The organism is Providencia sp. 6390, from assembly GCF_058148425.1.
In genome coordinates, this window is the sequence record NZ_JBYVYL010000003.1 from 288,357 (window position 1) to 403,699 (window position 115,343).

Here is a 115,343-nt window from a genome sequence, read left to right on the forward strand (position 1 = left end):
CTTTACCATAATTATAATCAAGCAACACCGCCATAATGGCTTCATTTGCTTTACGTTTAAGGGTACGTTCGTTGGTTAAGAATAAGTTTTTCACTAACTGTTGGGTTAATGTACTTCCCCCTTGAACAGATTTACCTGCCGACAAGTTAGCCACAACGGCACGGCCAATAGAGTAAAGGCTCACCCCATCGTGCTCATAGAAGTTGCGGTCTTCCGTTTCGATCAATATTTTGACTAACGATTCAGGGAAGTCCGCCAGCGGTAATACCAAACGTTGTTCATTATTTGCTGATTGCATCATGGTGATCAGCTTAGGATCTAAACGGAAGAAACCAAATGAACGGCCGTTTTCCATGTTTTCGATCTTAGTTAATACCCCATTGTCAAATGACATTCGGGCCAATATTTGCCCCTCTTTTTGATCAGGGAAATTAAACGGGCGGCGTAAAATTTCAATCGAGCTGCCTTTTACCGAAAACTCACCTGAACTGGTGATTTTAGTCACTTTACGGTACTGCATACCTTCAAGTAAGCGCACCATCTCTGCTTGGCTGTAATCCATACCCGGTTCAAGGTTAACCATACGACCATAGACAGCAGCAGGGAGATCCCACACCTTGCCATCAAGGCGTTCCTTGATTTGCTGATTGAGGTAGAAAGCATAAGCAGCAAGTAATACTGCAAAAACAATAAATAATTTGACCAGTAGCCAAAACCAACGCCATTTGCTTTTTGGTTTGCGGTTTTTGTTACCGTTATTTTTTTTCTTAGCCACTAGCTCGTCCTCTTCATCATCGAGGTCTTGCTCATTAATATCATCATCGTCAAATAATTCTTCATCATAATCATAGTCATCACGGCGTCGACGGCGTGAGTCAGATGGTTTCTTTTTGGTTGACGGTTTTTTACGTCTACCGATAGGCTCTAAATCTTTACCGGACATGGTCGCTCCATATCACCCGAATTCTTAAACTGAATATCCGTGATTTTGGCTTAAAAACACAATTCGTTCACAGAAGAAAGCTCTTAATTACATTTCATTACGCTACTTAAAGCATATCACCTTCTTGTAGCGGGCACCTATTAGAGCACAAAACCGTCTAATTTCGCACTTATCTTTTGTGTAGCACTTTGGTAAGTGAATACACATTTGCTAACGAGTCGTGGCCGCATTAGTGGCTTTTTTGGTCTTATTGGTTGGCTTTGTATTCGCAGGATCATCGGGCCACAGGTGCTTTGGGTAACGTCCTTTCATCTCTTTTTGTATTTCACGATAGCTGCCTTGCCAAAAAGCCCCTAAGTCTTGGGTGATCTGTAATGGCCGCATTGCAGGTGATAGTAAGGACAATGTCACCACAGCTTGACCATGGGCAACCGTTGGGTTTGCAGATTGCCCATACATTTCTTGCATACGGATCTCAATAAGAGGTGGCTTCTCCAGAAAATAGTGAATACTTACATTACTGCCTGTTCCAGCTAGATAGTGTGTTGGTAATACATCATCTAGCCATTTTTTTTGTTGCCAATCTAATCGATACCCCAACAGCTCCCCCATATTCAATGTTTGCAGCTGTTTGCGATGGGTAATGCCATCCAGATAGGGAGCTAGCCAAGACTCTAGAGAGGCTAGCAGTGTTTCATCATCCACCGCCGGCAGCGAAATATCTGGAAACCATTGTTGTGCCAACTGGCAACGAATGCGTAACTGCTGAGCAAATGGAGTCCAATCCAAATTATCTAACCCATTTTGGCGGATCCAATGCAGCAAAGCATGTTTAATTTGTTGGCTATTCGGATTTGCCAACCTTTCAGATTGAACAGCTAGCTGCCCGCATTGCAAGCGTTTCCAAGCAATTAAGGTTCCTTTTTGTTCATCCCATTCCACCGTTTCCTGCTGATAAAACAATTCAGGGCAAGTCGTTTGCAGTGTTTCGATATCAATAGACAGTGCCAACGCAATTTTTGCATCAGCAGATGTTTCTGGCTGCCAAAGTGTCGGTGTAATTAACCATGCAGAGGCAAGCAATGGATCATGTTCATCTAATGAAGCACCTAAACCACTGGACAATAAATAGCGTCCTTGGTTATCACGCTTTTTCGCAATGCGATCTGGGAACCCTGCGGCTAACAACGTAGGTAACCACTCACTTATCAAGATGCTATTTTTGCCAACGGTTGATGTCACTTTGTACCCACTAAGTATAGAAGCACGTTTACACCAATTTTCTGTTGACCTCTCTAAATAATGGTGCAAATCACAATGGCTCTGGCGTGGAGGCTCTTCAATGATCGCGACCAGCAATGCAGCCAGTTTAATCACTTCAATATTTTGACTTTGTTGAGCTTTGTATAGAACAGCGGCAGTACGCACAGAGCTCCCTGATTCAGTCATCCCTCTGCCTATTTGGGTCAACTGGCCCTGTTGATCTATGGCACCTAACCGCTTGAGTAAATCTTTTGCCGCAGCAATCGCTGGCGATGGTGGCGTATCGAGCCATTGTAATTGAGTGACTTCATGGCATCCCCATTGTAGTAGTGATAGCCATAATCCACTTAAATCACTGTGTAGTATTTCCGCTTCACTAAATTGTGCAGCACGTTCCGCTTGCTCTTGACTAAATAAATGCCAACAAACACCTGATTCTAAACGCCCCGCTCGCCCTGCTCGTTGTACCATTGAGGCTTGGCTAATGCGTTGCTTAACGAGTTTTGTTAGCCCTGTTCTTGGGTTAAATAAACCGACACGTTCAAAACCACTATCAACCACTAACCGAATACCTTCTATGGTAAGACTGGTTTCAGCAATATTTGTGGCTAAAACCACCTTTCGTTTACCTTCTGGTGCTGGTTGTATGGCTTGTTGCTGTTCTTTTATAGAAAGCGCACCATACATAGGACATAAAAGTGTGTCCTCACTAACTATCAAAGCTAGCTCTGTACGCGTTTTTTCTATTTCGCCAACACCCGGTAAAAATAACAACAACGAGCCACTTTCTTGTTGAAGCAACTGCCAAACTGCACTTGCGACTTCTTTATGAAACAGTTTGTTCGGATTTATTGGCTGAAAGTATCGAATGACAGGGAATGAGCGACCTTCAGAGGTTATTACTGGCGCATGAGGAAATAGCTGAGTTACCCCTTGATCATCAAGCGTTGCTGACATCAGTAAGATTTTTAAATCATCACGCAGTGCTTCTTGAGCGTCTAATAGCAATGCTAATCCTAAATCAGCTTGTAAACTCCTCTCATGGAACTCATCCAATATAATTAACCCGACCCCATCTAACATCGGATCCTGTTGCAACATACGGGTTAAAACACCTTCGGTGACCACTTCGATGCGGGTTTTAGCGCTGATTCGACTTTCAGAACGCATGCGTAAACCAACCGTTTGTCCAACTTCCTCACCGAGCTGCTGAGCTAAACGCGCTGCCACACTACGCGCAGCAATCCGCCTTGGCTCCAACATAATAATTCGTCCATCAATCACCCCACTTTCTAATATAAGAAGTGGAAGAACTGTTGATTTACCTGCGCCTGTTGGTGCGTTCAGTAATACTTGAGGCGATTGCTGTAGTGCAGCTAATAGGGGAGCACTCACATCATAAATGGGTAGCACGCGAATAATAACTCCGATGATGTTTAACTTTTGCAAATAAAGATTGTAGCATGAGCCATCATCTTTCTTGAGTGCAACTATTTGGAGACAACATGGAATTTAAGCCTCCTTTACAATCCGCCACCTTAATTAAGCGCTATAAACGATTTTTAGCTGATGTTGTTACCCCTGAAGGCGAGGTTATGACTATTCACTGTGCAAATACAGGCGCGATGACAGGGTGTGCAACGCCGGGTGATACGGTCTGGTATTCAACATCCGACAACACCAAAAGAAAGTATCCTCACAGCTGGGAAGTGACGCAAACATCACAGAATCATCTTGTTTGTATCAACACATTACGAGCAAATCAGATCGTCGCTGAAGCGTTGTCGCAAAAAAACATTCCAGAATTATCCGAATATAGTGTAATAAAGCCTGAGATGAAATATGGTTCAGAAAATAGCCGTATTGATTTCTTCTTATCGGGTGATGGCCTACCTGATTGTTTTATAGAGGTTAAATCAGTGACTTTACTGGAAAATAACCACGGTTATTTCCCAGATGCAGTCACTGTACGCGGACAAAAACATTTACGTGAGTTAACAATAATTGCTAAAGAGGGAAAAAGAGCCATACTGTTGTTTGCAGTTTTGCATACGGGGATCTACGAGGTATCAGCAGCAGCCCATATTGATAAGCAATATGATAAACTTTTAGATGAGGCTATCGAAAGTGGTGTCGAAGTACTGTGTTATCAAGTAGATATCAATACACAAAAAATGCTATTGGGTCAAAATATTAAGTTTACATCCATCAAATAATGATGGTTTAATTGTTTCTTAAAGCGAGGACGCATGGGTTCTGGGGGCTTAAAAAGGAATAAACACGCGCGCCTTCACAGCATTACAAAACTCATAACATGAATGATTGCCAAGACGACACTCTTCTGTTATTTATAGCGACCTTAATTTTTCCCCTTTGGGGTTTTGTGAAATTTTGCGTGTGTAGGAGAAGCATTATGCAAGAAGGGCAAAAACGTAAGACATCGTCCTTAAGCATTCTCGCCATTGCTGGGGTTGAACCCTATCATGAAAAAGCTGGCGAAGAGTACATGAACGAAGCCCAGTTGGCGCATTTTAAGCTCATTCTCGAAGCATGGCGCAATCAACTCAGGGATGAAGTCGATCGGACAGTTACTCATATGCAAGATGAGGCAGCTAACTTTCCAGACCCTGTTGATCGGGCTGCTCAGGAAGAAGAATTCAGTCTTGAATTACGTAACCGGGATCGTGAACGTAAGTTGATTAAAAAAATCGAGAAGACACTGAAAAAAGTCGAAGAAGATGATTTTGGCTTCTGCGAATCATGTGGAGTGGAAATCGGTATCCGTCGTTTGGAAGCCCGCCCTACAGCTGATTTGTGTATCGACTGCAAAACATTAGCAGAAATTCGCGAAAAGCAAATGGCTGGCTAATTGCTGATTATGGAGTCCTTAACGGCGCATCTCACCCTGCGCCGTTACAAGGAAATCTAATAATGAAAAGCACAACATCCCCTTATATTGGTCGTTTCGCTCCCTCTCCTTCTGGTAACCTTCATTTTGGCTCCCTTGTGACCGCTTTAGGTAGCTACCTACAAGCACGCTCACAAAATGGTAAATGGTTAGTCCGTATTGATGACATCGATCCCCCCAGAGAAGTCGCTGGAGCGGCTAAAGGTATTTTAGCAACACTTGAACACTACGGTTTATATTGGGATGGTCAGGTTTTATACCAATCACAACGCCATGATGCCTATCGAGAAGCCTTAGAGTCTCTTCGCCAACAAGGGAAAAGCTACTATTGCACTTGTTCGCGTCATCGAATTAAAGAGTTGCAGGGGCATTATGATGGGCATTGCCGTCATCTTCAGCTCCCCGATCACGATGCAGCGATACGTTTAAAGCAGACTCACCCTGTTTATCAATTTACTGATAAACTACGCGGCACCGTTCATACAGAAGCCAATGTGGCAGAGGAAGATGTCATCATTCTCCGTAAAGATGGGTTATTTGCTTATAATTTAGTTGTTGTGATTGATGACCATTATCAAAATATCACTGAAGTCGTTAGAGGTGCAGATTTGCTTCCTGCAACTTTGCAGCAAATTTCGTTATACCATCACCTTTCATTACCTGTTCCTCACTATGCCCATTTACCATTAATCCTAAATCATGATAATAATAAGTTGTCGAAGCAAAATCATGCCACTGCGTTGCCAATGACCGATCCTCGCCCTGTTATATGTCATGCTTTAGCGTTATTGAACCAACAGCTAATCCCGCATTGGCGTGATCTAAGTACACACGAATTGTTGGACATTGCGATCCGTAAATGGCGCCTCGCAGCGATCCCATCTCATGATATTATTGATAATGCTTATGACTGAATATGACTTTTATGCGTTTAAGCATTCTCAAAGAAAGGCCAGTAAGCTATGATTAGCCGCTTATTTTGTTTAATGAATATTTGTAACGATATCGAGGTGTACTATTTTTAACCGAGTAGCAAATTTCTGCCGCAATATTTTATCGCGAAATGACAAGGATACGCGTGACGCACAGGCAGCCGGTGAAAGGCCAGTCACTTATTCTGACACGGCGAAAACTCCGCCCGTTGCGCAGAACGCTAAACAAACAAAACCCACGGTTCGTCATTCCAAGCGTGCCGATATACAGGCAGAGAAACAACACACAATGACGACTGAAATTGATGAGAATATCACCATCATCCCGCGTTCGGGGCATACTATTTCACGTAATGATATTAGCGATAATGCGTTAAAAGTACTTTATCGCCTCAACAAAAGTGGCTTCGAAGCCTATTTGGTTGGGGGCGGTGTGCGTGATCTTCTTCTAGGCAAAAAACCTAAAGATTTTGATATCACCACCAATGCCACTCCAGAGCAGATCCGTAAGCTATTTCGCAACTGCCGCTTAGTTGGTCGCCGTTTCCGCCTTGCTCATATTATGTTTGGGCCTGAAGTGATTGAAGTGGCTACCTTCCGTGGCCATCATGATCAAAACGAATCAGATGATAAAAATCTGTCGCAGCAAGCGCAAAATGGCATGTTGCTGCGAGATAATATTTTCGGGTCAATTGAAGACGATGCGATCCGTCGTGACTTTACCGTTAATAGCCTCTATTACAACATTGATGATTTCTCTGTTCGTGATTATGTTGGCGGCTTAAAAGATCTCAAAGAAGGTATTATTCGCCTGATTGGTGATCCTGAAACACGCTACCGCGAAGATCCTGTAAGGATGCTACGCGCAGTGCGTTTTGCTTGTAAGCTGGATATGCGTATCGAGTCAAATACAGCGCAGCCAATTCAGCGACTCGCCTCCTTGTTGAGAGAGATCCCTTCAGCACGTTTATTTGAGGAATCCTTAAAACTGCTACAAGCAGGGCAAGGCTATGCTACTTATAACATGCTGAAAGAGTATCACCTGTTTGAGCAGTTGTTCCCAGTGATCAGTAGCCGTTTTACGGCTAATAATGATTCGCCGATGGAAAAGATCATCGATCAGGTACTCAAAAATACTGATTTTAGGCTTAAAAATGATAAACGGGTTAACCCTGCGTTTTTATTTGCCGTTATGTTATGGTATCCAGTCACTGAGCATGCTGAGAAGCTGTCTCAAGAAGGTGGTTTAGCCTATTACGATGCCTTCGCACTTGCCATGAATGATGTTCTTGATGAACAATGTCGCTCAATTGCCATACCAAAACGCATTACCACAACAATGCGAGATATTTGGCAGCTACAGCTACGTCTCCCGCGTCGCCAAGGCCGTCGTGCAAGTAAATTGATGGAGCATCCTAAATTCCGCGCTGCCTTTGATTTATTAGAACTAAGAGCCAATGTGGAACGTAGAAACGAACTCCAAGAGCTTGCAGTTTGGTGGGATGATTATCAACGCTCAAATAATACCAAACAACGCGAAATGATTGCTGAACTTGGTAGTGCACCTGTGCGTAAACGTCACCGTCCACGTAAACCTTCATCAGGCGCACGTAAATCGAATAAGCCTCAGGAGTAATAGAATGGAGTTAGTCTACATAGTGATTGGCAGTAACCTTGGTGAGCCATTAAAACAAGCTCAACAGGCTATTGGAGCATTGAATGCTATCCCAAACTGTCGTGTGACTAAAACTTCTTCTATTTATCGTTCTAAGCCTCTAGGGCCACAAGATCAAAACGACTTCCTTAATATGGCGGTGTTACTTGAGACTGAGCTTGAACCGGAAATGTTGTTGGATCATACACAGCGCATCGAGTTAGAACTTGGGCGCGTCCGTAAAGATGAACGTTGGGGCCCTAGAACACTCGATCTTGATATTATGCTTTTCGGTGATCGTGTTATTAATACTCCGCGATTAACCGTACCCCACTATGGGCTGAAAGAGCGTGAATTTATGCTATACCCGCTCAGTGATATCGCCCCCGACCTTATTTTCCCTGATGGTGAAGCACTATCAGAAAGGCTCACACTCGTTCCACGCAATGGCCTTAGCTTTTGGGATACTACAACCTTCTAAACAAGCAGGGTCATCAGTGGATCTTTTCCGGAGGTTATTATAATGAAACCAATTTCTCTGGCTACTTTGGGTCAGTTCAAAAAAGACAAACACAAATTCGCTACTATGACGGCTTATGACGCTAGTTTTGCTCAGCTATTTGCAGAACAAGGGATCCAAGTCCTGCTGGTTGGTGATTCTTTGGGTATGACCATTCAAGGGGAATCAAGTACACTTCCTGTTACCGTCGAACAGATCGCTTATCACACGCGTTGTGTCCGTAAAGGCGCTCCTGACACATTTATCATTGCTGATATGCCGTTTATGAGTTACGCCACGCCCGAACAAGCTTGTGCTAATGCAGCAATACTCATGCAAGCAGGTGCTAACATGGTAAAAATTGAAGGTGGCAGTTGGTTATGCGATACCGTCAAAATGCTCTGTGAGCGCTCTGTTCCTGTTTGTGGTCATTTAGGGCTAACACCGCAAGCAGTCAATGTGCTGGGTGGTTATAAAGTTCAAGGACGTGATGAAGTCACAGCAAACCAATTAATGAAAGATGCGATTGCTTTGGAAAATGCAGGCATACAACTATTAGTTTTAGAATGCGTGCCAACTTCTCTGGCAAATAACGTCACCGAAGAGCTGCTACTACCCGTTATTGGTATTGGTGCAGGCAATGGCACTGACGGTCAGATCCTTGTCATGCATGATGCGCTAGGGATCACCGCTCGCCCACCTAAATTCGCAAAAAACTTTCTTGCGCAAGCTGGCAATATCCAAGATGCTGTACAACTCTATATCCAAGAAGTTGAAACGGGTATTTACCCAAGTGAAGCTCACTCTTTTGAATAATTCGATTATGATTCAATAATAAGGAATGCACTTATGCTTATCGTCGAAACGTCACCTATACTTCGCCGCGAGATCCGCCGCTGGAAGCTTGATGGCAAACGTATTGCGCTTGTGCCGACCATGGGTAACCTCCATGACGGGCACATGACTTTAATTGATGAGGCAAAACAACAAGCAGATATTGTTATTGTCAGTATTTTTGTTAACCCGATGCAATTCGATCGTCAATCAGATTTAGCGAATTATCCACGTACCTTGCAAGAAGATTGCGAAAAATTAAAACGCCGAGATATCAATCTTGTTTTTGCGCCATCCGCAAAAGAATTTTATCCAGAAGGAATGGAAAAACAAACATTTGTTGAAGTACCGGAATTATCTTCAATTTTAGAAGGCGCCAGCCGCCCAGGTCATTTTCGTGGTGTATCAACCGTTGTTACTAAGCTATTCAATTTAGTGCAACCTGATTTAGCCTTCTTCGGTGAAAAAGATTTTCAGCAACTCCAATTGATCCGTAAAATGGTGCACGATCTTTCCTTTGATACACAAATTATTCCAGTTCCTATTGTTAGGGCTAAAAACGGCTTAGCGCTGAGCTCAAGGAATAATAACCTTTCAGCTGATGAGCTAAAGATTGCGCCTCAATTATATGGCATTATGCAGCAAGCTTCACAGAAACTGATCGTAGCGCCTGAAACGGCAGATACCCTTATTCAAGAAATGAATGAGTCTCTTCGCCAAGCAGGTTTCACCCCTGATGAACTGTTTATCCGCGATGCTGAAACACTGGCACCACTGAATAGCGCAACTAAAAAAGCAGTTATTTTGATGGCTGCATGGTTAGGTCAAACTCGCCTGATTGACAATATGCAGGTTGAGCTACCGACTATTTCAGCGTAAAACAATAAGCAAACACAGCACCACGATTAAGACGGCAGATAACTATTATGTTGAGAAAAATGTTACAAGGTAAGCTACACCGAGTCACTGTGACACAAGCTGACCTACATTATGAAGGCTCCTGTGCAATTGATCAGGATTTTATGGATGCCGCGGGGATCTTAGAATACGAAGCTATTGATATTTATAATGTCGATAATGGCGAACGCTTCTCAACCTATGCAATTGCGGGTGAAAGAGGCTCTAAAATTATTTCCGTCAATGGTGCTGCGGCTCGCCGCGCTGCTGTTGGTGATAAGCTGATTATCTGTTCTTATGTCAATATGAGCGATGATGACGCTCGCCATCATCAGCCGAAAGTGGCTTATTTTGATGGCGATAACATCATGAGCCGAGTGGCGAAAGCAGTACCTGTACAGGTTGCTTAGTCTATTTTGTTAGCACCTCTGCATTCAGGTGCTAACAAATCTTAATCAAACTGCAAGACAAACTGTGCCGTTGCTTCTGCTTTTCCAGGCGTAATTGAATCACCATAACGATAATATTCGGCAATCAATGGCACGTCCGTTTCCCCATTTTTTAAATCTGCTAATTTTACAAATTCATTATTCTCTAAAAAAGTATCGTGGCTTAAGGGTGATTTGACCGTAAAACCAATACCACTCGCATGATTACTTTCCCCTTCATTATCCAATGTGATAATGGATTGTTTCCCCTGATAGCTTCTTGTATTGTCGGCTAATAATTTAATACTCGCAGACATATCACCTGTACAAATAATTCGCATATTATCTTCGGTGGCAGAAGCCTCTGATGGGAAGCCTATTGATGAAAAAGCAGCGGTTGATAATGGCGGTAAATTGAATTCCAAATCAGTATTTTCGGCTGAACAAGACGTAGGGGCACTTTCAATCGCACCTTTTAGCTCATACGTATAGCCAGTTCGTGTCGTACCACCGCCTGAGCTATAACGATTAATCAAGACCGTTCCCACGATAGATTGATTGAAATAGGTGGATTCAGGGTTATCTTTTGCGGCATAAAAAATGATTGTGGCATTAATCGGCAGCAATGGTCCTTTAGGTACAGGTAAAGCTTGCCCTGGTTTATTTCTAAAAGACTCTTGTGAATCATCATCGATTAAGACATAAACTATGCTGTCTGAGCCACCACGATGAACATGATAGGCAGGTCTGCCATCAATCTCACCATAATAACGTGCTACAATTCCTGAGCCTTCACCGTATGAGGTATAGCCATACACTTGTGCATTTTCACCACACTGTGCTACACCACCATTTCCCCATAAACGTACAAATGACGCTCTCCCTAACTCATCATTCTTTTTAATTGCACCGGTTAAATTTAACGAAACAGTTGCACGCAATGTTGAATGGCTTTGTCCTTGCCCACCCTCTTCACAGTCGTTCATTGCCACCGCTTGTCTGCTCGTCACTAATAATAAAATGAAACTTAACACTAATGCATAATAGGTGTGATTATTTATTTTCATGATATTTCCTTAGCGGCAATCTGCATCAATAATATAAAGCCCGTTAGTTGGCATAATGTTTTTAATATTAAAATCGACCTGACACGATTGTCCTTCACCCTCATTTTTCCAATTAATCATCACCTTTCCATCCAATTTATCAGTGACAAAATACAACGTATTAAAGTTAGAAACTAAATGATGGGTTCCATCATCTAATATTGCTTTTGCACCAACAGGGAGTTCTTGCTGATTATTGAGCTTTAATTTAAACAATAATTTATGACCTTTTTTCGCATCAAAATCCGCTAATACCAATGCACCTTTAGTTGGGATCATGTTACTTTTGATATTATTTTCAATTTCAACATCTTCAGGCAGTGTTTTGGTATCAATACTCAAACTATTTTTACGATAAGGCGAAATTCCTGGCATAATCGCTAAACCCGAAGCATTGGTTTCAATTGATTTTCCATTGACAAGACCAACACCTTGAGTATCTTTCGTCAGGATCAATGCATTAGTTTCTTGTAATGAAGATGCTAGTAATACACCATATTCCGTACCGACCACTGCACCACTAATACCGTAATTGAGTTTTTTATTATTTTCGTTATACGCATAACCTGCATTCATATTGGCAAACGTCGAACGATAAGAAGTACTCACCCCACCAGCATACCCAATACCTTGATTAGTATAGTTTTGATAAAAATCCCAACTACCTTGGCCTATTTGTCCATAATTACCGCTAATACGCGCACTATTTTGCGTCTGGTGTTGGCTATCTGTCGCTAAGCCGTAACTCATGAACATGCGATTATCATTGAAACTCAGTGGAACACTTACATTTAAACTTAAATTATAAGTATTGTTTTTACCGCTTTGATAACGGCTACCTTTGAAATACGTGTAATAAAGGCTATAACGCACTTTATCAATACTGCTACTAAAGCCCACATTGTATGACGACTGTTTTTTACCACTCGCATATTGATAAACCACTGAATTAACATTTAATGCACTCACACCATCAAATAAAGGTTGAGAGAATGATAATGTGTATTCATTTTTTAATTTATCTAGCGAGCTATTGGTCGTTTCAGTGAATGAAAAAGCATCCTCAAGACTCAGATAATCAGCATCAAAATGGCGGAAACCCGCCAAAGTAACACTAGTATCCGTCAGTGCAATACGTTTAGCATAATTAATGCGGAATGCATTACCTTGGAATGTTTGGTTATTATTCACTGTAGCTCTTGAATGGATCATATCTGTGGTTATTGCTCCAAAAGAGCCCAAATTAAATCCGCTTCCTATTGCAACCGCTTGATAGTCTTTTGCCAACAAAGTACCACCAAAAAGGGTTATGAAATCGGTTAGCCCGTAAAAAACCTCAACTTGATTAATATAACGACCATTTTTAGCGCCTCGGCTATCATACTTTCCTGTTGCAAAACTGTATTTAAATGCGCCTTTACGCTCTAAATTAGCGATTGAAGAATAAGGCACAATAAAATCATTTTCGCTGCCATCGGCTTCCTTCACGTTGACATAAAGATTTCCACCATTACCCAAAGGATAATAATCAGTAATCGCAAATGGTCCCGCAGGAATACTTTTTTGATAAATAACCTGTCCATCCTGCACAATGGTGACAACAGACTCTGAGTTTGCAATACCATTAATCGCAGGAACGTAATTATTCAGCTCATAAGGTTCCATCAGCCTATCTGTGGCGAGTTTTAATCCTTTAAATTTGAAGGAATCAAAAACTTGCGAGTTGGTGTAAAGCTCCCCGAATGTTAGCTCACTTTTAATCGCGTTAATATTACGAGAAATTGAACTACTAATACTGTTCCAATTATTTTTATTATGACCGCCATTTGCCCATGTAGAGTAATTACGTAAGCGCCATGGCCCCAAATTTATTTTAGTTTGAATATTGGCATAATAACTGTCTGTAATATGACCATCTTTATAATTATTAAATGATGAAAATGAATAATTCACAAATGCTGCAGGGATCCCATTATCCCATTGCTGTTCTTCTAACTCCCTTAAGCGTTTATCATTAATCAACGATTGAGGTAGGGTTAGTGAATAGGTTTTCGTATTGAGATCGAGATAACCTTTCGAGTATTCAATTTCATTGATATTGACACATTGATTATCAGTATCAATATCAGCGGGAAGAATAACACCAAAACTTTCCCATTCTTGCACTGTGAAACAAGGAATTAATTGCTTTTGGTCATTCTTACTTGAATCTAAGACAAATTGAATATTTCTAGAGAAAATCAAGTTGTTGTTAATAAAAAATCTAACATCATAATAACCCGGAGCAAAATCACTTTCTCTAAAAACGTCAAGATCTTCATTAGTTAATTGCTGTTCACTTCCTGAAATAGTCAATAAGCTGGGAGGGTAATAATCACCTGCAATCGCCTCAATTGAACATGATAAAAATATCGAAACCATGAATACAGGCGAAAAAATGTTTTTTCTAGATATAATAATATTCATTTTCCCTTCGCCATTTTAATTTACTGAAAATGTTGATTCCAAATTTTTACCAAAATCGTTGATATAACTTAGCGAGACTTTAGCTGGATTTTTTATTGTACTAGGTAAATCAATGACCGTATCAGACCTTGGTGCGAGATAGCTAGGTGCTGTTACCTCACTGCCATTCACTTTCAATTTTGCAATATTAATATAAAAAGGTGATGTGTTTTTAACCTTAATATTATTACCTATAGAGTGCCATTTTAATTCGACAACTGATTTATCAAAGTCTTTTTCTGTTAAAGAAGCTGGACGATGGATCAACTTAATTCTATTGGTCATTGAATAACGTAGTACATTCTCTAAGTTTTCATTACTCGGCGCGACAAATTTCACATTTAGCCAATACAAACTTTCTTGATTATTGTTTATATTCGCAACCTTAGTAATTTGTAAGGTATTTTTCTGCTCTGCTCTGAGCTTTAATAATGGTGGCGTTACAGCAAAATCAGAGGTCACTTTGCCATTAATATCTTCTATCCATGATTGAAGTAAATAATTTCTATTCTTATCCGTATTAAAAGCAACCACACCTTCATTTTTACTACTTTCAGAATAGATAACTCGCGTTGTTTCTAAACCAAATCCTGCATAGCTTGTCGACGTAAAAGCACTAATTAATATGGATGCTAGTAATATTTTTTTCATAGACATAATTTAACCTCAAGGTGGAAAGATCACGCAGATTAAATAAGCAATCCAATCTGCGTGATATTATTACTTATAAGTAATCAGATAATCTAACGTAGCATCTGCACGACCAGCCTCGACTTCATCGGCGGTGCTCACATATTTAGCAATAAAGTCAATTTCCCATTCTTTTTCTGGTGAGGTCTCATCGAATTTATATGTCTGATCAAAATTAACATAATAAGGCTGTCTAAGGTCATCGGTATCATAAATTTGAATAGCAATATTTTTAGCTACACCATCAGCACCTTCATTATCTAAAGCCAAATGTGTTTTTTCGCCATTAGCTGTTTTCCCTTTCATGGATAAAGTTACATCACCATGGCCAGGACATCCTTTTAATTTAAGATTAAATTTACCGTAATTCCCTTCTCCACCTACTTCAGTTCCTGCTTTAGTAAATTCAGTGGTTGCATAACGTCCCATATCAATATCGGCATCACGACTATCTTCATCATTGACCATGACGGTACAAGTAGAATTATAAATATATCCATGAAAAGAAAGTGTGCCTGATTGCTGATCAGCATTTGCTGATAAAGCAAACGTAGATGCCATCATTGCCATCAAAAAATTCTTAGTTGATAAAATTCGCATTTATATACCTATATAGTGTTATCGTCATTCTGCCTATTTAGATCGCAATTGATATAATTATATCGAAATAATATTCAACAACTTTATTCTCAAAAATTGCTATCAAAAATATTGCAGATAAAAATATTAATAAAACTGATTACCCACCACATGAGTAATCCGTAAAGAGAGTATATGGAAGGAATGTGATTATGAGTTTATGTAAATTTTTCAAAACGTGAATTTAACTATCCTTGATACATATTTACAGAGATAGTAACTATTTGTTTTTAAATACTTTATTTTTTTGATCTAAATCAAAAAATGATGAATTTTGCTTGTGATATTGAAAACATTTATTTATCAATCAATTACAGTTTATTGTTATTTATAACATATGTTGATTATCTCAATCTGAAAGGTATCATTTTTTTACACTTTCAGCGTGTAATTCATTAATTCCACAAACGCATTAGTCTAATTTTGATTAGTCAGTATTGGGTTATTTAGTGAAAAAACAAAAAAAGCCAAGATAAATTTAACTTTATTCATTTTGGCTTCTACAATTTATGGCAATTTTATTGGTAAATAATATCGATTGTCATAGAAGCATTTGCCGTACCTGCGGTTACTTTTTCTTCTATTTGTTTATAATATCCCCTCATTGAGATATCTATATCACTTTCTTTTTTTACTTTATCAATGATGTTATTTCGCACATTCAGCTTGAGTATAAAAAAGCCCACCTTACTGGCGGGCTAGCTATAATATAAAGAATTAAATGATATTAGCTTCTCAAACCTCTACCCTGCTCAATCAAATACCAAGTCAGCATGTAGAAAACAATTAAGAAGATCATCAGTACACCAAGTGTGACTGCAATTGATACATCTGCAATACCCAAAAAGCCATATCTGAAACCACTGATCATATAAACAATCGGGTTTAGCTTAGACACGGCTTGCCAAAATGGTGGCAATAAAGACAATGAGTAAAATACACCACCTAAATAGGTCAACGGTGTCAACACAAAGGTAGGTACGATGCTAATATCATCAAAGGTCTTAGCAAAAATAGCATTTAATAAGCCTGCTAGTGAGAAAACAATTGCGGTTAATAGCAGCGTTAGGATAACCATAATCCATGAATGCACTTGCAGAGGAATAAAAAATAATGAGACCACTGTGACCAATAAGCCAACTAAAATACCTCTAGCAACGCCTCCCCCAACAAAACCCGCAATAATCACATGTGTTGGTACAGGTGCTACCAGCAGCTCTTCAATATTTTTTTGGAATTTAGAGCCAAAGAATGAAGAACAGACATTCGAATAAGAGTTTGTGATGACGGCCATCATGATCAAACCCGGCACAATAAATTGCATATAATCAACACCGCCCATCTCACCAATTCGCGAACCAATTAGGTTACCAAAAATGACAAAATAGAGCGACATCGTGATCACAGGCGGTAATAGCGTTTGTACCCAAATTCGAGCAAAACGTGTGATCTCTTTAATCCAAATCGTTTTTAGTGCGACCCAATACAGAGAAATCATTTAGCTTCCTCCATATGAACAACACCGTTCTCTCTTTTCACTAAACTTACAAACAACTCTTCTAAACGGTTAGCTTTATTACGCATACTGACAATTTCAATTCCTTGCTCATTCAGTTGGCTAAATACACCATTTAGCCCTTGCTCTCTCTTAACATCGACTTCTAAGGTCGAAGTATCAATTAAGCGTGTTTCATACCCCTTCAATTCAGGAATAGGACTTTTTGCACCAAGATCAAAGATAAAGGTTTCAGATTCCAATTGGCTCAATAATTGTTTCATACTGGTATTTTCAACTAATTCGCCATGTTGAATGATCCCAATATTACGACACAACATTTCAGCCTCTTCGAGATAGTGAGTGGTTAAAATAATCGTAGTGCCTTGTGCATTTAGCTTTTTCAAAAAGCTCCACATTGAGCGACGTAGCTCAATATCAACGCCCGCAGTTGGTTCATCCAAAATTAATAATTTAGGTTCGTGCATCAAAGCGCGTGCGATCATCAATCGACGCTTCATCCCGCCGGATAGGTTACGCGCACGCTCGTCACGCTTTTCCCATAAATCGAGTTGAGTGAGATAGGTGTGCGCTCTTTGATGAGCCAGCGCACGTGGAACACCATAATAGCCCGCTTGATTGAGGACTATCTGTAAAACTGTCTCAAATGGGTTAAAGTTGAATTCTTGTGGAACTAGACCTAATTGCTGTTTGGCTTGAACCACTTGTTTGTCTAAATCATAACCAAAAACTTTCACTGACCCGCTGGTTTTATTGACCAGAGAGCTAATAATCCCTATCGTTGTAGACTTACCTGCGCCGTTAGGGCCAAGTAATGCATAAAAGTCACCATCTTCTACGCTTAGATCAATTCCTCGCAACGCTTTCACACCACCTGAATAGGTTTTGGTCAATTGCGATAACTCAAGTGCGTAAGTCATATGTAAAAAACACCTTTATTCTTGGGGTCGTAATACTCTAAATAATTCGGGGTGCAGGTAGTTGAGCGCAGTCAACACCCCTGCAACTTGAAGTATGACGAGTATAGTAGCAATATAATGATCCTACTATGATGCCACTTTTTTACGAATATCGTTATGCAGAAAAGAGAAAATAGGTATATGCTATTTAATTCATATAGTTAACCATACCAATATGCTATGGCAATAATAAAATGAGCATCGTAGAGTGTAATAATTAATGCAACAAACTATTAATTAAGAAATACTGTATGAGATTTTAACGTAAAGTAACATAACTAGGCTATACGTCATGATGAGAAAAATTGAAGAGCTGTTCGCTAATAATGAAGCATGGTCAGCTTCAGTAAAAGAAGAAAATCCTGAATTTTTTAAAGAGTTATCTAAGGCACAGAAACCTCGCTTCCTATGGATAGGTTGTTCAGACAGCCGAGTCCCTGCCGAAAAATTAATCAATGCTGCCCCTGGCGATCTCTTCGTTCACCGCAACGTTGCAAACCTTGTTATCCACACAGACTTAAACTGTTTATCAGTGATCCAATATGCTGTCGATGTCCTACAAGTCGAACACATTATTATCTGTGGTCACTATGGCTGTGGTGGTATTGAAGCCGCCGTTGATAATACGGAACTTGGTCTCATTAATAACTGGCTACTACACATCCGTGATATTTGGTATAGACATAGCTCCATGCTTGGTGAGCTGAAGCCTTGCGAGCGCTTAGATCGTCTATGTGAGTTAAACGTGGTTGAACAAGTGTATAACCTTGGGCACTCAACCATTATGCAATCGGCTTGGAAACGTGGACAGAAAGTGATGATCCACGGTTGGGTTTACGGTATCAATAATGGTCGCTTACATGACCTGCATACCACCGCAGATAGCAGAGAAAAGCTAGAACTGTGTTATCGTGAAGCCATTGCAAAACTGACAAATAAGAAATAAAAAAGCAAAGGCTGCTCTGATCAGCAGCCTTTATTATTTAAAATATATCGCTCTTTTAATACTTACTCTTCAATCAAAGTCACATGACCAATATAGGGCAGATGGCGATACTGTTGTGCATAGTCAATACCGTAGCCAACCACAAATTTGTCTTCGATTGAATAACCAATCCACTCTACTGGTACATCAACTTCACGGCGTGATGGTTTATCCAGTAATGTACAAATCGCTACAGATTTAGGCCCACGCAGTTCAAAAATTTCACGAACCTTGTTTAAGGTGTTCCCTGAATCAATAATATCTTCAACAATCAACACATGTTTGTCACGAATGTCTTCGTCTAAGTCTTTGACAATTTTAACATCGCGGCTTGAATTCATTGCATTACCGTAGCTTGAAACGGTCATGAAATCGACTTCGTGAGGAACCTCAATTTTACGGCACAGATCAGCCATAAAAATAAAAGAGCCTTTTAATAGGCCAACTAAAACCAGCTCACCATCAACGTTTTTATAGTGTTCACTGATTTTTTCTGCGAGTTCACCAACACGCTGGCTCAACGCTTCTTCAGAGATCATCACTTCGAGAGTATGTTTCAATTTACCAATACCTATTTGTTTTAACGCCAAAAACTCATATCACCTACCACGACTTACCTTAAATAAAGACGGTGTGTAAGAAAAAATGAGAACATAATTTGAGGAGTATACCAGAACTCACGATTCGCGAAAAAGAGCTGAGACTGATTTTTACCCGCTGAAAGTATGTCCTCAGTTTTATCTACTCATCCAAAGAGCGAAGGTGATCGTTCTTATTCAAGGTTAACAGAGCCAATAGGCTGATCAATGCTGTCGCCATGACATACCATGCTGGAATATCAAGATTCCCCGTTTGTTTGATTAACCCTGTAATAATAAGACCCGCACATCCTGAAAACACCGCATTGGACAATGAGTAAGCCAATCCCAGTCCCGTATAACGAACTTTGGTTGGGAACATTTCAGCCAACATCGCAGGGCCAGGACCGGCAAGTAATCCCACAATTCCACCCGCAATAAACACGACTACTGCTTTTATTAATAGGGTCGATGATTCACTTTGTAATATCTTCAGAAGTGGTAAAGAGAATATCAACAACAAAATGGTTGCTAGCACCATTATATTGCGTCGCCCTATTTTATCACTGAGCATCCCTGCAGGAAGAATAGTCACAGCGAAACCAACATTAGAAATCACAGCAATCAATAATGCCGTATTGAAATCGGTATGCAGTGACGATTGAAGATAGGTTGGCATGATCACCAAATAGGCATATCCTGCAGCAGACCAAGCCATTAATCGGCCAATACCAATAAAAATAGCTTTGAAAATATCGACTTTAGCTGCGCTAGCCTCTGTTTTTGCTTTCTGTTGCGCAGACACAAAACTGGGTGTTTCATCCATACCATATCGCAACCACAACGCCAAAATACCCATTGGAAACGCTAACCAGAAAGGGATCCGCCATCCCCATTCATGTAAGCTCTCAGTGCTCATTAGAAAAGACAACAAAGAGACGACACCGACACCCGCTAACAACCCAAGAGCAACAGTAAATGATTGCCAAGCCCCAAACAATCCTCTTTTCCCTTTCGGCGCAGATTCCGTCATTAATGAAACAGCACCACCATACTCACCACCAGCAAATAAACCTTGGAAAATCCTTAATAAAGTAATGATGATGGGAGCGGCAATGCCAATGGTTGCATAGGTGGGTATAAAACCAATCGCGGTAGTCACTAATGTCATCATGACTAAAACAAATATCAATGTCGGCTTACGGCCTAACTTATCCCCTATTCGCCCAAATATCAGTGCCCCCAAAGGCCTGAAAAAGAAAGCGATGGCAAATGAAGCATAGGTTAAGAGGATCGCAGTAACCTGTGAATCCCCCGGATGGCTAAAAAAGTTTTGAGCGATAATAGTCGCGAGGAAGCCATAGATAGCAAACTCATACCACTCAATAAAATTACCGACCGAACCTGCAAGTAAAGCACGCTTGTGACCAGATGAATTGATGACCGCTTCATTTGAATTTTGCATATTATTGACCCAGATAGTTATTGTAATTATTAAACAAAGTATAGATGCTGAATCAAATTAAATGATCACAAAAGCCATCAAGAGATAAGATGATATCTCCTGATGGTTTATCAAAAGCAAGTTAGCGTGTTTTAACTGACGGTAAAGCCCATCATCATACCGGTATCTTCATGCTCTAATAGATGGCAATGCGCCATGTACGGATGTTGCTGAGTGGCAGGATGTTTGAATTCAACTAATATTTCACTCACTTGGCCTTCAACTTTGACAATATCTTTCCAGCCTTGTCGATGAGGCTCTACAGCACGACCGTTTTCTTTTAAGATACGGAATCGTGTACCATGAACATGGAATGGATGCAGCATCATATCGCCACGACCGGAAACAACCCACAGCTCTTGTTGATTGATTGGAGCATCAAATGCCGCTTCTGTCATAGAGAATGCTTGGCCATTGATCGTATTTGCATTGTGAATATCTAATTCACCACTGCCCGTTCCACAATGATTACCACCGCCCATATTACCCATGTTGCCTTGGCGCATATGACTTTGATTCATACCACCATGTTCCATCATGCCGTTGTTTCCACCATTTGACATCATATGGCCATTCATCATCCCTCCATGCCCAGCCATGTTCCCCATTGCTTGATCACCATAGCGTTCACGTAACATCATCATGCCTTGCATATCTAAACGCATATCCATCATCAAATGAAAACGGCGACGAGTTAAACCCGCAAATGAAGGAATGGCTGAAATAACCGCCAATTGATCAGGCAGTTTTCCTACGCCTGTACTCATGGTCGTTTCAATACGTAAAACAGGTAACGGTTGGTTAAATGGCGCGATCGTCATGCCCATTTGATTCACTGGCAATGTGACTAAATCAAAAGCTTGCCCATCCGTTGCATCAATCAAAACTTCGAAACGTTCACCCATTAAGATAGGCAGCTCAGTAACGGCAATTGGCTCGGCTAATAGCCCTCCATCACTTGCTACGACATACATTTTTCGTCCATCACTGGTTGAAATATTGAGGCTACGTGCGTTACAGCCATTGAGTAGCCTTAAACGCAACCAACCTTTTGGCGCAACATGTTTTGGAAATACTGCGCCATTAGTTAGCATCAAGTCACCAAACCAGCCCACAGCGGCGCTCATTACATCTAATTGATAATCAATTTGCCCATCATCCTTAAGGCGCTTATCTTGTAATATGACTGGGATATCATTTATTCCCCAATCACTTGGTAAACCATGTTTATTACTTTCATCATCTTTGATAATGACTAAACCAGCCAGCCCCATTGCAACTTGATAGCCAGTTTTTCCATGTGTATGAGGATGGAACCAACAAGTTGCTTCAGGCTGATTGATGGTAAAATTTACCTGACGGCTAGCTCCTGAAGCGATAATCGCCTGTGGTCCACCATCTTGTTCGCCTGATATTTCAAGGCCATGCCAATGTACTGTTGTTTCATCTGGAAGTTGGTTAGCGATATTAATACTAACGCTTTGCCCATTTTTCAGACTAAGTGCAGGGCCAAGCAGATCACCGTTATATCCCCATGTAGTGGTTTTTTTGCCTGGAACAAACTGTGATACACCTTGTTTAATGGCTAATTGAATATTACCTTGAGCATCAGGTTCGATCAGAGGTGGGATAGCAAGGGCGGGGAAATTTTCCGCGGCGACCGCAATACGGCTCCACATAGGCAGTGCACTGGCTGCATAAGCGAGAGCACTTAACTTAATGAAATCACGGCGTAACATTGATAACCTTCCTTTTTATTTATCAAATCAATAAGATGGTTAAACCAATAGCTTTGCTTGGGATTACCGTTTAGAGGCAAAATATGGTTTAATATCATAAAATGATAAAGCCTCCCCTTACAGGAAGGTCAAGGAGACCACATAGTTATTATGGGTATATTACATAGATTTAAGAAAAATATACTTGACTAACAATTCTATTATTATGCTAACGTTACTTGACATAAAAAACAGATAGAATATTGAATGCGCAAATTTACCGTAATTTTTTACATCATTACTCTGTTAGGGATAACACATTCTGCCAGAGCGTTAAGCCCCAATGAAGCTGAAGATCTCGCCGATCTGACGGCGGTTTTTATTTATTTAAAGTATGACTGTGGTTATACACAAATCCCCGATCGGGAAATTGAACGTGCCATTGTTTACTTTGCTCGTAGTAACAAATGGGATCTCGGTGATTATGATTCACACAAAATGACCCAGTTAAATAAAGAAAGCTACAATGACCTCAAGGGGATCCCTCTTTCTCAAGAGTTTAAATGCCAATCCTTGGCTCGCGACTCACTCGGTTTGTTCGCTTACGTCAAATAAATTTACTCCCCCTAATCAGGGGAGCTACTATTTTTCTTTCTCGCTCGCCGCTCCTGCCAAAACATCGCTATCGATGGGATGCTTTGAATGATCACCATTCTGATTATGTGATTCGACATGACGAAACCAGCATCAAGATTCATGGTGATGGCAGCAAATGTCATTGCTTCCATACTGCCTGGCGCCCATGCAAGTAACAATACAGGGATCGGATAACCTGTTATCCATGAAGCAAATACCGTAATCAGTAAGGTTAGAAAGATATTGATAATCACCACTTGTGCTGATGAGTAGATATTTTTGATCAGTGATGCAAGCGGGAACACAATAAAATGGTTACCAATATTCATCCCTATCAATACCATACTGAGCTCAGTGATCAGAACAGGGAAGTTAAGTTGTATATCAAGCCAGCTCTGAATTAAGGTTGCGGCACCTAAAGAAGTCAACATAAAAGGTGCAGGAACATGCATTCTTTGCAAAACAAGCCCTAACCCCAACCCTGTTAATACAATAACTAACAACCAAAACGACGATTGCCATGTTAAAGAAGGCAGAACAAGGAGAGGTTGAGGGTCTCCATCGCTACCAACTACAATACCTGCCAATAAAATAAGGATAATCAAGCGAATGGTATGTGAAATCACAATTTTTTGCGGTGGTGTATGAGTATGATCAGTTAAAGCCAATATCGCCGCCATCGCACCGGGAACAGAGCCTAACATGGCTTCTTGTTTTGTCCAGCCGACTTTTCGATGAAACCAAAAGTAACTAAATGAAAACTGTACCGCGAGGCAGACGACTAGCATCACTAATAACAAAAACAGGTTTTCAGCTTGACCAATCGAGACTTGGTTAAACATCAATCCGACAGAAGTACCGAGTGATATTTGTACAAATGTGAGGGTATGTTTGGGGACGGCGAATTGGATTTTAAAGCGGTTAAACACAATGACGGCGATGATTGGACCAAACATCAGAGCGAGGGGTACGCCTAGGTGTGTCATTGTCCCACCAATTAAGGCACAAATAACAATACCCAGCCCCATCTTCAATAATCTTATCATCACACAACCTTATTACTACAAGAGCACTCAATGCTTCGATTTATACATTATGGTAATAGTATCGTTTAACGTTATTCGATTCATTAAATTATTGATGCGGTAATAATCAATAGATGCTTTATTCATAACCACCCACTATATAGGAAACGCTGATGACACTACGTATTACAACTTCCCCCTCTGAAGTCGAAATCGAACATATCTATCAGTCGTTAGTTACCTATAATTTACAGTTTTTCAGTGAGGAAATTCATATGCCTATTGCTGTTTTTTATGAGCAAGAAGGCAAAATATTAGGCGGTATCACGGGTTCTAAACTTGGTAATTGGCTTAGGATCAAACACCTTTGGATTGATGAGTTGCTCCGCAAACAAGGTATTGGGACACAATTGATCCAAGCTATGGAAGATAAGGCTAAACAGTTAGGCGCAAAATATGCTGAAGTCGATACCTTCAGTTTTCAAGCCAAACCATTTTATGAAAAGCAAGGCTATCAAATCATTTCAACGCTAATTGAGTACCCTATCGAGCATGAAAAATATTATTTTATGAAAGAATTATAAGGTTCTTAACAAAAAACGATAGCACCCCTACCGTTCTTTGTGGATATACGAGGTGCAGCTAGGCGACAAGTGAATGAGTCGCTAGGAGCCTACATAAGTAGGTAACTAGTGCGAGTGAGCGTAGTCACTTATACCTTAACGAAAAGCGCTGCAACTTGAAGTATGACGAGTATATACTCTAAATAATTCGAGGTGCAGCTAGGCGACAAGTGAACGAGTCGCTGGGAGCCTACATAAGTAGGTGACTAGTGCGAGTGAACGTAGTCAACAACGCTGCAACTTGAAGTATGACGAGTATAGTTATAACGCGTTTTTATCTGCAATAGCTTGGTTAATAATGGCTTTTGCCATCCATTGAGTTAACTCAATCACTTCACTATCATTTTGCTTCCAAATATCTTTTAAGACTAAAAAGATTTCAGAACCGTAAATTACTGAAAAAGCTTTAATCACTTTATCAATCAGTTCAGCAGGATATTCCCCTTTCATTGGTGCGGTGACCATGGCTAAAATATCTTTACGGTTCCCTCTCTCAAGACGCTTTTCTTTCGGATCTAAGTTTAATGAACGCCCTTCGGCCCACTGTTGCAGTGAAACTTGCAAAGCCGCTCTTAATGCCCCTTCATGTTCAAACATGCGAGGTAAAGCAAAGGCTAGCAATTCTTTAATTCGTTCTTCTGTTTTTTCGCTCTGTGGCCGCCATGTCAAAATAGGACCAAGACTTGCATTAACCGTTGCGGCGATCAAATCACTTTGAGTTGGAAAATAGCGATAAGCTGTCGCCCTTGATACTCCTGCATCAATCGCAAGTTCAGAAACCGATGGCATACCACCTTTTTCAAACAGTTCTAATGCGGTATTAACTAATAAAATATAAGTACGCTTTCTTGTCCCTTTATATTCATTACTAGTGTTTATTAATGACATCGTTCCCTCCTCCTTAAAACGTTTTTTGTTACGACAGCGACTTACTCATCATGGCATTTTGCGGTCATTGCGGCTACTGCTTATTGAGCAATCTTGAGAACTTATCATTTGGATTGCAAAAACATGACTTTTTTTAAAAAAATCAAAACAGTGAAAAATAAAAATACTATTATTTATCAAAAAATTATTATTATTTAAATTAGGTCATATTGATAAAATCAAAAAATGAGACTGTAATCTCATTTTACATTTAACACAAATGATACTATAGTCTCATTCAGATGAGAAATTAAACATCTACCTAACCTATATTCTAAATAATTCAAGGTGCAGGTAGGCGACAAACGAAGTATAGGCGAGGAGCATAGATGAACACGATGACTCGGCTAGCTAAGTGTAGTCACCATACCTTAATAAAAGCCCTCCACACTGAAGTATGGTGAGTATATAAGGATTTTCCGATGAAACAGCATCAAGGATACATCTACATAGCATCAACGTTAGACACTAAGAGTGACGAATTATTCTATGTCTGCGACTTGATTAAAGCGGCAGGTTTGTCTGTTCGCACGGTCGATCTAACGACACAGCCAAAACAACTCAACAGAGATGCTGATATTAGTGCACAAACTGTTGCTGCCTACCACCCTGCGGGCATTGAAGCTGTATTCTGTGGCGATCGAGGAAAAGCAATTGAAGCAATGTCACACGCTTTTAGTCTTTACCTTACAGCTCAAACTGATGTTGCGGCAATATTAGGTTTAGGTGGCTCTGGTGGTACTGCATTGATCACCCCTGCAATGCAAGCCCTGCCCGTTGGTATCCCAAAACTTATGGTTTCAACCATGGCGTCAGGTGATATCTCAGGCTATATCGGAGCCAGTGACATTTCCATGATGTACTCCGTCACGGATGTTTCTGGGTTAAATATTATTTCTCGTAAAGTTCTCAAAAATGCAGCAAACCAAATCGCAGGGGCTGTCTATTTTAATCGTGAAGATGACATAGCAGAAACATTAAAACCTGCGATTGCACTAACTATGTTTGGTGTCACTACCCCTTGTGTTCAGCAATTAACTGAGCGTCTTGAATCACAATATGATTGTTTAGTATTCCACGCTACAGGTAGCGGCGGCAAAGCAATGGAAAAGTTGATCGATAGTCACTTATTGCACTCAGTGCTGGATATCACCACGACTGAAGTTTGTGACTATCTATTTGGCGGTGTTTTAGCCTGCGATGAAGATCGTTTTGGGGCAATCGCGAGAACCCAAACACCTTGTGTGCTTTCTTGTGGCGCACTCGATATGGTGAATTTTGGCCGCCCATCAACGGTGCCAGAGCAATATCGTGATCGGTTGTTTTATAACCATAACGCACAGGTCACCTTAATGAGAACCACCAAAGAAGAAAATCAAATCATGGGCCGTTGGATAGCCGACAAACTTAACCGCTGCGAAGGTGAAGTGCGTTTTATTGTTCCAACTGCCGGTTTCTCTGCATTAGATATCGAAGGTGCTCAATTTTGGGATCCACAAGCGGATCAGGCATTTATCGATGCATTAACTGAAAATCTTATAACAACAGAAAAACGCAAACTTATTTTGAGCCCTTATCACATCAACTCAATTGAGTTTTGCGAACAAGTCATTAATTTACATCAGGAAATTTTGAACAACTTATAGAGGTTCATCAATGAAACATAATCGCGAAAGCTTACTGAATAAATTCAGAGGGATGATCGCTCGGGGCGAACCCATCATCGGTGGTGGAGCTGGTACTGGCTTATCAGCAAAATGTGAAGAAGCTGGCGGCATTGATCTGATCGTGATTTATAACTCAGGTCGTTACCGCATGGCCGGTCGCGGTTCGCTGGCAGGCTTACTGGCTTATGGTAACGCCAACGAAATCGTGATGGATATGGCAAAAGAAGTCCTTCCTGTCGTTAAACACACCCCCGTACTCGCGGGTGTTAACGGCACCGATCCTTTCTGCCAATTTGATCGCTTCCTTGATGAGATCAAAGCAACTGGATTTGCAGGGATACAGAACTTCCCGACCGTTGGCCTGATCGACGGTAATTTCCGTGCAAACCTCGAAGAAACCGGTATGGGTTACGGATTAGAAGTTGACATGATCCGCTTAGCACATGAAAAAGACTTACTCACGACGCCATATGTGTTTAGCCGTGAAGATGCTATCGCGATGACAGAAGCAGGCGCTGATATTATTGTTCCACATATGGGATTGACCACCGGTGGCAATATTGGTGCAGAAACCGCGTTAACACTTAAAGACTGTGTCCCATTAATTAATGATTGGGCAAAAGCAGCGAAAGCAGTGCGTGATGATGTCATCGTGTTATGCCATGGTGGCCCAATTGCCACCCCAGAAGATGCTGAATATATCTTAGCAAATTGCCCTGAGTGCCATGGTTTTTATGGTGCAAGTTCAATGGAGCGTTTGCCAACAGAAGTCGCACTGACCGCAACAACAGAAAAATTTAAATCAATAAAACGTTAATATTTTAGCCAACACCAGGGCCCCTATCCAAAGCACCTATTATTAGGTGCTTTTATTTTTATTGCTTCTCCCACTTCCATCGTTGCGTTTTTTTACTTAATACTTTAAACAGTAATGGCAGTGCAACTGGTAAGCCAAAATACAAAACCCCAAAAGCAAAAGCGACATGCGGCTTTTCAGGAAACTCGCCGCCTGAAGGGATTAAATTATAATAATCAATCGAGTGTAGGTAGTCTGGAGTCAAACCACCATATGGCACTAGCCAAGACAGGATCACAACCAAAAAGATACAAAACATAAAGTTTACGACCATCAACGCCGAATACCCCATATTTTCTTTGCGCTCTTCATCTGTTCGGCTACTTAATCCATAGATCATGCGGTTCAATACTGTGAAGCTATATAAATAGAGGATCAGCGGCGAATCTCCTAATACTGCCGCATTAATGGCGAAAGCAAATAAACCATATAGCAATGCAAAGACTATTAGCACTTTGATATTACTAGTGATCGACATAAAAACGCCCGAGTGCACTAAAATAAATTCAAAGATTAAAATCAAGGTTAAATTATAAATCAGTGCAACATCATAATATTCAGGGAAAAACCAAACAGAAAGAATAAACCCGACATAAAATAACGAGAACCCCATGCTGATCATTTTTGATAACACTCGCAGTGCGCTAAAAGCATGTTTGCTTTCTACCACCATATTGGCGGGTTTATTGCTGGCAGAGAAAAAGGGTTTGTTATCGGTATTATTTTTTTTGTTTGGGCTTTTAGCCATGTTATACACTCAATGAAATACTGCGATTAAAAACGTAAGCGGCATGAATGCATTAATAACAATCATGCCATCCAGCAATTACACTAACTTAGCAATCAAACTATCTAGATCGCCTTGTAAAAAATTAACTGGTGGAATTTCAATCACAGTATAAGCACCTGACGCCTGTTTCATCGATGCTCTTGCAGCAGAAACCATAAATTGTGATGTCAGTGCTGGGTTATTAATGCGCATTGAATATTCAAATAGTTGATTATGCGTAGCGCCTGAGACGCCTTTATGAGTCATATGCACACCATGACCAACGTCTTTTAGTGCATCAACACTATCAACTTGACGAATATGTGTCTCATCAGAAGAGAAATAACTATCCGCTTTTATCGCTTTTGCGACATGATCAAAATTCGCACCTGTATCTAACTCAATATAGACCATACGGCGATGAACCCCAGTGCCTAGTGGGATTGTCACTGATAATGCATCTTTTACACCGGCAATCGCTTTAGCCGCCACACTGTGCCCCATACTCATTCCTGGACCAAAGTTGGTAAATGTGACGCCCTTCGGTGCCATTGCTAACATTAACGTACGTAGAATTGAATCGGACCCCGGATCCCATCCAGCAGAAACAACTGCAACACTATTATGCTGAGTGGCGACGTTATTTAAGCGCTTTTTTAATGCCACAATATCTGAGTGTACATCAAAGCTATCGACTGTGTTGATGCCAAGGCTGAGGATGTTTTCGGCTAAATCGCCAATTGCACGTGTTGGGGAACACAGTAATGCCACATCAACCTTACCCAGCTTTTCAATATCATCAACGACTGTGTATCCCATTAGCTCAGTTGGGATATCTTCAATATGACGACGCACCACGCCAACCAGTTCAAAATCTTCCGCAGCCAGTACCGCTTCGAGTGCATAACGGCCGATATTACCGTACCCCACTATGGCGGCTTTAATTTTTGTCATTGTCACTCCTTTACCGTTCTGATGTTGTTTTTTTGTATTGATATCAGTCGTTATCAATCAGGTTAAATTAGCAGAATCATCAAAATTAAACAAAAGATTAACTTACCAGTAAATAAGAGGATTTAAACTCTGTCATCTGAGGTGAAATACGGGTAGAATCAGCCGGCTTTTCTGACTCATATAGTTTTATCCATATAACGTTACTCATATTATTTTGAAGGTTCTCAATGCATCAATCTGATGTCACTGAGAGATCACTCTTTTCTCTCAGTTGGCCTATATTTATTGATATTTTTCTTCATTTGGCCACATTACTTATCAATACCTACATGGTTAGCCATGTTTCAACGGCCTACCTCGCTGCAATGGGGGTGGGAAATCAGGTATTTGATCTTTTCATCACCATCTTTAACTTTATCAGTGTCGGTTGCAGTGTTGTTATCGCTCAATATTTAGGTGCCGGCCGCCGAGAAAAGGCCAGCCAGGCTATCCATATTTCAATTGCCTTTAACTTCTTGTTAGGCTTTTCAAGCGCCCTGATCGCCCTATTTTTTGGTTATAAAATTCTTAGTATTATGAATACACCATCACACCTAATGGATGATGGTTATGCGTATTTACATATTCTCGGAATTTGTTTGATCCCTGAAGCTATCTCAATCATTCTTGCCGCTTGCTTACGTGTTTATGGTAAAGCTCAACCTGCAATGTGGGTAACTTTGATTGCTAACGTCATCACCGTATTCGGTAACATGATTGTGCTATATGGCTTCTTTGGGCTACCGCAATATGGCCTAGAAGGTGTCGCTTGGTCAACGGTAGTCGGTCGTGTCGTTGCAGTCATTTTACTGTTCTGCCTGCTCTTTTATGGGCTGCGGATTAAATTTGTTCCAAGCTTATTAATTCGCTGGTCACGTAATATGTTAGGCAAAATCCTGCATATTGGTTTGCCTTCCGCAGGTGAAAACTTAGTGTGGATCCTACACTTTATGACCGCTTCTGCATTTATCGGTTTAATGGGTGAAACCTCTCTCGCGGCGCAAACTCTCTACTTCCAGCTATCTCTATTTATTATGCTATTTGGTATTTCAATTAGTATTGGTAATGAGATTATGGTAGGTCACCTTGTTGGGGCAAAACGCTTTGAAGATGCCTATCGTCGTGGTGTGAAAAGCTTAAAAATGGGCTTTTATGTCACGATTGGCGTGGTATTTTTCTTTTGGCTATTCCGTGACCCGATCCTCGAAAGCCTGACTGAAGACCAAAGCATCGTTCATGTATTATTGCCTCTGTTCTTATTATCCGTCTTCTTAGAGCCGGGTAGAACAATTAACATTGTGATGGTTAACGCACTTAGAGCATCAGGCGATGCCCGTTTCCCGCTATGCACAGCCATTATCTTTATGTGGGGTGTTGCTATTCCATTAGGCTATTTCCTTGGTATCAAAATGGAAATGGGTCTGCTCGGCATCTGGATCGGTTTCTTTGCAGATGAGTGGCTACGTGGATTGACCAATGCATGGCGCTGGCGCTCCCGTAAGTGGCAAAATAAACGATTAGATCTAGAAAATTAATCGTTCCACTCTGAAGTCCTGCCTAGTTATTAGGCAGGATTTTCGTGACAGAAGTCAAAGTTAAAAATTTTTTCTTATTTATTCATTTTTTATAGCAAATTTTTCTACTACTCTCTTTTTTCCTTTCTAACATAATGAAAACTTTCTCCTAATTTTTATTTAAAATATCCCTATTAAATTAAAGTTCTTTAAGGGTGCTCACTATGCAAGTTCAAGCTCAATTCCCCCTATGGCAATACTTTATTAATGCAGTCAAACAAGAAGTAAAGCCTGCATTGGGCTGTACTGAACCTATCTCTCTCGCTTTAGCCGCAGCGAAAGCCGCAGCTTGTGTGGGTGGCGAAGTGACTCGCGTCAACGCGTTTGTTTCACCTAATCTAATGAAAAATGGTATGGGTGTTACCGTTCCGGGTACAGGTATGGTTGGATTACCTATTGCCGCCGCACTCGGTGCTATCGGTGGAGATGCCGAAGCAGGCCTTGAAGTGCTAAAATCAGCGTCAGCATCGGCAATTAAACTAAGCAAAGAAATGCTCGCTCAAGGTTTGATTACTGTTGATATCAAACACCCGTGCGATGACGTGGTGTATTCAGAAGCCACTGTTTTTACAACACAAGGGTCAGCTATCGTTATTATTGCTGGCTCCCATACTCATGTTGTGAAAGTGATAAAAAATGGTGATGTCATTTTTGATCTCACCCAAAAAGAACATGCTGAAGATTTACCTATCGATTGTGCCACTGATGTTATGCTTCCCCCAATTACCGCTAAGGCAGTTTATCAATTCGCAACGCAAGCACCTTTTGACGATATTCGTTTTATCTTAGAGGCGGCACAGTTGAATGACGCCTTATCACAAGAGGGCCTACGCAATGTCTACGGGTTGCATATCGGCAAAACACTGCAAACACAACGTGACCGTGGTTTACTATCAAAAGATTTGTTATCAGAAATTATGATCCGAACCTCTGCCGCATCCGATGCGCGCATGGGCGGGGCAGTTCTACCTGCAATGAGTAACTCAGGCTCAGGTAACCAAGGGATCGCCGCAACCATGCCTGTGGTGGTCACCGCAGATTATTTGCAGTCCACTGAAGAACAGCTTGCAAGAGCGTTGATGCTGTCACATTTAATGGCTATCTATATTCATAATCAACTACCCGCACTTTCTGCGCTGTGTGCAGCTACCACTGCAGCGATGGGAGCAGCTGCTGGTATCGCGTGGTTACTTGAGTCTCGTTATGAAGTCGTAGCAATGGCTATCAGTAGTATGATCGGTGATGTCAGTGGCATGATCTGCGATGGCGCATCCAATAGTTGTGCAATGAAAGTATCAACTAGCGCTAGCGCCGCTTATAAAGCGGTATTAATGGCGCTTGATAATAGCTGTGTTCGAGGCTCAGATGGCATTGTTTCCGATGATGTTGACCAGTCAATTAGCAATTTATGTTCTTTAGCAGCAGGCTCGATGCGCCATACAGATGTACAAATTATTGAAATAATGGCTGCGAAAGCGCGATAATCTTTTTAATTTTTAATGTTTCATTACAGGCAATTGTTCAACTACAATTGCCTGAGGTTGTTGACGAAGCGGGATAAAAGCGTGGTTTTTCCCGCTCCGTGTTATCAGCCGAAAATCAATAATTTGATTTTCCTCGTTGATTTCAAAAACCTTAACGACCGCAAACAAACAAAATGCGTTTGTCAGCAGTCTGAGGCAATTGTTCAACTGCAATTGCCTGTTTTTTTAAATATCAATTAATATGTAACTGCGCAAATTTTTCACGAATTTGCTCTTCAGGTAAATTAACACCAATAAACACTAACACACTATGGCGTGGTTCATTTTCTTGCCAATCACGATCCCAATCTGCACTGTACAGCCGCTGTACACCTTGAAACAACAAACGCTTAGGTTCATCTTTAATTGACAGAATACCTTTGTAACGTAATAAATTATCAGCAAAACTTAGGAGCAACTCCTCCATCACTTGCGATACCGCCATCAACTCAACAGGGTAATCAAATTCAACCACGATCGAGCCAACTTCATTGGACTGCTTTGGGGTAAAACGGAATGTTGGTTGCGTCACTTTTAATTGTGAATCTAACAAAAAACCTTGAACATTAAATAATAAATCAAGATCAATATTGCCATGAATAACTGGATAAATAGGTGCTCGTGCATTAATACGCTGTAGGCGCTCAATCAAAGCGTCATGATCCGACTGAATATCAGTTTTAGTCAACAAAATACGATCTGCGTAACCAACCTGAGCTTGTGCAATAGCAAAATCATTTAATTGCTTATCAGCATGTACGGCATCCACTAGGGTAATAATGCCATCTAATAAGAAACGTTCACAAAGTACTTCATGTGAGAAAAAAGTTTGTGTGATTGGCCCCGGATCAGCCATACCTGTACATTCAATAACCAGACGGTCAAAATTGATATTGCCGCTATCTAAACCATCAATCAAATCTAACAACGCATTTTCTAGCTCGTTTGAACGACTACAACAAATACAACCGTTACTCAACGTCGTAATTTGTGTCGCACGATCACCAATTAATGCATTATCAATTGGCACTTCGCCAAATTCATTTTCAATCACCGCAATTTTATGGCCGTGCTGCGCTTGCAAGATATGACGCAATAGCGTAGTTTTGCCCGCACCGAGAAAACCCGTCAAGATGGTTACTGAGATCGGTTTCATATCGCCCTCTTACATTATCAGTTAACAACAGCGGAATCCGCCTTTTCCACTTCCACCATAACGCGCGTCTTGGCGTTCACGAAAAAACTCTTTATAAGTCATCACAGGTTTATCTGGATGATTATCTTTCATATGCTGTACATAGGTATCATAGTCTGGAATACCCACTAACATACGAGCAGCCTGTCCAAGGTATTTACCCGTTTTACCTAAATTTCCAAACATTATTTTACTCCAAGACAAATGCCCTGCATCGCATCAATAGCTACGCAGGGCACTGTTTTATAAATCTAGACTAAAGATTAGTGTGATGATGTTTTCACACCCTCTTTAGGGACTGGCACATAAGGTGTTTCTGCATCAGTACGATTTGGGTTTTTGTATGCTTTCATTGCTGTTCTAATACCATAGAAAATAATACCGTAGACAACAACTAGGAACAGAATACTTAGACCCGCATTAGTATAGTTATTGATAATAATGTGATTCATGTCAGTGATTTGTTGTGCCGTTAAATCAGCACCACCCGCTGCAATTTTCTCTTTGTAAGATTTCGCCAGATAGAGGAAACCTTCAAGTTGTGGGTTATCACTAAACAGTTTTAGACCTAGTGCCCAAGTGGTACAAATCAACAACCAAACCGCTGGCAACACAGTCACATAAATATACTTGCTGCGCTTCATCTTAATTAATACAACTGTACTCAGTACCAACGCAACGGCAGCTAACATTTGGTTCGAGATACCAAACAGAGGCCACAGGCTCTTCACACCACCTAATGGGTCAACAACACCTTGATATAGTAAATAACCCCATAGACCCACACAGCCTGCCGTACCGATGATACCCGCTAGCAGCGAATCCGTTTTTTTGAGAACAGGAACAAAGTTACCTAACAAATCTTGTAACATAAAGCGGCCTGAACGCGTTCCCGCATCCAATGCAGTTAAGATAAATAATGCTTCGAATAGAATACCGAAGTGATACCAGAAGCCCATATTCGCCGCAGGTATGATTTCATGGAAAACATAAGCAATACCAACAGCTAGGGTTGGAGCACCACCTGCACGGTTTAATACTGAAGGTTCACCAATATCTTTCGCCGTTTGCATAATTTGCTCAGGCGAAATCACGAAGCCCCATGAACTGACTGTTGCCGCTGCATGAGCAGAAACATCTTTCAGCTGTGCCATGATCGCAGCGCCATCAGGGCCACCCAACTCATGCAGGTTTGGCATAGTGATACCCAAAGCCGCAGGCGGTGTATTCATCGCAAAATAGAGACCCGGCTCAATAATTGAGGCGGCGACTAATGCCATGATCGCAACAAACGATTCCATTAACATCGCGCCATAACCGATATAACGCGCATCTTTTTCATTCGCTAATAGCTTAGGTGTTGTTCCCGATGCAATCAACGCATGGAACCCTGATACCGCACCACAAGCAATAGTAATAAATAAGAATGGGAACAGCGTACCTTTCCAGACAGGACCTGTACCATCAACAAACTGAGTGACCGCAGGCATTTTAAGTTCTGGGTTTAAGATCACAATACCAACTGCTAAACCAACAATAACGCCGATTTTTAGGAAGGTCGCCAGATAATCGCGTGGCGCCAAAATTAGCCAAACAGGCAATAAAGCAGAAATAAAGGCGTAGCCGACTAACACATAGGTGATCGTGGTATCTTTAAAGGTCAGCGCTGGACCCCAATACGGGTCATGAGCGATCACACCACCAAACCAGATAGATAAGATCAGCAGTACGATACCAATAACAGAGACTTCACCGACGCGCCCCGGCCGTAGATAGCGCATATATATCCCCATAAATAGCGCGATCGGCACAGTAGAACAAACGGTAAATACCCCCCATGGACTTTCTGCCAATGCTTTAACCACGATCAGTGCAAGCACCGCTAGAATGATGATCATAATCAGGAAACAGCCAAAAAGCGCGATAGTTCCAGGGATCGGCCCTAGCTCTTCTTTAACGATTTCACCCAACGATGCACCATTACGGCGTGAAGAGATAAACAACACCATAAAGTCTTGCACGGCACCCGCCAGTACAACACCCGCTAACAACCATAGAGTACCCGGTAAGTAACCGACTTGAGCGGCTAAAACCGGTCCAACGAGTGGCCCAGCCCCTGCGATTGCGGCAAAATGGTGACCAAACAAAACATTTTTATTTGTCGGTACATAGTTTAAGCCATCATTATTAATTACCGCAGGTGTTGCACGCGTTTCATCAAGCTGCATCACTTTTTTCGCGATATATAAACTATAGTAACGATAAGCAATAAGATAGACCGCTACAGATGCAACCACGATCCATAGCGCACTAATATGTTCCCCACGTCTAAGTGCAACCACACCTAAACAAACCGCACCGATGATACCCAGTATCATCCACGGAATGTGCTTTAAAATACCATTTTTGTTCATAGAACACCCTTCTGAGGTAAAACGAACTTTCTTATGTTTTGAATTAAATAACAGATTGATTTTTTTGTTGTTATTCAATGCTAAGCGAGTCTTTTTTCGTCATAACATGACTTACTGAGCTCAACTCATAACTTGAGCACTGCCATGGTGTCTATGTTACGAAATATCAATTTGCGAATGTCTAAAGTAAGGGTGAGCGGTTACATATAAAATTAAGCGGTCAGTTTTTCACTGCGAATGGTTTTATCGGAAGAAGAAGAACATGAGAAGTGTGATTAACTTAACAATAATGATGCATTATCAATAAGTTAATCATATTAAATAAAATGATGACAATAAAGCTAATTGTTAATGAAATAGAGTGCTATGGTTTCTTATTCGCTGTTGTTAAATGACCATTGAGGTCGATCCACACCCAATCGCCCCCTACCCACCAGCTGTGCTCTCCATCCGTTTCCAATTGACAGCCAGTACCTACGTTAGCTTTGCCATTTTCAAATGGGTAAGCACAGTCATATTTTGCTTCGATAACAATATTACCTGTCTTTTCATCAGCAAAACCGATTTTATTGCCTTGACGAATACGATAGACGCCATCTTGAGCTTCATCGGGCCAATTATCAAAATAATAAGGTTGATACACTTGCTCCCCTTGTTTATCAATAACAAATAACCCCTGATGAGGGATGTTTTTTAAGCAATATTGATAGGGTGAGTTTGGTTCAAAACAACTAAGCTCTTGCTCAGGATCATCTAGAAGCTGAACATATTGTTCATGCAATGAGTCTGCAAATAGCATATTTGGCATCACACATATAAATAGCAATAGACGCCTACTGATTAAATTAAAAGCCATATTTTAGCACCTATATTGATATTGATTATTGCAGTATTCACTTAATATAACGGATCTTTTGATAATAAAAACTCAGAAAAAAATGAAAAAACAAACTATAAAATAAACATTTATTCACTTATTAATAACTGAGAAACACAAAAATCATTGTTAAATAATTAAAATAAAAACAATGAAGTAAAGAAATAAACAAGTCAGTTATTCACTCAGTCATTTTTGAACTCACTCACATAACCACCACATTGTTCACACATTAATAAAATAAAGCGTTATTGTTAATGATATGAAAAATAATTGTTGAATTGATGATTATACTGAGGGAAAAATGAGCATTGAAAACTATGACTATATTATTGTGGGAGCCGGCTCAGCCGGCTGCGTGATCGCCGCTAGACTGATCAAAGAAACTCAATCACGCGTGCTACTACTTGAAGCAGGTGGCAGTGATAATCACTTATATATCAAGATGCCAGCGGGTGTTGCAAAAATTATTGCACAGAAAAGTTGGCCTTATGAGACAGAGCCAGAACCACACGCTAATAACCGAAAAATGCAAATCGCCCAAGGCAAAGTGCTCGGTGGTAGCAGTTCCGTCAACGGTATGATTTATATTCGAGGCCAGCGACAAGATTATGACAACTGGGCTCACACTTATGGTTGTGATGGCTGGAGCTATCAAGATGTTTTACCATGGTTTAAAAAAGCTGAGAAAAACGAGAGCCTTTCTAATCAGTACCATGGCACCGATGGTATGCTTCCTGTCAGTGAGAACCGCTATCGCCATCCACTATCGATGGCATTTATACGTGCAGCCCAAGATCAGGGGCTACCTTACGTTAATGATCTCAATGGAGAGAGCCAACAAGGTGTCAGTTTTTACCAAACCACAACACAAAATGGTGAAAGAGCCAGCACCTCAAAAACCTATCTAAAAAGTGTTGCACAAAGTGACAAATTGACACTAAAACTGAATAAACAAGTCAATCGCATCATCATTAAAGATGGCGTAGCAGTGGGTGTCGCTTATCAAGGTAACAATGGTCATGAAATAGAAGCTTTCGCTAACCAAGAAGTGATTATTTGTGCTGGCGCGATGGGTTCAGCAAAATTACTGATGCTATCCGGTATTGGTCCTAAAGAGCATTTATCATCATTAGATATCGACACTATTGCAGATCTTCCTGTCGGTAAAAATTTTCACGATCACCTGCACATGTCAATCAACGTGACAACGAAAGAGCCGATTAGTTTATTTGGTGCCGATCAAGGTATCAATGCCTTAAAACATGGTTTTCAGTGGTTAGCTTTTCGTAGCGGGCTATTAGCCTCAAACGTACTCGAAGGTGCTGCGTTTATTGATAGCTGTGCTCAAGGTCGACCTGATATCCAGATCCACTTCTTACCAATGCTAGACAGTTGGGATGATGTTCCTGGAGAACCCCTTCCTGCTGCACACGGTTACACTTTAAAAGTTGGCTATTTGCAGCCCAAGTCCCGCGGTGAATTACTCTTACGCAGCAAAGATCCACAAGCGCCACTAAAAATTCACGCTAACTATTTAGCAAAAAAAGAAGACTTGGAAGGTTGCAAGCGCGCAGTGAAATTTGGCTTACAAGTTCTTGAGTCTGAAGCGCTACAAGCCGTCAGCAAACAGCTACTTATGCCACCAGCAGAGGTTCGCCATGATGAAGCTGCATTAGAGGAGTTTGTCCGTAATTTCTGTAAAACGGTTTACCATCCAGTAGGAAGTTGCCGAATGGGTCAAGATCCAGTGACATCCGTCACTGATTTACGCTTACGCGTGCATGGTATAAATAAATTACGCGTTATCGACTGTTCAGTGATGCCTGAAATTACCAGCGGTAACACTAACGCACCAACGATTATGATTGCAGAGCGCGGAGCCGCCATGATCATAGAAGACAATCATTAATTTTTATAACAGCCCGCCTTAATTAAGCGGGCTATTTTTATATGCAATTAATTATTTAATAATACAACCACCCAAGTAATTATTACTAATTAAATAACCAATTAATTTTAAATACAAAAAAACTAACCACCCACCTTAACTGTTGTGGCTGCTGTTTTCGCCATATTCAAAGCATCATCAATCGAATCGGCGATTGCCAGAACAACGCCTAAACGACGCGTTCCCGCAATTTCAGGTTTACCAAATAAACGTAATTGAATATCCGAGACTAGAGCCTGTTTGATGTCGGCAAAAACCACATTCTTGCTATGCAATTCAGGCAAAATAACCGCTGAAGCACTTGGGCCATATTGTCGTATACAGCCAATTGGAAAACCGAGAAATGCCCGAACATGCAAAGCAAATTCAGATAAATTTTGGGATATTAATGTCACCATACCCGTATCATGTGGGCGCGGGGAAACTTCATTAAAAATGATCTCATCGCCACACACAAACAGTTCAACACCAAATAAACCATAACCGCCTAATGCAGTGACAATTTTAGCAGCTGAATCTTGAGCATTTTTTAATGCGGTTTCACTCATCTGTTGAGGCTGCCATGACTCACGATAGTCGCCTTTTTCTTGGCGGTGCCCTACTGGCGCACAAAAGTGAATGCCATCTGCGGCACTGATGGTCAACAAGGTGATTTCGAAATCAAAATGCACCATTTTTTCCACAATCACGCGACCTTGACCTGTACGCCCACCCTCTTGTGAATAGTGCCATGCAGACTCAAGCTCATTTTCATGACGAATAACACTTTGCCCTTTGCCTGATGAACTCATAACAGGTTTCACAATACACGGGAAGCCGATTTCATGAGCCGCTGCGATAAAATCGGCTTGAGTTTCAACAAAACGATAATCTGAAGTAGGCAATTTTAATTCTTCAGCCGCAAGCCGACGGATCCCCTCACGGTTCATGGTTAAATAAACCGCATTTGCAGAAGGAACCACTTTTTGACCTTGTTGTTCCAATTCCACTAATGTCTTGGTCGCAATAGCTTCAATTTCAGGCACGATAAAATCAGGTTTTTCTTTATCGACCAATTGGCGGATTGCATTGCCATCTAGCATATTAATGGTATAGCTACGGTGGGCTACATGCATTGCGGGTGCGTTGTCATAACGATCAACTGCAATAACTTCAATGCCCAATCGTTGACACTCGATCGCCACTTCTTTTCCGAGCTCCCCTGAGCCAAGTAACATGACTTTTGTTGCTGAAGGGCAAAGTGCTGTGCCTAGTTGATTCATGATAGATAACCTTTGTATGCAAAGACGCCAATTGAATAAAATTGATTATATACGCAAACGATTGCTTAAACCATACTGGAGTGACAATATTGGCTACTGGCTATAATTGAGGGGTTTTATCACGACCTGTAACATAAGGAACACGTTTATGATATTCAGTGTAACGTTTATGCAGTAACGCAATCACACAACATAGTAACCCTAGCCAAATCAATGAGAAACTCACACCTTTCACCCAATCGAATAACTCATTAAATAAGAACACCGCCAGTAAAAATTGAATGGTCGGCTCGATATATTGTGCCAGCCCGATCACGGTCAATGTAGTGCGCTTGATTGCCGCAGTAAAAAACAGTAACGGAATAATCGTCACAGGTGCTGCAAGCATATAGAGTATTTTAATCTGCCAATCACTGGAAGCAACGACGCTAGAACCATTCATTGATAGCCAGCCAGTGATCACCAAAGCAATTGGCAATAGCCATGCAGCTTCAACAAACAAAGACGTGATCACATCAAAACGAATAAATTTACGGATCAGGCCATAAACAGCAAACGCACTTCCCATGACCAAAGCAAGCACAGGCAATTCACCATATTGCCAAATTTGAAAGAACACACCTGAAAAAATCAGCAGCACGGCCATTTTCTCAGCAGCTACCAGCCTTTCATGTAAAAATACGACACCTAATAAAATCGAAAATAGCGGGTTGATAAAGTAGCCAAGACTCGCCGCTAACACCTGACCATGGGTTAATGCATATGTGAAAGTTCCCCATGAGATAGCCATCACCGATGTGCTCAATAAACACAGCATAATAGAGCGTTTATCAGCCCAAACCTGCTTCCACAACGTTTTGTTTTTAATAATAGAACGGATCAGTAACAAAAAAGGGATCGACCAAATCACCCGCTGAGCCAGTAATTCTAAAGGCTCTGCTCCTGGCAATAAGCGGTAAAACAGTGGCGTGATCCCCCAAAGAAGATAAGAAAAGATAGCCAGTGCTATCCCAGATCTCAGTAACATACATCACTCAGTCTTTATTAATAAATATTATGTATATATGATACCCTTTTATTGGTTTAAATGAATGATTGTTATCAAATTTTAAAGATCACGAATATGTAATGGTGGTTGTTGACGAATAAACTCAGCTAACTCATGTTGCGATGGTGCAGCACTGATCGCACCTTTACGTGTTGTCGCGAGAGCGCCACAGGCTGCGGCTTGCGTAATGATTTTTAAAAAGTACTCTTCGCTATCATTAACACCAAACTGAGCTATTGCTGCAAGTAAACCCGCCATAAACGCATCACCTGCACCTGTTGTGTCAATACTCTCAACACAATATGCACTGATCGCAATCTGCCGCTTAGCGGTTAATACCAAGCATCCTTTTGCTCCTTGAGTAATAATTTTTAAACTTGCTGGGTAGCTTTTTAGCTTTTCAAGCGCCATATCAAGGGTGATTTCTGTGGTTAGCCACAATAATTCTTCTTCAGATAATTTGAGTATGTCAGCCTGGTGAGCAAACTGCTCAACCGTCGTTTGCATTTCAATGGGATCAGCCCACATTTGTGGACGAATGTTGACATCAAAACTCAATAACCCTTCTGCCTGTTTCATCTTACTCATCGCTGCAACCAGTGAACTGCGACCAACCGGATGAACTAGTGCCAATGAGCAAAAATGCAAAATCCCTTTATTAAAAGTAGGTAAATTTTGATTACTGAGAAATTGATCAGCAGAAGGTGAGACTAAAAAAGAGAATTCACGTTCACCATTTTCCTGCAAAGAAACTAAAACGGTGCTAGTGCGATAAATTTCATCAAACTCCATTGCTGTTGTGTCTACCCCCAGATCAAATAGAGTTTTCTGCATGAAATGGCCAAACGCATCTTCTCCCACTCGACCAATAAAACCACTTAATTGCCCTAATTTTGCAATGCCAGCAGCCACATTAACAGGAGCACCGCCAGCACAGGCTTGATATTGCATATTGTGTAAAGGGATCAGATCGACTACCGCATCACCTAAAGACCAAACTTTCATGGTTTCTCCTTTCTAAGATCGAACCTATCTATCATTTAAGATAATTATGACTAGAAAATCATAATTGTTAACGTTAACATAATTAGATAGAGTATAAATAAAAAGCAATATTAGCGCACGTGTTATATCCCTTAATTATTTTTAGGGGATCGACGAGTCAGTGAGCTTTGCCAGTAATCGATCTTGAAAATAAAAGGAATATTGATGAAACAGCGTATAGAACAAGCAACGATAGCGCTTGAAACTGCTCGATTATCTCTTGATAGGCAGTTTTATCCTGAATATCACCTTGCAACCTACGCAGGTTGGCTAAATGATCCGAATGGACTTATTTATCATAATGGTCTGTACCATGCATTCTATCAACATCACCCCTACAGTGCAGAGTGGGGGCCTATGCACTGGGGGCATGCCACCAGCCAAGATATGGTTCATTGGCAACATCAACCCATTGCGCTTGCGCCCGGTGAACAATACGATCGCGATGGTTGCTTTTCAGGCTCTGCTGTCAGTCACAATGGTCAATTGTACCTATTCTATACGGGGCATATTTGGCTGTCGGAAGCTGGTGATGATAGCCAAATTTACCAAGCTCAGTGTTTAGCAATTAGCGATGATGGCATCCATTTTGAAAAGAAAGGCGTGGTTCTCCCCTCACCCGAAGGCTATATGCACTTTCGTGATCCCAAAGTATGGTATCAAGACGCCCGTTGGTGGATGGTCGTTGGAGCAAGAGATAGTTCTGATCAAGGGCAGATCCTGCTTTTTAGTAGTGATAATCTACTTAATTGGCCTGAAGAGTACCAAGTACTTGCTAAAACAGATGATAAAAATGTCTATATGTGGGAATGCCCTGACTTTTTCCCATTAGGAGAACAATTTGTCACGCTCTTTTCCCCACAAGGGAAAAAACCACAAGGCCATCAATACCGTAACCGCTTCCAAAATGGTTATCTCGTTGGTAATTGGTCGCCTAACCAACCTTATGAAATTACCAATCGCTTTAGTGAAATCGACTTCGGTCATGATTTTTATGCTCCGCAAACTTTTTTAGCTAAAGATGGACGACGCATTGCCATTGCATGGATGGACATGTGGGAAAGTCATATGCCATCAAAAGCAGATGGCTGGTCAGGCTGTTTTACCCTCCCCAGAGAGCTCACATTAAATGACCAAGGCAAAGTTCTCGTTAATCCAATTAAAGAATTAACCACACTTCGCCAATCAGCGATAGAAATTGAACCTTGTATATTCGACAAAAATAGTCAAATGAGGGTACTTGAAGATGCTAGCGCTTGTGAAATTGAGTTAATTTGGGATCTGCAAAATAGTCCAGCAGAGAAATTTGGCTTTTGGCTTGGCCAAGGTGCACAATTTTTTATTGATGGGCAATCACAACAACTGATTTTGTCTCGTCACTACCCTGAACACACAATAAGCGATTATCGTAGCGCGGCATTACCGCAAACTCGCCAGCTCAAAATTCATGCGTTTATTGATAAATCAAGCCTTGAAGTTTTTATCAATGAAGGTGAAATTTGCTTCTCTAGCCGTATATACCCGCAAGAAAATCAACGTGCGTTAACATTATTTGCGATCAATCAATCTGCAAAATTACTTAAAGCAACTATCTGGCCGCTCATTAAAGCAATTAAATAATCTTTTTATGGGAACGTTTATCGATAAGCGTTCCCTAGATTGATGACCGTTCTAATAAATCACATGAAACATACTGAATACCATTATTTTTACGTTGCTCAATGATATGCAACGCAGCCTGTTGTCCTAATTGATAATGCGGTAACATAACCGTTGTTAATGGTGGATAAAATAATTCACCTACACCAATCATATTGTCATATCCCAACACTGCCACATCTTTTGGAATACTAAATCCTTTGCCTAATAACACTTGATAGGCTAAAAAAGCAATTCGGTCATTACCACACACCACGACATCAAAGTCAGGTTTTCCATTCTTACAATGGCTGTTAATTAACTCAACCACATCAATATAATGCTCATCACCCAACGCTAAGTGGTATTGTTGCAATGCTACCTCAGCAAGCCCAGCCTCTCGCCAAGCGGCTTCTACCGCTTCTCTACGTATATTTCCGGCTAAGGTTTCTTTTGGGATATATAAACACAATGGTTTGCGATAACCTTTTTCAATCAGTTTACGCATAGCGTTATATTGCCCGTTATAATCATCCGGTATATATGCAGGTAAGCGTTTTTGTACATCAATACAATTGGCAAGCACTAAATGGTTTTTGTGTAAGCCTTCAGGAATAACCACTTCTCTTAGTCCCATCGTAGTATAGATAATACCATCAGGCCGTTGCGATAATAATTGCCTTACCGCTCGCTCATTATCTTCATTGGATGTGATATTGACCACAAAACTACTCCATCCAAATTGCCTTGCAGTTTGTTCTATTGAAAGAATAATCTCAACAGAGTATGGCGTAGTTGCAGTATCGAGTGCTAAAACACCCACTGTGGATATTTTTGATCCTTTACCGCGAATTTTACGAGCCGAAAAGTCAGGGACATAATTGAGAGTTTGAATGGCTTCCTGCACCTGCTTAAGGGTCTCAGGTTTCAGAAGCTCAGGGTTATTGATAGCTCTTGAGACTGTCATCAATGAAACATTAGCAAGTCGAGCTACATCTTTTAAAGAAGCCATTTAAGTATTTTCACTCAGCCAGATAATAATAAGTGAAAATTCTAGCATGATAGAGATAAAAATCACCTACTGTAATGGTTAACGATGATGTAATGATTACCCATGAAACTACACAAAATGCAGGATTAGTACTTTTTATGACTACTATTTTGAGATATTATCATTCCATTACATAAAAAATTTCTATAACATATCTAAAATATTAAATTAGCTAAATTAAAAAATAAGTAAAATTACTTACTATATTACTAAGTGTTTATTATTTCTTACTTGCTGACACAAACATTAACCATTAATTCCATTTTTATATTAAATTTATCTAGCCGTGAAATATAATATAAATTAAGGTCAGTAAAGGTTCGTGAATACATTAATAATAAAACTAAAAAATTAGCAAGAAAATATTACCATAGGCTTACTTCGCTATCGGTTAGACGTATTTTTTCAAATTTATATGAATATCAAATCAGTGTAACAGGAGTATGGTGATGAATAACACCATTCACGTAATCATAGAAAGTGATAATGTCATTAAGAATAAACTGAAATTAATCATGGAATCTTTTGGTTTCAGTTTTAAGTTCTATAATGATGAAGATACATTTACAAGTAATTATACGTACCCTCATGAAGAAGGAGCAAAAGAGTGCGTAGTCATATTCTTAAATAGTGAAAATAATCACATTGGTAGATTGAACAACATCAGTACTTCATTCGGTATTATTCCTTTTATTGTTATCTCAGAAAGACCTTCTGTAGAGCTTTGCCGTGAAAGTTTTAAATCCGGTGCTTTTGACTTCTTCTCATTCCCATTTAAAGATTCAGATATTGCGCATTCAGTAAGTAATGCGATGGAGCATTTTTTGAATGAATATGAGGAACTTAAAAAATTCAATTGGTTAACAGATAAATTTGATCGACTTTCTAATCGTGAAAAAGAGATCATGGACATGATCCTAGAGGGTAATACCAGCAAGGAAACTGCTGAAAAACTAGCTCTTTCACCAAGAACTGTTGAGGTTCACAGGTCAAATATTTATACCAAACTTGGAATCAAATCTTTACCACAATTAATCCAAGAATATGAATACATAAACACTTATTCTAGACAAGCATGATCTCATAGTCAGTACATTTACTGAAAGTGATATTAATTTGGTTTTTTAGCATTAATACATCATAAAATTTAACTATTTAATATGGTTTTATTTCAAATATTACGATTTTTAAAGCTTTAATAACTGTAATTAACTCCTATGATTAAATTAATATACAGGGCTGTCGCGTGTAAATTTTTACTGTGCCAGCCTTCTTGACTGATGGTTAAAGTTACTTAAGCTAATTATTACTTTCATGATGAAATTATCTCATGCATTAAATTTAAGTTATATTACTTATTTTTCATTTCCGTTAACCACAATGACACCTTCACTTATCTCATATTAAATTTAGGTTATGGCTTTGTGAATTTTATTACTTAAGAATTTCCAAATCTAAAAAATTCAGTTCAAAATCGACATACCTACCTCAATAATTAGATGATAATGACACTGTCTCTTCATTGACCTTAACTTTTATTTCAATAAGCGAAAACTATTAGCATTTCACTTAAATGAAATAAAAATTTTTTCGCCTCTTTGTTGCCACACAACAAAATGCAAACCTTTGTGATGTACTGGCAGTCGTTATAGCGCTTCATTGATATTTTTCAATTTTATTGCAGAATATCCACTAAAGCGCTCTCTTTTTTAATCAAACTTCTCTATTATCAAACATACTCAAAATAATTCGAGTTGCAGGTAGGCGACAAGCGAAGATAGACGGGGAGCATAGATAAACACTGTGACTCGGCTAGCTGAACATAGTCACTTATACCTCAACGAAAAGCCCTGCAGCTTGAAGTATGACGAGTATATACAGTCTCACATCATGGAGAAGGATATGATCGGCCTTATTATTGTTTCTCACAGCAAACAGCTCGCTGATGGACTACTTCAACTCGCCGAACAAATGCAAAACAAACAAAACTGTCAAATTAAGGTGGCAGCAGGCGTTGATGATGAACAACATCCAATTGGTACTGATGCGGTCAAAGTTATGGAAGCTGTTGAGGCTCTGTCAGACGCAGAACACATCATCCTATTGATGGATTTAGGTAGTGCACTACTGAGTGCCGAAACTGCACTTGATCTTATCGACCCCGAACTAACAGAAAAAGTCCACTTATGCAGCGCACCGTTAGTTGAAGGTACCATTGCCATTACTGCCGCAGCGTCCGGTGGAGCCTCAATTGAAACTATTTTAGACGAAGCTCGCCAAGCTCTGCGCGCAAAACAACAGCAGCTTAACGATAATATTAATGAATCAAACCAGCCGTCAATCCAATCCGATGCCTTTACCAATCAAGCTATTAAGACAGAATGGATTGTACGCAACCCCTCAGGGCTGCATATTCGTCCTGCCGCTAAACTTGCCTCATTATTGGCTGGATTCAATGCAACATTAGAACTGCGCAATAGTGATAAGTATGCAGATGCGAAAAGTATGAATCAAATCGCATTATTACAAGTACGCCAAGGCGACAAAGTTACCCTAATTGCCGAAGGTGATGATAGCCAGGCAGCTATCAATGCTTTTAAACAACTCGCACAACAAGATTTTGGCGACAATATCGTCGCTGCAAATGATAAAAATCTCATAGGCAAAGCCGCTATTATTCCTTCTGTAACAGGATTTGCCTATCACAAACTTTTAAATACAACGTTACGTTTCCCCACATATCAAACCGATGCACAAGAGATCACAAAAGCCACGCAAGCACTTCAACAACTACAATCACAGCTCACCACATTGGCAGCTTCATTAAGCCAACAATATGGTAAAAGTATTGCTGATATTTTTTATGGGCACAGCTTATTGCTGGATGATGCCGATATCCTTGAATCAATTAAACAACAAATTACTAGCAAACATAGCACTGCTGCTGAGGCAATAACCTGTGTTTTTGCTGAAATGTCACAACAGTATCAACAGCTCGATGACGATTATTTACAAGCTAGGTATATCGATATCGATGATTTGAAAAATCAGTTGCTCTTGTTGTTAAGCACCACAGATCCGCATCCTTTGACTTTAACAGAGCCAACCATTTTATTAGCGGATCATTTAGGCCCTTCAGAGATTATACGTTATAGCAATACACCCATAGTCGGTATTGCGCTTTCTAACGGTTCACCTTATTCACACACCTGCATTATTGCCTCAAAGATGGGCATTCCAATGCTAGTAAGCCTAGGTGAAGAACTTCAATCTGTTCCTGAAAAGACAAAGTTAACGCTATCGGTTGATACAGCAACATTAACGATAAGTCATATGTGAACACTCCAATTAAAGCGGAGAAATGATTTCCGCTTTAATTTGAGGTTGTTGGCGAAGTGGGATAAAAGCGTGGTTTTTCCCACTCCGTGTTATCAGCCGAAAATCAATAAATTGATTTTCCTCGTTTATTTCAAAAACCTTAACGACCGCCGACAAACAAAATACGTTTGTCAGCAGTCTGCAATTAAAGCGGAGAAATGATTTCCGCTTTAATTTTTACTGAAATCAGTCTGTCACTTGTATTCTTTAATATTAATCCCATACTGCTTTAGCTTGCGCCAAAGCGTGGTTCTTCCCATATTCAATACCTGATGCATTTCTTGAATTTTACCTTGGCAAACTTTTGCCGCCTCAAGAATAGCCGCTTTTTCAACTTCTTGAATATTAAGTTCACGGGGTGAAGTATTGGTTTGGCTATCAAACACAAGACGCTGCAAATACAAGTGGTGTTTTATTTTCTCATTGATTTCACGACTAATCGAGTGGACTAATGCAAGTAGAATAGCGCTATCCACCGTTTGGGAAACAAACGCCACAATGGCGATCACACTTCTATGCTCATTAAAAACAGGGGCAAGATAATAAAACGCACCAGACAGCTTAATTGGGTGAGAAAATAACCTAAACTGCGCTTCTGTAGCGCTATTTGCAGAGAGTATAGAGGAAATAGCAAGTGGTTTTGTTAGCCCTTCGCTTAACCATAATGGCTCCCCATCAAATGAAATTAGAGCTGCCTTAATGGTTGGATCATTGGTCGGAGCTAAACCGTTTTCGATCACTTGCTTCGAAAAACAAATTAGTAGCTCAGAGGAAATAGCATTTTCTAATTCTTCTGGCTCTGAAAAAACCACTGGTGGTGATAAATCAACAGACATAGCCATCCTTATACATCGATAAGTCATTCTGTGATTATGTCAATTTCCCATTAAATTTTAATATCACAAATCAAACAATGTATTAATAGATTTTTATCCTTTGATCTAGAACAATATCAGCAAATATATTGATAGGCTAGACAGTCACTATTATAAACAATGAAAAAGCCTGTTTATTTGATAATAAACAGGCTTTTGTTCTTTAATTAATTTTGAGAGTCTGACAAAACGCCGCTAGTTAGCTTATCTTCCTGATATAAAAAACCAAATAGCCAAAAAAATCATCAAAATTACTCAGTGACTATCGTGCCCCAAAGGTCATATTCATCAGCATGCTCAATCAGTACATTGACCACATCACCAGGTTTAACATCAAATTCGCCGTTTAAGTAAACCATACCATCAATTTCTGGAGCATCAGCCATACTACGTCCAACGGCCCCCTCTTCATCGACCTCATCAATGATCACGGGTAGCTGGCGACCAATTTTCTCTTGCAGTCTTTGCGTAGAAATTTGTTGTTGTAGCTGCATAAAGCGGTGATAGCGTTCTTCTTTGACTTCTTCAGGAACAGGATCGGCAAGCTCATTCGCTTTCGCGCCTTCGACTGGGCTATATTTAAAACAGCCAACACGGTCAAGGCGAGCTTCTTGCAAGAAGTCGAGCAGCATTTGGAAATCTTCTTCCGTTTCTCCTGGGAAACCAACAATGAAAGTCGAGCGTAATGTTAATTCAGGGCAAATTTCACGCCAACGTTTGATGCGCTCTAACGTTCTTTCTACCGCACCAGGGCGTTTCATCAATTTTAAAATTTTAGGGCTTGCGTGCTGTAATGGAATATCCAAATAAGGTAGCACTTTGCCTTCTGCCATCAGTGGGATCACATCATCTACATGTGGATAAGGGTACACATAGTGCAAACGAACCCAAACCCCCATTGATGCTAACTGTTCACACAAACCCACCATACTGGTTTTAACCGGTTTACCATCCCAAAAACCAGTGCGATGCTTAACATCTACGCCATATGCAGAAGTATCTTGTGAAATCACCAATAGCTCTTTGACCCCTGAAGCAACCAGACGTTTCGCTTCATTTAACACATCTCCGATTTCACGGCTATCTAAATCCCCACGCATAGAAGGGATGATGCAAAAAGTACAACGGTGATTACAGCCTTCCGATATTTTTAAATATGCATAATGCTTTGGTGTTAGCTTAACCCCTTGTTCAGGCACTAAACTAAAAAATGGGTCATGCTCAGGTTTTGGTACATAGTGATGAACATGATTTAAAACCTGTTCATAACTATGAGGTCCTGTGATTTCGAGCACTTTTGGGTGGACTTCACGAATTTGGTTTTCTTTTGCGCCAAGACAACCTGTCACAATGACTTTACCATTTTCATTTAATGCTTCGCCAATCGCTTCCAGCGACTCTTGTACCGCACTATCGATAAAACCACAGGTATTCACAATGACTAAATCAGCATCATCATAGCTTGGAACAACTTGATAGCCATCCGTACGCAGCTCAGTCAGGATACGTTCAGAATCAACAAGGTTTTTTGGGCAGCCAAGGGAAACGAAACCAATTTTTGGCACCGCATTGGTATTTTGCGACATAACTCACTTCTTTATTGTTTTTAAAAAATGGGCTGGATTTTACCTGAAGTATAGTAGGAATTGTATAAATTTTTATCGCTACTCATCATACTTTTAGTGGCTGTGCTTGTCGTCAAGTTGCAGCACGGTTGACTATGTTCATTCATGCCAATCACCGTGTTTTCTATACTTAGAATGACTTATTCACTTACCCCATAAATTATTTAGAGTGTGTGAGATGATGGTATTGAATAGCCAAAAAATCACCCAAATCAATGATTGAATGTTTGCCTATTATGTAAAACAAATTATTCATTTGTTTTACATAACCAATTTAAAAAACACACCCCACTACATTGATTTTTAAGCATAAAAAAAACAATAATATCATTGTTCACTATTCATTTATTGTTTGAATACATATCCACTGATATAACAAATTACTATTAATTTAGATGATTAAAATAGAATAAATTAGGTACTGAATATAATGATGAAAATTTCACCTGCAATTAAGCCAATGAATGGAAAAATGCTGTTAGTCCTTTCGTTACTATTATCTGGGTGCTCTATACAGAACAAAAATGACACTCAAGATTTAACTCAAACGTTTAAACGTGAACAGCCTATATTGGTATATTCATTTAAAAACCAATATAGCAATTACATATTAGTTCCTGTATTTATTAAAGGGAAAGAATATACTTTTGTATTAGATACCGGAGCCTCCACATCAATTATCGACAAAAATTTAGCGAGTAAGCTCACGTCTCCTCTTCATGATATGCCAAATATCTATAAAAAATATTTTAATAATGTTAAAACAGTAAGTGGCAATAAAAAATCAGAAGAAATAAATTTTGTAAATGCCATTCCTTTTTACATTGGCAATAAATATTTCAATGGGGGTGATTTTTGGGTTGCTGATGATCTTAGTTTGTTATCTCAAGCGACGGGTGAAAACATATCAGGGTTACTCGGGGTTGATGTATTCAGACAGCTAAATTGGGAAATTGACAGAAAAAACAAACTACTAACTATCTATGATAATCCACCACCAATTACTCAATATGAACAATGTACTCCATATGACGACTACACTTTTGGCTCTCCTTATTTCCCAATATATTTTGATAATGATATCAATGTGAATGCAAGGTTAGATACAGGTTCTGATGGGAACTATGCATCCAATGAACTCATCGATTATATTAAAAACAATAAGACGAATATTACAATGGTCCCTATAGATGATTTTGACAATCAAGTATCTGTTGAGTTTGGCGGGATCCTTTTTAATAAAAATAAGTCATATAAAATATACCAAATGACTCTTAATAATACCGAATTGTATGAAAATGAATTCCAAGAAACGAGTAACAACTCCTATGCATTAGGCATGTCAGCACTAGAATCCTTTGATAAGTACCTATTGTCTCCAGATAGAATGCTATTTTGCTATAATGTAACCAAAGAAAAGAAATTGAATTTAAAAAGATATCGAAGAATTAACCTTAGAGCATACAATGATAAAATAGAGATATACTATAATAATGAAAAAGTTACCTCACAATTTGCAATCAAGAATGGAGATATTTTAGTCAGTATTAATGACATAAAATATCCAGCTAACGCCGTCACTAAAGTGAGTAAAATCATCGCGACTTTACCTGAAGGGCAAGTTGCATTAGTGATAGACCGTCAAGGAAAACAAATAAATATTAATTTTTAACTTATCGAATTAGGGCAGAAAGCGGCTCAAATATGCCGCTTTCTGCTGACAAATTAACGATTAATTGAACGAGCAATTCGTGAGTAGGTATGTCTGACACCACGGATCACAATGCTATAATTTAAAATATTTTCAGGTAAAGCAATGCCGTTATACCCTGAATCACCGATGTGATGTAAATCAGTGCCCGCCATTTTACACATCAAAGCAATTTGACGGATGGTTTGTAAATCCGCACCTTCTTGCGAAGTGCCAATTGCCGTCATCGTCAACACACCTTGTGAATGGCAATAAGCGACCATTCTTTGCACAAACTCAGCAGAAATACCCGGAACAGTGCCCGGTGCCGGTAATAAAATCACATCAGCACCACTATCAATAAAACAACGAATATCGCTCTCAGTGATCAGTTGCTCTGCCGATGCATTTAATACCCCTGCCGCATGCATTTTACCGGTAATTAACACCACTTCATCGCCAACTACGGCCTTTAATTCTTTTAAGCTCTGATTGATTTCTTGATTGGTCACACCATTACCGGGATTGCCCGTTAACACAATGATATCCACGCCCATTTCTTTTAATTTGATGGCGTTTTTGACGGTTGCTACACGGCCTTCAGAAATTTGCCATTGTGCATCCTGATTTGGATTATAAAACCCTGCGGGTACTGGCTCTAAATTAACGCCTATCACGCGGCCAGTAAGATGTTTCAACGTGCGAATAATGTCTTGAGGAGCCGTGTCAGCAGGTAGCCCTTGAACAACAGGGTTATCCACATCAAAGATATTTAGCAATAAAATGTCGGCCCCTTGGCTTGCTGCAAGTTCTGCATTGGTAACATTCATTAAAACAGGTTGAATGGTGCCGATGGTCTCAGAAACCAATAACCGCCCTTCACTGCCTTTGATTGCTTCTAATAAGCCTTTTTTACTAAGCTGTGATATTTCAGAAGCACTGCAATCCAGATAACGTTTTTGCATACCTTACACCTTAAAAAATAAGCATTCAAAATAGTGATGAGTTCATTTTAACCAATCTATCACGACCAGAGATTCCTCCCGACAAATATTTTCTGCTTGTGAAGATAATTTGCCAAAAATAATAACTCCCCTACATTAACTATTTTTCTAAAACTTTTCATGTATTTGGCGATAAAAGAAATTCTCAAGCTTAAAGTTTAACTTGAACAGCTAGAATAATAATGATTATCATTGCTGTTCCTATAATAAATAATGGTAAGGACAAAACAATGAAACTCGCTTATAAAGCTGCTGCTTCGGGTTTAGCTTTGTTTTCAATCACTGCTTTCGCTCAAGAATACCCACTGGGCCAACCAATCATCAAAGATGGTATGGAAATCCAAGGTGTCTATCTACAACCTATCACAATGGATACCGAAGAAGGCCATCATGCGATGTCACACCTCGCTGCTGATAAAGCTGACATCCATTTAGAAGCGGATATTCATGCCGTTGAAGACAATCCAAATGGTTTTGCTGAAGGTGATTGGATCCCTTACCTCAGCATCGAATACACCGTGACTAAACTGGGTGATAAACCACAAACCCAAACCGGTACATTCATGCCAATGGTTGCCAGTGATGGCCCTCACTATGGTGAAAACATCAAACTCGATGGTAATGGCAAATATCGTGTGACCTATAAGATCTCTCCACCATCACACAATAAGCAAGCCGTTTTCGGCCGTCATATTGATAAAGAAACTGGTGTTGCGCCATGGTTCAAGCCTTTCGAAGTTTCATGGGACTTTGACTATGCGGGTGTAGGCCGTAAAGGTAGCTACTAAACTTCAAAATATACTTTAAATAATTCGAGATGCAGCAAGGCGACAAGCGAAGATAGGCAGGGAGCATAGATAAACTATGTGACCCGGCGAGCGTAGCGTAGTCAACAACGCTGCAACTTGAAGTATGACGAGTATAAAGGGCTATAGGCATAACGAGTGTCCATAGCCTTTTTAAGTTTATCTTTATGGTTAATAAAATGGTCAATAATTAGAGCCTGCATAATGAGAACACTACTAAGTCTAGCCTTATTGTTTTTTTCAGTGCTAATACCCAATACGGTTTTTGCTGCTGAAAAATTTACCGTAGAATTAGAAATGAAAAATGGTGATTTGATCCCCCGCGTACTTGAAGTTCCTGCAAAGACTATCATTCGCATCAAAATCACCAATACGGGTACTGAACCCGCCGAATTTGAAAGTACCCAATTGCGTAAAGAAAAAGTCCTTGCGCCGGGTGCTAGCTCTGTTGTGGTTATTGCTCCTCTAAAACCGGGTAGCTATACCTTTTTTGATGACTTCCATCTTTCTCATCCGAAAGGTGAGATCATCGCGAAATAATGGGATAAGTTATGGGGCAAGTTCTCTTTGTTGTCTGGCGTGAAAGCTTTGAAGCACTGCTGGTGATTGGCATTATCTATGCGTGGATTAAACGCCATCCCGACTCACGTAACGGTATGAAGTTTTTGTGGGGTGGTGTCGCCCTCGGTTTGTTGGTTTCCGTTCTACTCGCATTATTAATTTATGGGGTATTCAACGTCCTTGATGACACCGGGCAATCCCTATTTATGGTGTTTATGGAGATCTTAGCCTGTATTTTAATCGTCCAAATGGTGTACTGGATGAATAAACATGGCAGTTCCATGAAATCCGAAATCGAATCAGGTATTAACCGCAATGCACAACATCATAATTGGTGGGGAGCCGCTTTAATTATTGCCATTGCCATTGCACGTGAAGGCAGTGAAATTGTGGTGTTCCTCTCTAGCTTTATTATGTCTCTCAGTGCGGCAAACGCGTCTGAATTTGCTATGGAAGTTGGCGGAGGCATTTTGATTGCAGGCTTAACACTGTATGTCTTTTTGCTAACCAATCGCCTTGTTTCTTGGAAAATCTTTTTTAAAGTCACTGGGGTGATCTTACTGTTCCTTGCATTGTCTTTGCTGCTAAAAGGAGTGGAAGAAATCGCCAATTTGCTGGTTGAATATGACTATTCAATTCCTGAATTCTTGATTTACCCTGCATGGGACACCACGGCATTACTTGATGACTCCAATATTGCAGGTAACTTTATTTCATCGTTCTTTGCCTATCGCTCACAACCTATTTGGTTAAGTGTCATTACCTTTGTGGTTTACTGGGTTGTGGTTATCACGCTGTTTTCTCGGAGCAAAAAGCATGCGTAACATTCTTTCTTTAAAAGCCACGTTATTTTGTAGTGTGGCTTTATTGATGGCAATGCCAACCGCTGTATCCGCTAAGGCGTTAAGGTCCCCTGTGCAAACAGGGGATGAAATTATCATCGCAAAAGGTGATATCCCCACACCTGAAAAATATCACACGGCTATTCGACGTTATTTGCAATTTACTCAAACACAGTTGCAACAAATGGTCGTTCAATTAGAAGTTATCGATAACAGCCTCAAAAAAGGTGACTTAGCCGCGGCGCAGCAAGCCTACATTCAAGCTCACCAATACTATGAATCCGTTCGCCCAATCATTATGTTATTTGGCAATACGGATAGAACAATTAATGCACGAGCAGACTATTTTCTCGATAGCGAAAAAGATTACCGTTTTAGTGGCTTTCACCTTGTTGAATATCAATTATTTGAGCGTAAAGACAACAAAGCTGCCCTCGTTGCCACAGACGAATTACTGCTAAAAGCACGTGACTTGCAAAAACGGGTTGCCAGTGAAACAGTTGAAATCCCTAAATTGGTGCAAGCGGCGGCTGATTTTATTGAGATGATCCTCGAAACCAAATTGGCAGGCAAAGAGAACATCTATAGCCAATCTGACCTGACTGATATTGCAGCAAATTTACAGGGCTCTGAAGAGGTTGTAACAGTCCTCACGCCTTTTATCGCTCCTGAAGCACTAAAGAGCATTCAACTAAACTACCAGAAAGCCAATCACATCATTAAACGTTATCGATCACCAACAGGTCGCTATCAACCTTATCGTCAGCTCAGTCAACAGGACAAAATGGCACTTTATTCTGTGTTAACGCAACAAGCTGAAGAGCTTGCACAGCTTAGGTCTCAGCTTAGCGTCGACGTGTATTACAAATATTGAGGCAGAAAGCCATGAAGGCAAAACCACAAGATCACGTAGCACCTGCCAATTTCTCTCGGCGAAATGCATTAAAAACATTGGCCATTGGTAGCGTTGTTGTTGCAGCCCCCTCTTTGGCAGCGACAAATAATAACGCAACCAATAATTGCCAATCTTCTTACGGCAAAACTATTGCATTTGAAGGTTTGCATCAAGCAGGTGTATTAACCCCAGAACAAAAAAATGCCACATTTATTGCATTTAATGTCACAATCGACACGGCCGATAAGCTACAAACTCTGTTTGAAATATTAACCAAACGGATAGCCTATCTTACCCAAGCACAAACATCGCCTAAAACCACCAATGATCGCATGCCTCCCGCTGAATCAGGTATTTTAGGGACTCATATCCAACCAGATTCATTAACCGTCACGGTGTCACTCGGTCATAGCTTATTTGATAACAGATTCGGTCTCGATAAAATTAAACCCTATCACCTTGTAGAAATGACCAGCTTCCCCAATGATAGGTTGGAAAAAGAGTGGTGTGGTGGTGATATCACACTGCAAATTTGTGCCAATAGCCAAGAAAGTGTGATTTATGCTGTGCGTGATCTGTTACGTCACACTGCACCGTTTATGTTCCCATTATGGAAAATAGATGGTTTCTTACCTGCACGCGATATTGATAACCATTCTACGCCGATTAACTTATTTGGCTTTAAAGATGGTACAGGCAACGCACCAACCAATGATAGTCAGCTGATGGATGAATTGATTTGGGTGACTGCTGGCAGTAAAGAGCCAAATTGGTGCTCTGGGGGCAGCTATCAAGCCGTACGCCTGATCCGTTTTAACCTTGAATTTTGGGATCGCACGCCACTAGAAGATCAGGAAAATGACTTTGGTCGTCACAAAGACAGTGGCGCTCCTATTGGTATGAAACAGGAGCACGATGATCCTGAATTCAATAAAGACCCTCATGGTGATCGCGTCTTATTTGATTCACATATGCGCCGTGCAGAGCCTCGTAACCCTGAACGCTACACGGCCAAATTACGCCGCCGTAGCTATAGCTACTCATTGGGGTTAACTTCTAATGGGCTACTGGATATGGGGTTGATTTTTGTTTCCTACCAAAAAAACCTCAAAACAGGTTTTATCGACACCCAAAAACGTCTTAATGGTGAGCCGCTTGAACGCTATATAAAACCTTTCGGTGGTGGTTACTACTTTGTCTTGCCGGGTGTCAAAAGCGCCCAAAACTATCTCGCACAAGGTATGTTCGAAGCCTTAAAAAGCGCATAATCAGCTTTAAAAATAGCGGGGGCAGTATGCACTCTCTCGCTATTTCTTCAATCCTTTCTTTTTCTGCCTTAATTTATTCAAAAAATCCATAAATCAATCAGTTGAATGCATTTCTCTTATAACCACTTATTTCGCAATAAAAAAATAGTGTGAACAATATCATTTTATTAATCATGTAAGTTGGACTTCATTGCCCAATATATGCTCAATATACCTTCATGAAAACGAATAATATAATAAGGGAACTCTATGCCTAAAAAACTGACCTCTGCGATCTTCATATCCTCACTTATTTATACCTTACCTTCATCGGCTCAAACCCTATCGGAACTGCCTTTGATGCCTTGGCCACAACAGGTTGAAGTTAAAAACAGCCAAGGTAAATGGATACTCAATAACGAAATAGATATCTCTGTAGAGGGTGATGAATTAAGTGATGCAACTGCCCGCTGGCGCGAAAGAATAGAGTTCCAAACAGGTTGGCAATTAACCCCTCATCAAGCTAAAAATGCTCAAGCGCCGATAAAAATTTTTATCGAGAAAAAAGTTCCTGAATTACCTTCGGCACAAATGGATGAAAGCTACCAACTCATCACTGATAATAATGGAGCCACAATTAAAGCAGCGACACGTTTTGGTACTATGCGTGGGATGGAAACCTTGCTACAACTGATCCAGACTGATGGTGAAAATACTTTTACGCCTTTAGTCACCATTAATGATAGCCCTCGTTTTGCTTGGCGTGGTGTGATGCTTGATTCAGCGCGACATTTTCTACCGATCAATGATATTTTACGCCAAATCGATGGTATGGCGGCCGCTAAATTAAACGTATTTCACTGGCACTTAACCGATGATCAAGGCTGGCGTTTCGAGTCACAACGCTATCCAAAGCTACAACAGCTAGCGAGTGATGGACAATACTACACCCAACAACAAATGCGCCAAGTTGTCGAATACGCGAAAGAAAAAGGTATTCGAGTTGTGCCTGAGATTGATTTTCCGGGGCATGCATCGGCGATTGCGGTGGCCTACCCTGAGCTGATCAGCGCTGCTGGGCCTTATCAAATGCAGCGTCACTGGGGTGTCCACCAACCGCTTCTTGACCCAACTAATGAACAAGTGTATCAATTCACTGATGCGCTAATTGGTGAATTAGCCGCCATCTTCCCTGATGAATACATTCATATTGGTGGCGATGAAGTTGACCCAACACAATGGAAAAACAACCCGTCAATTCAGGAGTTTATGAAGAAAAATGACCTGAAAGATACCCATGCTTTACAAGCCTATTTCAATCAGCGATTAGAACAAATTCTAACCAGCCACCAACGCAAAATGGTTGGCTGGGACGAAATTCAGCACCCGACACTGTCTAAAAATATCATGATCCAATCATGGCAAGGGCAAGACTCATTAGGCCATAGTGCACAAGAAGGGTTTCAAGGCTTACTATCAACAGGGTTCTACCTCGACCAATCACAAAGCGCGGCTTATCATTATCGAAACGAAGTACTACCTCGCCCATTTACTGTTGATGTGAATGTTAAACAAGGCGAGCAAGCACAGAATTGGCAGTTTGAAATTGAAAGGCTTAAAGGCAGCCCTGTTAAGGGTAGCTTTACACTAATTAAAGGCAGTGATGGTTGGAGAGGATTTATCGATTTCGCAGGGAAATCACGCCGAACCGTCTCTCATATCGAGTGGCTTTCACCAACTCAAGTCACTTTCTCAGTGGATACTTGGATGGGAGAAACCCGCCCTGTAGTCACATTAGGCAAAGGGACGCTTAGCGGCTACACCATTATTGGTAATGCACGCTACCCAACAACAGGCTCAAGTTTAGCTTCTATCCCTGAAGGTATTGCACCAACCACGCCTGATACTGATAAAATGAGCAATATTCGTGGTGGTGAAATTGCATTATGGGCAGAGAACATCCGAGCACCGATTATCGATGTGAAATTATGGCCGCGGGCTTTTGCCGTTTCTGAGCGTTTGTGGTCTGCACAGGATGTTAATAATGAAAATGACATGTATCGTCGCCTCAATGCAGCAGATACTTGGTCAACCGTTTCTGTGGGTTTACAACAACATGCCCAAACAGCGCGTGAATTTACTCGATTGGCGAATGGTACTGAGATAGAACCACTGCTGATCTTCGCTGAAGCTGTTGAACCAGCACATTATTACACCCGTCATCATTTAAAATTCAGAGAAAATCAATATCACCAATATGAGCCGCTCAATCGATTCGTCGATGCCTTGCCAGCTGAAAGCACGCAAGGTAGAGCATTCAAACAACATATTGATGCCTTAATTGCCAAGCCAAGTGATAAAACCAATCAGCAGTGGCTTGTTAATAAACTAACCCGTTGGCAAAACAATGTCCCTCAAGTCCAAGCGCTTATCAAGCAAAACGTTAATTTAGTGCGATTAGCCCCTGTAGCTGAAAATATGCAGCAATTATCAGCTATTGGCTTAGAACTTGTTGAACATTACAGCTCGAATAAACCACTAACGGAACAACGTAAGACTGTTATTTTCCAGCAACTAGAGAAAAGTGCGGTATTACAAGATGAAGTGGTGATTGCTATTGTTGAGCCGTTGGAAACCTTACTACGTCATATACCAACTCAAAAATAATGAAAAAGCCCCCCAATCGTCATATATTGGGGGGCTCAGACTGCTGACAAACGTATTTTGTTTGGCTGCGGTCGTTAAGGTTTTTGAAATAAACAAGGAAAATCAATTTATTGATTTTCGGCTGATAACACGAAGCGGGAAAAACCACGCTTTTATCCCGCTTCGTCAACAACCTCAGCCCCCCAATAGCCATACATTGGGGGCTAACAGTGACCTTAAAATGTCACTCTATTTTTTAGCGCGATCCGTCGCATCTGCTTCAACTTCTTTTTTCCATTCCCCTGATATTGGTGCAGAATTTTTCTTTGACTCAACAGCATTGTTGACTGCTTTATAAGCCTTATCATAACCCACTTCATCTTGTACATATCCAGTCGCTTTTGAGCGACTAATACCGATGCTGTCTGCCGCAGTGATCGCATCAATATTGGCACCAAGGAAAATGAAATCCCATTTGTCCTCCGTTTCCGCTGACTTGATCATCGATTTAATTTTTGATTGGCTGTATTTATGGCTACTATTTTCTTCACCATCAGTAATAATCACAAATAATACATTATTATTTTTGGTGATTTTTCTATTTTCTTGCATTTTAACAATCGTATCACCAACCGCATCCAGTAATGCCGTATTATTTCCGACTTTATAATCATCTAGCGTCAGATTTTTAACTTTATTAATTGGCTCTCTATTATGCAATAACGTTGTTTTATCATTAAATAAAACGGTTGTAATAAACACATCACCATTTTTATTACGGTTTTCAGTCAACACACTATTAAAGCCACCAATAGTATCCGATTCAAACCCTGACATTGAACCACTTTTATCAAGAATGAAAACCAAATCTAATACTTCTGGTTGTTTTTTTTCGGCAATAATTGATTCACTACTGGCCATTGTTGAAACCAATAGCAAAGCAGCCGTTAATGTGGCACCAAATAATGATTTTAACATTGCATTCATTTTATTTATCCCATAAATAAAATAGAGTTTATTTAGATACTATCATCCATTTATCTAAACTATTTCACATAAGAATTTTCCGGTTAAAATATAAGCATATTCTTAAAAAATAGAATAATTAAAAATATACATAATTAAAAAAGCCACATAATGTGGCTTTAATATTTAACTCAATAATGACTTATCGTGCCCAAACCCCATAACCTTGTAACTCACCGATTTGGCTAACGAAATTATTATACTTTTCATTCTCTGCAACAGGGCTAGAAGACGCACTGTTAGCATGTATTTGTACCAGTTCCATCATCAACTGATGAGCCTGCTGATTCAATTCGTCGTGAATATTCGTATCGTTAGTATTTTGTAGCGGTTTCAGCAATGCCAGCAGCTGCTCTGCTTTTGCTTGTAGCTCTGGATTAGCAAAATCGATCGCCGGAAGCTCATAGCTAAAAGACATATTTACCGTATCCTGAGTGGCTTCATCAGGCGTACTAGGAGAGATGTTTTCATCATATTCTTTAGCAATATACTGAACGAGCTCAGATTTATCAAAACACTTCGATTGGATATTGCCGACTGATTTTCGATCGCTTATCGTGATTGAATCAGGAAATGCTTCGCCAAGCGGATAATCGCATTTAAAGATATTAGCATCAATGACTGTTGCATTAGCGCTTCTCACCGCCATTTCTAATTCATGCCCATTAATCACCACTTCATACGTAGCAGGTTTAAAGCGATCAGCTTTCCCTTCCACGGCATAAGCTTCGGAGAGTGTATAATAAACATGGTTATCAGGGTTGATAATACCACCATTATTATTATCAAAAACCATAAATGAAAAGACGTCACCTTGGCTGTTTTCTAATTTATGTTTTCCCGCTGAAAGTTTAATAATATCGCGTTGACCGGGTAAAACCTCATAGGGCTTATCATCAACCTTAAATGAAATATTACTCGTGGTAGGATTACTATAATAGAACTCACCTTTTTGGCTCATAGGGTCAAAATCATCACAAGCCGAAAGCGCCAATATTGCGATGGCCGCCATTCCCCATTGGATATACTTAATTCTTTTTTTCATCAAAAAACCTTATTATTGCAATTATTACGAATAATATTCTTACTATTTTAATATTAATGGTGCTAACTTAACTTAAAGTTTGTCTGATATTACAAACAGTCGTTGGAACAATGTTATCCTACATGATCATATATAGAACACACCATGAATGATTATTTTTAAGGATAAATTATGATCACTCGCCTGTCAAAATCTCTATGTGTCTGTGCTGTCGCCTTATTTATTTCTCTAGCTGTATTTAATAATTTAACTGACTACGGCACTAACTTGACGTTTATTCAACATGTACTTTCCATGGACAGCATTTTTTCTAATGCAACGGTTAATTATCGAGCCATCAACTCGCCTTTATTTCATCACTTTGCTTATATCTGCATTATTATAATTGAAACCATTTGTGCATTAATCTGTTGGTATGGTGGGATCACGCTGCTGAGAAATCGCAAAAAAAACGCATTTGAGTTTAACCGCAGTAAAAAATGGGCCATAGCAGGGCTGACCCTTGCATTTCTATTGTGGCAAGTTGCTTTTATGTCTATTGGTGGCGAATGGTTTGCCATGTGGATGTCAAAAGAGTGGAATAGCATTCAAAATGCATTTCGCTTTTATGTCACCACTTTGTTGGTGCTGATTTATGTCGCTTTACGCGACGATGATGAATCGAACAACCAGCAATTATCCTTTTAATGTTTTTAATAACACCGTAAAGGCTGATTCCATCATTGGCGTTAATGTATGATTCGCTCTCATCAATGAGACAGTGCGGGTTAGCTCCGGTTGTTGTAACTGTAGCACCATTAATTCAGGGTCGCGTAAATGTGCGGTATACAGCTGGGGTAAAATCGCTACCGCCAATTTTGAACGAACTAAACCATATAAGGTTTCAATGTAATCAACTTGATAGCGTACATTAAGTTTTAAACGATGGCTTTCGATGGTCGCTAATACTAAGCGTTGAATATTGCCTTTGGAAAAAATAGCCACATCACGGCCATTTAGCATTTTCCAAGGGAGATGAAACCCTTCCGCTAACACATCTTGTCGGTGGATCACCGCCACAAACGGGTCATCTTGTAAGGCAAATAATTGTAATTCACGGGGCACAGAGCTATCTAGTACGCCAATACCAAAATCAATTTCATTATTCATTAACTGAGAAACTAATGAATCATTGGTTTTATCGTAAAACTCGACGTTGAGCCGAGGAAAATTGAGATTCAATTGAGTGGGAACATCAGGAAAAAGCAATGAGCTGACAGAAGGTACCAAGCCGATCCGCAACGTACCGTCCCCGCCTTCTTCCATTATTTGTTGAATATCACCAAAAGCACGTTGAGACACACTCAGCACCCGCTCTGCATGCGGTAAAATAGCCGAACCAAGCTCTGTCAATGATACGGAGGAAGCCGTACGGTTCACTAACTTGCCACCAATCACGGTTTCAATTTGGCGTAATGCACTACTTAATGCAGGCTGGCTGATCGCCAATCGGTTAGCCGTCTCCGTAAAATGACGCAAATGTGCCAATGTCACAAAATATTGGATTTGCTTTAACGTCAGCGCAGGTAGGCGTTGCCAAGGGTTTGTCATGATATCAATTTACACTTTTATACTCGTCATACTTCAAGTTGCAGCGCTGTTTGTTGAGGTATAAGTGGCTATGCTCACTCGTACCAATCACCGAGTTTTCTATGCTCCTAATGACTCGTTGACTTGTCACCTAGCGGCACCTCGCATTATTTAGAGTAAATTATGGTTAATAATGAATAAGGGCTATCAAAAACAAAAATAACACCATAATCCCAATCATTATAACTATTTCTTATGCTCTGATAAGTTTTATCATCTTGGCAAACGTTTGCGTTACTCATAAAGTAGAACTAAAGAATCATTTAATGATGGTGTTTTATGAGTATAACTAATTTCAGCCGACGCCGCGCGGTGCAAGCGGCAAAAGGAGAAGCTCCTTTTGATCTTCTTCTCACTCAAGCCAATATTGTCGATGTGGTGACAGGTGAAATTCGTGCCGCAGACATTGGTATTGTCGATTCATTAATTGCCAGCGTGCATCCAACGGGCAGTCGCCTTGATGCAAAAGAGATCCATAACCTTGATGGCTACTTTGTCTCGCCGGGCCTTATTGATACTCATGTCCATCTGGAAAGTTCGCATCTCCCCCCTATTCGTTACGCTGAAATTGTCCTCACTCAAGGTACAACCGCTGTATTTTGGGATCCTCATGAGTTAGCTAACGTGTTGGGCTTGGAGGGAGTGCGTTATGCCATTGAAGCAAGTCGTAATTTACCACTGCATGTTATGGTTGCTGCGCCTTCATCGGTACCGTCAACACCAGGGCTAGAGATGTCTGGCGCTGATTTTGCAGGCGACGAAATGTCAACTATGCTAAGTTGGCCTGAAGTCCATGGCGTTGCTGAAGTGATGGATATGTTCGGAGTATTACATGGCAGCGAACGTATGGAAGGTATTTTAAACGCAGGTTTAGCATCTGGAAAACTGATTGAAGGGCATGCCAGAGGGTTAAAAGGTGCCGATCTACAAGCTTACCTTGCCGCTGGTGTCACCTCTGATCACGAACTGACTTCTGCTGAAGATGCACTAGAGAAATTACGTGCAGGGTTAACACTCGAAATTCGTGGCTCTCATCCATACCTATTGCCAGATATTGTTGCTGAACTGCAAAAGCTGCCACATCTTTCATCTCAAATCACAGTGTGTACTGATGATGTTCCACCAGATGTATTAATTGAAAAAGGCGGGATCATCGCCCTACTCAACTTACTAATTGAACACGGTATGCAAGCCACCGATGTGTTGCGCTTTGCGACCTTAAATGCCGCAATCCGTCTACAACGCTCCGATCTTGGCCTAATTGCAGCGGGTCGCCGTGCTGATTTAGTCGTGTTTGATTCACTCAAAAAACTGCAAGCTCAACGTGTATATGTTGCAGGTGAGCACATCGCGCAAGATGGCAAATTATTTAAAGCACTAGCCACCGATCAAGATGTACTTCCTCCTCGAGAAACCATGCATTTATCACCAATCACCGCCAAAGAATGCACGCTGCAAATTAGCGATATCACCGAAGGAAGTGCACGTTTACGTCATATCAGTGGCGCTCGTTTTACACAGTGGGGAGAAGTTGATGTACAAATCCGTCATGGTGAAGTGCAGATCCCCGATGGCTTCAGTGTGATCCGTGTGCAACATCGTCATGGCCGCCATCAAGCTAAGCCACAAATTGCCCTATTAAAAGGTTGGGGCGAGCTACGTGGCGCAATTGCCACCAGCTATTCCCACGACTCACATAACCTCGTGGTACTCGGACGCAATGCGGATGATATGGCTCAAGCCGCTAATTTACTTATCGAAAGTGGTGGCGGAATGGCATTAGTACAAAATGGCGAAGTTCTTGCCCATGTCGCCATGCCAATTGCAGGTATGTTGTCCGATCTTCCAGCAGAGCAACTCGCAGAACAGTTCCGCCAATTACGTGAGCTCAGTGGCAAAATTGCCGATTGGGAGCCGCCATATCGCGTATTTAAAGCGATCGAAGGCACTTGCCTTGCATGCAATGCAGGCCCTCATTTGACAGATTTAGGGCTGACTGATGGCACAACGCGTGAAATTGTTGATGCCGTTATCACTGCCCATAACAACAATAATGACAGGAGAGCCAATTAATGGCTGACAACATGCTTAAAACGCCAACATCAGGGAGTTGGCTAGAAAAACGTTTTGCATTGCGCTCACGTGGTAGCACAGTCAGAACAGAATGCCTCGCAGGCATCACTGGCTTTCTTGCCGCTGCTTATTTACTGGTTGTGATACCCGGCCTACTCGCTGCGGGTGGAATGGATAAAGGTGCAGCAACCACAGGAACGATTATTGTTTTTGTGCTTGCCAGCCTATTGATGGCGTTCTACGCAAACTTACCTTTTGTGGTTGGGCCAGGGATCGGCGGCTCAGTGCTTGTCGGTATTACCTTAGCAGGCAGTGAAGGTATCGATTGGCAAATTGGTTTAGGTATTGCCTGCTGGTCTGGGATCTTATTTTTCCTGCTGACTAAATTTGGCTTGCGTGAAGTTGTCACACGCTCAGTTCCACAATCAATTAAACTCGGCTTAACGGCTTCTATTGGTTTATTTGTCGCCATCTTAGGCTTTCGTAACGCAGGCTTAGTATTAGCGAATCCCAAAACCAATGCATTAATGTTAGGCGATTTTCTATCACCGGGTGCCCTCGTCGCATTAGCTGGTTTCTTTTTAGCCATTGCATTGCAAGCTCGCCGCATACCGGGCTCAATTTTATGGGCAATCCTATTTGCCACTGTAATTGGCATTCCTTTTGGCGTCACCAAACTCCCTGATAGCTTTATTGGCATTCCTCATTCTGTTGCACCCGTTTTTGGTGAGGTTGATTTAATTGGCGCGCTAAACATCGCTTTCTTACCATTTTTATTCGTCTTTTTTGCCGCTGAATTCTTTTCTACGATGGGAACCACACTCGCAGTAGGTGGTGAGGCTGGCTTGCTAGATAAAGAAGGCAATATGCCAAATATCAACCGCCCTTTTATCGTTGACTCGATCGCGGCGGCATTAGGTCCTTGGGTAGGTATTCCTGCGGCAACGGCTTTAATTGAATCATCAGCGGCGGCAGAGGCTGGTGGTAAAACGGGTATGACAGCACTGGCTGCGGCGTTCATGTTCCTGTTAATGCTACTATTCACACCAATTGCACTGATGATCCCAGCTCAAGCGACTGCCCCAGCACTGATTTTAATTGGTCTGAATATGTTTAGCGGACTACGCAAAGTTGACCTTGCTAACTTTACCGATGGATTACCTGTTTTAATGATGGTAATGATCACCCTAATTGCTAACAGCTTTGGTACAGGTATTGCGGGCGGGTTACTGTTCTATATTTTGATTAAGGCCGTAGCAGGTAAATGGAGAGAAATCCCAATTAGTCTATGGGTGTTAGCAGTACCATTAGTCTATTATTTTTCTACCTTAGTTAAACACTAATCATCGAATAATAGTGCAATATTATCAAACGACAGCCAAGCATATATGCTTGGCTGTCATCATTTAAACCTTTATCAGAACTCTAATGGTAGCGCTTTATTACGCTACCATTTATCACTTAAACTCTACTTTTTTTCACTAATCACCATTTGAGAAGGTGCGCCAACCGCGACATAATCATCCACAAATTTAAGCTCCCCTGATTTAGGATCAACACTAAAACGTGTGATGTTGTCACTACGTTGATTCATGGTATAGAGATATTTGCCATTTGGCGATAACGTTAATGTTCTTGGATAATCACCACGTGTCCATGTTTGCGTTGGTTTACTCAACGAACCATCTTTATTAATATTAAAATGTGCGATGCTGTTATATAGGCGGTTACCCACATATAAATGTTGACCATTTTGGCTTTCGACAATCCCTGAAATAAAGTTGGTCCCTTTATAATTCTCAGGCAATGATGAAACTGTTGCCCCTTCTTGTAACGTGCCCTTTTGTTTATCAAATTGATATTGGGTTAACGTTGAAGCTTCTTCATTAACTAACCAAACGTGGCCATCAAGTTTGGAAAACACAAAATGGCGTGGCCCAGCTCCTTTAGAAGAAGCCATAATATAAGGCGGATCATTCGCAATTAATTTGCCATTTTTCTGATCTAACTTGTATTGATAAATACGATCAAGGCCAAGATCGGTTGTAAACACATATTTACCTGAAGGATCAGTGGCTATCATGTGTGCATGAGGGCCATTATGATCACTAATAGCGAAGCTACCTTCAACCGCAGCTTCAGGATAGGTCGCACCTGCTGGGCCTTCATGTTGAATTGTATCGCTTGCCGCCTGTAAACCACCATCCTCTTGGATAGGCAAAACAGACACGGCACCACTGTGATAGTTAGCAACTAATAAATAGCGTCCATCTGGTGTTAGTGATAAATAAACAGGACCATCACCGCCCGAAGAGACATTATTTATCGCTTGTAATGAACCATCAGCATTGATTTTCCATGCATGAACAGTCCCTTTTTCTGTTTCACTACCTGCATAAAGCACTTGGCCATTATGAGATAGCACCAACTGTGCTGCATTTGTTAGTGGCGCAGCCAGCACCTTATTGGTTAATTGGCCTGTTTGATTATCCATATCAAAACGATACACCCCTTCTCCATTAGGACTATAAGTGCCAACCCATGCAAACTGTGGTGCAGCCATCAAGGAGCTACTAGCAAACATGACTGATGCCGCCCAAATCGATAACTTTTTTGACATGATAAATTTCCTAATTAATCCGCAATGTGGAACTGCTTTTTCACTGTGAAATGTGAATATAAAATAACCATGTCAGACTAGCGAAATCACCAATAACTGTGCAGATACATTATTTCCATTTATTGATGGAAATAAGCCAGCAGCTAGAACTATGCATTTCCACTTAAGCAGGACTCCGTATTTACAACTGGCTTTTTAAACGATATTGAATTTTCGAATTAGCCTGAATAAAAAATTTGACTTTAGTGGACATTTCTTGTTTTGGGATGGAGATCGAGATTTTTAGCGAAACCGATCATTAATGGAGTGACATAAAAAGGCCGACAACAGATGTTGCCGGCTATTTAGATTAGATCAACGGTGGAATAGACGGTAAAATTGGCACTTCAATCACCGTAGGTCCTTCACGGTTAAATGCTTCTTTACATGCCGCTTTCACTTGCTCAACAGTTTCAGCCCTAATCGCCGAGCAACCATAGCCTTTCGCTAATGAAACAATATCAAGCCCTGGTATATCCAGACCCGGTACACCTGGAGTCTCTTCTAATACCGCAAACGATTTTAAAATCGCATATTCGCTGTTTTTAGGAATAACGAAAACAATTGGCAATTTCTGCTGCACTGCACTCCACAAACCTTGGATTGAATACTGCATCGAGCCATCACCAATCACCGCAACCACAGGACGATTGCGACCACTGTCTTTTTCACCTAGTGCAATACCAACACTTGCTGGTAAGTTCCAGCCTAAAGAACCGCTTGCAAAAGTGTAGAACGAATCAGGCTCTTCAATTGGCCACTCGCGATGTAACTCAGCTAAGTTAGATGGTGACTCTTCAACCAATACCGTTTCTTTTGGTGCAACGTCACGCAATGCACGGAACAGCTCCGCTGCACTCAATGTTGAAGAGTTAGTTGCAGGCTCTGCTGCTACTGGGTGTGGAGCCATATTATGTGCTTGCTTAGCCACTTGTGATCCGGCCGCTCTTGGTGCAACCAATTCAGTTAACCCCTCAACTGCAAGTACCGCATCGCTAAGTAAGCTATCACCAACAGGAGCACGACCAATCTCAACCGGATCATCAGTAATATGCAGTAAGCGCAATCCTTCAGGGATATAACTCCCTGCAACATAAGGATAATAACGGAAAACCGGCGCGCCAATCACCAACGCTAAATCATGACCTTCAAGTTTCTCTGAAAGTGATTTGATCGCAAATGGTAATCCTCCCGCATACAACGGATGTGTTTCAGGAAATGCAGGACGCTCAGATGCAGGTGCAGCCCAAACTGGAATATTCAATTTTTCCGCCAGTTTGATCCCCGCATCCCAACCTTGTCCGCGAGCAATTGCTGAACCATAAATAAGCACAGGATTTTTAGCCGCAGATAGTGCATCTGCAAATTCTTTCAAACGTGCTGGGTCATAACCAATACGCTGAGGTATAGAGCGAACTACTGCCTGCTCGTCTAGTGCAGGTTTGTCCCAATCATCCAATGGGATAGATAAAAATACTGGGCCTGCTGGTGGCTGCAACGCCATCGCATAAGCTCGCATAAATGCAGCAGGCACATCTTCAGCACGCGCAGGTTGATAGCTCCACTTCACCCATGGTTTTGGTAAAGTTTCTGGCTCAATATTGGTAAGCCATGGTTCCATAAGCAACATTTCGCGCGTTTGGTTACCCGCAGTAACGATGAGTGGTGTTCTGTTCATAAAAGCAGTGAGGATATTACTCATCGCATTACTTAGCCCAGCCGAAGTGTGGACGTTAACCATTGCCACTTTACGGGTTGATTGTGCGTATCCATCAGCAGCAGCAACCGCAGAAGCTTCTTGCAAGGTTTGGATATAGCGAAAGTCAGCCGGAAAATCTTTCAAAAAAGTTTCTTCGGTTGAGCCTGGGTTACCAAAAACGGTGGTGATATCTAACTCACGTAATAAATCAAATGTCACTTGGCGGATGGTCTTTTTCATCTAAAAACTCCAATAAGCAAATAATTATTGCGGCTCAATTAATGTAAATACACTAAAAACGCTGCCATGGTGGCAATGGATAATACGGTACTAAAAAAGAAGGTGGATGCCATTTCTTGTTCAGCAATTTTATATTGCATCGCTAATATCACGCTGATTGTCGCTGCGGGTAATGCAATTGTCATAATAGACAAGTCAGCTACAGTGCCCTTTATCGCCATCAATAGGCAAATACCTAGCGTAATAACTGGGACGATAATGTTTTTAGCAATTACCGATGTCAAGATAGTCAAATTAAACGTCACTTTTTGACTATAAAGAATAATCCCTGTTGAGAATAGCGCAATTCCTCCAGTCGTTGTGCCTAATAATTTTAATGACTTTAATATATTCTCAGGGATTTGAAAATCCAAAATTAAAATAACAAAAGCCAGTACAGGCATCCAAATAATAGGCTCTTTGAGCGTATTTTTTAGATTAGCGGCGATACTCACCTTTTCATTACCACCCTCTTTATTTGATGAGTAGGTGGACAATGAAAATAACGTAAATGGAACAAGAATTAAGTTAATTATAATTCCGCACAGAGAAACAGGGATCGAACTTAACTCACCATACAAGAAGCCTAAAACAGGAATACCAATAAAAGGCCCTGAAGGTGCAGCAACAGCCAACGCTTGCAGTGCGGCTATCGGCTTACTACGACGAAAAACAGAATGGGAAACCACAAATACAACAATGTAAGCACCCACCATACTGATAAATAAAACTAACGCCATATCACTTTGTTCTAACAACACAGAGCGCTTGACGCCTAACATCCCAGAAAATAAAGTTAATGGTAGTGCATACAACATAACCAAACGGTTTAAAACGGTACTTTGATCTGAGTTAAAATCTTTATGCCATGCTGCAAAATAACCTAGCGCTAAGGTAACAACAATAGGTAATAATGCAGATATGATTATCTCTAACATATCATCCCCAAAAAACAGATAGTAAATAAAAACAAAGCTCTGTTATTACACCTTTGAGAATAACAAAAATTAGTGACAAAATAAAAACAGCCAAAAGATAAAACAATTTTAATGTCAATCTTAAATTGATTACCATTAGTATTAAAAACATTTAAATTCAAGTGCATTTAAAATCAACCATCCTAAAAAGACAGTGAAAACACACTTAAAATTGACAACAATCAAAATAAAGTAACGAGCTTTGAATTTAATAGTTTGATTAATATTTATTTAATAAAGGTAACAAAATAAAAATAATTAACAATTTAAATACATATGTTTTCTTTTAGCATATTTAATTCTAGTTTAATAAGAAAATATAACTAACACCTATTAATTTAAAAATTAATAAACTCTCTTTTTTGCTTACTGAACTGTTTTGGCGGATTCGACATAAAGACCACTGATAATAAAATAATCACTAAATAACAAATAAAACCAATCATCCAAATCCAACCATCCCAAATTGGTAATGTATGATTATAGATTAATGCAAACAACAGTGGACCAATAACTCCAGTCGCATTGGTTAAACTCACTAATAAACCTTGTAGTACCCCTTGTTGCTGGCTACTCACTTGGATGGACATCAGCCCTTGCAATGCTGGTAATGCAATACCCCCACCTGCTAACAATATTAAAATGGGGAACACTAACCAACCTTCAGAGATAATCGCTAGCAAGGAAAAAGCACTGCTATCAACAATAAACCCAACAATTATCGCCGTTTTCTCTCCCCATTTTGTCGCAATACGTCCAGCGACAAAAGCTTGAAATAGCGCATGTAAACAACCGAGCCCCGCCAATGAGAAACCGACCATCACACTGCCCCATGCAAAACGGTTTTCAGTAAACAATACCCATACCGTTGCTGGGATCTGACCAATTAACTGCGCTGAGAAATAAATAATTAATAAAATTGGCATACTTTTTATTAACGTCATGTATACCGAGTTTGGTTTTTCATTCACTTCCACATCAATAGCAGCGCCTTCTGCTGCTTGGCGAGTTTCATCAAACCAGCGCATCACCGCAAAAAAAATAATGATATTCAAAAATGCAGCAATAAAAAATGGACTATGAGGAGAGATAGAACCTGCAAACCCACCAATAATTGGACCTGCAATTAAACCCACACCAAAACTAGCGCCTAGTCGTCCAAACCATTTAACTCGTTCTGAATCCAATGTGGTATCCGCTATCACCGAGGCAGCAACTGCCCCAGTGGCGCCAGTGATCCCAGAAAGCAATCGTCCTAAATACAGCATCCAAAGTGCACTCGAAAATGCTAATAATAAATAATCCAGCGACGCGCCAATTAATGACAACAATAAAATAGGTCTGCGCCCAAAACGGTCTGACATTTTGCCTAACCACGGCGCAAAAACGACCTGCATCAACGCATACAGCGCCAACAGTACACCAAAATGGTTAGCAATATTTTCAGTTGTAATAAATTCACGTAATAACGTTGGTAGAACTGGCATTATTAAGCCAATCCCCATGGCATCTAGCAAAGTGATCACTAATGCAATACTTGTCGATCTGTTCATCCTGCAATTCTCTCTATCAATGATAGGGAGTGGTAAAGTAACTCTATCAATGATAGAGTGTCAACCATTAAATAGGAGTCGACGATGGCAAGACTAGATAAAAGCAAAGTGATTAGTAGCGCGTTAGAACTACTCAATGAAGTCGGAATGGATGGCTTAACCACAAGAAAACTGGCACAAAAATTGGGTGTTGAGCAGCCGACACTGTATTGGCATGTCAAAAACAAGCGCGCTTTACTGGATGCATTAGCGGTTGAAATGTTAGATCAACACCATACGCATTTTTGCCCTTTAGAAGGTGAGTGTTGGCAGGACTTTTTGCGTAATAATGCAAAAAGTTTTCGACGAGCGCTATTAAGCTATCGGGATGGTGCAAAAGTGCATTTAGGCACTCGACCAACTGAAAAACAATATCAAACCATTGAAAATCAGCTCGCCTTTTTATGTCAGCAAGGCTTCTCTTTAGAGCATGCCTTATACGCTCTTAGTACAATTGGCCATTTCACACTAGGTTGTGTGTTAGAAGATCAAGAGCATCAATCCGCTAAAGAGCAACGTGAAAACTCAGATACAGGTCTGACACCGCCATTACTGCAACAAGCCATTTCCCTACTTGATAGCCAAGGTGCTGAACCTGCTTTCTTATTTGGCCTCGAAATGATCATTCATGGTTTAGAGAAACAACTCTTAGCCGAGTAACAAAATAAAGGAAATAGCTAATAGTTTTACGTTCTACTTCACAGTTCTTTAAATTAACAGATCAACCTGACAGCCACTAAACCAGCACATTAGTCATGTTTATTATTTATTCAATCGGTTCATCAATATGCCATGAGAAATATAGCATAACCCGCATTACGATTAGGCTTATCGATTTAAATGACAGGATAAAACTTCAATTAATTAAGTAAAATGAAACAAACACAATCCGCTTAAATTATACCTCTATTAACCAAAGGTTATGGATACTCGAACAAAACTCATTGTTAAAAAATGGTTAAGCAAAGTAATTTCATTTTTCACTAATGTTAAATTGTTATAGTGAAAAATCTGGTAAACTACTTGAGGTAAAATAATGATCTTGGATGCCAGTTATACATTATTAGTCGCTTGTGTCGCGCTATTGATTGGGATGTTTGTAGTTAAATTTACCCCATTTCTACAAAAAAACCACATTCCTGAAGCCGTCGTTGGGGGCTTTATTGTTGCTATTATTTTGTTAATTGTCGATAAAACATCAGGCTACACTTTTACATTCGATTCTTCATTACAAAGCTTATTAATGATCGCTTTTTTCTCTTCAATTGGATTAAGCTCCGATTTCTCGCGATTAATTAAAGGCGGAAAACCGCTTGTTTTATTAACCATCGCTGTCACTATTTTGATCGCAATTCAAAATACCGTGGGGATGGGAATGGCAGTAATGATGAATGAAAATCCCTTCATTGGTTTAATTGCTGGCTCAATTACACTGACAGGTGGTCATGGTAATGCGGGAGCTTGGGGGCCAATACTTGCCGATAAATATGGCGTCGAGGGTGCAGTAGAGCTTGCAATGGCTTGTGCTACACTTGGTTTAGTATTAGGCGGTCTTGTTGGTGGTCCGGTTGCGCGACATTTATTAAAGAAAGTCACAATTCCCAAAACGACAGAGCAAGAACGCGATACCATTGTTGAAGCCTTCGAACAGCCAAGTGTTAAAAGAAAAATTAACGCTAACAATGTTATCGAAACCATTTCAATGCTGATTATCTGTATCGTTGTTGGTGGCTATATCAGCACATTATTTAAAGATACCGTATTGCAATTACCCACTTTTGTATGGTGTTTATTTGTTGGTATTATTATCCGCAATACCTTGGCTCATGTATTTAAACACGAAGTCTTTGAACCCACCGTTGACGTATTAGGTAGCGTTGCTTTGTCACTATTTTTAGCAATGGCGCTAATGTCATTAAAATTTGGTCAACTCGCCAGTATGGCAGGCCCAGTATTGATTATTATTGCGGTACAAACAGTAGTTATGGTGTTATTTGCTTGCTTTGTTACCTTCAAGATGATGGGTAAAGACTATGATGCCGTGGTTATTAGTGCAGGGCATTGTGGGTTTGGTATGGGAGCTACGCCAACTGCTATTGCTAATATGCAAACAGTCACCAAAGCATTTGCACCATCACATAAAGCCTTCCTCGTTGTACCAATGGTTGGCGCTTTTATCGTTGATATATCGAATAGCATTATAATTAAAATATTTATTGAGATTGGAGCCTATTTTAGCTAGCCCTTCTCTCTTGGTGTATATCTCATCAACATGAGATATACACTGAGCGACTTCACAACTGAAAATCTGGAATCACACTATTTCCCCCAATAAAACCATCCTAAAAGATGAATATTGAGCTGTATGCCTGAATATTTTTCAGTTATTCGCTAGAATAGCGTTTGAGATAAAAAATTAAGGCTCATGGAATGAAATTACGACATCTTGATATCTTTTATGCGGTAATGACCTGTGGCTCGCTAACTCGTGCTGCGGAGGTTTTACACATATCTCAACCAGCAGCAAGTAAAGCTCTTAAACATGCCGAGCAGCAATTGGGATTAGTATTATTTCAGCGGATCCGAGGAAAATTATTACCCACCGATGAAGCACTTTTATTGTTTGATGAAGCTAAAGAAGTATACCGAAATTTAGATCGCCTACGAATTTTGGCACAAAATTTATCTAAGAACCCACAGGGTAAATTAGCGATTGGTTGCTTACCAAGCCTTGGGTTAAACTTAGTGCCTGAAGTGACTGCGCAGTTTATTAAAAAACATCCCAATATTAAATTAACCATTGGTACTCACCACACCGTCGATATTCTGCAATTATTAACGCAACAAGATTTAGATATTGGTATCGGTTTTAACCTTGCCATTGAAGGCGGCATCACAGTATTACCAATCGCTGAAATTCCATTGGTTTATGTTGATACCCAAAAACATCAAGGCCCCATTTCACTCGCTGATATTGATCAAGATCGCTGGATCCACCCAGGATCAGATTCATTATCTCAATTGTTACAGCAATATCATGAGTTCTCTGTTTCAAATATTAGTGTGCATACCTATCATATGGCCGCGGAATTTGTTCAAGCCGGTTTAGGCTGTAGTATCACAGATATTTTTTCAGCTGAACATACATTGCCAAAATCGATGATTTACCCCCTCAAAGAGAACCTGCGTTTAGCAGTTTCTGTATTCCACCGTGCTGATAGGCCATTAACAAAAGCGGCACAAAACTATGTAAACACCTTGTCACAGACCCTCGAAAAAAGAAATAAAGGAGTTAACCAAAAGTTATACTCTGGCAATGAAAACTCAATTGTTTAGTTAACTCATTCGCCGTTAAATAATAACTCTTCCGTTATTATTAGCTGCGAATACTTTAAGCACAGCTAAGCGGTAAGTCGATGAATGGCTAACGCCAAAAAGCGTAGCCACCATTCCTCAACCTAAGCTGCAACTTGAAGTATGACGAGTGAATTACGATGAAAAAACATGTGGTGGTTATTGGTGCAGGCGTTATCGGTCTTAGTACCGCATATGCGTTAATAAAAGCAGGTCATGCAGTCACTTTATTAGAATCAGAATCCGATGTGGGCATGCAAACCAGTTTTGCCAACGGTGGTCAACTCAGCTACCGCTATGTATCCCCTTTAGCTGATGCAGGTGTGCCACTACAAGGTTTAAGTTGGATGGGGAAAAATGATTCACCACTTAATTTAAAAATACAGTTCTCCCTTCAGCAATGGGCTTGGTTAACGCAATTTACATTAGCTTGTAACCGAAAAACCAATAAAATTAATGGTGCCCACCAATTAAGGCTATCATTATTAAGCCAAAAAATAATGAACGCTTGGCGCACCAGCGGTGATATTGGTGATTTTGCTTGGGAAAAATCAGGTAAATTAATCATTCATCGTGACCAGAAAAGCTTTAATAAAGCCTGTGAAACAGTCGATAATCAATTTCAACAAATATTAACTGCCGATGAAATTAGTGCTCTCGAGCCTTCACTCAAAAATATTCAGTCACAGTTAGTTGGGGCAATTTATGCTCCCGATGATGAAAGTGCAGACTGTTACTTATTTTGTAAAAACCTACTGCAATATTTATCTACACAGGCTGATTTTAAATTATGCTTACAACACTCCGTGATTTCATTTATTAAACAGCAAAATAATATCACTGGTGTCGTGACTAATCAGGGAAACATTTCAGCTGATGATGTGATTGTATGTGCAGGTAATGGTAGCCGCCAATTATTACAACCATTAGGTATTAATATCCCAATGCTAGGGCTAAAAGGTTATAGCCTTTCTATTCCTTATCCTGAACAACCGCATGTTGTACCCAAGGTGAATGTCACTGATTATGGCAATAAAATTGTCTATGCAAAACTCAATCAACAGTTACGTGTCGCTGCTATGGTTGATATTGGTTATGATAAATTTGGCTTACGTGATAACCGAATTGTTGCACTAAAAAATATTATCAAAAAAACTTTCCCTAGCTTAAAGAGCATTGATAATGCTGAAACATGGTGTGGTTTGCGCCCATCAACACCGAAAGGGCCACCAATGTTAGGCAAAACTGAATACAACAATCTTTGGTTGAATATTGGTCATGGTAGTTTAGGATTCACATTAGCAGCCGGCAGTGCTGTAATACTCAGCCAGCTAGTCACAGGGCAAAATTCGCCAATTTCTTTAACTGGATTAACGAGATAACTATGATGATCAAACGCAATAACCCAAAACCACGTTTAGCAGATAGCGTTGAGTATGCAGGTTTAGTCTATCTGTCTGGCCAAGTCCCTACCGATCTGTCTGGAGATATCACAGCACAAACACAAGAAGTGCTTGCCAAGATCGATGAATTATTAGTGGCGAGTAACAGTGACAAGTCACGTATTCTTTCGGCACAAGTATGGATTAAAAATATGGAACGTGACTTTGCTGCGTTTAATGCCGTATGGGAAGCATGGATGCCTGCAGAGAATAGCCCTGCCCGCGCAGCGGTAGAGGCCAACATGGCGCGTGATCAAGTACTTGTTGAAGTTATGGTGACTGCTGCACAACAGTAATGGCTGCCATTTCTGATTAAAATAGCTAAGGTCACAATATATATTATAAAAGTGACCTTAGTTTTATTTTTCAAGTTGTGATTACTTGAAGTGTGATGATTATACTTTATTTCTTATATAAACTTGCGGTCACTGAAACATTATTACCACTACCTTCAGACTCTACTGAAGTAATAACAAAATATTCCGCTCCCTTTTCATCTGCTTTCTGTGAAATAGCTTCCACATAATTATTAACAATACCCTCATTCATAACAACATTGACAGTACCTGCAAATTTTAAATCAAGGGATTTAGTATAATTAATTTCAGTAGCAGAAAATGCCAATGGGCTTAATAAAGCTAAAGATAAAATTGCTGTTTTTAATTTATTCACTTTAAGACCACCTAGAGTTATATTGGTTAATAAGATAATAATAACCTTAGTTACTTATAAATATTCTGTCAATAGCCTATCCATCCAACATAAATACGACAAACATAAAATAAATCATTACTCATTAATAAATAAGATAATATTCATAGGTTTTATTTTTAAGCCTAATTGAATTAATTTAAAAAAAAACGACACGTCATCATAAAAAAATCAAAATAAGGTCATCCACAAAAGATAATTTAATTAAATTGAGCATGAAATGGAGAAAAACATGAAACCAACCGTTATACAATATTTATTATCACAATTAAATAAATTAGGTATTAATGATATTTTTGGTGTCGCAGGGGACTATTCATTTCCTATTAATGATGCAATTTGCGAACACGAACACATACGTTGGATTGGCAATTGTAATGAATTAAATGCTGCCTACGCTGCTGATGGTTATGCTCGAATCAAAGGAATAGCTGCACTAGCAACAACATTTGGCGTAGGAGAACTGAGCGCAATGAATGCGTTAGCGGGGTCGTATGCAGAATATTTACCGATTTTCCATTTAGTCGGTATGCCAACTAGCAAAGCACAAATGAACCAAAATCCAGTTCATCACACATTAGGTAATGGTGATTTCAATGTTTTCTACAAAATGTCTCAATCCATTAATTGTGCTCATACAATCCTCACCCCTGACAACTGTATAACTGAAGTTGAGCGCCTTATTAACTGCGCTTTGACTGAACGTCGACCTGTTTATATCGGTATACCCGCAGATTATGCAACTAGCCCAATAAAAATAGATAGACCATATTCTTTGTCTATTAATCAGCCACAAAGCAATCAGCATAGCTTAAAAAAGGCTGTTGACGCGATCCTTGCTAAATTAGAGAGCAGCAAAAAATCCGCTGTTCTTACTGGTATTCTAATTAGACGCTTTGCTGTTACAGACAAAGTGCAGTCTTTTATCGAAAAATCCAACTTACCTTATGCAACAATGATGATGGATAAAGGTGTTATTAGTGAATCCAACACCAATTACATGGGAAGCTATCATGGGTATTTAGCCAATGAACACATCAGAGCATATATTGAAAGCTGTGATTGCATACTGAATATTGGAGCTTTATTTAGTGATGTAAATACAGGCTTTTTCACTGCTTCAATTAACCCAGACAACAGAGTGGATATTATGCCTGATCATGTCAGCATTGGCTCAAAGCACTATCCACAGGTCTATATACGAGATGTGCTAAATGTCTTAGAAAAACAACTCCCAATATATCAATATCACCACCAAGCACCGACTGCTGATAAATTAGGACCGCCATCCCTTCCTAAGGATCCTGACATTTCAGCGGAATATCTTTATGCACGCTTTGAGTCAATGTTTAGAGAAGATGACCATATTTTTACCGATACTGGTACGCCAATGATGGGGCTATTATTTGCATTGCTTCCTAAGAATGCACAGTATCATAGTCAAACTTTGTGGGGATCTATCGGTTGGTCTACAGCCGCCGCCTTCGGAGCCGCATTAGCTGCACCACAGCGACGGATCATATTAATCACTGGAGAAGGGGCTCATCAGTTAACCGCTCAAGAAATATGCCAGTTTGCTCGCTTTGGTTTAAAACCTATTATTTTTATCATCAATAACGATGGCTACCTGTTTGAACGATTAATTTGCAAAGATCCTGATGTCTATTACAACGATATTGCCTACTGGAACTATGCCCAACTACCAGCAGCTCTTGGCTGCGAAGATTGGTATTGCCAGAAGGTCTCTCGTTGTGATGAATTAGATGATGCAATCCAGCAAGCAGAATTGCATGATAACGCTTCTTATATTGAAATCATTACAGGTAAATATGTCGCTCCCGAGCTGGCCCATAGACTGCGTGATTCACTTGATAAACTGTATTCCCTTTAAAGGGATAGATTTCGAATGAAGATCTGATTTTACTCAATGTGATACAGCATCACGTGGTAATTTAAAAAGGCAACGCTAGTTTCTATGTTGCCTATCGCCCTCGCAATTTACGCTAATGCATTGCCCGTCAACTGATTACACTTTATTTCTGCGAAGCTGTTCCTAAATTTTAACCAAGCATCTATGTTTGCTAATGAAATTCTACTGAGACAATATACAATACAGGCACTTTGAACCATTAATCAGGCGAATTCTGTGGTATTTTATCGGTACTAAGTAAAATATAATCAGACAAATCATACTCGTAGAACGCCATCACTTAATCAGTAATAACAGATAACGCTATGACAGATAACCAAAACTTCGAATCCCACACACCAATGATGCATGGGTGTGTTAGCGTTGAAATATAACGATATTTATTAATTTTTCAGAAAAACCTATAATTTAACCTACACTTAATTAATCCGTTGATTTATAGGTAGTTATTATTTATTTGATGTTTTTAGCATTATAACGTACAAAATTCATACCCACACCACAAGAACACGCTTATATGAATAAATACGATGTGTTTAACAGCGAAGGAAAATTTGCTGATAGTTCTGATGAAGAAGTGCTAGCTAACAAGCTAGGGCTTTCAAATATTGATGATATCAATGATGCTGAGCTTGTCCTGTTAGAAAAACTGTATCAAGTCATTTTTGAAGAACAATTTCCCACTGAGCAAATTACCGTATCACTTATTCAGCGTTGGCACCGCCAATGGTTAGGGAATGTTTACGAGTGGGCTGGTCAGTTACGTACGGTGAATATTAGCAAGGGCGGCTTTATGTTTGCCCCTGCGGGTCGAGTTGCAAAGTTACTTGCTCAATTTGAGAACGAGTTTCTAGCGAAGTACACGCCTTGCACTAATATGAGCCGAGAACAAGCCACAGAAGCTATTGCAACTGTGCATGTGGAGTTAATTCTGATACATCCGTTTAGAGAGGGGAATGGGCGATTATCGCGTTTACTCGCGGATGTGATGGCAGTACAAGCTGGTTTCCAGCCACTAGACTATGAAAATTGGACTCAACACCCCGAGCAGTATATCGCAGCAATCCACGCAGGGTTAAACCTTAACTATGAACCCATGAAATATTGGGTTAACGAAGCCTTGAAAGCGAACTAAATCGCAAGTTTCAAATGCCCAAACTTCTCACGCTTTGCTTTCATTTCTTCTTCAAGACGACGAGACTCCTGCCCAGTTTCAATCGCCGTAGAGGTTGCTACCGATCGAATGAGTTGAGTACGAGTTGGTCTTGTTACTTGAATTAATTCATTATTTTTCATGGTAGTCTCATTTCAAACTGGCGATAGTGCATTTTATCATCATTGGTTTATATGGCAACATAGATCACTTTTCTAGTTAAAAATTTTACAGCACAACGTCATTTCATTTCCGTCTGCTTTGAGCGAAGAGCGGACATTAAGGTCACAAGTACTCGCTGACCTTAAATAAGGTAAATTTATGAAATCAAAGATTCAGCAAATAACCATCTTCTTGAGAGCCATAGTTTGCTGAATATCCGAAGCATTGCTGCCACGTATCGTTCGACCATTTTGAATTGTAATCGCTAGTTACATTGAAAAACAAATTTACAAAATCAGTTGTCCTATAACGCAGGATAGATGCTATCCCTTCGTCGTCGGGGTGCTTATGTCTGCTTCCATCTGTCGATATAAGCCAATTTGTGCAATCAACAGCTTCAATTAATTTCTTTGAGATATTCCCACGACTACAGTGGTGGGGGACTTTGAAAGCATCGAGCTTTAAGGGGCGCTCACTCGATAAAACTAAAATAGCGTCAACCAAGTCTTCAGCGAACGCATCACCAGTGAGTAGAACATTTTTACCATCATATTCTAATAGTAAGACAATACTGCTCCCATTTGCAGCTTTAGTGTCTTGCAAGGGCCTTTGCTTTGCTAAAAGATTGAGGGACTGAGTATCTGGAATCTCCAATGGTAAACTTGCTCCCATAGATTCTAGATTAGATACTGAGGATTTCTTTTGTTTTTTTTGTAAGACTTTTTTTATTTCTTTGTCCCATTCCGATTTAAGCTTTTCAAGTCGTTGCATAGTTGGCCCAAGGACGGTTACCTTCATGCCTCCAGCCAGCTCAATAACTTTAAGCGGTTCTCCCTCGATTCGACAGATGGAACCTCCATCATACAAATTATTCCAGGGCTGTGTGCTCAACCATTCAGAGAGTCTTTCGGCTTGGGCTACACCTAGCCCTTCTAGAGCAGAGTTGCTTCTGTGACCATCCAGATGCATGTAACCATTAAACCAAAAGTCTTTCACTATGGCACACGGCTCTTCGCAGTCAACAAAACAACTCAATAATCCTCCAATATGATCAGCGTCGATATGTGTGACTACAACTGCTTCAAAGGTCCGCTGTTCATCGGGCAGGCCGCTAATTTTATCATTAATCTCCTTCCCTGTTTCCTCAATACCCATATCGACAAGCATCTGATAATGAGGATGCTTCTCTCCCCAGCGCACCAAAATTGCATCGCCTTCACGTGCAGGTAGCATTTGTATTGAGAACAATTTAATCTCCGGCCATACTGGTTGTTAGATACATAGACTTCCAAATTACGAGTGGCGCGGTTTGCGCTAAACGTGCGAGAGCTTCACTTCTTTTTTCATCGTATTTTGTATCTGGTAAATAACGAAGAAGATCCAATAATAATGAAAAGCACTCAGTTAAAAGAATGCGTTTTTCGCTAGCTTCACACGCAAGTTGCATTGATTCGTCTAACTTGCCAATGCGAGCGAAATATAGAGCTAATATTATTTTGGCATCAGGTAGCCAATCATGTTCTTTTGCCAAATCGATTAAATGTCTTATGCTCGACTCATCTAGTCGGCACGTCTTGTAAAGAATCAGTGCTGCAAGTGTTGCTCCTGTAGGGTCCGTGTATTTTTTTATCAAGGCTTCAAGCGCATTAGAAGCTACCTCAGCTGCATTCATGATTTGCCCACTTTTAAGCATGCACTCCAAGCCAAAAGCCATCCCTCTAGACTGCGAGATGTTTATTTCTACGTGCCCATATTTCGAATTCAAGGCCTGTTTCACATGGCAAGTAACGGATAAACGATGGCCTTGGCTAATAGGGAGACTAGCTTGAATATACGACCCGTTTTTTTCAAGTGTTATTATAGGCATCTTTTGCATTGCATCTTTATGCTGTACGATCCAATAGTTTCTAGCCGGATAAATAGTAAAGTCAGTATCTTTATCAAAGATAGTCAAACCCAGTGAATCATCCTGATTCAACTCCTCAATTTTCTTAAATTGGCTGTCATCTTCTGGAGGCGCGGGCTGATAATCAAGGTCTGGCTCTAAATTTATCTCAGTTAATTGTGATTCGAATACTTCAACGATTTGCGATGCTCTCTTTCCATCACCAAGAAATGTGCTAACTTCATATAGTCCTGGGGGGAGATTGAACTCTCTTCTTGTAGTGAGCTTCTCAACAAGAATCAGTTCACTATCTCGGATGTCGATTTTCGTACATCGTCCGCCGAAATTAAACTTAGACTTCACTTTAATACTAAGATTTATATTTTTAGTTTCGATCCCATTCATAGTGGAAGTTCCTTTATCCGACTTGGAGGCAAAAGTCTGAGATTATCGGAGTCTTTCTCATTAGTGGTTAAAGTTGTAACTTCTATCTTATAAATACCCGCAGGTATACTGTCACGAAGCGGCCATGTTGTATGATTATCATAAAGAACTCTACTGAGTTGAGACAATTTTGCACTGTAGTGGGTCCCAGGTAAGCCGTCTTTGATCTGTATTGTTAAATCTACATTTGGAGCTTTTTCGCATTCATGAAAGACTTCATCGCTAAAAATCCCTGTACATTCGATTAATTGTTTTTCATCATGACAGGCAGCTAACGATTCTACAGTTTTTCGAAGATACATCTGCAATCCGCTAGTTGACACTAGCCATGGTGAACTGCGTTCCCCATCGGAGGAAGCAGCATGACCTTCTTCAAGAGCAGACATCAAAGCCTCGCAGAAAAGGGTTAACTTTCCAGGTTTGGCAAACGCTTGCTCGCCCGATGATGCTGATAGAAATAGCGGAGAGCATGTGGCCGCACTAGAACTACTTGTCTTGACAGGTATGTTGAATTTTAGTACGCCAGCTAATTCCTCGAACTCTTTAGCATCCGGAGCTCTTTGCCTGCATATATCCACAAACCAAAACTGACTCCGCGCTACGTTAGCATACGTCATGTTTTCATGCATGGATCTAATATCTACAGCCCCCTTATATCGTTCTTCCTCATGCTCAGGATGGGCAAAATCTTTTAATAGGAGTACTGCGCCAGTATTAGTAAATTGAACGCCATGTCCTGCCACATAAACGATTGCGATATTATTCGGGTTTCTTGCTGCAGCCTGTTTAAAGTTTCTAAATGCGGTTGATACATTTTCCCTTGTTGGGATTGAATCATCTCTAAGATGATCTTTGAGGGCTACACCTACTTCGTCTTCAGTCGCTGGCGATAAAAGTACGCGTAAACTCCGAAGCGGAAAGTCTTTGCGTCGATATTTCGTCATCAGCCACGTCGCAAACTGGGAAGCAGATCTTGCGGCCGCACTTAGTTGTCTGAGGCCAGAATCTGAGCCTTGCTCACTACATTCCCCTTCACTAGAGCCCATCAGATAGTCATACGCGCTTACACCAATGATCAGCGCATGGGTTCCGGGTGAGTTTAAGCTATCATCTATAACTGCTGTCATTCGGCGAGCCACTCCTTGATTGATATTGGACTCAGTAAAGCCTTGAATTGTGAAATTTTACTTTATCTTAGTTATCAGGGCTAGCTGATATTATTCAAGTTTATCTACGGTAGGGCTATTATGGGTACATGAGGCATTTTATTTAGTAAGTGTATCTTTAAACTCTATGCTCGTCTGAATGTCCCCTAGTTTCCAGACACATTGAAGGTCTGCTTCTGGCACAGGGCTGCTTATCAGCCCTGATAGATTTATACTTCAATTGACTCAGAAATTTCCAATGCATCATCGACTTCAATGCCAAGGTAACGAACAGTGCTTTCCAGTTTTTTATGTCCTAGTAATAGCTGAATTACACGAAGGTTCTTTGTTTTCTTGTAGATCAGGTATGGCTTAGTTCTGCGCATAGAATGCGTGCTGTACAACGAATTATCAAGGCCTAGCTTTTCAATCCAACCATGAAAAATACGGTTGTATTGTCTGGTAGAGATATGTTGAGCAGAACCTACTCGGGATTGGAAAATATAGTCTGCACTATGCAAGTGAGCTATTCTTATCCATGCAGCAACTGAATCTCTAGTTCCTTTAGTCAGCTCAAATTGGACAGGACTACCAGTCTTTTGTTGTAACACTGTTGCTCTGCTGGAGACTGAACTGCCATATGCAACATCTGATACCTTCAATTTAACGAGATCACAGCCTCGAAGTTTACTATCCAAGGCTAAATTAAACAAAGCTAAGTCGCGAATTTTCCCTTCTAATTCCAGTCTAATACGGATTCCCCAGATATGAGATATTTTAAGCGGTCGTTTTTGCCCAATGATACGATTTTTATTCCACGGTGACTTAGACATAATTAAATCTCCTATGATGTAGAGATTTAATTATGATTGTTATCCAGAAAGGAGAGAGAAGCGGACATAGTAATTAGCTTGGCAAGTTCATATGAGCACATTCAATACACGAAAAGACCGCCCCCCAGTTGGAACGCCTAAATCTCATAGGCATCTACCATTATATTGGATCGGTGCTAACCCTGGACGATGGAACCGTATATTTACAACCAAACCTCGACGTGCAGATGATCGAGCAAATGAATGGCGGATACTTGCTGGATATGACCCAGATGGTCTTGTGTGGATGCCGGACCGCCGTCCAAACGTTTACTATTGGTAAATTAAGTCTGCAATCACTGTATAGTTTTTAGCTCCTATTAGGGGAAATGGACACATATCGAACTGTGGTACCTAAGACACCGAAAATAGTAGGAAAAATTTACCAAACACCTTGTGGATGTTCTTGTTATATTTGTGGTAATCAACGAATCAACCATGGCGAAAATATGCAAGGACACCATGCAAAGTTACGGCACACCGATTAATTTATATTAAGTATTCAAGAGAATTATCAGGTTAGTTTTTGACACCAATGTACCTAATCTGGTGTATCTCCAAGCTGGGGAGGATGGTACCTAGATCACTTTAGTCGCGACAACCCCCTACCATATAGGCCAAAAGCTCTATAGTAGGGGGCTACCTCAAAGGAAAGACTCAGGCAAATCTCGCCAAGTATAACTCCCATGCATAGGGCAATCATACCCGTTAGCGCTGGTGTGTGCGGCTGCCAACAGCCATTATGGGTGCCTGATGCGCTCCTCCTTAGTATACCGCATTGCTGAGTTTCGCGTCCAGTTCCTTGGCAAAATCAAAATCATTCCATTTTGTAAACCAATATTCATTTAATGAGATAATTCTTTTCACATACGTTTTATCAACACCATAACGAGAAAGTAAAGCTTTTTTAAAAGAAAAGGGGATGTATGGACAAGCAATTAGGTCCAACGTTAAATGAACCAACTCAGACTCATTTAGAAGAGTATCAATCTTCATGCTATAAATATTTTCAACATGAAGCAAAAGATGTTTTCTGACTCCATCGTATCTTTTTTTATCACTCATATAAAATAATAGAGAAGTAATGGAAAAGTAATTCAAGTTATCATCAAATGTGTAGGCATCACCATCAAAGTCAATATTAAAATACTTTAGCAAGCTTGTTTCACCTAGCCAATAGTATTTTCCGAGCTGTCTGATCAACACCAACAAATACAAAGTCTCGATAGGTGTTGTTTTATCAACTGAATATTTATCTAAAATAGAACACGAGTTATCAAATATACATTTAAACACGACGTGTTGATATTCCCCGCCTATTTTTTGATCTTTAACGAACATAATTACTTGCTGAATTATCCTGCATAATTTTATGGTACTATTCACTTTAGGGGCAACTGCATATATAAAATATGTGAAATTTATCACAGATACAACAGCATTAACTAATTGACGGTCGCCACTTTCATCTTTTGATAGTTCTTTATAATCTTTAAAAAGTGTCTTGATTTTCCTTTCAATTATAGACAATGAATAATTTAAGATATCAGAATATGTTACGCCTGATACAGAAAGTATCGATTTAAAGTCGGTAGATAAACTATTTTGATGTATGTAGACATTGCCTTTCCTTGAATCTTCCTCTAGAGTACCATTGTCAGTAATGTTATAAGATATTCTTTCAGATATCAAATTCGCTATTTTTTTCTTGGCAATAGTTATTGGCGTTATTATTGGACGAGAAAATTTCTCTTCTTTATATTTATTCAAGCTTAGCTTGTAAGTTTTTAGATTTTTCTGTGTGCTTATTCTAATTTTATTAAACACATCATCATCATTATAAAAAATGAAATAATCATCAACATAGCGGTATATTTGATAATCCCCACCAAGAACTAAACCGTCTTTATTAAGATCACCGATGATATTGTTATCCACTGACTGCATTATTATTTCTGCAAAAATTCTAGATAACTCTGGCCCAATTATTATGCCATTTGTTTCGTTGTAGTTCGACCTCTGCATTAATTGATCGAATTTAAATGGGAATGTCGACTTTGTTTTATTTAAGTGTTGTTTTGCATAACTTTTTTGCAAAACAGCCCATGAAATTGAATGGGTGTAAATTGAATCAAAACAATTAGATACATCTAATTTAGAGAGAAAATTAAAACGTTTTTCACACCTATGATGATCTTCAGATTCATAAAACTCAAAAATATTACGATATTTCTTATACACAAAAAAAGATTTTAAATTTTCATAATCCTGGCCTTCAACCTCAATACTTAAATCTTCTTTCTCAAAACTTTCAATAAGAGACTTCGAATCGATGTAAGTACAACCAGCGACCCTTTTTGCTGATCTGAGGCTAAATGGGCTAACATTAGAATAGTATGTTATTAAATCTTTATAATTTCTATAAAAATCAACACCTAATAACTGCCCCTTAGGGTGCATCAGAGACAAGTATCTGTATTCTTTATGCTTATGCGAAATTGGAAAAGTAAAGGCAATACTAGGCAGTTTAGCAGGCTCGATCTGTGTACGAATATAACTAATGCCATTATCAACTATTTCAACTGTTGCGGTGTTCTGTTCAAGACCCAACAAAAGTAGAATTAAACTATTTAAACAACAATCTTTCTTTAACCATATAAAATTCAATCCATCATGTTTTATTTGATGTTTAACAATAAAGTTGTAGAAATGTCTATTTGAAAAAATAATAGGAACTTCATATGGTAAAAAATCGGAAAGAACTACTCGCTCTATTGGGAAATTTATAGATAATGCTTTTTTAGACATGTGACCATCCCTTAGATATATCGCTAAATTCGATGAAACTAAATTTCCTGAAAATTCTATCTTCAAATCCTTTTTTAAAAGAAAACCTACTAATTCTTTTTTTAAGCTTCTGATCTTGCAATCCATTTATTTTATTCGACAAATAAGCATCCAATCCGCTTAAATCAGATAAATCAGTTATGAATCGATTGCTAAAATATATGCCAACAAAAGCTTTTGACTTACTATTATAAAGCCGAGTATTTCCGGTAAGAAATTTCATTCTAAGTAAAATATTTTTTGCCGCTCTCTTCGGTGTTTTACTAACACTCTGATTATATTCATAAAATGTTTTATCAATTCGATTCCTGATTTTTTGGACTTTATTAGAACTCATTTTTATACTACAGCCTCCAGCTGTTAGCTGAAATTTATAGCCTAGATACTCAAAGTTTTTATTAGATTGCGTAAATAAATCCAACTCTTTTGTTTTATTATTAAGCCGCAAGCCACGCTCATTTATAATGTTAGTAATATTGGGGAGATAGTCACCTATATTCCCTCCTTTATTTGGCGAGAAGATTACTATCAAATCATCTACAAATCGTTCATAATAAGTAACATCTGATAGTGTTCTTATTTTATCATCTACAACGCTCATATACAGCTCAGATAAATACGAACTTATGCCTACACCACGAGGCACTCCTTTATCTAACCCTGTCAAATCCTGATATTTTCTAATTAACTGTGTAATAACCCGACGTGGAGGAACAGATAATTTAGGTGATGAATGTAAAATATCTAATAAAGACTTATGATTTATAGATTCATAAAAATTTTCAACATCAGCCCTGATTATATACTTTGGGCTCATTTCCTTAGCCAAAGCGCTTAGGCGGCTGATAATCAGATCCCTATTATTTGATTTTATTGTGTATAAAGAACTTAAAATATACTTTATTTGCCGAGACACAAATAATGCTTCAACTGAATTTCCAATTGAATATACACTTTTATTTTTCACTTGTTGTGGCAATAATGTCAGAGGCAAAGTATACCCTTTTACACTGACATTACTTGCAATAATCTTCAACTTACTATTTACTTCATTATTATATTGTTCCTTTCTTAGTTTAATATGCGAATTAATTATATCTTTCTTTTCTTCAAATTTATCCGTGCTAATCTGACCATTTTTAAGTCTTCTTGCGAGCCAGTAAATAAAACCTTTCAGCCTTATCATTTTCTTCCTGATTTCATAAGCATCAGGAAAGTGTTCAACTTCTATAGTACCTTTATTTTTCCTATCTAGATCGTATATTCTTCTAAAGTTTTTTGCTGAAAAAGACTGGTCAATCATTTTCAATCTCCTTTATGGCCAATATTACGGACAATTTTCCTACCATGATTATCATCGTTTTTCTCCGTCAGAACGCTCCCGGTCAATCTTTGTTGCACAGAACAATCGAGTTGCCGGAATAAAGGGAGGAGTACCTCTTCTATCAGCTCATCTTCAGAGCAGGTATCGAGAAACACGGTCAGTAATGTTCTGCGTTTTTATTTCGTGAGGCGTTAAGGGCCGGTGAGGGTTATTACTTACTGAGACTGTTTTGGTGCCAATATGGCGTATATACAAAAGGTTATCGTCACCATAGAATGCCTCATAGCCTTCCCGCATTAAGGGCTTGTTCAGTTCTTCAAGTGCTTTTGATCTTCCGGGATCATCATCCATGGTATCTTCTTTTAACATTAAAGTCCTGAGTACATGGACAAACCTTTCAGGTAAAGTATGTGCCTTTGGCTGTGGCTCATTAAGAAGTTCTTCAAGCCTCAGGACCGTCCATGCCGACCGAGTTGATCCGTCATGAATAACCTCTATGTCGCAGTCCTGGAAAAATTCAGTGATGCGACTGCTTGAGTGATACAGGAATGTCGTATTATCTCCGATGAGACATTCCGCGAGAGCTCTGAGATTTCTGTCCTTAAATTTCATGTGTAATAATCTCCCCCTATTCAGTAAATAGAATTAATTGCAGGCACCCTTTGTTTGGGTAACTGTTAGCGATTCACTACTCATTACCACTAATTCACAAAAGAAACGCCTGAGGTAGTTATTAAGCGAGTATCACTGGCACAACCTTCATACAGCAAGTTTATCCGCCATCATAATGGTGTTAAAACGTCCCGGCTACGGGATTAACGCACTCGCGTGAAGCAGACTTGATCCGGCGCGCGCTTTTCATTTCCTGAGGGCAGAAAAATTAAATGAGCCTCTCCCCGTTGAACAACACTGACGGTTGTTAGCTACTTCCGCTCATGTCACAGAACTGCCACTTAATTAAGCATGATTCTGTGCGCGGAGAAAGTACAAACTAATCCCCAAAAATTAATTTAACTTCAATTTACTACTAGCAACCATACTTCAACACAATCTCCAAATACTCATGTTTCCAATCACCATCAGACAACTCATGCAAACTCACAAATCCATCATGTTCTAGCACACAAATACCGCTGTGCGAACTTACATAATCACAGACTTCACTGCCCTCTAATCCTTGAATCATGTGAGCAAGTAACGATCAAAACAATTACTTTATAGTCTTTAGTACATTAAATAGGCTAACATAGCTATACACAGTTAAACTTTTCACGAAAAAATTTGAATGAATTATCACCTCCTACTCTGTAACTTAATTTATTCTAACCCTATTTCTAACCAGTGACATAATCACTAAATCAGCCAATCACTTTTTTTCAACCCATATTATTTTTATACGTTAAGTGTCATAGCTATCTTGAGTAGTGTTGTACACCCATTTTCAGCAACTAGACGAGTTAATACATCTACAGGTAGGTTAGAGCTATCCTTTGAAGGATTCTTCTAAAAAGCTCATGCACATTCATCATATAGCTATTCTATTTTTAGTACTTCAGAATGACCAAAAAAAGTGATTGGTAGCAATAATGGTTCAGAACGTAATGTATATGAAATTATGAAAGGCCATCTGATTTTTGGGTATAGTTTCATAAATCCATAGCCTACTTATTCAAATAAATTGTTGATAGTTAAAAGTATAAAGTAGGCTATATATGATATTCCAATATCGAAGACTTCATCATCAAGCCATACCACCTCTAAATTTTGACTAATATTGATGTATATCTTATTGAAATGTCCTGTTTTATACTGCTTCCCCCATAAATAATGTAATTTGAATTGAGGAAAAAATGGATAAAGTTAGCTATTTGATTAACATTCTGGAAAAAGCAATTCCAAATTTGAATACCCAAATACTCAGTAATAATTTACCTGAGACAGAAAACCAAGATGATGTACTGGATTGGTTATATCAATCGCTTTCATCCCAGAGGTTAATGGATTATGTTGAATGGAAAGAATACTTTGGCGAGTACCCTGATATCGGCCTGCTGGATACGCTGTCTTTAACTGAATCACCGAATGATTTCATATTGGAAGAACTCAGTGAAGTAGACTGGAATACAGTCAGCGTTGATCCTTATATGCTTCCTTACGAACTGCCTTATTTGGAGCACCTCAATGCCTTTTTGACCAAAGAAGGATTACGATTAGTTGATTTAGCTAATTTCGAAAATGCGTATATTCTCTGTGTCAGAGACAACGAAGAGGTTATTAATAAGCTCAATGAGGCATTGAATGCCTTTGATATTGGGATCAATGAGCGACCTCCGATGAATAGAGAACAAGCAGAGAGTTACATTCATTCTCTTCTTGTATAATAAAACCATGCCTTATTTGTATTAAGCGAAATGTTATACAAATAAGGCGGTCAATTGACCGCCTTAGCATTAGCATTAGTTGATGTCCTTTAATTTATCCAGAATGAAGCAGTAACGGCGTCCCACAACTTTATTTTGATAACGAATAGGTACAGTACTGAATTCCTTACCGCTATCAACGAGTAGTATCCCCGCTTTTGTTAATGTCGATAATGCGTACTTACGTTGTTTCTTCTGCTCCAGATGGCGGTGAACTATATCCGGTTTAACTGCAATCACCTCAATGCCTTTTACTAAAGAAATCACTGCATCTGCTTCTTCGATTTGTTCCACAGAATAACCTTTACTATTGATTAAATTCATGGGTTGATTCGATAAAATTGTGTTAATCTCCTTGAGTAAACCTTCATTCGGCACGAGACCACACTTATTCACCCCGTTAATTGAATCCTTATAACATTTACGGATCCCCTTACCGATAACTGACTTTGTAAACGTAGAAGGTAAAATACCATATTCAATCGCAAGGCAACCCGCAGCATAAGCAACAGCGAAGCGTTTAGCCGTTCTTAATTGAATCCCCGAGCGATAATTAACCCCAGTTCTTTCCAGAAAGTACTCAATGTTTTTTTCGATATTAGCCTTGAGAATTTCTTCGTCTTCTTGCAAATCATCAATTAAACATTTCAAAAATTTAGGTTTTGCTGAACCATAATAAAGATGGCTGACCTGCTTAATTTTATCGACCAGTTTATTGGCAGATTTCATATTCGGTGGTAGATTTTCAAATACACCAAGGTCACATCCCGCATCAGCTGGCACATCAATCATACGCACACCTTCCCCATCAAGGCGCTCGATATTCCCTTGTTCAGCTAATTGTTGAAGGCTCACCTCGCCTGTACTGAAAATACTTTCACGCCATTCCGCTACCTGATTTTCATACAGAGCTGAACGTGTTTTGCCTTTACCAGCAGAGATAGTATAAACACGGTTTTGCATTGTTTTTGCGGCAACGATAGTGTCTTTATCAAGCAATTTGGACTCATCAAGTACTAAAAAACTATCATTATGTGCAACTGCAATTTCTTCTAAGCCTTTATCCGTGTTATTCCACATGACAATCACATACAGCGGATCACCAGCCAACGAGGCAATTATATAGCCGCAAGACGTTTTTCCATAACTGCTTGTTCCCCATAGATGGAACCCTCCGCCCTCCATTCCAAGAAGGTGCAAAATAAATCCAGAAAAACCACAACACATCGCCAATAAAATACGAGAACTATATAACGCGTAAGGAGCAACTTCTTTTTTCCATTCTTTCAACGTTCCTTGTTTATCTTCAACAGGTAAGTGTTTTTTTACATCAGGGTGTAAAATGAGGATATCTGCTTTCTTATCCCCTTTTCCAAGAACCTTATCATTGACACATAAATAGCGATGATGATAATAACCAGGCTTGTGACATAACGTAATATATTGTTCAATATCCTGACTTAATTCTTGATGTGCTTTTGTCCAATACTCTTTTGGAACATTGGCAGTATGTCCTATTTTTAAGAGATATTTTTTAGTATCACTCTCTTTCGCCAATATGGCAGATTCAAATAATGTATATATTGACTCTTCACTATTAGGGTATGATAATTTCATAAGGCGGTATGATAATTTTGCACCTTGAGATATTTTAGTTCGTCCTAATAAAGTAACGAATAATTCATACTCATTATTTTTTAATGATTTCTTCTTTAATTTCATCATATTACCTTTAATAAAAACTGAATTTTAGATATAATAACCCGCTCAATTTAATCGAGTGAAAATTTAATTAAACCAACAAAAAAAATAAGATTTAATCTTTAATAACTAAATGACTCCCATATTTTTTTACTTTATACATAAACGTTAATTCAGAAATACCTATCTTATCCAACATCAATAATGATTGAATATACTCTTTCTTTTTCAGTCTAAATTTTTTTGTCCTACGCTTTCTTTTCCTTACTTTAAGACCTATTTTGATCGTTTCATCATAGCTTATAGATTCAATTCGCCACCAAATTGATTTAAAATGATAGCTAATTTGTTTTTCTGGTATTTTTAAATTATTAACTAAGATTGGTCGATTAATAATTTTTTGTCTAAATACTGCATTTTGTTGACTTTTCATTTTAATGCGTAATTTATTAATTGCATCGGGTTCATTTGGCACAATAAGGTGAAAATGAGGTAACCATTTTTGAACATCTGTATGAAAATCCATTTCATATCCACCAATAACCATCGTTGAAAAGCCACAGTCGTTTAGCCATCGCCTTAAGCGCCGTTTTAGTTTATTCAAATCAAAGCCCCAAAAATCATCATTACTAATGGCATCTTGATAAAAAATCAACGTGACACTTTTCCACTCGTCCAGATTACTGCATATTGTCATGACCTCTTTAGTCATCTCCAGTCGATGCATTCTTATACACTCAGGACAAGCCGCACTATTACAAGGGTATTCTGGGTGACAATTTTCAAGCTTGTTCATTAATTTCAGACTATTCTTAGATAAATAACGCGTTAGCTTTATTATCCTCAACTCTCGTTCTTGACGTACATCTTTTACTGTTTCAAAGTTCGGTAAGGCCTTAGCGAAAGTTTCGAGCTCATCATCCAATTTACGCAAAGGTATTGGGTGCTTTCGATTCATATTGATCCTACTATTTGCTATATGGACGTTCATTTATCCACTTTTGAACTTCGTCTTCACGCCATGCGACAGACCTCGATCCCGTCACTGAAACCTGATTTGGAAAACACTTTTTCGAAATTAGACGATAAAGTGTTGCTCTGCTGATAGCACAACGCCTCAACACCTCATTAGCTTTAATCAATTTACGATGTTCCATTACTCCCCCTTTCGTTGATGACACAATCATAGCAAACTCCAAACACACAGAATTTGAGAGAAGCGGCTCCCAAAATTTACTTTATTACTCTGACTTTCCATTTAAAATAGGAGTTATAAAAAGTAAGGATCCGCTTCTCTTAAACTAACGATAAAAGCCTCCTTACAGGTCAAAAAACAACCAATTCTTTGCGGTTGAAATGTTTGATAAATGAGCGAAAATAAGGAAATTCAGTGAAAAACAACGAAAAAACCAATAATAAAATCGATAAGACTGAGATTGAAGATAAAAACGAGATAAAGCGTCGAGCTGATGCAGAAAATAAAGCTAAATTAGCGAAAAGATACGCTGAAGCAGGATTTAAGCGGGCTAAGATCTACTTAGGGAAGGACACTTATAAAAAATTAGAAGAAATTTATAAGATTCAGCAAAAAAATGATCTCAATTTTGCAGGGCGTAAAGAGATTGATTCAGTAAGCCGAGTAATAACTTATTGTATTAATACTGCTTATAACAATATGATCAAAACAAAGAATGAACCGCATATTTTACCTGCTGTAAAACCTTATAGCCAACAACTCTATGATCTATACCAAGTAGCTCAATTTTTAAAAGAGAATGGTGATAGCCCCACAGATATTCTTGAAAAAATGCGGAATAAACACTATCCAACACCTAATAGCCTAATTAAAGGCGGTGAAAGATATAAACAGGCACCATGGACGTTGGAAGAGGTTGTGGACTTATTAGATATTCAGGCTCTGAATGACGATATCAAATACCTTAATGAACTTAGCAATCGTAAAAAATGATCTTTTATTCGCATTATACCATCCCCATCAGTTTAATTATTTTAAATCAATAAAATAAACAGATTCACTATACAACCGCCGTACCTTGTTACCTCGTAAACCATAACAGGTGCGGCTCACTTTCTCTTGCTGGTGGCTATCAAAGAAATAGAGATATTCACTGTCCATACGCTCCACCAGCGACCAATGCCACTGATCCCCCAGAAGAATAAGCCGACGTGACGTTGTATGAGCACCGAGGAAAGCCTGACAAGTAGATAGTATTTTTTGTATAGTAAGTCCATCTTTGTAACGAAATGGCGTGGTGACGTGTAGAGGGGCTTGTGATGGGTATTTTGAGGTTAGGCGCTTAATCAAGTAATCCATTTCAGGAATATCAATACCTTGACTTAAACACTTGTACAGTGACCAATACTCGCTGTATTCACGCAAAAGATAGTTAAATAACGGGCGGGGTTTAATGCGCTCTCCATAGAACCATGTACTCATATTCACCAGACTGTAAATCCCACAAAGGCAATCTAAATCCCCTTGCTTGGACGGTATCAACATCAATTCAAACCTTCTATTGATTGTACTGTACTTTATGGAATAACCAGCGCTGGTATTATTTTTTAATTAATTAGTGGGTTTCCCACTGAATACTGACTTCATAACATTTCATTTTGTGGTATTGAATAAAATTGCGTTGCCACAGTTCAAACATTGCTCCGCCCTCTTCTTCATCAATATCCCCCATCATAAAATGATAAACATAACCTTGCGACCAACAAATATCGAGTTCCTTTTCAAGCTCAGGATAATAGTTCCCCATGAATGAAAAATCAGTCACATAATCAAACAGCCATTGCTCATGGAGCCGTAACAAGCGTATTTCGACAGGATGGAAACCGCCTGTTTCAGCACTATACAATGGGTCTCGAAAATTTAAGATAACCGCCCGAACAGTGGTTAAATCAATCGCTGAGTTAATCACTGAATTATTCAGTTCATGTAATAATAATTGGCTAAAAGCTTGTGCGATAGGCAAGCGTAGCCCTGACTGATGAATAGTCATATAAAGTTGCCTTTAAATAAAAAAATGGAAATAAACTGTATAAGCACAACCCAATCATATTTTGGGTATAGTGCCATGCTAATATTTTACCATAACCACTAGCAAAGTAAAGCTGTTTATTGTTTTAAATCAGATAGTTATGGGATTTAGCCATCATTGCTATTTTGATGTGCGTACTGTGATTTTTATTGAAATAAAGACATTATCAACGTTTACATTAGCCCAAAACGTAAAATTTCCGTATATCAGATTTATTGATTCTGAATCACGCCATTTACCCAAAGGATCCCTCCCTATCACCTCTTGTCCTCGCGTTATACCCAAATAATTAGACTGCCTCCCTTAAATTTTCACTCACATTAGAATCTCAGCAACCCATGACCGATCGTTTTTAACGATCGATAAATCATTATTGATAGGTGTAATTGATTTAGACAATCGTTTTGATCATATTGATAGATAAAACAGATCATATTTTGTAAACTTGTGTTTGATAGGTTCACACGTTGTAGCCCTTTTTAATTAAAATTTTTGTTATTTTGTTCTACAAAAGGTTATCAAGTGAACCTAATAATCGATGTAACCGCCTATTTTAACGGGCGCTTATCCATTTTTTTCATCAATTAATAAAGATGTCATTATGAAAAAACAATTAAATACAAACTATCGTCTTGTCTGGAGCGCTGTCCAAAACGCGTTGATTGCCGTCTCTGAACTAACCCATGCAAAAGGTAAGAAAACAGCGGGTATCATCGCACTTTCAGCATTATCATCACTGGCTTCAATACCTGCCTTTGCCGATGATAGCCGTTGTGTCAATGGCACAACAGTGACCGATAATTGCACCGTTGAGGCTGGGGAAACAGTGTCAAATATGACCGTTAAGGAAAATGGCAATTTACGAGTAAACGGTGAATCAAATAATACCGTTTTAACAGGACAGAAAAATCCAACCGGTTCAGGGTCGTCATTTGATGATGGAAGTCGGTATGATTCAGCGACAGAATGGGTTTATGGCACGGCGACGGGCACCATCATCAATGCAGGTGGGATCCAAAAGGTCGACGGTGGTACAGCCGACCAATCAAAAGTCAATTATCACGGTGTATTAGAAGTTAACAACGGGGGCACAATCACTAATTCAACAGTAGGCTCTAATGATGCCGTTGATGGGTTAAAAACCGATGAAGCCTATATTTCTGTTATCGGTAATGGTAGTTCAGCTAAGAACACCCATATTAACAATGGTGGTGTTCTGAGTGCGTCAGAAGGAGCTATCGTCACGGATACAACCATCAATGCCGGAGGGCGTCTAGAACTTTCAGTGGATAATGACCTCGATAACAACGAGTTTAGGACGAATGCAGGCATAACAACAGCTAATGGTGTAACAATTAATAAAGATGGCATACTGGCGCTTGATAAGGACACAAAAGCAACCGATGTGGCCGTCAATGAAGGGGGAGTTATATGGGCTGAAAATGGGGCTATTCTTGAAAATATCACGACCATTGGAGGAGAAACTAAAGTTCAGAATGCCACACTCACTGGTAGCAATGTCTTTAATCAGCAAGGAACATTGACCGTCTCAGGGGATGTATCTGCGGAAATCATTGAGTTGTATGATGCCAATATTCAATTTGAAGGGACGTCTGTTTCACAAGACTCTTATCGCCGTAGCACACCAGAGTTCAATGCGGCGCATCTTACCGTGAAAGAACTGAAAGGTGAAGGTGACAATAACAACATTACTCTGCGTATAGATGCCACATCGGGAGAGCATGACACATTACAAGTGACTGACGCTATTGACGGGCATTTTAATGTCAATATTAACAGTCAAGGTAAAGAAATAAACACATCGGCGTTAGATTCAAGTTTCATTGAAGCAAAAGGTAGTGATGCTCATACGTTCTCTGGTGATACTGATATTGGTGCTTACAACTATTCACTTTACCAAGATGGCGATGACTGGCGGCTCCAACGCAGTGGCAATTTATCGGCATCTTCGAGCAATGCCATGATGCTCGCAAACGTCACACCAACAATTTGGGCGAGCGAATTATCCGTCTTACGCAACCGCCTAGGCGAACTCCACGCAGATTCTGAACAAAATGGTGTGTGGCTGAAATACATAACTGCCCGTAACCGCGTTAATAATAACCAGACAAGCTACAAACAGGACATGAACGGGTTTGTCCTCGGCGGCGATCGACAACTTGATGTAACTAATGGAAAACTGTTCCTCGGCAGTCAGTTCGGTTATTCCTACTCATCTCTTGATGCAGCAAGCAGCGACGGACAAGTCAAAAGTTACAGTTTAGGCCTCTATGCGACATGGTTACACAATAGCGGCTACTACGTCGATGGTGTACTCAAAGGAAATCGATTCTTTAGTGAGAATAATGCACGCTTCAATCAAGGTACATCGAAAGCCAATGATGCGACCAATGGAATTGGATTCTCTCTTGAAGGAGGGAAACATATTAATATCAATACGTACCAAATTGAACCTTATGTTCAACTCGCTGGATTCCAAGGACAAAAAACACACTACACGTTTGATAATGATCTTCATGTTAATGCGAATGCAACCCGCTCTTTAAAAGCTGAGATAGGTACAACATTGGGTAAAGAATTTACACTACCTAATGGCGGTAATGCAAAACCTTATATTCGTCTGGCGGCAAGCCAAGAGTTTATCAAAAATAATGATGTCACTATCAATAATACCGAACGCTTTACCAATGATATGTCTGGCTTAACGGGGAAATATGGTATTGGTATGAATACAAACATTGTTAAAGATCTGGACATGTATGGTGAATTTAATTATGCCAAAGGCAACAAGCTTGAAACACCGTACAGTGGCACTGTGGGGATAAGATACAGTTTCTAACCTTTTCACTTAGCCCTCGACTATCAGTTTGAGGGCTTATTTGAACCACTTTCACCATGCGATAGTAAAAATCAGTCTTTAGATGACTTTTTATCTCAATTGCTCCCTTTGGTGTGATTAAACAACGTCGATGATTTTTTATCGTGAGGAAATATTTTTATGGAAAGTGAATGAAAATATTGAAGCGTCAAAGGATAAAATGCCAACCTAATAATAGGCTGGCATAGCAATTAACCGTTGAGTAACGTAACAACAAAACTTTTTTTATCATCCGTGAGCTGCACGGAATAAATTACCGTGACAGAGCCTGCTTTTCCCGTTGCTTCCGCAGCACAGAGATAAACGCCTCGTTCTGCATTTTGACGTTGCGTTCGCACATTCTCAAGCTGCTCATACATCGCCCAACCGACATGTTGATTGACCACTTGTAACGCTAATGCTTTTGCACCATCACTATTACAATTTACAGTGCTCTCATTGCATCCTGTTAAACCAACCATCGCCGTTAATATGCTTAATTTCATCCACTGGTTAAGTTTCATTTTTACATTGTCACCTTACAGCAGAAAATTCACGGTTATTCCTGCTAATATATCGAGTGCAATCACAACCAACGCCACGTAAGACCAAGCACGGCGATCAGGTATTTTAACGATAAAGTAAAAACAGCAAACATCCCAAATGAGAATCAATGCTTCCACTTTATTTAATGTCACCTTTTTAGTAATAAAAAATTCAACGATATTTAAGAATAAAATCGGTAAAAACCAAAATAGCCAAAAGGTTTTAGCTAATCCAAAGCCACCGTTGAACAAACACTGTTTAAATAAAGCCGGATCATTTAATCCTTTCGCTTCGTTTTCTTCTCGAATTTTTTGCAATTTATTTTTGATAGACATGACTGTTCCTTCAATTAAATGAATTAAGGGTTTTTTCCATGGTGTTGGTGCTAGAATGGGTGTAATACCTTACCGATAGGCACTGGTAAATATTTAGGCTATTTCAATTACCGTCCATGATTATTAGAAGGTGGCTTGTTGATGTAACGACTCGGCCATATTGTTTCGGGAGCCGTGCCAATCACATCCGCAATGATCTGTTCAGCTTTTGGGTACGCTCGCTCTAGCGCATTATTTAACGTCCGAGAAGAAAGACCGTGCTCACGAGATAATTGCGCTAGTGTGACCCCTTTTTTATGTAAAGCCGCCACAATATCCGCACGGTGCCAATCCGCAGCGCTTCCTTTTCGGGGCTTTTTTTGAGATGCTACAGGGTTAGACATAGTAATAACTCCACTGTTTAATTCCTCGTCTATTAAAAACCAATTAAAGGGAATTATCAATAGATATCTTTATGATTTTAACATCTTTCTAGTGCGGTTATTTTATCCTTTTGATATGTATGGGATTTATAAAAATCATGACTGATAAAAAACAACTAACTGAAATGGATAATGCGCCCAAGCTCTGGTTTACCAGTGGGGAGCTAGCTGCTATAGGAAAAGAAAAAGCAGACGATCCAACACGTTACCCTGAATATAAAGATATGGATATCCCTACCACCGCGAAAGGCGTTAGAGTCCGTCTAGAGTCAATCACAGCCCTTCATCCCCACTTTCGCAAGAAGAACCCGAATAAGCGCGGCGACCTCTATCATATTGATGCATTTAAGGTGATCCTAAACACGGATGAAAAAGAGCTCATCAAGCAAAACACACTATCTTCTGAAAGTGCAGATCTTAACCTTTTACTTGAAATCTACAAATCACTGTCAGTTGAGAAAAGAAAAGCGTTATTAAAAAATGCACTCACAATGAAACAGGAAGAATTAGATTAGTATCTTTTGATATCTTTTGTTATTTTAATAACTGTATTTTCGTCACTGACTCAGAGGCATTATGCAGTTATCTCACCACAACATGCTAGACAGCAGCTATGACCCATTAACGGCTAAAGCTATTGATTATGTCATTCTCATTAACAGAGCCTCACCGAGGCGTTTACAGCACTATTTTCGGATAGGATTTCACCGTGCTGAACGCATTATTGATCAATTGGAGTATTTGGGTGTGATTACCCCCTTAAATCAGTATGATTATCGTGAAGTGCTCGGATACCCAACTCACTATCGGCCTTTTGATGCATCAGCCTTTGCTACGCCTATTGAAACAGTGCAAGAACCCTTATTCACTGAATCACCGCTGGATACGCAATCCCTAGAATACCGTTGCTTGATTCAGGCTATCGTCTGGCAGCGTATTGTGGTCTGGGTTGAAGAAATCGAGATCGAAGGTGGTACAGCCAATATATTGAAATCTGTCTCTCCGTTTGAATACCTGATTGATACGCACAGCGATGACATTTATCAGGATACACTCCGCAACAACGCCAGTTCTTACCGTTTTCTTGCTACTTTGCGCCCTGAAACCCCGTTGGACGTACTGCGGCAACATGGACGAATTAGTTATCAGCCCTGCTGGAAGCTACCTCGAATAGCACAAGAAGAATGGCAAGGTTTATGGGTGCCAAATGAAGCAGGATGGGAAAGCCTAAGTGAAGAAAATATTCATCAGCCAAGAGGGATTGGCGAATGGCCTGATTTACCCCATAAAAGCATGAAACCGTTGGTGCATGGGCTGCAAGAGGATGGCGGGGATTATTTGCGATATCTAATTTATTGGAAAAGCCAGTTTTAATAATTTTGAGTCTAATGTATTAATAATCGTAATCTGTAAGGCATAAATCACCTTGTATAACCGCATTAATATTTAGAGGAATAATATGAAATATTCATCACTAGTCATTGCCACTGTAATCACCTTCTTATCAACAGCACAGGCAGCTAACTCACCTTTCCAAAATCCTGCAGAATACAAAAGCAAACATGGAATACTAGAAATAACACCAAGCCAAAATGATGCGCCAAAGTTCGATTTCCAGATTAATGCCAATGTTGATATGTATGTCTGCGAAGCTGAAGGAACAGCCTATATTACAGAAAGAGACTTATCGTCAAATACTTGGAATGCTACAGCGCTAGTCAGCACAGATAGTGACTATGGAGACCAATATTGTAAAATGGAATTTTCTATGGATAAAGCTGGAAAGATAGCAATCAAAACAAATTTTGGTTGCTCGACTCAATGCGGTATAGGGGCTGTCGGGGCAATGGATGGTACATACAAAAAAATAGCCGTCTCAAGATAACGCTAAATAAACAATGTATGAATACATTACGATAAATAAGCGATTTATGATGGGAGCATTTTGCTCCCTATATTCAACACTAGCTATGGTAAGTCTATATTTTCTCTAAGCAATTAACTTGACTCTTACTGATAAAAATGGACTTCTTAACCTAAAATTCTTATAGCTAAATTAATCAGATAAGACTGGTAAAAAAACTTTCTTCAATGGCACCAGTAACTTCGTTTCAATATCAACCTGTTCATAATGTTCAATCAAAGTGCGTACTAAATCATCTAATGTCCAAAGTGATAGCGGGATTTTTGATCGTTCAGCTTCATAGCGAGCATCCTTGGTAAAGCCGCCAGTACTGACATATAAGCCACGATCATCGTGATGACGCCCACCAATAAATCCTCTTAAATCTTGGCTGCCTATTTGCCCTTTACGATGCTTAACTTCAACCACAATTCTTGGGTTTTCAAATCCAAAACCGTCAGGTGATGCGATAATATCTTTGCCTCTATCTGAGCCACTATTTGGCGAAACTTGGGTTTTATATCCCATCCCACGCAGAATACCGGCAACTAATAATTCCATTTCATCCGCATCAAGGGTAATGATTTTATCTTTAATACGTTCTAACGCTTGAATTTCCATATCCTTTAATGGATCAGATATCATTTCTTCATCTTCTGCATGTGAAATATTAGCGTTTTTTTCGCTGTCAGATAATGGTTTATTACCCAATAATTCTTTCACTGCAAAATCAGGAAGTTTAAAAACGGTCAATGTAGAACCTAGGGTATTTTTGGTTTTAGTTGATAAGGTATCCCGATCAATTTCATCAGTATTCCATTTAATCTGACGCGCAATTCCCATCCCCATAGAACAAAGATCAGCACGATATTGAAACTCAGAAACAACCTGCCCTAATAAATAGGTGCGGTTAGCAGGTGAGTAAGTGATTACCCAATCGCTAACTTTAATTTCATTAACAAAACGCCATACTTGAGATGCGCCTGAACGTGCTGTACCGAGTTTCGCTGCTGGGTCTACTTGACGGTATAATTTCAGTATCTCTTTTCTAGGTTGCCCAATTTTCAATAATGGAGCTAAGCCAGACCAGCCTAAACCAACCAGTTCTTTTTCTCGAAAATCATCATATAACTTCCCTGAATCACCACGAACCATCCACATTTTTTGACTCATCAATTTATTCCCGCTTAAAGATCAATCGGTTAAAGTAAAACCCACTAATTTGATTTCAACAATTCATTCGATAGCAACTCCGCTTGTGCCAAGACGGTTTCTGTTGCCAATGTAGACATATCAGGCGGATAGCCATAACGGTTAAGTAGCCGCTTAACGATAACGCGTATTTTTGCTCTTGCAGACTCTTTGATAGTCCAATCTAATGTGACGTTATTACGGATCATTTCAGTTAGTACAACAGCCAATTCCCTTAGTTTTGATTTTCCGATTAGTTCTTGAGCACTATCATTTTCAGCCACAGCCATATAGAAAGCATATTCATAAGGTGATAAATTCAGGTCATTCGCTTCACTATCAAGCTTATTGATATCTTTTGCTAATTTTATTAGCTCATCAATGACTTCAGCTGCCGTCAAAATTTTATTTTGATAGCTTTTAATCGCCCCAGTGAGCATATCCATCAGCTTTTTACCTTGAATAACACTCATTTTTGTTCGCACATTGATTTCATCTGCTAATAATTTTTTCAAGGTTTCCAACGCGATATTTTTATGTTGGTAATCCTGCATCTCCATTAAAAAGTCATCCGAAAGGATCGATATATCTGGTTTTTTAATCCCCGCAGCATCAAACACATCCACCACCGTATCGGTCACTAAGGCTTGATCAATGGTCTGTTTAACGCGAACTTCCATGCTGTCATCACCGATAATGCCACTTCCTCCAGTTGAATCAAACTTATTCAGTCTGGCTTTTACCGCTTGGAAAAAGGCTATTTCAGGTGCTGCCTCCATCGCTTCAGGGTGTGGTGTTGCTAACGCAAAGGCTTGAGATAAAGCGGTGACCGCCGTTAAAAAACGCACTTTCCCCTGACCTTCATCAATCCCTAAAATAAAATCTTCTGCTTCTAAAATTATGGCTAATTTACGGGATGTGGATGCGGTGAAATATTCACGATAATCAAAACCAAAGAGCATTCCGTCAAGGACGTCTAATTTTTCTTTCATGACCTCAACGGCTTTTTCTTGGGTAAGGGCAGGATCACCTTTACCCCCCGCATCTGAGTAAAATGATAATGCTGATTTTAAATCCGCAGCAATTCCCAAATAATCGACAACCAAGCCACCTGATTTATCTTTATAGACTCGGTTAACACGGGCGATCGCCTGCATCAGGTTGTGCCCTTTCATCGGTTTATCAATGTATAACGTGTGCATACTCGGTGCATCAAACCCCGTTAACCACATATCACGCACAATGACTAATTTTAACTTATCATCTTCATCTTTCATGCGATTAGCGAGTACTTGCCTGTCTTTCTTCGTCGTATGATGTTTAGCGATATCTGGGCCATCAGATGCGGAAGACGTCATCACGACCTTAATCACACCATCATTGAGATCATCACTGTGCCACTCAGGTTTGAGTGCCACGATTTCCTTATACAATGCCGCAGCAATACGCCGAGACATAGCAACGACCATGCCTTTACCGTGATTAGCATTCGCCACTAACCGTTCTTCAAAGTGAGTGACTAAATCTTTAGCGATCGCTTTGATTCGCTCTTTACTGCCAATAATACTTTCAACTCGCGCCCATTTAGCCCGTTGTTGCTGAGTCTGTGTTAAGTCTTCATCTGTGAAGCTTTCATCAAATTCCTCGATCAGCTCTCGTCCTTCATCGCTAATTTGGACTTTTGCTAAACGACTTTCATAGTAGATAGGCACTGTCGCCCCATCTTCTACAGCCTGAGCGATATCATAGATATCAACATAATTACCAAATACCGCGGGAGTATTGACATCTGTTTTTTCAATGGGTGTGCCCGTAAAGCCTAAGTAAGTGGCATTTGGTAAAGCATCACGCATATATTTTGCAAAGCCATAAACAGTGCGCTTACCGACAACGTTACCCTGCGCATCTTTCACATCGACTTCTTTTGCTGAAAAACCATATTGAGAACGATGCGCCTCGTCAGCAATGACAATGATATTACTGCGATCAGACAGTAATTCATAAACGCTACTGCCATCATCAGGTTGGAATTTTTGAATAGTGGTAAATATCACGCCACCTGAACCAACTTTCAGTAATTCTTTTAATTCTTCTCTATTTTCAGCTTGCTTCGGGGTTTGACGTAACAGTTGTACCGCAGAAGAAAAAGTGCCAAATAATTGATCGTCTAAATCATTACGGTCGGTGATCACCACAACCGTTGGATTATCGAGGGCTAAAACAATCTTACCCGTATAAAAGACCATGGAAAGAGACTTACCCGAACCTTGGGTATGCCATACCACACCTGCTTTTCTATCTCCTGCTTTTTGTTCTAAAACAAGGTGCTGTTGGTTCCTACCTTGTTGCCGTAACGCTACTTCCGCAGACGGTGAATTCGCATTGACATTCGAGGCACGAATGGTCGAAAGTACCGCCGCATTCACCGCATAGTATTGGTGATAGGCAGCCATTTTTTTGACCGTTTTAATAGAAATAATACCGTTACTGTCTTCCTGTTTGCTGGATTCAAATACGATAAAATAGCGGATCATATCTAATAGCGTAACAGGATTAAGCAAGCCTTGAATTAACACTTCCAGTTGTGGCTGAGTATTTTTAGCCTCAGTCATGCCATTATGGGTTTTCCATGCCATAAAGCGGCTAAAATCGGCAGAAATAGTCCCTGATTTTGCCTCTAATCCATCAGAAATCACGCTAAAGGCATTGTAAGTAAATAATGAAGGAATTTGTTGTTGATAGGTTTTAATTTGATTATATGCCCCTTCAATGGTGGCATTTTCATCAATCGCATTTTTCAGTTCGATGACCACCAAGGGTAAACCATTAATATAGATAATCACATCAGGGCGACGTTCTTTGCGATCTTCTCGAATGGTGACCTGATTGACTACTAGAAATTCATTATTATCCGCTTGATTAAAATCCACCAGCCACACATATTCACCTTGAGTATTGCCATCTTTACTGACTTCAATGTTAATTCCTTCTGTCAATAAACGATGAAAACTCAGGTTATTTGCCATTAAATCAGGCGAGTTAATCTGAGTGACTTGTTTTAAGGCTTCCTCACATTTATCTTGTGTTAAATGCGGGTTTAAGCGTTGTATCGCTTCTAATACTTTTTGCTGAAGAATGACTTGCTGATAAGTACGCAGAGGATTTTTACCTGATGGCTCAATGTCTGGACCATACACATATTCATAGCCTAGAGCTTGCAACTGCTCTATGCTCATGGTTTCAATATCGGATTCTGTCATTTTTGACATTATTTTGTCATCCTTTAGCAAAAGGGAATAAAAAAGCAGCGCCAAAGTGACACTGCCTAATACGATTATTGTTTTATTTCTTCTGGTGTATAATTAACGCGTACTTCCCCACTCATTAATTTAGGGAGCAAGGTATCGCGAAGTTTTTCTAATGTTTGGATTTCCATTTGATTTTTTTTCACCTTTTCAAAAAAAGGCTTTGTTCTTTGTGTAAATTCAGCTACTTTTGTGTCATTAGGGATACTAAATTGAATTGAATTGAATTGATTTTATTAAACCTGTATTTATTGAGGTAACAATTGATGATGTTGTACCTAATGAATCATAGTTATACTGTTTTAAAAAACAGTATAAAAACTCAGTAGAGATAATTTTTTTGATGTTAAATTGAGCAATTGCCTCATTTGAAACCATTTCTTCATGTGTAATTCCTACTCTACCTACCGTCATTTTAAAACTCAAAACAACTGTATTAGTCGGAATGATAGGAATTTTAAAAGATTCTATTGTCGATTTTGGTAAAAACTCCTCTGTATACATTCTGTAAATACCTGATTTTCCCATATCTTTTATAGATAACCATTTAACATCATTAATATCTGAGGAAAATAAATGCTTATTTTTTCTTGGTGGTGTCCTTCCAATTGAAATTGTAGATACTTCTTCTAGAGAATAGACATCCCAATCATCCTGCGCCTCTTCCACAAACCACTGACGAAAAAGTGTCTCGGCCATTGATTCTAAGGTTTTATTTTGACGATGAAGTAAGTCGATTTTGTTATCTAATGAGGAGAGAACGGAAACAATGGCTTTTTGTTCAGCTATAGATGGAATTAATATATCCTGACTATATGCAGTTGTCCGATTCAAGCCAGGAACAGCACTATCTTCATTAAGCTCTTCTAAACCAATCGTTCCTAATTGGTAATATAGCCAAATAAAATCATATTTAGTTTCATTTGGTAAAACATAATATGCTGTATCTATACACCAAAAAGGTTCTGGAGAATAATATACTTTTCCCACAGTCCCTTTTCGTCCAATAATAATACCTTTACTCATAACTAAAGGCTCATTATGGTATCCCGTTATTCCGGCAGAACTATAAACTGGGATATTCCCTACTATTCTATTTTGCGTTTTTAAAGCCTTACCATAATGCAAAGTAATAACATCACCTAATGTTGTATTCTGCCACTCACTCATACCATCACCTTTGCCAGATTCTCAGCAATTGCCTGATTGAGTTTTGTTTCTTCCTCTAACTGTGCTTCAAACTCGGCTTTTAATGCAGTAAAACGTTCCTTAAAATCAAAGTCATCCTCTTCATCAGCAAGACCCACATAGCGACCCGGTGTGAGTACATAATCCAGCTCAGCCACTTTTTCGATAGCAACAGATGCACAAAAACCCGCAACATCTTCATATTCGCCATCTTTATTACGCCAATTATGATAGGTATCAGAAATCAGCTTAATATCTTCATCCGATAACACTTTAGTGCGGCGGTTAATTAAATGACCCAGATTACGCGCATCAATAAATAGAATTTCATCACTACGATCTTGATACACCGATGAGTTATTACGATCACGGCGCATAAACCATAATGCAGCAGGGATCTGCGTATTTAGGAATAACTTAGCAGGCAAGTTAACTATACAATCAATCACGTTAGCATCTTTTACTAATGCGGCTCGGATATCGCCTTCACCCGATGTTTTCGAGGTTAGCGCGCCTTTAGCTAGTACCACACCCGCTTGCCCTTTCGGTGACAAGTGGTATAAAAAGTGCTGCATCCACGCAAAGTTTGCATTCCCTGCTGGTGGCGCACCGTATTGCCAGCGGGCATCTTTACGTAATTGTTCACCTGACCAATCAGAAACGTTAAATGGCGGGTTCGCAATAATAAAATCCGCACGTAAATCTTTATGGGCATCGTTTAAAAACGAGCCTTCATTGTTCCATTTTACTTGCTCAGAGTTAATACCCCGAATAGCCAAGTTCATTTTCGCCAAACGCCATGTGGTTTGGTTAGACTCTTGACCATAAATGGAAATGTTATCAATATTCCCTTGGTGGGATTCAACAAATTTTTCTGATTGAACAAACATACCACCAGAACCACAGCATGGGTCAAAAATACGCCCTTCATAAGGCTCTAGCATGTGAACTAGAGCGTGTTTATCTTTGTAGTGCATATTTCAATCGACCCACATTGGGAGCCACATGATTGAAAATGCTAAAGCAACAACACTTTCATAATTTCGGGCTAATTTGTCATACCGAGTCGCCACTGCTCGATATTTCTTTATTTTTAGGAAGGCATTTTCAACTAAATGACGATGTCGATATAAGCACCAATCAATATCTTTATTCCCTTGTTTACTATTCCCTTTTCTTGGGATGACATGCTGACCCCGACGGCTTTTTATCAACTGTCGTAAGGCTTCACAGTCATAGCCTTTATCTGCAATAACAACTTCGGCTTCCGGTGAAGAGGTAACCAATGTTTCTGCATAACTCACATCATGGGCTTGCCCACCTGACAACTCAAAATGAACCGGAAGACCACTGCTATCTACCGCTAAATGTATTTTAGTTGAGTTGCCGCCTCGACTTTTGCCTATAGCCTGCTTTGAAGCATCTTTAACGTTGGCTCCATCTTGATGCGTTTTCACGATACTGGCATCAATAAATAGCCACTGAGGATCATTGAAGCGAGATAGAAATTGGAAAATTTCCATCATTACGCCTTTCTTTGACCAAAGGTTAAAACGTCTAAATACCGTATTCCATTCACCAAATTGACGAGGTAAATCGGGCCATGGAATGCCTGTTCTTATTCGGAATAAAATACCTTCAAGGGTCATTCTATGTTCTGGTTTGTTATAAATACGTCCGGTTAGGTGCATGATCTTTGATAGTAACTTCCAGCTATCATCTGTTAACATAAGTCTCGGCATTTGGGGGTGTTTTTTTTGATTTTTGGCGAAACCATTATAACAGCCCCATTTGCTGTCTACTTTTTATACCGAAAAGATCAACACGCTCTAATTACGTTGTAAATAAATTTCCTTTTAGAATCAAAACGATTAGAACGGATAATGGCCACGAATTCCAATCAAAATTTAATTGGCATATTCATGATCTCGGGATGGAGCATGTTTATATTAAGCCAGCTACCCCCAGATTAAATGGGAAAGTAGAGCGTTCTCATTTAACAGATAAACAAGAGTTTTATCAATTAATCGATTATAAGGATGATGTCGATTTACATGAAAAATTAGCTGAATGGGAGGCTTTAATAATTGTCATCGCCCCCACTCAGCTCATGCTGGTAAAACACCGTATGAAGTGTTAAAAAATAAGCTTGGTCTTTAAGACTAAACGTCAGCCAAGGTTCTGAGTGACACAAATTAATCCCAATTAATTGTTACCGTCGCCTGCGCAGATGCTATTCCAACATACTGATAATTATCATTTTTACACAATGACCATGTTAAAGGTATTATATATTGACCATTACCAACAGATATAGTTTTACTTGCCTCCCCACTAAAAACAACATCACCGCTATTCTCCGGATGTACAGTATCATCGTATGTAGTACATGTCCCATCCAAAGGTGAAGAGAGTCGCCCCATTATATATGCTGAAACTTGATTTTTAGAATTTCTCATACCTAACTTTTTGGTGTTATATGAGTCGGAGGAATAAAAAGAGATATTCATTTTAGTAGATTTATCACCCTGGCAATTAATAGTCAAGTCACCATTTTTATATGCCAACAAATTATTCCGAGCTTCTCTAAAATTAATAACACCAAAATCTATGGGTGACGGTACTGATACAATGCACTTTAAATGAGGCTTTTCTTTCACTATAATTGTATCGCTAGCACTAATTGTAGGAGTACTAGTTTGCCCATAAGCCATTCCGTAAAATCCAACGTACAAATTTTTTAAGGTATATGTTCCTACCGGTGTGTTCGATGGAATATATATCCCAGTATTTACGGTGCCCCATAAGCTTTGACCAAGGGTAGGTTTCCTTTTTGCAGCCTCCTCATTGACATCAAAACACACGCCATTTCGTTTAACGGCCCCCATATTCGTACTTGCAATACCATTAACACTATACGTTGTAGTATAAACTGCATTCCCAGAACTCCCCGCATTCTCTTTATGTGACGTAGAGCCACTATACATAACATACAATAATCCATCGTCGCCAAGAGCGCCTGTCCAGCCATCTATAGATGTAATTATTGGCGACCAATTATCGTAGTAAGCATATTGGCTATCAAACCTCCAGCTTGAATCTCGACACATAGTATTATTAACGCCAGTGTCAGATGCTCCCCTAACATTAAGGTCTTTGACTCCCAGCTCAACAAACTGCCCTGGGTATCCTGTGAAGCTAGCTGCGAATGTTACTTTCACATTCAATAAAAAAAATACAATTATAAAAAAATATAATCGATAAGATATCTTCATCATTTTATTTCCTAAATAATAAAGAAAGCGAAATAGATGATACCACTGGCACCCTCGAGCACTACGACATTCACCGGCGTCGAACCGTAAGCTACAGGTATAAGTACAGTACTAATGAGAGCCGATGGCCATCGTTTCCACCACTTTTTATAATCCAACACACGTTTGGTCTGTCTCACTGTTGACCTATGGCGCATTCGCTCATAAAGCCGGTCGGATCTTTTCAAAACTCCCCACGTATTTAATAAGATGCTATTATTCACTAGATGTCGGTTTTGATGTTCATTTTTCATGGCCTGGACTCATTTTATGACAATTTTTACGCAAGATTTACCCAACATGAAAACACGAGTTTAAGTAGGTTCGATCGATATTCTAAGGTTGGCGTCGACGGCACCAAACTCGCTGGCGTCCCCTCCAGCCTGGTCATTTACGTGTGACGCTCATCGCCACACATGTACTTCACCTGACGTATCGGGTTATCCGGGGTGATGGCCAAGTCAGTCAGCGTAAATTTCACCGTGCATTGACGCGCCGCATTATTCCCCCACTTCACCAACAACTCGCCGTCTTCCGGCAAACCCGCCAAATACACTTGCCCCATGTCGCCCACAATGCCACTGATATCCTCATTCTTCGGTGCATTCATTAAGCTAACTATTGCGCCAAATGGGACGGGTTGCTGATTTTTCTGCTTCAGTGTCACCAACACTTGATATCCCACCCGCGTCACGATATCCACTTTCACCACCGCCCCCCGTGTTGGGTACACATTCACGTTCGATTGGTTCACATCGACATATTCTGGCAACGTCGTCGGATCTATCCCCACACTGTTTTTCATGTAATCTGATAAGTACGGCGCAATTGCATACCCTTGCCAATCCACCGTCGCATTACCATTGGTCAGACTTGTCCCTGACGCGCCCGGTACGCTCACCAAAGCCACCGATTCTCCCATCGACCGAGAAAAAGTCACACCACCACTATGCACCAACAACCCACCACTCGCGCTCATGTTAAGTGATTGAGATTGGCTGCTGTAGCTATACCCGGTACTCACGCTACCTTTACTCCCTTGATAGCCTAAATTCACATTACTCACTGCCGTTTGCCCCTGATTACCCCAACCTTGTGACACACTGTACGACACCGCACTGTCCATCATGTTTCCACTGACCCCTATCGAGTTCTGTGTTCGACCTTGATTGTCATGTGAGATGGACGCCGTAGCGTACATTGATTGCAGACTGTCCGAATACCCAAAAATACGAAACGGAATACTCACATTGGCACTGATTTGCCGATTCTCCGGCCAATGTCCATGGGTATCTTTCATCCGATCAATGTTATAATTCACCCCGATACCCACACCTTTAATGTTGTTACTGTAGCCCAATGACATCCCAATCAGGGTTTTATCGGAGCCCCAGTAATCATCACGGTTAGCTCGAAAACGTAATGTCCCGTAGCCCCCCAATTGTTGACTCAACTGCGTTTGAAAACTACTCCTCCGTCGTTGCAAGGTCCACGGGCTAAGCCCCTCTTCTAGGTTATACCCTTGGCTGTTAAACTCACTGAAGTTATAGTAATGCTCCGTCGAATAGCGTAAGGCGGTTAAATCCACCGAAGTGCCCGTGGATATCAAACTTTTGGAATAGCGTAA

General features: G+C 39.8%; 99 protein-coding genes and 2 pseudogenes (2 of these 101 cut by a window edge). 44 read left to right on the top strand and 57 right to left on the bottom strand.

Annotated features, from left to right (window positions below; all coding sequences use genetic code 11):
* Positions 1 to 943, bottom strand: partial view of a bifunctional glycosyl transferase/transpeptidase gene (mrcB, locus tag AC3Z9T_RS08675; protein ID WP_490125791.1) — the beginning only. Its footprint begins 1,580 nt before the window's first position; 943 of the gene's 2,523 nt are visible here — the first part of the coding sequence; it begins with the start codon at positions 941 to 943; its stop codon lies off the left edge, out of view.
* 210 nt (positions 944 to 1,153) lie between these two features.
* A complete protein-coding gene (hrpB, locus tag AC3Z9T_RS08680; protein WP_490125792.1) occupies positions 1,154 to 3,619 on the bottom strand; it encodes an ATP-dependent helicase HrpB in 2,466 nt (821 codons plus the stop codon).
* 92 nt (positions 3,620 to 3,711) lie between these two features.
* On the opposite strand from hrpB, the gene sfsA reads away from it, so the two are divergent.
* From sfsA to panD, 8 genes are all read left to right on the top strand, one after another.
* Positions 3,712 to 4,422 carry a DNA/RNA nuclease SfsA gene (sfsA, locus tag AC3Z9T_RS08685; RefSeq protein WP_490125793.1) on the top strand — a complete coding sequence of 237 codons (711 nt, stop codon included), beginning with the start codon at positions 3,712 to 3,714 and terminating at the stop codon, positions 4,420 to 4,422.
* A gap of 197 nt (positions 4,423 to 4,619) precedes the next feature.
* The gene (dksA, locus tag AC3Z9T_RS08690) at positions 4,620 to 5,075 is read left to right on the top strand and encodes an RNA polymerase-binding protein DksA (protein ID WP_004922522.1); all 456 of its coding nucleotides are present in this window, start codon (positions 4,620 to 4,622) and stop codon (positions 5,073 to 5,075) included.
* Between the two features lie 62 nt (positions 5,076 to 5,137).
* On the top strand, positions 5,138 to 6,028 hold the full coding sequence (gene gluQRS, locus AC3Z9T_RS08695) for a tRNA glutamyl-Q(34) synthetase GluQRS (RefSeq protein ID WP_490125794.1): 891 nt from the start codon (positions 5,138 to 5,140) through the stop codon (positions 6,026 to 6,028).
* Positions 6,029 to 6,131: 103 nt separating this feature from the next.
* Complete coding sequence (gene pcnB / locus AC3Z9T_RS08700) at positions 6,132 to 7,682, top strand: polynucleotide adenylyltransferase PcnB (RefSeq protein ID WP_490125912.1); 1,551 nt, start codon at positions 6,132 to 6,134, stop codon at positions 7,680 to 7,682.
* 4 nt (positions 7,683 to 7,686) lie between these two features.
* A complete protein-coding gene (gene folK, locus AC3Z9T_RS08705) occupies positions 7,687 to 8,181 on the top strand; it encodes a 2-amino-4-hydroxy-6-hydroxymethyldihydropteridine diphosphokinase (RefSeq protein ID WP_490125795.1) in 495 nt (164 codons plus the stop codon).
* A 42-nt stretch (positions 8,182 to 8,223) separates the two neighbouring features.
* Positions 8,224 to 9,015: a 3-methyl-2-oxobutanoate hydroxymethyltransferase gene (gene panB, locus AC3Z9T_RS08710; protein ID WP_490125796.1), complete on the top strand. Its 792-nt coding sequence runs from the start codon at positions 8,224 to 8,226 to the stop codon at positions 9,013 to 9,015.
* Between the two features lie 33 nt (positions 9,016 to 9,048).
* Positions 9,049 to 9,912, top strand: a complete 864-nt coding sequence (gene panC, locus AC3Z9T_RS08715) for a pantoate--beta-alanine ligase (protein ID WP_490125797.1) — start codon at positions 9,049 to 9,051, stop codon at positions 9,910 to 9,912.
* A 47-nt stretch (positions 9,913 to 9,959) separates the two neighbouring features.
* On the top strand, positions 9,960 to 10,340 hold the full coding sequence (gene panD, locus AC3Z9T_RS08720) for an aspartate 1-decarboxylase (RefSeq protein ID WP_490125798.1): 381 nt from the start codon (positions 9,960 to 9,962) through the stop codon (positions 10,338 to 10,340).
* Positions 10,341 to 10,381: 41 nt separating this feature from the next.
* Here the strand turns inward: panD and AC3Z9T_RS08725 are convergent, their stop codons facing one another.
* The 6 genes from AC3Z9T_RS08725 to AC3Z9T_RS08750 form a co-directional block, all read right to left on the bottom strand.
* Complete coding sequence (locus AC3Z9T_RS08725) at positions 10,382 to 11,425, bottom strand: fimbrial protein (protein ID WP_490125799.1); 1,044 nt, start codon at positions 11,423 to 11,425, stop codon at positions 10,382 to 10,384.
* Positions 11,426 to 11,434: 9 nt separating this feature from the next.
* Positions 11,435 to 13,930 (bottom strand): fimbria/pilus outer membrane usher protein, encoded by a 2,496-nt coding sequence (locus AC3Z9T_RS08730; protein ID WP_490125800.1) that lies wholly within the window; start codon positions 13,928 to 13,930, stop codon positions 11,435 to 11,437.
* 15 nt (positions 13,931 to 13,945) lie between these two features.
* Positions 13,946 to 14,626, bottom strand: coding sequence for a fimbrial biogenesis chaperone (locus AC3Z9T_RS08735; protein ID WP_490125801.1), 681 nt, complete (start codon positions 14,624 to 14,626; stop codon positions 13,946 to 13,948).
* A gap of 63 nt (positions 14,627 to 14,689) precedes the next feature.
* Positions 14,690 to 15,259 (bottom strand): fimbrial protein, encoded by a 570-nt coding sequence (locus tag AC3Z9T_RS08740; protein ID WP_490125802.1) that lies wholly within the window; start codon positions 15,257 to 15,259, stop codon positions 14,690 to 14,692.
* A gap of 766 nt (positions 15,260 to 16,025) precedes the next feature.
* Positions 16,026 to 16,796 carry an ABC transporter permease gene (locus AC3Z9T_RS08745; RefSeq protein ID WP_490125803.1) on the bottom strand — a complete coding sequence of 257 codons (771 nt, stop codon included), beginning with the start codon at positions 16,794 to 16,796 and terminating at the stop codon, positions 16,026 to 16,028.
* Positions 16,793 to 17,734 carry an ABC transporter ATP-binding protein gene (locus AC3Z9T_RS08750; RefSeq protein ID WP_490125804.1) on the bottom strand — a complete coding sequence of 314 codons (942 nt, stop codon included), beginning with the start codon at positions 17,732 to 17,734 and terminating at the stop codon, positions 16,793 to 16,795. Before AC3Z9T_RS08750 ends, AC3Z9T_RS08745 begins: the two co-directional genes overlap by 4 nt.
* A gap of 331 nt (positions 17,735 to 18,065) precedes the next feature.
* Between AC3Z9T_RS08750 and can the strand changes: the two genes are divergently transcribed.
* On the top strand, positions 18,066 to 18,719 hold the full coding sequence (gene can, locus AC3Z9T_RS08755; protein WP_490125805.1) for a carbonate dehydratase: 654 nt from the start codon (positions 18,066 to 18,068) through the stop codon (positions 18,717 to 18,719).
* A gap of 62 nt (positions 18,720 to 18,781) precedes the next feature.
* On the opposite strand, the gene hpt is transcribed toward can, so the two are convergent.
* The 3 genes from hpt to cueO all read right to left on the bottom strand — a co-directional run bounded on the left by hpt (position 18,782) and on the right by cueO (position 22,579).
* The gene (gene hpt, locus AC3Z9T_RS08760; RefSeq protein ID WP_490125913.1) at positions 18,782 to 19,318 is read right to left on the bottom strand and encodes a hypoxanthine phosphoribosyltransferase; all 537 of its coding nucleotides are present in this window, start codon (positions 19,316 to 19,318) and stop codon (positions 18,782 to 18,784) included.
* A 181-nt stretch (positions 19,319 to 19,499) separates the two neighbouring features.
* Entirely contained in the window at positions 19,500 to 20,801 is a 1,302-nt protein-coding gene (locus AC3Z9T_RS08765) for an MFS transporter (RefSeq protein WP_490125806.1), read from the bottom strand.
* Positions 20,802 to 20,932: 131 nt separating this feature from the next.
* A complete protein-coding gene (gene cueO, locus AC3Z9T_RS08770; protein ID WP_490125807.1) occupies positions 20,933 to 22,579 on the bottom strand; it encodes a multicopper oxidase CueO in 1,647 nt (548 codons plus the stop codon).
* A 246-nt stretch (positions 22,580 to 22,825) separates the two neighbouring features.
* Here cueO and AC3Z9T_RS08775 point away from each other — a divergent pair, with 246 nt between their 5' ends.
* Positions 22,826 to 23,173: a YacC family pilotin-like protein gene (locus AC3Z9T_RS08775; RefSeq protein WP_490125808.1), complete on the top strand. Its 348-nt coding sequence runs from the start codon at positions 22,826 to 22,828 to the stop codon at positions 23,171 to 23,173.
* An 11-nt stretch (positions 23,174 to 23,184) separates the two neighbouring features.
* On the opposite strand, the gene AC3Z9T_RS08780 is transcribed toward AC3Z9T_RS08775, so the two are convergent.
* Positions 23,185 to 24,240, bottom strand: coding sequence for an AbrB family transcriptional regulator (locus tag AC3Z9T_RS08780; protein WP_490125809.1), 1,056 nt, complete (start codon positions 24,238 to 24,240; stop codon positions 23,185 to 23,187).
* 152 nt (positions 24,241 to 24,392) lie between these two features.
* Between AC3Z9T_RS08780 and AC3Z9T_RS08785 the strand changes: the two genes are divergently transcribed.
* Positions 24,393 to 24,803 carry a GNAT family N-acetyltransferase gene (locus tag AC3Z9T_RS08785; RefSeq protein WP_490125810.1) on the top strand — a complete coding sequence of 137 codons (411 nt, stop codon included), beginning with the start codon at positions 24,393 to 24,395 and terminating at the stop codon, positions 24,801 to 24,803.
* Positions 24,804 to 25,103: 300 nt separating this feature from the next.
* On the opposite strand, the gene AC3Z9T_RS08790 is transcribed toward AC3Z9T_RS08785, so the two are convergent.
* Positions 25,104 to 25,730 (bottom strand): TetR/AcrR family transcriptional regulator, encoded by a 627-nt coding sequence (locus AC3Z9T_RS08790; protein ID WP_490125811.1) that lies wholly within the window; start codon positions 25,728 to 25,730, stop codon positions 25,104 to 25,106.
* A gap of 461 nt (positions 25,731 to 26,191) precedes the next feature.
* On the opposite strand from AC3Z9T_RS08790, the gene AC3Z9T_RS08795 reads away from it, so the two are divergent.
* A complete protein-coding gene (locus AC3Z9T_RS08795; protein ID WP_490125812.1) occupies positions 26,192 to 27,415 on the top strand; it encodes a Tm-1-like ATP-binding domain-containing protein in 1,224 nt (407 codons plus the stop codon).
* A 10-nt stretch (positions 27,416 to 27,425) separates the two neighbouring features.
* Positions 27,426 to 28,253 carry a phosphoenolpyruvate hydrolase family protein gene (locus AC3Z9T_RS08800; RefSeq protein WP_490125813.1) on the top strand — a complete coding sequence of 276 codons (828 nt, stop codon included), beginning with the start codon at positions 27,426 to 27,428 and terminating at the stop codon, positions 28,251 to 28,253.
* A 58-nt stretch (positions 28,254 to 28,311) separates the two neighbouring features.
* On the opposite strand, the gene AC3Z9T_RS08805 is transcribed toward AC3Z9T_RS08800, so the two are convergent.
* Together AC3Z9T_RS08805 and AC3Z9T_RS08810 are read right to left on the bottom strand one after the other, a co-directional pair.
* Positions 28,312 to 29,040 (bottom strand): hypothetical protein, encoded by a 729-nt coding sequence (locus tag AC3Z9T_RS08805; RefSeq protein WP_490125814.1) that lies wholly within the window; start codon positions 29,038 to 29,040, stop codon positions 28,312 to 28,314.
* Positions 29,041 to 29,118: 78 nt separating this feature from the next.
* Positions 29,119 to 30,015, bottom strand: a complete 897-nt coding sequence (locus AC3Z9T_RS08810) for a diaminopimelate dehydrogenase (protein WP_490125815.1) — start codon at positions 30,013 to 30,015, stop codon at positions 29,119 to 29,121.
* A gap of 227 nt (positions 30,016 to 30,242) precedes the next feature.
* Between AC3Z9T_RS08810 and AC3Z9T_RS08815 the strand changes: the two genes are divergently transcribed.
* A complete protein-coding gene (locus AC3Z9T_RS08815) occupies positions 30,243 to 31,589 on the top strand; it encodes an MATE family efflux transporter (protein ID WP_490125816.1) in 1,347 nt (448 codons plus the stop codon).
* A 203-nt stretch (positions 31,590 to 31,792) separates the two neighbouring features.
* Positions 31,793 to 33,112, top strand: a complete 1,320-nt coding sequence (locus AC3Z9T_RS08820; protein WP_490125817.1) for an L-cysteine desulfidase family protein — start codon at positions 31,793 to 31,795, stop codon at positions 33,110 to 33,112.
* Positions 33,113 to 33,344: 232 nt separating this feature from the next.
* Here AC3Z9T_RS08820 and yjiA read toward each other — a convergent pair whose 3' ends face one another.
* The 4 genes from yjiA to AC3Z9T_RS08840 all read right to left on the bottom strand — a co-directional run bounded on the left by yjiA (position 33,345) and on the right by AC3Z9T_RS08840 (position 37,616).
* Positions 33,345 to 34,307, bottom strand: coding sequence for a GTPase (yjiA, locus tag AC3Z9T_RS08825; RefSeq protein ID WP_490125818.1), 963 nt, complete (start codon positions 34,305 to 34,307; stop codon positions 33,345 to 33,347).
* Positions 34,308 to 34,328: 21 nt separating this feature from the next.
* Complete coding sequence (locus AC3Z9T_RS08830) at positions 34,329 to 34,532, bottom strand: YbdD/YjiX family protein (protein ID WP_036955629.1); 204 nt, start codon at positions 34,530 to 34,532, stop codon at positions 34,329 to 34,331.
* Between the two features lie 77 nt (positions 34,533 to 34,609).
* Positions 34,610 to 36,760, bottom strand: coding sequence for a carbon starvation CstA family protein (locus tag AC3Z9T_RS08835; RefSeq protein WP_490125819.1), 2,151 nt, complete (start codon positions 36,758 to 36,760; stop codon positions 34,610 to 34,612).
* Between the two features lie 364 nt (positions 36,761 to 37,124).
* A complete protein-coding gene (locus AC3Z9T_RS08840) occupies positions 37,125 to 37,616 on the bottom strand; it encodes a WG repeat-containing protein (protein ID WP_490125820.1) in 492 nt (163 codons plus the stop codon).
* Positions 37,617 to 37,941: 325 nt separating this feature from the next.
* On the opposite strand from AC3Z9T_RS08840, the gene AC3Z9T_RS08845 reads away from it, so the two are divergent.
* Complete coding sequence (locus AC3Z9T_RS08845) at positions 37,942 to 39,549, top strand: GMC family oxidoreductase (protein WP_490125821.1); 1,608 nt, start codon at positions 37,942 to 37,944, stop codon at positions 39,547 to 39,549.
* Between the two features lie 122 nt (positions 39,550 to 39,671).
* Here AC3Z9T_RS08845 and purT read toward each other — a convergent pair whose 3' ends face one another.
* From purT to AC3Z9T_RS08860, 3 genes are all read right to left on the bottom strand, one after another.
* A complete protein-coding gene (gene purT, locus AC3Z9T_RS08850; RefSeq protein WP_490125822.1) occupies positions 39,672 to 40,850 on the bottom strand; it encodes a formate-dependent phosphoribosylglycinamide formyltransferase in 1,179 nt (392 codons plus the stop codon).
* Positions 40,851 to 40,950: 100 nt separating this feature from the next.
* Complete coding sequence (rarD, locus tag AC3Z9T_RS08855; protein ID WP_490125823.1) at positions 40,951 to 41,877, bottom strand: EamA family transporter RarD; 927 nt, start codon at positions 41,875 to 41,877, stop codon at positions 40,951 to 40,953.
* An 81-nt stretch (positions 41,878 to 41,958) separates the two neighbouring features.
* Positions 41,959 to 42,903, bottom strand: a complete 945-nt coding sequence (locus AC3Z9T_RS08860) for a PfkB family carbohydrate kinase (RefSeq protein ID WP_490125824.1) — start codon at positions 42,901 to 42,903, stop codon at positions 41,959 to 41,961.
* 204 nt (positions 42,904 to 43,107) lie between these two features.
* Here AC3Z9T_RS08860 and AC3Z9T_RS08865 point away from each other — a divergent pair, with 204 nt between their 5' ends.
* On the top strand, positions 43,108 to 44,562 hold the full coding sequence (locus AC3Z9T_RS08865; RefSeq protein WP_490125825.1) for a glycoside hydrolase family 32 protein: 1,455 nt from the start codon (positions 43,108 to 43,110) through the stop codon (positions 44,560 to 44,562).
* 34 nt (positions 44,563 to 44,596) lie between these two features.
* Here AC3Z9T_RS08865 and AC3Z9T_RS08870 read toward each other — a convergent pair whose 3' ends face one another.
* A complete protein-coding gene (locus tag AC3Z9T_RS08870) occupies positions 44,597 to 45,592 on the bottom strand; it encodes a LacI family DNA-binding transcriptional regulator (protein WP_490125826.1) in 996 nt (331 codons plus the stop codon).
* A 488-nt stretch (positions 45,593 to 46,080) separates the two neighbouring features.
* Between AC3Z9T_RS08870 and AC3Z9T_RS08875 the strand changes: the two genes are divergently transcribed.
* Positions 46,081 to 46,710 carry a response regulator transcription factor gene (locus tag AC3Z9T_RS08875; RefSeq protein ID WP_490125827.1) on the top strand — a complete coding sequence of 210 codons (630 nt, stop codon included), beginning with the start codon at positions 46,081 to 46,083 and terminating at the stop codon, positions 46,708 to 46,710.
* 823 nt (positions 46,711 to 47,533) lie between these two features.
* The gene (dhaM, locus tag AC3Z9T_RS08880; protein WP_490125828.1) at positions 47,534 to 48,970 is read left to right on the top strand and encodes a dihydroxyacetone kinase phosphoryl donor subunit DhaM; all 1,437 of its coding nucleotides are present in this window, start codon (positions 47,534 to 47,536) and stop codon (positions 48,968 to 48,970) included.
* A 233-nt stretch (positions 48,971 to 49,203) separates the two neighbouring features.
* Here the strand turns inward: dhaM and AC3Z9T_RS08885 are convergent, their stop codons facing one another.
* Both AC3Z9T_RS08885 and rimO read right to left on the bottom strand, forming a co-directional pair.
* The gene (locus AC3Z9T_RS08885) at positions 49,204 to 49,845 is read right to left on the bottom strand and encodes a helix-turn-helix domain-containing protein (RefSeq protein WP_490125829.1); all 642 of its coding nucleotides are present in this window, start codon (positions 49,843 to 49,845) and stop codon (positions 49,204 to 49,206) included.
* Between the two features lie 290 nt (positions 49,846 to 50,135).
* The gene (rimO, locus tag AC3Z9T_RS08890) at positions 50,136 to 51,470 is read right to left on the bottom strand and encodes a 30S ribosomal protein S12 methylthiotransferase RimO (RefSeq protein ID WP_490125830.1); all 1,335 of its coding nucleotides are present in this window, start codon (positions 51,468 to 51,470) and stop codon (positions 50,136 to 50,138) included.
* A gap of 469 nt (positions 51,471 to 51,939) precedes the next feature.
* Between rimO and AC3Z9T_RS08895 the strand changes: the two genes are divergently transcribed.
* Positions 51,940 to 53,181 carry a retropepsin-like aspartic protease gene (locus AC3Z9T_RS08895; protein WP_490125831.1) on the top strand — a complete coding sequence of 414 codons (1,242 nt, stop codon included), beginning with the start codon at positions 51,940 to 51,942 and terminating at the stop codon, positions 53,179 to 53,181.
* 53 nt (positions 53,182 to 53,234) lie between these two features.
* Here AC3Z9T_RS08895 and AC3Z9T_RS08900 read toward each other — a convergent pair whose 3' ends face one another.
* Positions 53,235 to 54,164 (bottom strand): DUF7916 family protein, encoded by a 930-nt coding sequence (locus AC3Z9T_RS08900; RefSeq protein WP_490125832.1) that lies wholly within the window; start codon positions 54,162 to 54,164, stop codon positions 53,235 to 53,237.
* 269 nt (positions 54,165 to 54,433) lie between these two features.
* Between AC3Z9T_RS08900 and AC3Z9T_RS08905 the strand changes: the two genes are divergently transcribed.
* The 6 genes from AC3Z9T_RS08905 to AC3Z9T_RS08930 all read left to right on the top strand — a co-directional run bounded on the left by AC3Z9T_RS08905 (position 54,434) and on the right by AC3Z9T_RS08930 (position 61,221).
* On the top strand, positions 54,434 to 54,991 hold the full coding sequence (locus AC3Z9T_RS08905; RefSeq protein ID WP_490125833.1) for an iron transporter: 558 nt from the start codon (positions 54,434 to 54,436) through the stop codon (positions 54,989 to 54,991).
* 222 nt (positions 54,992 to 55,213) lie between these two features.
* Entirely contained in the window at positions 55,214 to 55,549 is a 336-nt protein-coding gene (locus tag AC3Z9T_RS08910; protein WP_490125834.1) for a cupredoxin domain-containing protein, read from the top strand.
* Between the two features lie 11 nt (positions 55,550 to 55,560).
* Positions 55,561 to 56,394, top strand: coding sequence for an FTR1 family iron permease (locus AC3Z9T_RS08915; RefSeq protein ID WP_490125835.1), 834 nt, complete (start codon positions 55,561 to 55,563; stop codon positions 56,392 to 56,394).
* A complete protein-coding gene (locus AC3Z9T_RS08920) occupies positions 56,387 to 57,286 on the top strand; it encodes an EfeM/EfeO family lipoprotein (RefSeq protein WP_490125836.1) in 900 nt (299 codons plus the stop codon). Before AC3Z9T_RS08915 ends, AC3Z9T_RS08920 begins: the two co-directional genes overlap by 8 nt.
* Before the next feature lie 11 nt (positions 57,287 to 57,297).
* Positions 57,298 to 58,575, top strand: coding sequence for an iron uptake transporter deferrochelatase/peroxidase subunit (gene efeB, locus AC3Z9T_RS08925; protein WP_490125837.1), 1,278 nt, complete (start codon positions 57,298 to 57,300; stop codon positions 58,573 to 58,575).
* A gap of 249 nt (positions 58,576 to 58,824) precedes the next feature.
* Positions 58,825 to 61,221 carry a beta-N-acetylhexosaminidase gene (locus AC3Z9T_RS08930; protein ID WP_490125838.1) on the top strand — a complete coding sequence of 799 codons (2,397 nt, stop codon included), beginning with the start codon at positions 58,825 to 58,827 and terminating at the stop codon, positions 61,219 to 61,221.
* Positions 61,222 to 61,449: 228 nt separating this feature from the next.
* Here the strand turns inward: AC3Z9T_RS08930 and AC3Z9T_RS08935 are convergent, their stop codons facing one another.
* Together AC3Z9T_RS08935 and AC3Z9T_RS08940 are read right to left on the bottom strand one after the other, a co-directional pair.
* Positions 61,450 to 62,187 (bottom strand): vWA domain-containing protein, encoded by a 738-nt coding sequence (locus AC3Z9T_RS08935; protein WP_490125839.1) that lies wholly within the window; start codon positions 62,185 to 62,187, stop codon positions 61,450 to 61,452.
* 181 nt (positions 62,188 to 62,368) lie between these two features.
* Positions 62,369 to 63,271 (bottom strand): hypothetical protein, encoded by a 903-nt coding sequence (locus AC3Z9T_RS08940; protein ID WP_490125840.1) that lies wholly within the window; start codon positions 63,269 to 63,271, stop codon positions 62,369 to 62,371.
* Between the two features lie 171 nt (positions 63,272 to 63,442).
* Between AC3Z9T_RS08940 and AC3Z9T_RS08945 the strand changes: the two genes are divergently transcribed.
* The gene (locus AC3Z9T_RS08945) at positions 63,443 to 63,958 is read left to right on the top strand and encodes a DUF2165 family protein (protein WP_490125841.1); all 516 of its coding nucleotides are present in this window, start codon (positions 63,443 to 63,445) and stop codon (positions 63,956 to 63,958) included.
* Here the strand turns inward: AC3Z9T_RS08945 and AC3Z9T_RS08950 are convergent.
* Entirely contained in the window at positions 63,947 to 64,861 is a 915-nt protein-coding gene (locus AC3Z9T_RS08950) for a LysR family transcriptional regulator (protein ID WP_490125842.1), read from the bottom strand. The two genes, AC3Z9T_RS08945 and AC3Z9T_RS08950, sit on opposite strands and share 12 nt — an antisense overlap.
* Positions 64,862 to 65,179: 318 nt before the next feature.
* Between AC3Z9T_RS08950 and AC3Z9T_RS08955 the strand changes: the two genes are divergently transcribed.
* Both AC3Z9T_RS08955 and AC3Z9T_RS08960 read left to right on the top strand, forming a co-directional pair.
* Entirely contained in the window at positions 65,180 to 66,973 is a 1,794-nt protein-coding gene (locus AC3Z9T_RS08955; protein WP_490125843.1) for an adenine deaminase, read from the top strand.
* A complete protein-coding gene (locus tag AC3Z9T_RS08960) occupies positions 66,973 to 68,316 on the top strand; it encodes an NCS2 family permease (RefSeq protein ID WP_490125844.1) in 1,344 nt (447 codons plus the stop codon). The genes AC3Z9T_RS08955 and AC3Z9T_RS08960 overlap by 1 nt, the downstream gene beginning before the upstream one ends.
* Before the next feature lie 125 nt (positions 68,317 to 68,441).
* On the opposite strand, the gene AC3Z9T_RS08965 is transcribed toward AC3Z9T_RS08960, so the two are convergent.
* The 4 genes from AC3Z9T_RS08965 to tet all read right to left on the bottom strand — a co-directional run bounded on the left by AC3Z9T_RS08965 (position 68,442) and on the right by tet (position 74,140).
* Positions 68,442 to 69,593: a lactonase family protein gene (locus AC3Z9T_RS08965; RefSeq protein WP_490125845.1), complete on the bottom strand. Its 1,152-nt coding sequence runs from the start codon at positions 69,591 to 69,593 to the stop codon at positions 68,442 to 68,444.
* Positions 69,594 to 69,942: 349 nt separating this feature from the next.
* Entirely contained in the window at positions 69,943 to 71,571 is a 1,629-nt protein-coding gene (mdlC, locus tag AC3Z9T_RS08970) for a benzoylformate decarboxylase (RefSeq protein WP_490125846.1), read from the bottom strand.
* A 38-nt stretch (positions 71,572 to 71,609) separates the two neighbouring features.
* Complete coding sequence (locus tag AC3Z9T_RS08975; protein ID WP_490125847.1) at positions 71,610 to 72,548, bottom strand: AEC family transporter; 939 nt, start codon at positions 72,546 to 72,548, stop codon at positions 71,610 to 71,612.
* A gap of 377 nt (positions 72,549 to 72,925) precedes the next feature.
* Entirely contained in the window at positions 72,926 to 74,140 is a 1,215-nt protein-coding gene (gene tet / locus AC3Z9T_RS08980) for a Tet(A)/Tet(B)/Tet(C) family tetracycline efflux MFS transporter (protein WP_490125848.1), read from the bottom strand.
* Positions 74,141 to 74,224: 84 nt separating this feature from the next.
* Between tet and tetR the strand changes: the two genes are divergently transcribed.
* From tetR to AC3Z9T_RS09005, 5 genes are all read left to right on the top strand, one after another.
* Complete coding sequence (tetR, locus tag AC3Z9T_RS08985; protein WP_490125849.1) at positions 74,225 to 74,839, top strand: tetracycline resistance transcriptional repressor TetR; 615 nt, start codon at positions 74,225 to 74,227, stop codon at positions 74,837 to 74,839.
* A gap of 376 nt (positions 74,840 to 75,215) precedes the next feature.
* Entirely contained in the window at positions 75,216 to 76,421 is a 1,206-nt protein-coding gene (gltS, locus tag AC3Z9T_RS08990) for a sodium/glutamate symporter (protein ID WP_490125850.1), read from the top strand.
* Between the two features lie 188 nt (positions 76,422 to 76,609).
* Positions 76,610 to 77,515, top strand: a complete 906-nt coding sequence (locus tag AC3Z9T_RS08995; RefSeq protein ID WP_490125851.1) for a LysR family transcriptional regulator — start codon at positions 76,610 to 76,612, stop codon at positions 77,513 to 77,515.
* Positions 77,516 to 77,673: 158 nt separating this feature from the next.
* Positions 77,674 to 78,915, top strand: coding sequence for a D-amino acid dehydrogenase (locus AC3Z9T_RS09000; protein ID WP_490125852.1), 1,242 nt, complete (start codon positions 77,674 to 77,676; stop codon positions 78,913 to 78,915).
* Positions 78,916 to 78,917: 2 nt separating this feature from the next.
* Entirely contained in the window at positions 78,918 to 79,271 is a 354-nt protein-coding gene (locus AC3Z9T_RS09005; protein ID WP_490125853.1) for a RidA family protein, read from the top strand.
* Between the two features lie 106 nt (positions 79,272 to 79,377).
* Here AC3Z9T_RS09005 and AC3Z9T_RS09010 read toward each other — a convergent pair whose 3' ends face one another.
* Positions 79,378 to 79,647: a YdgH/BhsA/McbA family protein gene (locus tag AC3Z9T_RS09010; RefSeq protein ID WP_490125854.1), complete on the bottom strand. Its 270-nt coding sequence runs from the start codon at positions 79,645 to 79,647 to the stop codon at positions 79,378 to 79,380.
* Positions 79,648 to 79,918: 271 nt separating this feature from the next.
* Here AC3Z9T_RS09010 and AC3Z9T_RS09015 point away from each other — a divergent pair, with 271 nt between their 5' ends.
* Positions 79,919 to 81,577 carry an alpha-keto acid decarboxylase family protein gene (locus tag AC3Z9T_RS09015; protein ID WP_490125855.1) on the top strand — a complete coding sequence of 553 codons (1,659 nt, stop codon included), beginning with the start codon at positions 79,919 to 79,921 and terminating at the stop codon, positions 81,575 to 81,577.
* Between the two features lie 556 nt (positions 81,578 to 82,133).
* The gene (locus AC3Z9T_RS09020) at positions 82,134 to 82,751 is read left to right on the top strand and encodes a Fic/DOC family protein (protein ID WP_490125856.1); all 618 of its coding nucleotides are present in this window, start codon (positions 82,134 to 82,136) and stop codon (positions 82,749 to 82,751) included.
* On the opposite strand, the gene AC3Z9T_RS09025 is transcribed toward AC3Z9T_RS09020, so the two are convergent.
* From AC3Z9T_RS09025 to AC3Z9T_RS09045, 5 genes are all read right to left on the bottom strand, one after another.
* Positions 82,748 to 82,912: a hypothetical protein gene (locus tag AC3Z9T_RS09025; RefSeq protein ID WP_004922840.1), complete on the bottom strand. Its 165-nt coding sequence runs from the start codon at positions 82,910 to 82,912 to the stop codon at positions 82,748 to 82,750. The genes AC3Z9T_RS09020 and AC3Z9T_RS09025 overlap by 4 nt on opposite strands.
* 184 nt (positions 82,913 to 83,096) lie before the next feature.
* On the bottom strand, positions 83,097 to 84,179 hold the full coding sequence (locus AC3Z9T_RS09030) for a ComEC/Rec2 family competence protein (RefSeq protein ID WP_102137488.1): 1,083 nt from the start codon (positions 84,177 to 84,179) through the stop codon (positions 83,097 to 83,099).
* Position 84,180: 1 nt separating this feature from the next.
* Positions 84,181 to 85,221 (bottom strand): hypothetical protein, encoded by a 1,041-nt coding sequence (locus tag AC3Z9T_RS09035; RefSeq protein WP_369516081.1) that lies wholly within the window; start codon positions 85,219 to 85,221, stop codon positions 84,181 to 84,183.
* Positions 85,218 to 86,387 (bottom strand): caspase family protein, encoded by a 1,170-nt coding sequence (locus AC3Z9T_RS09040; protein ID WP_102137490.1) that lies wholly within the window; start codon positions 86,385 to 86,387, stop codon positions 85,218 to 85,220. Before AC3Z9T_RS09040 ends, AC3Z9T_RS09035 begins: the two co-directional genes overlap by 4 nt.
* A gap of 248 nt (positions 86,388 to 86,635) precedes the next feature.
* The gene (locus tag AC3Z9T_RS09045; protein WP_349485766.1) at positions 86,636 to 87,238 is read right to left on the bottom strand and encodes a tyrosine-type recombinase/integrase; all 603 of its coding nucleotides are present in this window, start codon (positions 87,236 to 87,238) and stop codon (positions 86,636 to 86,638) included.
* Between the two features lie 91 nt (positions 87,239 to 87,329).
* Here AC3Z9T_RS09045 and AC3Z9T_RS09050 point away from each other — a divergent pair, with 91 nt between their 5' ends.
* Positions 87,330 to 87,560: a hypothetical protein gene (locus AC3Z9T_RS09050; RefSeq protein WP_071599661.1), complete on the top strand. Its 231-nt coding sequence runs from the start codon at positions 87,330 to 87,332 to the stop codon at positions 87,558 to 87,560.
* A 482-nt stretch (positions 87,561 to 88,042) separates the two neighbouring features.
* On the opposite strand, the gene drt3b is transcribed toward AC3Z9T_RS09050, so the two are convergent.
* The 3 genes from drt3b to AC3Z9T_RS09065 all read right to left on the bottom strand — a co-directional run bounded on the left by drt3b (position 88,043) and on the right by AC3Z9T_RS09065 (position 92,060).
* Complete coding sequence (drt3b, locus tag AC3Z9T_RS09055; protein ID WP_004922849.1) at positions 88,043 to 90,085, bottom strand: antiviral reverse transcriptase Drt3b; 2,043 nt, start codon at positions 90,083 to 90,085, stop codon at positions 88,043 to 88,045.
* The gene (gene drt3a, locus AC3Z9T_RS09060; protein WP_004922852.1) at positions 90,078 to 91,427 is read right to left on the bottom strand and encodes an antiviral reverse transcriptase Drt3a; all 1,350 of its coding nucleotides are present in this window, start codon (positions 91,425 to 91,427) and stop codon (positions 90,078 to 90,080) included. The genes drt3b and drt3a overlap by 8 nt, the downstream gene beginning before the upstream one ends.
* Positions 91,428 to 91,580: 153 nt before the next feature.
* A complete protein-coding gene (locus AC3Z9T_RS09065) occupies positions 91,581 to 92,060 on the bottom strand; it encodes a hypothetical protein (RefSeq protein WP_490125857.1) in 480 nt (159 codons plus the stop codon).
* Between the two features lie 1,238 nt (positions 92,061 to 93,298).
* On the opposite strand from AC3Z9T_RS09065, the gene AC3Z9T_RS09070 reads away from it, so the two are divergent.
* Positions 93,299 to 93,829 (top strand): hypothetical protein, encoded by a 531-nt coding sequence (locus AC3Z9T_RS09070; protein ID WP_490125858.1) that lies wholly within the window; start codon positions 93,299 to 93,301, stop codon positions 93,827 to 93,829.
* A gap of 75 nt (positions 93,830 to 93,904) precedes the next feature.
* Here the strand turns inward: AC3Z9T_RS09070 and AC3Z9T_RS09075 are convergent, their stop codons facing one another.
* The 3 genes from AC3Z9T_RS09075 to AC3Z9T_RS09085 all read right to left on the bottom strand — a co-directional run bounded on the left by AC3Z9T_RS09075 (position 93,905) and on the right by AC3Z9T_RS09085 (position 96,756).
* Positions 93,905 to 95,593: a DUF927 domain-containing protein gene (locus AC3Z9T_RS09075; protein ID WP_490125859.1), complete on the bottom strand. Its 1,689-nt coding sequence runs from the start codon at positions 95,591 to 95,593 to the stop codon at positions 93,905 to 93,907.
* Between the two features lie 91 nt (positions 95,594 to 95,684).
* Positions 95,685 to 96,527 carry a hypothetical protein gene (locus tag AC3Z9T_RS09080; protein WP_140179235.1) on the bottom strand — a complete coding sequence of 281 codons (843 nt, stop codon included), beginning with the start codon at positions 96,525 to 96,527 and terminating at the stop codon, positions 95,685 to 95,687.
* 10 nt (positions 96,528 to 96,537) lie between these two features.
* The gene (locus AC3Z9T_RS09085) at positions 96,538 to 96,756 is read right to left on the bottom strand and encodes a helix-turn-helix transcriptional regulator (RefSeq protein ID WP_336432127.1); all 219 of its coding nucleotides are present in this window, start codon (positions 96,754 to 96,756) and stop codon (positions 96,538 to 96,540) included.
* A 203-nt stretch (positions 96,757 to 96,959) separates the two neighbouring features.
* On the opposite strand from AC3Z9T_RS09085, the gene AC3Z9T_RS09090 reads away from it, so the two are divergent.
* On the top strand, positions 96,960 to 97,538 hold the full coding sequence (locus AC3Z9T_RS09090; protein WP_336432128.1) for a hypothetical protein: 579 nt from the start codon (positions 96,960 to 96,962) through the stop codon (positions 97,536 to 97,538).
* Between the two features lie 36 nt (positions 97,539 to 97,574).
* On the opposite strand, the gene AC3Z9T_RS09095 is transcribed toward AC3Z9T_RS09090, so the two are convergent.
* Both AC3Z9T_RS09095 and AC3Z9T_RS09100 read right to left on the bottom strand, forming a co-directional pair.
* Positions 97,575 to 98,090 (bottom strand): hypothetical protein, encoded by a 516-nt coding sequence (locus AC3Z9T_RS09095; RefSeq protein ID WP_490125860.1) that lies wholly within the window; start codon positions 98,088 to 98,090, stop codon positions 97,575 to 97,577.
* Positions 98,091 to 98,160: 70 nt separating this feature from the next.
* Positions 98,161 to 98,595 carry a DUF2787 family protein gene (locus tag AC3Z9T_RS09100; RefSeq protein ID WP_285219813.1) on the bottom strand — a complete coding sequence of 145 codons (435 nt, stop codon included), beginning with the start codon at positions 98,593 to 98,595 and terminating at the stop codon, positions 98,161 to 98,163.
* Positions 98,596 to 99,235: 640 nt separating this feature from the next.
* Here AC3Z9T_RS09100 and AC3Z9T_RS09105 point away from each other — a divergent pair.
* Complete coding sequence (locus tag AC3Z9T_RS09105; RefSeq protein WP_490125861.1) at positions 99,236 to 101,494, top strand: autotransporter outer membrane beta-barrel domain-containing protein; 2,259 nt, start codon at positions 99,236 to 99,238, stop codon at positions 101,492 to 101,494.
* Positions 101,495 to 101,724: 230 nt separating this feature from the next.
* Here the strand turns inward: AC3Z9T_RS09105 and AC3Z9T_RS09110 are convergent, their stop codons facing one another.
* The 3 genes from AC3Z9T_RS09110 to AC3Z9T_RS09120 all read right to left on the bottom strand — a co-directional run bounded on the left by AC3Z9T_RS09110 (position 101,725) and on the right by AC3Z9T_RS09120 (position 102,776).
* Complete coding sequence (locus AC3Z9T_RS09110) at positions 101,725 to 102,036, bottom strand: hypothetical protein (RefSeq protein ID WP_121874813.1); 312 nt, start codon at positions 102,034 to 102,036, stop codon at positions 101,725 to 101,727.
* Positions 102,037 to 102,051: 15 nt separating this feature from the next.
* A complete protein-coding gene (locus AC3Z9T_RS09115) occupies positions 102,052 to 102,393 on the bottom strand; it encodes a hypothetical protein (RefSeq protein WP_490125862.1) in 342 nt (113 codons plus the stop codon).
* 107 nt (positions 102,394 to 102,500) lie between these two features.
* Positions 102,501 to 102,776: a helix-turn-helix domain-containing protein gene (locus tag AC3Z9T_RS09120; RefSeq protein WP_490125863.1), complete on the bottom strand. Its 276-nt coding sequence runs from the start codon at positions 102,774 to 102,776 to the stop codon at positions 102,501 to 102,503.
* 137 nt (positions 102,777 to 102,913) lie between these two features.
* Here AC3Z9T_RS09120 and AC3Z9T_RS09125 point away from each other — a divergent pair, with 137 nt between their 5' ends.
* From AC3Z9T_RS09125 to AC3Z9T_RS09135, 3 genes are all read left to right on the top strand, one after another.
* A complete protein-coding gene (locus AC3Z9T_RS09125) occupies positions 102,914 to 103,330 on the top strand; it encodes a hypothetical protein (protein WP_001967075.1) in 417 nt (138 codons plus the stop codon).
* Positions 103,331 to 103,391: 61 nt separating this feature from the next.
* Positions 103,392 to 104,189 carry a DNA translocase FtsK gene (locus AC3Z9T_RS09130; protein ID WP_159287718.1) on the top strand — a complete coding sequence of 266 codons (798 nt, stop codon included), beginning with the start codon at positions 103,392 to 103,394 and terminating at the stop codon, positions 104,187 to 104,189.
* A gap of 85 nt (positions 104,190 to 104,274) precedes the next feature.
* Entirely contained in the window at positions 104,275 to 104,700 is a 426-nt protein-coding gene (locus AC3Z9T_RS09135) for a hypothetical protein (protein ID WP_004922880.1), read from the top strand.
* 171 nt (positions 104,701 to 104,871) lie between these two features.
* Here the strand turns inward: AC3Z9T_RS09135 and AC3Z9T_RS09140 are convergent, their stop codons facing one another.
* The 5 genes from AC3Z9T_RS09140 to AC3Z9T_RS09160 all read right to left on the bottom strand — a co-directional run bounded on the left by AC3Z9T_RS09140 (position 104,872) and on the right by AC3Z9T_RS09160 (position 112,144).
* Positions 104,872 to 105,891, bottom strand: a complete 1,020-nt coding sequence (locus AC3Z9T_RS09140; RefSeq protein WP_004922886.1) for a restriction endonuclease — start codon at positions 105,889 to 105,891, stop codon at positions 104,872 to 104,874.
* 44 nt (positions 105,892 to 105,935) lie between these two features.
* Positions 105,936 to 109,178, bottom strand: a complete 3,243-nt coding sequence (locus tag AC3Z9T_RS09145; RefSeq protein WP_490125864.1) for a type I restriction endonuclease subunit R — start codon at positions 109,176 to 109,178, stop codon at positions 105,936 to 105,938.
* Between the two features lie 243 nt (positions 109,179 to 109,421).
* A complete protein-coding gene (locus tag AC3Z9T_RS09150; protein ID WP_490125865.1) occupies positions 109,422 to 110,384 on the bottom strand; it encodes a restriction endonuclease subunit S in 963 nt (320 codons plus the stop codon).
* Positions 110,381 to 111,379 (bottom strand): N-6 DNA methylase, encoded by a 999-nt coding sequence (locus tag AC3Z9T_RS09155; RefSeq protein ID WP_490125866.1) that lies wholly within the window; start codon positions 111,377 to 111,379, stop codon positions 110,381 to 110,383. Before AC3Z9T_RS09155 ends, AC3Z9T_RS09150 begins: the two co-directional genes overlap by 4 nt.
* A 3-nt stretch (positions 111,380 to 111,382) precedes the next feature.
* The gene (locus tag AC3Z9T_RS09160) at positions 111,383 to 112,144 is read right to left on the bottom strand and encodes an IS5 family transposase (RefSeq protein ID WP_490125867.1); all 762 of its coding nucleotides are present in this window, start codon (positions 112,142 to 112,144) and stop codon (positions 111,383 to 111,385) included.
* Between the two features lie 101 nt (positions 112,145 to 112,245).
* Between AC3Z9T_RS09160 and AC3Z9T_RS09165 the strand changes: the two are divergent.
* A pseudogene (locus AC3Z9T_RS09165) lies at positions 112,246 to 112,562 on the top strand (integrase core domain-containing protein); the annotation flags it as partial.
* 35 nt (positions 112,563 to 112,597) lie between these two features.
* Here the strand turns inward: AC3Z9T_RS09165 and AC3Z9T_RS09170 are convergent.
* Together AC3Z9T_RS09170 and AC3Z9T_RS09175 are read right to left on the bottom strand one after the other, a co-directional pair.
* Positions 112,598 to 113,680 (bottom strand): hypothetical protein, encoded by a 1,083-nt coding sequence (locus AC3Z9T_RS09170; protein ID WP_490125868.1) that lies wholly within the window; start codon positions 113,678 to 113,680, stop codon positions 112,598 to 112,600.
* Between the two features lie 427 nt (positions 113,681 to 114,107).
* Positions 114,108 to 115,343: pseudogene (locus AC3Z9T_RS09175) on the bottom strand (fimbria/pilus outer membrane usher protein) (its annotated part continues 1,296 nt past the right edge of the window); the annotation flags it as partial.

Bases quoted from the DNA above. Each gene is read 5' to 3' on its own strand.
- AC3Z9T_RS08800 (WP_490125813.1), top strand. From the start codon at position 27,426: ATGAAACATAATCGCGAAAGCTTACTGAATAAATTCAGAGGGATGATC.
- panB (WP_490125796.1), top strand. From the start codon at position 8,224: ATGAAACCAATTTCTCTGGCTACTTTGGGTCAGTTCAAAAAAGACAAA.
- AC3Z9T_RS08950 (WP_490125842.1), bottom strand. From the start codon at position 64,861: ATGACAAACCCTTGGCAACGCCTACCTGCGCTGACGTTAAAGCAAATC.
- AC3Z9T_RS08775 (WP_490125808.1), top strand. From the start codon at position 22,826: ATGCGCAAATTTACCGTAATTTTTTACATCATTACTCTGTTAGGGATA.
- AC3Z9T_RS09000 (WP_490125852.1), top strand. From the start codon at position 77,674: ATGAAAAAACATGTGGTGGTTATTGGTGCAGGCGTTATCGGTCTTAGT.
- AC3Z9T_RS08790 (WP_490125811.1), bottom strand. From the start codon at position 25,730: ATGTCATTAATAAACACTAGTAATGAATATAAAGGGACAAGAAAGCGT.
- AC3Z9T_RS08940 (WP_490125840.1), bottom strand. From the start codon at position 63,271: ATGAAAAAAAGAATTAAGTATATCCAATGGGGAATGGCGGCCATCGCA.
- AC3Z9T_RS08735 (WP_490125801.1), bottom strand. From the start codon at position 14,626: ATGTCTATGAAAAAAATATTACTAGCATCCATATTAATTAGTGCTTTT.
- AC3Z9T_RS08895 (WP_490125831.1), top strand. From the start codon at position 51,940: ATGATGAAAATTTCACCTGCAATTAAGCCAATGAATGGAAAAATGCTG.
- yjiA (WP_490125818.1), bottom strand. From the start codon at position 34,307: ATGAAACCGATCTCAGTAACCATCTTGACGGGTTTTCTCGGTGCGGGC.
- purT (WP_490125822.1), bottom strand. From the start codon at position 40,850: ATGAATCAACTAGGCACAGCACTTTGCCCTTCAGCAACAAAAGTCATG.
- AC3Z9T_RS08915 (WP_490125835.1), top strand. From the start codon at position 55,561: ATGGGGCAAGTTCTCTTTGTTGTCTGGCGTGAAAGCTTTGAAGCACTG.
- AC3Z9T_RS08765 (WP_490125806.1), bottom strand. From the start codon at position 20,801: ATGCAAAATTCAAATGAAGCGGTCATCAATTCATCTGGTCACAAGCGT.
- AC3Z9T_RS08910 (WP_490125834.1), top strand. From the start codon at position 55,214: ATGAGAACACTACTAAGTCTAGCCTTATTGTTTTTTTCAGTGCTAATA.
- AC3Z9T_RS09025 (WP_004922840.1), bottom strand. From the start codon at position 82,912: ATGAAAAATAATGAATTAATTCAAGTAACAAGACCAACTCGTACTCAA.
- gltS (WP_490125850.1), top strand. From the start codon at position 75,216: ATGATCTTGGATGCCAGTTATACATTATTAGTCGCTTGTGTCGCGCTA.
- AC3Z9T_RS09155 (WP_490125866.1), bottom strand. From the start codon at position 111,379: ATGCACTACAAAGATAAACACGCTCTAGTTCACATGCTAGAGCCTTAT.
- AC3Z9T_RS09130 (WP_159287718.1), top strand. From the start codon at position 103,392: ATGCAGTTATCTCACCACAACATGCTAGACAGCAGCTATGACCCATTA.
- AC3Z9T_RS08830 (WP_036955629.1), bottom strand. From the start codon at position 34,532: ATGTTTGGAAATTTAGGTAAAACGGGTAAATACCTTGGACAGGCTGCT.
- AC3Z9T_RS08745 (WP_490125803.1), bottom strand. From the start codon at position 16,796: ATGATTTCTCTGTATTGGGTCGCACTAAAAACGATTTGGATTAAAGAG.
- AC3Z9T_RS08975 (WP_490125847.1), bottom strand. From the start codon at position 72,548: ATGTTAGAGATAATCATATCTGCATTATTACCTATTGTTGTTACCTTA.
- AC3Z9T_RS08920 (WP_490125836.1), top strand. From the start codon at position 56,387: ATGCGTAACATTCTTTCTTTAAAAGCCACGTTATTTTGTAGTGTGGCT.
- AC3Z9T_RS09170 (WP_490125868.1), bottom strand. From the start codon at position 113,680: ATGATGAAGATATCTTATCGATTATATTTTTTTATAATTGTATTTTTT.
- AC3Z9T_RS08835 (WP_490125819.1), bottom strand. From the start codon at position 36,760: ATGAACAAAAATGGTATTTTAAAGCACATTCCGTGGATGATACTGGGT.
- AC3Z9T_RS09005 (WP_490125853.1), top strand. From the start codon at position 78,918: ATGATGATCAAACGCAATAACCCAAAACCACGTTTAGCAGATAGCGTT.
- AC3Z9T_RS08995 (WP_490125851.1), top strand. From the start codon at position 76,610: ATGAAATTACGACATCTTGATATCTTTTATGCGGTAATGACCTGTGGC.
- AC3Z9T_RS08740 (WP_490125802.1), bottom strand. From the start codon at position 15,259: ATGCGAATTTTATCAACTAAGAATTTTTTGATGGCAATGATGGCATCT.
- tetR (WP_490125849.1), top strand. From the start codon at position 74,225: ATGGCAAGACTAGATAAAAGCAAAGTGATTAGTAGCGCGTTAGAACTA.
- AC3Z9T_RS08960 (WP_490125844.1), top strand. From the start codon at position 66,973: ATGGCTGACAACATGCTTAAAACGCCAACATCAGGGAGTTGGCTAGAA.
- AC3Z9T_RS08945 (WP_490125841.1), top strand. From the start codon at position 63,443: ATGATCACTCGCCTGTCAAAATCTCTATGTGTCTGTGCTGTCGCCTTA.
- AC3Z9T_RS08885 (WP_490125829.1), bottom strand. From the start codon at position 49,845: ATGTCTGTTGATTTATCACCACCAGTGGTTTTTTCAGAGCCAGAAGAA.
- AC3Z9T_RS09065 (WP_490125857.1), bottom strand. From the start codon at position 92,060: ATGAAATTTAAGGACAGAAATCTCAGAGCTCTCGCGGAATGTCTCATC.
- panC (WP_490125797.1), top strand. From the start codon at position 9,049: ATGCTTATCGTCGAAACGTCACCTATACTTCGCCGCGAGATCCGCCGC.
- gluQRS (WP_490125794.1), top strand. From the start codon at position 5,138: ATGAAAAGCACAACATCCCCTTATATTGGTCGTTTCGCTCCCTCTCCT.
- AC3Z9T_RS08785 (WP_490125810.1), top strand. From the start codon at position 24,393: ATGACACTACGTATTACAACTTCCCCCTCTGAAGTCGAAATCGAACAT.
- AC3Z9T_RS09120 (WP_490125863.1), bottom strand. From the start codon at position 102,776: ATGTCTAACCCTGTAGCATCTCAAAAAAAGCCCCGAAAAGGAAGCGCT.
- AC3Z9T_RS09160 (WP_490125867.1), bottom strand. From the start codon at position 112,144: ATGCCGAGACTTATGTTAACAGATGATAGCTGGAAGTTACTATCAAAG.
- AC3Z9T_RS08860 (WP_490125824.1), bottom strand. From the start codon at position 42,903: ATGAAAGTTTGGTCTTTAGGTGATGCGGTAGTCGATCTGATCCCTTTA.
- mdlC (WP_490125846.1), bottom strand. From the start codon at position 71,571: ATGAAAAAGACCATCCGCCAAGTGACATTTGATTTATTACGTGAGTTA.
- cueO (WP_490125807.1), bottom strand. From the start codon at position 22,579: ATGTTACGCCGTGATTTCATTAAGTTAAGTGCTCTCGCTTATGCAGCC.
- AC3Z9T_RS09115 (WP_490125862.1), bottom strand. From the start codon at position 102,393: ATGTCTATCAAAAATAAATTGCAAAAAATTCGAGAAGAAAACGAAGCG.
- AC3Z9T_RS09070 (WP_490125858.1), top strand. From the start codon at position 93,299: ATGGATAAAGTTAGCTATTTGATTAACATTCTGGAAAAAGCAATTCCA.
- dksA (WP_004922522.1), top strand. From the start codon at position 4,620: ATGCAAGAAGGGCAAAAACGTAAGACATCGTCCTTAAGCATTCTCGCC.
- rarD (WP_490125823.1), bottom strand. From the start codon at position 41,877: ATGTTACTGAGATCTGGGATAGCACTGGCTATCTTTTCTTATCTTCTT.
- AC3Z9T_RS09125 (WP_001967075.1), top strand. From the start codon at position 102,914: ATGACTGATAAAAAACAACTAACTGAAATGGATAATGCGCCCAAGCTC.
- AC3Z9T_RS09100 (WP_285219813.1), bottom strand. From the start codon at position 98,595: ATGACTATTCATCAGTCAGGGCTACGCTTGCCTATCGCACAAGCTTTT.
- AC3Z9T_RS08905 (WP_490125833.1), top strand. From the start codon at position 54,434: ATGAAACTCGCTTATAAAGCTGCTGCTTCGGGTTTAGCTTTGTTTTCA.
- AC3Z9T_RS08930 (WP_490125838.1), top strand. From the start codon at position 58,825: ATGCCTAAAAAACTGACCTCTGCGATCTTCATATCCTCACTTATTTAT.
- AC3Z9T_RS09150 (WP_490125865.1), bottom strand. From the start codon at position 110,384: ATGAGTGAGTGGCAGAATACAACATTAGGTGATGTTATTACTTTGCAT.
- rimO (WP_490125830.1), bottom strand. From the start codon at position 51,470: ATGTCGCAAAATACCAATGCGGTGCCAAAAATTGGTTTCGTTTCCCTT.
- AC3Z9T_RS09050 (WP_071599661.1), top strand. From the start codon at position 87,330: ATGAGCACATTCAATACACGAAAAGACCGCCCCCCAGTTGGAACGCCT.
- folK (WP_490125795.1), top strand. From the start codon at position 7,687: ATGGAGTTAGTCTACATAGTGATTGGCAGTAACCTTGGTGAGCCATTA.
- AC3Z9T_RS08730 (WP_490125800.1), bottom strand. From the start codon at position 13,930: ATGAATATTATTATATCTAGAAAAAACATTTTTTCGCCTGTATTCATG.
- can (WP_490125805.1), top strand. From the start codon at position 18,066: ATGATGAGAAAAATTGAAGAGCTGTTCGCTAATAATGAAGCATGGTCA.
- drt3a (WP_004922852.1), bottom strand. From the start codon at position 91,427: ATGATTGACCAGTCTTTTTCAGCAAAAAACTTTAGAAGAATATACGAT.
- sfsA (WP_490125793.1), top strand. From the start codon at position 3,712: ATGGAATTTAAGCCTCCTTTACAATCCGCCACCTTAATTAAGCGCTAT.
- AC3Z9T_RS08795 (WP_490125812.1), top strand. From the start codon at position 26,192: ATGAAACAGCATCAAGGATACATCTACATAGCATCAACGTTAGACACT.
- panD (WP_490125798.1), top strand. From the start codon at position 9,960: ATGTTGAGAAAAATGTTACAAGGTAAGCTACACCGAGTCACTGTGACA.
- AC3Z9T_RS08865 (WP_490125825.1), top strand. From the start codon at position 43,108: ATGAAACAGCGTATAGAACAAGCAACGATAGCGCTTGAAACTGCTCGA.
- AC3Z9T_RS08845 (WP_490125821.1), top strand. From the start codon at position 37,942: ATGAGCATTGAAAACTATGACTATATTATTGTGGGAGCCGGCTCAGCC.
- AC3Z9T_RS09035 (WP_369516081.1), bottom strand. From the start codon at position 85,221: ATGAATGGGATCGAAACTAAAAATATAAATCTTAGTATTAAAGTGAAG.
- AC3Z9T_RS08870 (WP_490125826.1), bottom strand. From the start codon at position 45,592: ATGGCTTCTTTAAAAGATGTAGCTCGACTTGCTAATGTTTCATTGATG.
- AC3Z9T_RS09095 (WP_490125860.1), bottom strand. From the start codon at position 98,090: ATGTTGATACCGTCCAAGCAAGGGGATTTAGATTGCCTTTGTGGGATT.
- AC3Z9T_RS08815 (WP_490125816.1), top strand. From the start codon at position 30,243: ATGCATCAATCTGATGTCACTGAGAGATCACTCTTTTCTCTCAGTTGG.
- AC3Z9T_RS08875 (WP_490125827.1), top strand. From the start codon at position 46,081: ATGAATAACACCATTCACGTAATCATAGAAAGTGATAATGTCATTAAG.
- dhaM (WP_490125828.1), top strand. From the start codon at position 47,534: ATGATCGGCCTTATTATTGTTTCTCACAGCAAACAGCTCGCTGATGGA.
- AC3Z9T_RS09105 (WP_490125861.1), top strand. From the start codon at position 99,236: ATGAAAAAACAATTAAATACAAACTATCGTCTTGTCTGGAGCGCTGTC.
- AC3Z9T_RS08965 (WP_490125845.1), bottom strand. From the start codon at position 69,593: ATGTCAAAAAAGTTATCGATTTGGGCGGCATCAGTCATGTTTGCTAGT.
- AC3Z9T_RS09140 (WP_004922886.1), bottom strand. From the start codon at position 105,891: ATGAGTCAAAAAATGTGGATGGTTCGTGGTGATTCAGGGAAGTTATAT.
- AC3Z9T_RS08935 (WP_490125839.1), bottom strand. From the start codon at position 62,187: ATGAATGCAATGTTAAAATCATTATTTGGTGCCACATTAACGGCTGCT.
- AC3Z9T_RS08840 (WP_490125820.1), bottom strand. From the start codon at position 37,616: ATGGCTTTTAATTTAATCAGTAGGCGTCTATTGCTATTTATATGTGTG.
- AC3Z9T_RS09075 (WP_490125859.1), bottom strand. From the start codon at position 95,593: ATGATGAAATTAAAGAAGAAATCATTAAAAAATAATGAGTATGAATTA.
- AC3Z9T_RS09045 (WP_349485766.1), bottom strand. From the start codon at position 87,238: ATGTCTAAGTCACCGTGGAATAAAAATCGTATCATTGGGCAAAAACGA.
- AC3Z9T_RS09135 (WP_004922880.1), top strand. From the start codon at position 104,275: ATGAAATATTCATCACTAGTCATTGCCACTGTAATCACCTTCTTATCA.
- AC3Z9T_RS09145 (WP_490125864.1), bottom strand. From the start codon at position 109,178: ATGTCAAAAATGACAGAATCCGATATTGAAACCATGAGCATAGAGCAG.
- AC3Z9T_RS09020 (WP_490125856.1), top strand. From the start codon at position 82,134: ATGAATAAATACGATGTGTTTAACAGCGAAGGAAAATTTGCTGATAGT.
- AC3Z9T_RS09080 (WP_140179235.1), bottom strand. From the start codon at position 96,527: ATGAATCGAAAGCACCCAATACCTTTGCGTAAATTGGATGATGAGCTC.
- AC3Z9T_RS08900 (WP_490125832.1), bottom strand. From the start codon at position 54,164: ATGCAAAAACGTTATCTGGATTGCAGTGCTTCTGAAATATCACAGCTT.
- AC3Z9T_RS09015 (WP_490125855.1), top strand. From the start codon at position 79,919: ATGAAACCAACCGTTATACAATATTTATTATCACAATTAAATAAATTA.
- drt3b (WP_004922849.1), bottom strand. From the start codon at position 90,085: ATGTCTAAAAAAGCATTATCTATAAATTTCCCAATAGAGCGAGTAGTT.
- AC3Z9T_RS08725 (WP_490125799.1), bottom strand. From the start codon at position 11,425: ATGAAAATAAATAATCACACCTATTATGCATTAGTGTTAAGTTTCATT.
- AC3Z9T_RS09040 (WP_102137490.1), bottom strand. From the start codon at position 86,387: ATGACAGCAGTTATAGATGATAGCTTAAACTCACCCGGAACCCATGCG.
- AC3Z9T_RS09085 (WP_336432127.1), bottom strand. From the start codon at position 96,756: ATGATTGTGTCATCAACGAAAGGGGGAGTAATGGAACATCGTAAATTG.
- AC3Z9T_RS08780 (WP_490125809.1), bottom strand. From the start codon at position 24,240: ATGATAAGATTATTGAAGATGGGGCTGGGTATTGTTATTTGTGCCTTA.
- AC3Z9T_RS08820 (WP_490125817.1), top strand. From the start codon at position 31,793: ATGCAAGTTCAAGCTCAATTCCCCCTATGGCAATACTTTATTAATGCA.
- AC3Z9T_RS09110 (WP_121874813.1), bottom strand. From the start codon at position 102,036: ATGAAACTTAACCAGTGGATGAAATTAAGCATATTAACGGCGATGGTT.
- tet (WP_490125848.1), bottom strand. From the start codon at position 74,140: ATGAACAGATCGACAAGTATTGCATTAGTGATCACTTTGCTAGATGCC.
- AC3Z9T_RS08955 (WP_490125843.1), top strand. From the start codon at position 65,180: ATGAGTATAACTAATTTCAGCCGACGCCGCGCGGTGCAAGCGGCAAAA.
- AC3Z9T_RS08750 (WP_490125804.1), bottom strand. From the start codon at position 17,734: ATGACTTACGCACTTGAGTTATCGCAATTGACCAAAACCTATTCAGGT.
- AC3Z9T_RS08805 (WP_490125814.1), bottom strand. From the start codon at position 29,040: ATGGCTAAAAGCCCAAACAAAAAAAATAATACCGATAACAAACCCTTT.
- AC3Z9T_RS08810 (WP_490125815.1), bottom strand. From the start codon at position 30,015: ATGACAAAAATTAAAGCCGCCATAGTGGGGTACGGTAATATCGGCCGT.
- efeB (WP_490125837.1), top strand. From the start codon at position 57,298: ATGAAGGCAAAACCACAAGATCACGTAGCACCTGCCAATTTCTCTCGG.